Here is a 109,070-nt window from a genome sequence, read left to right on the forward strand (position 1 = left end):
CCCCAGCCCCCTCCCCCACTCGAGCGCTTCTCCCCGCCACGCCGGGCGCCAGGGGAGGGCTGCTTCGTCTTCTGCATCCGGACGGTGGGGGTGCGCGCGGTGGACTGACGGGAGGCCATGGATGTAGGCACATGTACCCCAACCATGACCGCTGTCCAGAAGCTGGCCGGATCCGCACCCGGCGTGCCCTCCGCGAGAAGGCGTGGATGAGCAAGTGGATGGAAGTCCAGGTCAGGATTGGAAAGGGATTGCGTCGGCATGGGCCATGATTCCCGAACCCAATGTCAGACATCTTGAAAATCCCGGGCGAACCGTTCAAGAAAGAGTGTCCTGCACGTCGGACAAAAGCAGAACACGACAGCGGCATGCCTGCCGCGAGGGGGATACCTTGAGATTGAATCCGGCACGGTGGGTCTTGCTCATCCTGACACTCGCGGTGAGTGCCTGTGGGAATGAACAGCCCCCCACCCACCCCACCGACACGGTGGCGTCCATCCTCCTCGGCGGCGCGTCCGCCGAGCCCTTGCGCGTGGGCGAAACCCTGCAGCTCACCGCCACGCCGAGGGATGCGGCCGGCAACACCGTGAACCGTCCGGTGAGCTGGGCCTCCAGCAACAACGAGGTCGCGGCGGTGAGCGCCCAGGGACTGGTGACGGCCGTGAAGCCCGGCGACGCGGTCATCTCCGCCACCAGCGAGCGCAGCACCGCCACGGTCGTGGTGCGCGTCGCTGAAGCGCCGACCCCTGACACCTCGGTGGCGTCCATCCTCCTCGGCGGCGCCCCCACCGAGCCCCTTCCCGCGAACGAAACCGTGCAGCTCACCGCCACGCCGAGGGATGCGGACGGGAACACCCTGAGCCGTCCGGTGCGCTGGACCTCCAGCGACAGCGAGGTCGCGGAGGTGAACGCCGAGGGCCTGGTGACGGCCGTGAAGCCGGGCGACGTGGCCATCTCCGCCTCCAGCGAGCGCAGCACCGCCAGTGTCGTGGTGCGCGTGACCGTGGCGAGGGTGGCGACCGTGACGCTCGACGGCGTCCCCACGGGCCAGGTGGCGGTGGGCACCACGGTGCAGCTCTCCGCGACGCCGAAGGACTCCCGTGGCACTCCCCTCCCCGAGCGCACCGTCACCTGGAGCTCGAGCGATACGACCCGGGCGCAGGTGAGCGCCACCGGCCTGGTGACGGCGCTGAAGGCCGGACAGGTGACCGTCACCGCGACCAGTGAGACGAAGAGCGCGTCCGCGACCCTCGAACTCTATGTCCCCGTCGCCCAGATTTCGGTCTCGCCCTCCTCCGCGGTGATCGCCATCGGCCGGGAGCTCCAGCTCCAGGCGGTCCTGAAGGACGCCCAGGGCAACGTGCTGACGGGCCGCACGGTGACGTGGGTGAGCTCCGACATGTCCCGCGCGGAGGTCCAGTCGAACGGCAAGGTCACCGGCAGGAGCGAGGGCACGGCGACCATCACCGCCACCTGCGAGGGCAAGTCCGCCACGGCCCAGCTGCGGGTGATTACGACGACGGGTTCGTGGAACCAGACCGAGGACTGGGCGACATACCAGGGAAACGCCCGGCACACCGGCGCGGTGGATGCGACACTGGATCCCGCGGTCTTCCGCGAGCTGTGGGTCCGCCAGGTGTTCACGGGCTCCGCCGCGCTGAACCCCGTCACCGAAGGCAATGGCCGGGTCTTCGTCTCCACCCAGAGCTACTTCGGCAGCCAGCAACTGACCACGCTGGATGCCCAGACGGGCGCGCCGCTGTGGACGTATGACTTTGGCGCCATCCACGGGGCCCACCCGCCCGCCTATTCCGACGGCCGGGTGTACCTCACCACCTCGGGGCACCAGGACTCGTTCCTCTACGCCTTCGACGCGGCCGACGGCAGCCTCCAGTTCAAGAGCGCGTACGGAAACCAGTGGTCGACCTATTACGCCCCCGTCGTGTCCGACGGGAGCGTGTTCATGGCCGGCGGCTACTACGACGGCATGTACAGCTTCAACGCGACCAGCGGAAAGCAGCAGTGGTTCAGCTACACCACCCAGTACAACGCGTGGACGCCCGCGGTGGCCGGAGGCCAGGTCTTCGCGTACACCGAAGCGCAGCTGCAGGTGGTGGATGCGCTCACGGGGACCGTGGCCTACAAGATTGACGACCCCGGCTTCAGCTGGGCCGGGTGGAGCATGAACATGGCCCCGGTGCTGGGTGGCGCCCAGAACGTCCTCGCCCGGCAGTACAACCGGCTGCTCTCCTTCGACCTGGAGAACCGGCGGATCGCCTGGACGCTGAAGGACTCCTTCACGGGCAACGTCACGGTCGCGGACGGCGTGCTGTATGTCTTCAACAAGGGCAAGGTGGAGGCCCGGGCGGAGTCCAACGGGGACCTGCTCTGGACCTGGACGCCCCCCACGGGCACGCCGCAGGGGACCATGGTCGTGACGGACAACATGCTCTTCGTGAGCACCGCCACGAACACGTACGCGGTGGACCTGACCACCCGGGCGCACGTCTGGACGTATCCCGCCGGCGGATACCTGGCGCTGGGCAAGGACGGCATCCTGTTCATCGCGCGGAGCAATGGGAGCCTCTCCGCCATCACGGTGAAGTAGCGACCCGCTGATCCGGGGAATGAGCGGTTGGCAGGGACGCAGAAATTGCGCGGCGCCGGGGGGCGCCGCGCAGGTCTTGCGAGGACCCAGGAGGTCACCCGAGGCAGCGTGAACGGCCGGCGGCTTGCAATGCCGCCCTGGCGTCATGACCAGCCTGGAACTCGCGAGATGGCAGTTCGGAATCACCACGGTCTACCACTTCATCTTCGTCCCGCTCACCATCGGGCTCGCCCCGCTGGTCGCGCTGCTGCAGACGCTCTGGGTGGTGACCGGCAAGCCGGGGTGGCTGCGGCTGACGCGGCTCTTCGGCAAGCTGTTCCTGATCAACTTCGCGCTCGGCGTGGTGACGGGCATCGTCCAGGAGTTCCAGTTCGGGATGAACTGGAGCGAGTACGCCCGCTTCGTGGGGGACGTGTTCGGCGCGCCGCTGGCGATGGAAGCGCTGGCGGCCTTCTTCATCGAGTCCACCTTCCTCGGCCTCTGGATCTTCGGCTGGAAGCAGCTGCCCCGCGCGCTGCACCTCGCCTCCATCTGGCTGGTGGCGTTCGCGGTGAACCTCTCCGCCTACTTCATCCTCGCGGCCAACTCCTTCATGCAGCACCCCGTCGGAGCGCGCTTCAACCCCGCCACCGGGCGCGCGGAGATGACGGACATCCTGGCGGTGTTGACCAACAACACGGTGCTCGTGGCCTTCCCCCACACGGTGACGTCCGCCTTCCTCGTCGCGGGCACCTTCGTGGCGGGTGTCTGCGGCTGGCTGATGGTGCGCTCCAGCCAGTCGGGTGAAGCGGCAACGGCCCAGGACTTCCGCGCCGGGCTGCGGCTCGGGCTCGTCACCGTCATCGTCTCCGGCATCGGCGTGGCGGTGAGCGGAGATGCCCAGGCGAAGCTGATGTTCGAACAGCAGCCCATGAAGATGGCCGCGGCCGAAGCGCTCTGTGACGGACGCGCCGGGGCGCCCTTCTCACTGCTGGCGGTGGGAGACCTGAACAACGACTGCCGGGGCGTGCGCCACCTGCTGGAGATCCCCGGCCTCACGTCCTACCTCGCGCGCTCGGACTTCCAGGCGCCGCTCGAGGGCGTCAACGACGTCCAGAAGCGCTACGAGGCGCGCTACGGGGCGGGACCGGACTACGCGCCGAACCTCGCCGTCACGTACTGGTCCTTCCGCCTGATGATCGGCCTGGGCGTGGGGAGCGCGGCGCTGGCGCTCATCGGGTTCTGGCTCACGCGGGGCGGCGTGGCGAGCAACTCGGAGCGGTTCGCCCGGCTCTGCCTCGCGGCGCTGCCCACCCCGTTCCTCGCGTGCTCCTTCGGGTGGATCTTCACCGAGATGGGACGGCAGCCCTGGCTGGTGGCGCCCAACCCCACCGGCGTGGACACGCTCCGCCTGTTGACGGCCAGCGGCGTCTCCACCGCCGTCTCACCCGCCATGGTGTGGACGACGCTGATTGGCTTCACCTGCGTCTACGGCGCGCTGGCGGCGGTCTGGTTCTACCTGATGCGGCACTTCGTCCGCGCGGGCCTGAAGCACCCGGCGACCCACGCGGCCGAGGACAGCCATCCTGAAACCGCGCCGCTGTCGTTTGGCTACTGAAGCTCCCGGCCTCCCTTCTCCTGGCATCGGTCAATCATCATGGAACTGAATACGCTCTGGTTCTGTCTCATCGCGGTCCTCTGGACGGGCTACCTGGTGCTGGAGGGCTTCGACTTCGGCGTGGGGATGTGGCTCTCCGTCCTGGGCAGGACCCCGGCGGAGCGCCGCGCGGTGCTGCGCACGATTGGCCCCGTCTGGGATGGCAATGAGGTGTGGCTGCTCACCGCCGGGGGCGCCACGTTCGCGGCCTTCCCGGAGTGGTACGCGACGCTCTTCTCCGGCTTCTACCTGCCGCTCTTCCTCATCCTCGTCGCGTTGATCGTCCGCGGCGTCGGGCTCGAGTTCCGCTCCAAGCTGGACAGCCCCACGTGGCAGCGCCGCTGGGAGCAGGCCATCCAGGTGGGCTCCTGGCTGCCCGCGCTGCTCTGGGGCGTCGCGTTCGCGAACATCGTGCGCGGGGTCCCCCTGGACGCGAACCACCAGTTCACCGGGACGTTCCTGGGCCTGCTGTCTCCCTTCGCGCTGCTCGGCGGCCTGGCCACCACGCTGCTGTTCCTCAGCCACGGCGCGGTCTTCGTCGCGCTGAAGACCCAGGGTGCGCTGCGGACGCGGGCGCTCGGCTGGGCCCGGCGGGTGGCGCTGCCCACGCTCGCGGTCAGCGGCGCGTTCGGGCTGTGGACGCAGGTGCGGTACTCCGTGGCCTGGACGTGGCCGGTGCTGGGGTTCGTGGCGCTGGCGCTGGCGGCGGCGGCGCTGAGCGTCTGGCGGGAGCGGGAGGGCTGGGCCTTCACGTTCAACTGTCTGGCCATCGCGGGCGTGGTCGTGCTGCTCTTCGGCTCGCTCTTCCCGGACGTGATGCCGGCGCTGGAACCGGCGCACTCGCTCACCGTGCACAACGCGTCGAGCACGCCCTACACGCTGCGGATCATGACGTACGTCGCCGTCGCGCTGGTGCCGTTCGTGCTGGCCTACCAGGGGTGGACCTACTGGGTGTTCCGCCAGCGCGTCACCGTCGACGACCTCACCCCGGCGCTGGGAGAGGGCTGAGCGTCCGATGAAGCCGCTCGACCCGAAGCTCCTGCGGCACGCGAGCGCGGCGCGGCGCTACGTGCTGCTCACCGCGGGCCTGGGGATCGGGATGGTCGCGCTCACGGTCCTGCAGGCGCGGGGGCTGGCGCGGCTGCTGGGACATGCCCACGACCTGGCGGGGGGCCTGGGGGGGGCCCTCGCCTGGCTGGGCGGCGTGTGGCTGCTGCGCGCGGCGCTGGCGGGGCTCCAGGAGTGGTCGGGGAAGCGGAGCGCGCACCGGGTCATCGCGCAGCTGCGGGAAGGCCTGCTCGCGCGGCTGGCGTCCAGCCCTGAGCGGGAGGGCGCTCCGGCGAGCGGCGTGGCGCAGGTGGAGCTCGCGACCCGTGGGCTGGACGCGCTGCAGCCCTATCTGGAGGGCTACGTGCCGCAGCTGCTGCTCACGGCGCTCGCGACGCCGGCCCTGCTCGTGTGCGTGTGGCGCGCGGATCCGGTCTCCGCGCTCTTGATGGCGGGCTCGCTGCCGCTCATCCCGCTCTTCATGGTCCTGGTGGGCCGCTTCACGCGCGAGGCGACGATGCGGCAGCTCGCGAGCATGCAGCAGCTGAGCGCGCGGGTGCTGGACTTCATCACGGGGCTCGCGACGCTCCGGGCGCTGGGCCGGCACGGGGGCGTCGCGGCCCAGGTCCTGCGGCTGAGCGAGGCGCACGCACGGACCACGCTCAAGGCGCTGCGGCGCGCCTTCCTCTCCAGCTTCGTGCTGGAGCTCATCACCACGCTCTCCATCGCCAGCGTGGCGGTGGGGATCGGGCTGCGGCTGCTCGACGGGGGAATGGCGCTGGAGACGGGGCTCTTCGTGCTGCTGCTCGCGCCGGAGGTCTACGCGCCGCTGCGCCAGGTGGGCGCGCTCTTCCACGCGTCCGCGGAGGGCGCCGAGGCGGCGGCGCAGGCCATCGCGCGGCTCGAAGCCCCCCAGCCCGCGCGCGGCACGCTCGCCGCGCCACCGCTCACCTCCGGGGCGCTGGAGGTGCGGGACGTCTCGGTGGCCACGCGCGACGCGGGGCGCTGCGCACCCGAGGGACTCTCTTTCGTGCTGCCGTTGGGGCAGGGACGCATCCTCGGGTTGCGTGGGGAGAGCGGCGCGGGCAAGAGCACGGCCCTGGAGGTGGTGCTCGGGCTGCTCGCGCCCACGCGCGGGGGCGTCCTCCTGCGGCCTGAAGGTGCGCCGGCGCTTGAGCTCGGGGCGCTCGACCTGACGACGTACTGGGCCCAGCTCGCGTGGCTGCCCCAGCGGCTCCATCTGGAGCCCGGCACGGTGCGCGAGAGCGTCTGCCGGGGGCGCGCCATCCCGGACTCCGCCCTGTCCGCCGCCGCGGAGGCCACTGGCTTCGATGCCGTCGTCGCGCGGCTGCCCGAAGGCTGGGACACGAAGCTGGGGCGGGACGGTCAGGGCCTCTCGCTGGGGCAGAGGCAGCGGCTCGCGCTCACCCGCGTCCTCGCGGGCGACGAGCGGCTGCTGCTGCTCGACGAGCCCACGGCGCACCTGGATGAGCGCTCCGAGCAGCGCGTCCTCGAAGCCCTGAAGCGGCGTGCCCGACGGGGAACGACCCTCCTGCTGGTCAGCCACCGCGCGCGGACGCTGGCCATCGCGGACGAAGTCCTCACGCTCCATTCGCACGCATCGCCTTTGGACACCCTCGCGGAGGCCGCATGAGCCGCCATCCCTTGCGCCAGGTGCTGGCGGGGCTGGAGCTCCGTCCACGCACGGTGGGCTTCGCGGTCGCGCTCGGGACCTTCGCGCTCCTCGCGTCGACGACCCTGGGCGCGCTGTCCGCGTGGCTGATCGCGCGCGCGGCCGAGATGCCGCCCGTGCTCGACCTCACGCTCGCCATCGTGGGCGTGCGGGCCCTGGGGCTCACCCGCGCGTGCCTCCGCTACGCCCACCGGCTCGTCGCGCACGAACTGGCCTTTCATGGCGTGGCGCGGCTGAGGGCCCGGCTGGTGGACACGCTCGCGCGAGGGCCACTCACGCGGGTCCTGGGGCTCAAGCGCGGAGCCCTCGTCGCGAGGCTCGGCGGCGACGTGGACGCGGTGGGCGACGCGGTCATCCGCGCGCTCGTGCCCATGGCCATCGCGGCCGGCGTCGGCGTCGGCGGCGTTGCCCTGCTCGCCTTCTTCCTCCCGGCCGCGGCCTGGGCCCTGGCCGTGAGCCTGGCCGTCGCGGGGGGCGTCGCGCCCTGGATGGGTGCGCGCGCGCTGGCCGTGTCGGAGAAGGCGTCGTCGGACACCCGGTCGCATCAGCAGGCCACGGCGCTGGAGCTGCTCGAAGGCGCGGCGGAGCGCAAGGTCTCGGGACAAGCGCCGGTCCTGCTGGGAGCCCTGCGCGAGGACGACCTTCATCTGGAGCGCCTCTCCGCACGGGCCGCGCGCTGGACCGCCGCCGCGACCTTCCTGATGCACGGCGCGTGGAGCGCGAGCGTGGGGGCGGCCCTCCTCCTCGGCTTCGCGGCGCTCGGGCGCGGAGCGCTCTCCCAGGTGGAGCTCTGTGTCGTCGTGCTCGTGCCGCTCGGTGCCTTCGAGGCCCTCCAGTCCATGCCCGCGGCGCTGACCCAGCTGCTGCGTTCGACCGAGGCAGCCCGGCGGCTGCTTCCCTTCCTCGAGACGCCCGAGGAGGCGACCCCGGCCGCCGCGTTGGCCTCCCCCGCGCCGGCGGCTCAACTGCGCGCGGAGGGGCTGGCGTGCGGCTGGCCGGACCGGAGCGCCGCTGTCTCGGGCATCGACCTCACCTTGCGGCGAGGGAGCTCGCTCGCCCTCACCGGGCCCAGTGGCAGCGGGAAGACGACGCTGCTGCTCAGCCTCGCGGGGCACCTGCCTCCGAAGGCGGGGATGGTGAAGCTCGGCGCGGTCTCGCTCGCGGACGTGAGCGAGCAGCGCCGGGTGGAGCTGCTGCACTACTCGGCCGAGGACGCGCACCTCTTCGACACCACCCTGCGAGAGAACCTCCGGGTCGTGCGCGCGACGCTCACCGACGACGAGGCCATCACGGCGCTGCACAAGGCCGGGCTGGGTGACTGGTACGCGCGGCAGCCGCTGGGGCTCGACACGCCGCTCGGCCGTGGAGGCGAGGCCATCTCCGGAGGCGAGCGACGGCGCGTCCTCCTCGCGCGCGCCTGGCTCTCAGAGGCGCCCTGGCTCCTGCTCGATGAGCCCACCGAGCATCTGGATGCGCGCACCGCCGCGCGCGTGATGCGAGACCTCGATGGGATGAAGGCGCACGGGCGCGGCCTGGTGGTCGTCACGCATGACGCGGACGTGGCGCGTGCGCTGGACAGCGTCCACGTCCTCGCGCATCGCGCTGGGGCCGCTCAGTAGATTGCATGGCTGAGCAGGGGCCGCCCGCGTTGGCGTGTCACAGCGCGCTGCAGGCCCAGACGCCCTGGGACGTACAGAAGCAATTGGGATTGGGGTGGCCCGGCAGACAGCAACTCCGAGACCCGCCCACGGGCGAACACGGCGTCCCCGCGAGCTTGCTGCAACGATTGTTCAGTCCACAGAAGGGCGTGGATGGGAGACAGATGTTGTAGAAGCCATCACACTGGACGGAGTCCGCCTGCACCGAGCAGGTGTTCCCCTGGCAGGACACCGTCGAGCCATCCGGACAGGTCTGTGAGCACGTGACGAGGGCGCTCGACTGCTGCTCCAGCTCCGGCTCTTCCAAAGGCTCCACTCCACCACAGGCCACCAGCACCGGGACGACAAGCACCGTCAGCACACCCAGGAAGCGCTTCATGGCGTGTCTCTCCTTGAGGGATTGAGCGGCATTGAACCACATCTCCCAACTCCAATCTTGGAATTCAGCATTTTCCTTGATTAAGGTCTGGGCCGATCTGGAGCATGAAGTGGAAAGGAGACACCGTTCACCATGATGACCGCGCATCAATTCAAGGGTCTCGCGACCTTGGGACTTCTGGTCAGCCTTTCGGCCTGCCAGGGGACGGAAGAACACGAGGTCACCCATCTCCAGGTGGTGGGCGCCGACCTGGGCCAGGTGCCCACGTTCGCGAATGGGAACTTCGGCCAGCTCCGGCTCGCCGGGAACGCGAGGACCGAGGAGGCCGAAGTCACCGCGCTGCGCCCTTCCCTCCTGGCGGCGAGCAAGGTGTTCCGCGCGGATCCCTCGGAGCTCACCTTCCAGCGGGCCGTCACGGATGGCATTGGCGACCGGCACTTCGTCTATGCGCAGCGCAAGCATGGCCGCGAGGTCCTGGGCAGCGCGCTCGTCCTCCACACGCGGAATGACACCGTCTACGCGGTTCACGGCAACGCTCGCGCGGACCTCGACGCGCCACGAGACGCGCGGCTCAGCGCCGAGGACGCCATCGCGGTGGCCCGGCAGGACTCAGCGCGGCTCGACAGGCTTGAGGTCGAGGCGCATCCGCGGCTGGCCTACTGGCCGACGGACGGAAAGCTGGACCTCGTGTACCGGGTGAATGTGACAGGCCGGAGCCAGGACGGCATGGCGGTGGATGAGGACGTCCTCATCAACGCCGTGAGCGGGTCCGTCGTGCTGCGGCTGCCGAACATCTACACGCTCAAGAACCGGGAGGTGTACGACGTCAACCACGGCGGCTCCGCGAACCTCCCCGGAACCCTCATGCGGGCGGAGGGCGGCGCGGCGGTCGCGGACCCCACGGTCAATACCAACTACGACCTGCTTGGCACGACCTACGACTGTTACAAGAGCCTCTTCAACCGCGACTCCTACGACGGCGCGGGGTCCAAGCTGGTCAGCTCGGTCCACTACGGCTACGGCTACGCCAACGCGGCGTGGATCGGCTCGAAGAACCAGATGCTGTACGGGGACGGCGACGGGGTGACGTTCGGCAACATGGTCAACGCGCTGGACGTGACGGCGCATGAGGTGACCCATGGGCTCACCCGCTCCACGTCCAACCTGTTGTACTTCGCCGAGCCCGGTGCCCTGAACGAGTCGATGTCCGACATCATGGGCAGCGTGTGCGAGTGGTACCGGAACGGCCAGGTGGTGACCGCCAACACCTGGAAGTGCGCGGAGGAGATCTACACGCCCGCCACGGCTGGGGATGCCCTCCGCTACATGAACGACCCGAAGCTGGATGGGCAGTCGTTGGACTACTTCGACCAGACCTTCAGCCCGTTCACCGACGTCCACTACAGCTCGGGCATCCCCAACCTGGCGTTCTATCTCCTGTCCCAGGGTGGCCAGCACCCGAGGGGGCGCTCCACCATCGCCGTGCGAGGCATTGGCATCGCCAAGGCGGCGCAAATCTTCCACCGGGCCAACACGGTGCTCCTGCTTGGCAAGACGATGGCCACGTTCGCGGACGCGAAGCTGGCCACGGAGCAGGCCGCCGCGCAGCTCGGGTACAGCGCGGCCGACATCGCCTCCGTGACCGCCGCCTGGCAGGCCGTGGGCGTGGGCACGAACATCCTCGTCGCCGGCCAGAGTCTCTCGCTGGGACAGTCGATGTCGTCGAACGACCGCCGGTTCTCGCTCGCCCTGCAGAGCGACGGGAACCTGGTCCTCTGGCAGGGGACGAGCGTCCTGTGGACGGCGAACACCGCGGGCCAGGGAGCGCTGTCAGCCCACATGCAGGACGACGGCAACTTCGTGCTCTACCGCACCGCCAGTCCGACGGTGGGCCAGGCCGTCTGGAACAGCATGACCTGGGGACATCCGGGCGCGTATCTCATCCTCCAGAACGACGGCAACCTCGTCCTCTACGACAAGGACGGTGTCACCCCGCTCTGGAACTCGGAGACCTGGGGGCACTGAGGCAAGGGCCCGGCGGCGCGCTCAACCCTTGCGCGCCGCCTCCCCGCGCTGACGTTCCTGACCGCCGGGACATGGTAGGCAGGGACGCAACACATGGATCGCCTCTCCCTGATCTTCTGGCTGTGGATGCTCTGCTTCGGCATCACCCTCGTCTGGACGCTGGTGCAAGTCACGGTGGGCTGGGCCGTGGGCGCACGTCCCGTCTCCGCTATCCTCGGCTACGGCCCCACCCTGGTGAAGTGCCACATCGGCGGCATTCTCTGCTCCTTCCGCCTCATCCCCGGGGGAGGTGCGGTGAGCTTCAAGGCGCTGACGGAGGGCGCCGCGTCCCGCGACTCACTGCTTCAGCTCTCAGCGCCCCGGTACGCGGCCGCAGTCCTGCTTCCCTGGGTCGTGCAGGTCACCATCGGCATGGCGTGCCTGGGCGCGTCCAAGGCCCTTCACCAGTTCGCGAGCGGCTTTGCCATGCCCTTCGAACTCTTCCTGCTTCGCGACCGCGTGGAGCACTTTCTCGCGCTCATCCAGCATGGCGAACGGGTGACGGCCTTGGGTTTGTTGAGCGTCAAGATGGCCGCGGTCAACCTCCTGCCCCTACCGTTCTTCGCAGGAGGCGCCTTGCTGTTCCTCCCCTGGCGCAAGGCCCGCCCCGACTGGGTTGAAAAGCTCGCACTCATCTCTTTCGCGGCGTTCATGTCGTGGACCCTCTACGTGAGCTACCTGGTCATCACGACGCTCTTCTGATTCATCAACATCGGGTCCAAGGGGTGGACTGCGCTAGAAGCGCGTGAAATCAATCTGCAGGACGGGGGTGTCCGCTTCGATGTCGCGCCGGAACCGCCCCCACCGGTCGAGCGTGCTCTCGTCGAGCACGGCCGGGTCGCGATACTGGTGGAACAGCGCGTAATTCATCGAGCGCTGGAGCGCGAGCAGGTCCGGCACGGCCGCGAGCCACTCGCGCTCCATCGGCCGGAGCTCCCGATACCCTTCGAGGAACGGCCCCAGGAACGCAGTGACCGCTTCCTCGCGCGCCTCTTTCGCCTCGCCTCGCGCGATGTAGAAGAGGAGGACCGCGATGTCCTTGACGAACCACGCGTACTCGCAGTTGTCGAAGTCGAACGCGGTGATCTTCCCTTCGGCGAAGCAGAAGTTGTGCATGTGGAGATCGGCGTGGATCAGCCCGTAGCTCTCCGGTGTTCGCGGGAGCTGCTTCAATCGCGCGATGATCGCCGCGGTGCGCTCGCGAACCAGCTTCTCCTCGGGAGGCGCGAACCGGTCGATGTCGACCACGTCGTACTCATGCCACTCCTGGCGCTTGAGCCTGGGGCTCGAAGGCGCGTAGGTCTGGGCGCGGTTGTGGAGCCGCGCGAACAGCCGGCCCATGTCGCGGAACAGGGGCGGCTTCCAGTAGCGCTCCTTGAGCGGTGGCGCGTCGTCGAAGACGATGCCCGGCGCGCGCTCGAACGCGGTGGCGACGAAGTAGCTGCCGGGCTCACGGTCTTCGATCCGCTCCACGAACTGCCCCGAATCGGAGAGGACCGGCGAGGCGATGGGAATGCGCGCCGCGGCCAGGTAGCGAACGAACTCGACCTCACCCAACGTGTAGTCAATCGTCCGGCGCGTACTGTGCGAGATGCGCAAGATGATGCCCTCGCCGTCGTCGTTCTCCGCCTCGTAGACGAAGTTCTCGAAGGCCGCGAGCTCGGTGAGCTGCTCGGGCGACAGGCCATACCGGCGCGCGGCCTCGTCGCGAATCGGTTCGTGGAAGCGGCGGACGAGCTCTGGATGCATTGAACCCTCTAGTCCTTCAACGTGAGGCTGCTCTCACCGTACCGCACCACGGTCGAGGCAGAGTCGCTGGTGACCGAGACGCCCAGGCCGCGCGCGAGGGTCTCCGCCAACGGGGGGCCATTGCGCGGCCGCGTGAACACCGCCAGGTCCGCGCCAGTCAAAGGGTGGTCCGGGCGCCGGAGCCGCTGGTTCAGCATCGCCTGCTCGCGCTCGACGACGCGCAGGCACCGGCGCTCGAGCGCGAACGCGGTGGCGGCGACGCCAGCGAGCTCACCGAGGATGGGCTCCGCCACGACCTTGTCTCCCGGCAGCCCATGCGCGAAGAGCTCGGCCAGCCGCCGCTGGCTCGTGGCCTGCTCGGCGGGGTCCAGCTTCGCCAGCTCGTCCAGCGAGGTGCCCTGGGGCGTGCCGGGGAACGCCTCGCCGATTCGCGCGAACAACCAGCGGCTGAGCTTGATCTCGCGCTGATATGTCTCGGCGAGGGGGAAATCGTCCCGGAGCAACGGGTAGTGCGCGACATCGATGGGCGCCTCCACGAACTCCTGCAGCGCGGTGCGCGGGAGGTGCCCGGCGAACGCCGCCCGGAGCCGTTCGTGGAGCAGCCCCTGGGTCGCGCCGAGGAAGCGGACCACCGATTCGACGCGCTGCCCGAGCAGGCCGTAATCGATCGCGGCGTCGAGCTCGCCGAGGCGCGCCGCGATGTCGGGCTGGGCCTCGATGGGGGCCGGGGCCGCGCCGGTCAACACCTGCAGATATTCGTTGATCAGCGCCGGCGGCCCGGCGCACACGCCGTGCGGACCGTGGAAGACCGCGTGACGCTCGGCATAGTCCTCGATCGTCTGCGCGGTGACGGGCTGCTCGGGGGCTTCGCGCACCAGGTCGTTGGTGACCAGGCGAACTCCGTCAATCAGCCGGAACATGGCCGCGAGCCCGTTGTCGAGCTCTCCGTTCGGCACCGGCTGGGTGCCCCGCACCATCACGTACCCGACCGACGCGAGCGTGCAGACGACCATCATGTGGAGCTCGCCCGCGGTGAGCACGCCCGGGGTCCGGGGCGGCATGCGCGCGAGGAAGGCCTTGCGGAACTGCTCGGTCAGCGAGAGCAGCTCCGGCCACTGACGCGCCATGGCCTTCATGGCGGTCACGTTCATCGGGAGCTCGCTCTGGTACCGGCTCCCCGCGTAGTGGCACTGCTTGCGCACGGTCGGGAGGTCGAGGAACAAGGTGCGCGGGGCGACGTTGTTCTCGCCCACCTGCCGGCCGTCACCGTCGAGCGCTGGATGCGCCACGCGGTAGACCGGCACGACCACCTCGAGGTTCGAGAGCTCGAATGCCCGTCCAAACGCCTGCTCGGTCAGAAAGGGGCAACGATTGTCGTGGGCGCTGAACGTGCGCGGCTCACGCCCGGCGGGCACCTCACCCAACCGCTCCGGGTAGGACACCGCGGTGCGGCCCGTGGGCGCGTCCGAGACCCGCCTCAACACCCGCTGTTCAATCAAGGCTTCGAGCAGGTCCCGGATCTTGTCCCAGGAGTGGGGCGCGCCGTCCGACCACGCCATGGCGTCGGAGGCCTGGAATTGCTCGACCTGGAGCAGCTTCTCGCCCAGGGGCGCGATGTCCGGCTCGTCGAAGATGAGCTCCACCTCGCCATAGAAGAGGTGCAGGACCTGCTGGCCATTGCCTGCGTCGAGCCGGTCGTGCGTGAGCCGCCTTCGATTGGGAATGTAGAGCATCTCATCCGCTTGCAGCTGTGCCATGGCTTCTCACTCCCGAATCAGGGTGACGTCGTGCGACCAGGTACCGCCGAGCGAGCGATAGACCTCGACGCGATGGTTGAGCAGCAGCCGTTGCGCTTGCAGACTCGCGCGCTCGAGCCCGACCAGGTTCGTCAGGGCGGTGAGCACCGTCAGATAGTCCGAGTGCCCCTGCTCGAAGAGCCGCCTCGCCTCGTCCAGGAGCTGCCGCCCGAGCTGGACCTGCGCGCGCAGGCTGCGCAGGCTCGTCGCCTCGTTCTCCTCCTGGACCACGGCATCCTGCACCCGTCCAATCGCGGTGTGCAGCGCGAGCTGGTATTGGACCTGGCGGCGCTGGAGCTGGATGGGCAGGCGCATGTACTCGGTGACCCGCCTTCCATCGAACAGGGCCCAGGTCAGGTTCACCCCGACGACGGACTCGCCCAGGACCGGCTCCTTGAGGCCGTACTTCGAAGCGCCCACGTTGCCCACCAGCTGGATGGTCGGAAGCCAGCTCGCCAGGTTCGCGTTGATGCGGTGCTCGACCTCGGCGACGCGCAGCTCCGCGAGCCGCATCTCGGGCGTGTTCGCGTTCAGGTCATCCGGCGTTCCGAGTTTCGGAGGAGGCGGGAGATCGGGAAGCTGCCGATCGAGTGGAACGACGTCGTCGGCGGGGTTGGGGACCCGGCCCAGCAGCGACTTCAGCTCCGAATTCAAGAGCGCGTTCCGGGTGGCGATCAGCGGCACCTGCGATTCGAGGTTCACCAGCAGCTGCTCCTGCTGCAGCACCACGAGCCGGGGCGTGAGGTGCTGCTCGAACCGCGCTCGAATCAGCCGGAGCAGCTCCTTGTTGTAATCGATCTGCCGCAGCGTGAGGTCCCGGAGCGCGCGGGCCTCGAGGATGTCGAACCAGAGCTGGGTGATCCGCACCGCGAGGTCCTGGACGCGGCCCTCGGTGAGCTGCCGCTGCTGCTCGGCGAAGTTCAATCCCGCGCGCCGCTGCGCCTCGAGGGCTCCAAACAGGTCGACCTGGTAGGCCACGCCGACCCCGACGGTGGCGACGCTGTACTCGGTCCGGGTTGGCGGCGCGGGCGGAACGTTGGCGACGACATGACTCAGCCCCGCCGGGTTCAGGATACCGACCTGGAGCGGGTACCACCAACCTTGCGGCACGGCGGGGTCGAGCTGGTTCTCGTAGATCAGCTCGCGCGCGTCGCGCAGGGCCAGGTTTTCGCCGAAGCACTCCTGGATGGCCGTGTCGAGCGCCGGATCGGCGAACGCCGACCACCAGACCGAGTCCTGGGTGACGGGCTCGGCGGGCTGCGCGGGCACGCCCTCGGGTGCGCTGGACGGTGTGGGCGGCTCGACGGCAATCGCGTAGCTGCTCGGCGCCAGGGGCGGCTCGACGACGACGGGACGGATCAGCTCGCAACCGGAGCAGAGTGTCGCGAGGAGGGCGAGCGAAAATCGAAGTCTCATGGGTGGCTGACGACCACGAGGGCTTTCGCGTGGTTGAGGACGCAGCGCTGCGCGACCCGCATGGTCTCCGGGTCGAGGGAGGCGAAGCTCTCGTCGAGGATGACCAGCTCGACCCCCTGCAGCAGCGTGCGCGCGATGTAGAGCCGGCTCTTCTCGCCGTGCGAGAGCTGCCAGCCGGTCTCGCCGATCATCTCCTCCAGGCCGGCGGGCATCTTGGCGACCAGTTCGTCCAGCCCAAGCTCCTTGCACAGCGCGGCGGCCTTGCTTCGCAGCTCGGGGGAGGTCGGCCACTCGCGCCCGAGCAGGAGATTGTACGCGAAGCTGCCGGACAGGACGTGGTTCTCGTGGAACTGCGGCGCGGCGGTGATGCGCTTGCGCCAGCCCGAGGAGCCGAACGTCGCGCGGTCCAGCCCGTGCAGCAGCATCACACCGCCCTGCGGCGTCCTCAGGCCCGTCACCAGCGACACCAGCGTCGACTTGCCACCGCCCGAAGGGCCCTCCAGCAGGATGCGGTCGCCCTGCGCGATCTGGAACGAGCAGTTCTCGAGCACCGGCCGGGTGCGCGCGTCGTGCCGGAAGGTCACGCCCCGCGCCTCGATGAGGGTCCCGCCAGCGGCGTCGGTGGTCTTGCCTCCCTCCATCTCGAGCGGGACCTTCGATTCGAGCTCGGGGCGGCCCACCGCGAGCAACAAGTCGCGGATCTGCTCGAACGACACCGCCGCCTGGGAGACCTGCTGGAAGTAGACGGCGACCTCGTCGAAGGCGCGCAGCGCGAGCAGGATGCCGCCCACGGACACCGCCAGCGCGCTGGGATTGGCCGTACCGCTGCTGAACGCCGGCAGCAAGGTCAGCAGGCCGAGCACCAACCAGCCGTCGCGCAGGAGCGCGGTCAGCTGCATGGTCCGGCGATCCATGACCTTCGAGATCTCGGAGTAGGAACTCAAGCGGAGGTCTTCGCCATCATGCCAGCGCTCCAGTGGAAGCTGCGCCAGCCGCGTTCGATGGCCGAGCATGCGCTCGAGCAGGTCGTGGGTGATCTCGACGCGCGCGCCCGACCACGCCCGCTGGACGCCGTAGTGGCGGCGCGCGAGGACGAACGCGACCACCACCCACAGGACGAGCACCATCGCCTGGGGCCACCCTCCCGCCCCGAGCACGAGGATGACGCCCGCCAGGACCAGGTCGACGAGCGACAACACCGCGAGCAGGGCGCCGCCGACCGCGAGCTGCTCGACGACCTCGGCCTCGGCGACGCGGCCGAAATGGCGGCCGATGCCGTCGAGCCGCACCTCGTCGGGGGTCAGCTTGAGGGTTCCCGCGAGGAGCTGCTGCTTCAGCAGCGTTCCGAGCCGGATGGAGAACACGCCCTGCCACCACACCTCGAGCATGCGCAGCGGAATCGCGCACGCGATCACTGCGATCCACCCCAGGAACCAGCCGGTCTCGAGGTGGGCCTGGAGCGCGGCGCGACCGAGCAGCCAGAACGAGCCCGCCAGCACCAGCGACAGGAGCGTATGGCTCACGAGGATGCCGGCGGCGAGCGACGGGATGTCGCCGAGCAGCGTCCGCCGGCTCGCGGTGCGCCGGGGGCGCATGATCCACCCGGTGCGCAGCTGCGCCTGGCCAAGCCGCTGCAGCAGCATCCGTGAGCGGGCGCGCTCACGCGCACGGGGCGACATCTCCACGCCGCCGAGCAGCTGGTCCACCTCGGCGACGGTGGCTTCCTGCTCTTCGCGCAGCAGCGCGAGCGCGCTCTTCGTCTGGACCGAAACCACCGTGGCGTCGCGCGCGAGCAGCCGCAGCTTCCCGCGCCGCGTCCCCAGCAGCACCAGGTAGGACGGGACGCCGTCTCGCCGGACCTGGAGGATGCAGGGCGCGGCGCGTTCGAGGACGTCGGGCAGCTCGTGGTAGAGCGGCGTGATCGGCTCGAGCTCCACGCCGAGTCGATCTCCGAGCGCGAACATCCATACCCGGCTCGGCTCGACGGCCGCCGCGGGCGGAGCGATCTCTCCCGCGGCCCTGCCATAGCCCTGCCGCTGCGCCAGCTGCTCCAGCGCGTCGGGCAGCCGCTCGACCGGCCACAACAGGTCGGAGTGCGAGCGCGTCATCCCGCCAGCTCCAGCTCGTCCGCGGCGGGCTCCGCGACCGGCGTCTCCACCGGCTTCGGCGCCGGCCGCTCCACCAGCTGGCCGTCCGAAAGCCACCAATGGCGCCAGCGCCCACCGCCCCAGAGCAGCGTGCGGTTCTCCTGGTCGGCGCGAAGGAGCACGGAGTACCGCGACTCCTTGTTCGCGAGCAGCTCCTTCGGCGGTCCGTTCTCGAGGATCCGGCCGTTCTCCACCACGAGCACGCGATCGAACCCCTGGGTGTGCTCGACGTCGTGGGTGACACAGAGGAGCGTGATGTCCGCCCAGAGCCGCCGGGACTCGGCGAGGAGCCGCGCGCGCCGGTCGCGATCGAGACCGCGGAAGGGCTCGTCGAGGATGGCCAGGCGCACGTTGGAGCGAAGCATCGCGCGCGCCAGGCGAACGCGCTGACCCTGTCCGCCCGAGACCAGCCCTCCGCCCTCGCCCAACGACGTCTGCAGCCCGTCTGGAAGCGCCTCGAGGATGTCGAGCATCTCGGCGCCCTTGAGCGCCCCCGTCAGTGACCAGCCGTGCGCGCCGTCGTTGCCATACCGGAGGTTGTCGATGAGGCTCTGGTTCCAGAGGCTGATCGCCGGATCCACCCAGGCCGTGGTGCGCCGCAGCCGCTCGACAGCGGCCTGATCGAGCACCTGCCCGTCGATCTTGATCTGGCCGCGCGCAGGCCGGAGCCAGCCGAGCAGCAGGCCGACCAGCGTCGACTTGCCTGCTCCGGAGACACCGACCACGGCCACGTGCTCGCCGGGGGCGATGTTCAAGGAGACCTTGTCGAGGATGGTGTGACCGCCGCCCTTCACGCGGACCTTCTCCATCACGATCGAAACGCCGCTCGCGGCGGCCGCAGGCGCGACAGGCTCCTGCACCGGCGCCTCGGGCCGGGCCGGCTGCTCCTTGATGTCACCGATGACGTCGAGGAGCCGGCGGACCCGGTTCATCGCATTCGGGAACGCGCGGCTCAGCACCATCAGCCGCTGGCCGAGGATGGGGAACCGCAGCGCCCAATAGACGACCAACAACACCAGCGAAGCCCGGTTGGTGCCCGCGAGGTACGAATAGACGAGCAGCATGACGAGGCCATAGCTCGCCAGCATCAGCCCGCCTTCGAAGCCGACCGACAGCGTCTGGAGCCAATAGCGCGCCTTGGTCCAGCTGACGAGCAAGGTCTCCTGCGCGCGGCGCAGCGACCGCTCGGCGCCGTGGATCCGGATCGGCGTGAGCCCGACGAGCGCGTTCAGGGTGAAGCCGCTGAGCGCGCCTGAGTGCATCTGCACGCGCAGGTCGGGCTCGAAGAGCAGCTTCTGCGCGACCAGGGGCACGAGCAGCGTGACCGCCGCGAGCGCGAGCACGATGTGCCATGCGTGCGGTGCGGCCCAGATGAGCGCGGCGGTGATGCTCGCGACCTCGAGCGACAGCACCAGGGCCTGCGCGAGCAGGGGCGGCAGCGACCGCATCGCCTGGATGTTGTGTGTGCGAGACGCCATGTCGGAGGCGAGCCGGCTCTGGAAGTAGCGGTCCTCCATCTCGGGGAGCTTCTCGAAATACGCCTTCCGCAGCCGCACCTCGAGCCGGCGGCCAATGCCGAGCAGTCCCAATGAGATGGGGATCTGGATGAGCATGAAGCAGAGCGCGACGCCCGCGAGCACGGCCATGCCCGTCGCACGCTGCGCGAACGTGCCCAGGTCGCGCCCCAGGTCGAGCACGCCACGGAGCATCAACGCCTGCAGGATCCGCCCGAAGGTGGCGAACACCAGTCCCACCGCGATCAGGCCCGGAACGACCCACGAATCCTCGCCTCGCAGGCGGAGCAGCGTTCGCGCCGGGCTCACCTGCCTGGCAACAAGCTCCGTCGCCAGGTCGCTCGCGAGCACGGCTCTCGGCGCGTCTTCGCCCGCGCCCGAAGCCTCGCGCCAACCGCGAACCCGCATCAGCACCGCGCCGGTCATCGACAGCTCGCCGTCCACCTCGGGGTTGGGGCGGACGGACCAATAGGAAGCGGGGATGGGCACTTCGCCGGACGCGTCCTTCGCCATCATGGATTGCAGCAGACCCGCCGCCGTCCGGCCTCTCCGGACGGCGCCCGCGCGGATCATCGCTTCGGACGCCCGGCACGCGGCGTCGAGCCGGGCGATGGGCAGATACCCGGGGTCCTCGAGCGCCCGGGTCACCAGCTCCCGCGCCTGCGTCGCCCCCAGGGTCAGCAGGCGGCGCTCGAACGTCGCGACCGCCTCCTCGGACCCGGCCCATTCGCGCCAGCCGTCCGCCGGAACGGACGTGGTGTGCTGGTACAGGTGGCTCAGCAGCGTCGAAATCCGGGTCCAGTGCCGGCCCGCCGCCGGGTCCATGACCTGGATGAACGGGCCCACGCGATTCCACAGCACCACGAAGTGCGGCCGTCCTCCCGCGCTGAGGGTGACGATGATGGCGGGAAGCGCCTTGGCTTCGGGGACCACCACGTGATCGAGCGGAAGCATCACCTGCTCGGAGTCGAGCCCGAGCTGGTTCGCGACTTCATCCAGGGTGACGATGGAGGTGCCATCGACGTCCGTCTGACACACCTCGCGAAGGACTCGATAGTTGAGCTCGGCGCCCATCCCCGCGAACAGGCTCTTGAGCGAAGCGGGGCCGCAGTCCGTCGCCGAGATCTGGATCACCTCGGGAATGATCGAGCGCCGGCGCCTGGGAGGAGTCATGGTCAGCGGGCCTCGGCCTCGGGCTGAAACACGGTCGTGGGCGGTTCCTCAGGCTGCGGATTCCATTCGCCGACCGCCCGCATCAGCAGCGCGACAGGCGACGCCCGCGCGACCTCGACCTCCACCACCAGGGTCATGCCGTGGCGCAGCTGGATGCGCGGATCGTCCGGTGGCGCGAACTTGAGCTCGACGCGCACCGTCCCGGGGATGGCCTCGGGCGTGGCGGTCTGGCCGGGCTCGGTCCCGACAGCCGTCACCCTGGCGGGGACCGTCCCGTAGATGGTCATCGGGTAGCCGTCGAGCTTGAGGCGCGCCGTTTGACCGGGCTGGATCAACCCGACGACCTCCTTCGGGAAACGGGCGCGCACCCGCACCTCGGCATCGCTCGCGACGATGGTGCCGACCCGCTGCCCGTCGGCGATGAACGCTCCCGAGCCGAGCTCCGCCACGTCGACCAGGTGGCCCGTGGCCGGCGCCCGGTACAGCTTCCGCTCGATCTGGTACTCGAGGCGGTCGATGGTGCCCTGGAGCTCCCGGATCCGCCCCTCGGCGCCCAGCGCCTCGCGCTCGAGCTCCAGCAGCTGCGCGGCGAGGGCTTGACGGCGCACGTCCTGCTCTCGCCGCAGTCGGGCGATCGCCAGGCCCTGCGCCGTCTGCGCGAAGCGGAGCGCGTCGACATCGGTCGTGCGCTCCAGCTTCTCCATCTCCGAGACCGCGCCCGTCGGGCTGTTGAGGGCCAGCTGCGCGCGTTCCACCGCGAGCCGGTGCCTGGGCGCGAGCTCCTGTTCCCTCCCCAGCGCCTCCTTGACCGCGACCTCGTCTACCTTTGCAGTCAAAGCCGCCTCTTGCTGCTTGTTGGTGATCTGCTGGCGGATGATGGCGAGCTCCTTCTCGGTCGCGGCGAGCGTCGCCCTGCTCCGCTCGAGTTCGAGGCGCTCGGCCCGTGCGTCGAACTCGATGAGCAGGTCGCCTTCCTTGACCTCCTGATCGAGTTTGAGCAGCGAGTGCACGACCCGGCCCGCGCTGGGCGGCTCGATGCGATGGACGGCATTGTGAGGCTCGATGCGGGCCTGTGAGCTGGCCTTGACGAGCGGGACCTGGGCGAACAGCGACCAGGCGATGAGCCCACCGGCACACACCACCATCAGAGCGACGAACACGAGGCGCGTGTCCGACTCGTAGTTCAGGGAACGAAGCGTCCGCTCGAAGGGATATGCCATGGTCCGTGAACCAAGGTCGCCTTTATGGTCGCGCCGTGTCAACACCTCGGCCCCTGCTTTGTGATTCACGCCCCTGTCTGAGTACGGCAGCTCGATGCGACGCGGGGCTCCATTCGCATCGCCGCAATGCGTTGCATTTTTATTGCTGCCCCGATTTGACATCCAGCTTCCACTACACTTACCGTTTCAATTCGAAAGGAGGCACGACATGAAGATCAAGATCCACGTTCGCGGCGGCCCGAAGGCTCGTTAGTCGTCGGGTGTTTTGATTCAAGCTGTTGAAGCTGGTCGTTCCTCGTTTCAGCTGAACAGAGGGGGGTTGATGGGATCTCCCATCAACCCCTCCTCTCATTTCTGGCACAGTGTTGCTCTTGCATCGTGCCATCCGGAGTGGGGCGTTACCGCAACCTTGCAAGTCGGGAGGGTTCACCCGCTGTATTGTTCCTGCTCCGCCGTGCCGCGCCAGCATTGATGAGTAAATTGGCCTGCTTGAAATGACTTGGCACCCTCCCCCGACCTGCTGAGTCAGCCACTCTCGGCCAGTCATCACGGTTTCAATGTTTCAATGACAGCAGCTCGCCTCCATCCAGGGGCTGCACGTCACCTTCACCGACGCCAACAAGGACGGACTCGCCGGCGCGCTGCTCGACAGCCCGGGCAGCGGACGTCATCCGCGGCGGGAAGGAGGCCTCCATGGGCGAGTTCGTCCCGAAGGCCCATGGCGAAGAGACTGCAATCTTCCGCAGCCAGGCCATCAGCCCGGTGATGCACCGCCAGTTGATGCGCGGAGACTTGCGCGGCCGAGCGCATGCGGCACTTCAGCGTGCCGACGCTGGAGCGCTGGCGCTACCGCCTCCTTGCAGGCCCACCGAGCAAGGACGCGGGCGGCGCCAAGGCGCTCGATGAGCTCGGCAAGCAGCTCGCACGCGACGTGCGGCGCGAGGACCCGAGCGCGACCGCGGAGCTGATTCTCGCGACGCTCGTGCGCCAGGACCGCGTGCGCGAGGACGCGGTGAGCGCCGCCACCGTGCGGCGGCTGCTCGACAAGCGCGGGCTGGGCTGCGTCTCGCTGCGCGGCAGGGACTGAGCGTCGACGCTGGGAGGCCGCGTACCCCGGCGCGCTGTGGCACGGCGACGGCTGCCATGGCCCGGTGCTCACCGGCGGCGCGAAGTCGACGCCACTGCGTATCCACGCGCTGCTCGACGATGGGAGCCGCTACGTCCTCCACGCCGACTGAGGGCACACAGGAGGCGGAGGAAAAAGAAAAGCCCAGCAACCCCTGAGGATTGCTGGGCTCTTGGTGGCGAGGAGTACGGGACTTGAACCCGTGGCCTCCGGCGTGACAGGCCGGCGTTCTAACCAACTGAACTAACTCCCCACAAAATCGGGGGCGCCCGTCTACCGCTGATCACGGGACAAGTACAGCAAGAAGCGCCGCGCTGCGTCTGATGCGCGGCGGGCTCCCAGGTGGAAACACCCCGGGTGACAATCAGAGCACGTCGTCCTCCACCAGCGTGGCGAAGATGCCCAGGCCCAGGAAGGCCACGCCCAGCACGATGTAGAGCACCGCCAGCACAAGCCACGGTCGTCCGCGCGACGTGCCTACTCCCCGCTGTTCCTGACGGTGGGGGCCCGCAGGGGTTCGATGAAGCCCGAGTAGGCCATCCGGTTCGGTGAGCAGCGCCCGGGGTTGCTCACCTTGTCCGGCGTGGCGTTGCCCGTCATGGCGGCGCTGACCTCCTGGGGCGCGGAGGTGGGATGGGCCTCCAGGAAGAGCGCGACGATGCCGGTGACATGCGGGGTGGCCATGGACGTGCCGCTCAGCGTCTTGGCCGCCGTGTCATCGCTGGCCCAGGCCGACAGGATGCCCTCGCCGGGCGCGAAGACGTCCACGCAGTCGCCGTGGTTGGAGAAGGACGCCCGCCGGTCCACGCTGTTGGTGGCCCCCACGGTGATGGCCTCGGCGGTGCGCGCGGGAGAGCGCTTGCACGCGTCCTGGTTCTCGTTGCCCGCCGCCAACACATACGTCACGCCCAACGCGATGGAGCGGCGCACGGCATCGTCGAGCGCCGCGTCCTCCCCGCCCCCCAGGCTCATGTTGGCCACCGCCGGGGACTGGTGGTGCTCGGCCACCCAGTCCACGCCCGCCACCACGCCCGCCGTCGTCCCCGCGCCCTCGCAGTTCAGCACGCGCACGGCATGCAGCGACGCACTCTTGGCAATGCCATACATGTTTCCGCCCACCGTGGCGGACACGTGGGTGCCATGGCCGTTGCAGTCCACGCCGTCGCGGCCGTCGCCGACGGCATCGAAGGCGATGTCCGCCCGCCCGGCGAACTCCTGGTGCGTGGGACGCAGGCCCGTGTCCAGGACATACACGTGCACGCCCCGGCCCTGCGTCTTGTACAGGTACAGCTGGTCGAGCGGCAGGTCGCGCTGGTCGACGCGGTCAATCCCCCACGTCGCGCCGGACTGGCTCTCGTCCAGCGTCACCACGCCATTCTGTTGCACGTACTCCACCTCGGGCGCGGAGGACATGGCGCGGGCCTGGTTCGCGTTCATGCGCGCGGCGAAGCCTCGCAGCGCGTGCGCGTACACGTGGAAGGCCTTGCCACCGAAGCGCCCGGTCAGGCTCCGCGCGACGGCCTCCGGCGCCAGCGCCGCGTCCCCTCCCTGCGGCTCCTTGAGCACGACGACGTACTCCCCGGGGACCGGCTTCGCGACCTTGAGGAACTTCTCGCGCATGGGCGTCTGTGCGGACGCGGTGCCACGGCAGGGGGTGTCATCTGGCGGTGGGATGGGATTGCCCGTGCTCTGGCACGCCGGCAGCAGGAACAGCACGCAGGCGGACGCGACCGTCCGCGACAGGAGCTTCAGCGACATGGGGTCCCCCGGGGGTGGCACAACCAGCTTCAGTCAGTGGAGTAACGCCTTCTGACGCAAACTGGTTGATGCCCCGCGGGGCCGCGAAACGTCCACCCCACGCCATCGCTGATGGCCTACTGGATCGTGTACCCCAGCGCCGCCAGTTGCGGCAGGGTGCCGATGTAATAGTCCCGCGATACGGCCCGCACGGAGCCCGCCGGGATGTTCGCGGAGGGCAGGGTCGTCCACGCATGGAAATTGATGTTGCCGCACGTCAGGTCGTTCGGGTTCGTGCAGTAGGTCTCCTCCTCCATGTTCAGGCTGATGTCTTCATCCACCCGGATGGCGATGCCCACGTCGACCCCAAAGATGGTCCAGACGAGCACCGCGTAGTCAACCTTTTCCATGTTGCAGTGGGAGCCCTTCTCCTGGTTGCAATCGGCTCCGAGGATGCTGAAGCGGTTCACCGGGCGGATGGGGCCGTGAATCGTGCCTTCTTTGCTCAGGTAGATGCGCAGGTCCCCCATGGCGGCCACATCCTTCTTCAGGTAGAGCGCCTGCTCCCCTCGCCACAGCGGCCATGACTGGTTCATCCGCGCCCGGAAGGAATAGGCATTATTCCAGCGCACCACCGAGCCCGCCGCCGTGTTCACGAGGGTGCCCGTGATGTTCGACTGTCCGTCATCGAAGACATACCCCGTGCCGAAGCAGGGACTGAAGGGCGTATAGGGCGTACCTGGTTCCGCATGGATGTGGTCCGCCACGAGCGGATTCCAATCCAATGCATTGATGGTACTGCCAGAGAAGGCATAGAGGTTCGTGTAACCCCACTGCCCTCCCAGGGAGTTACCTGCCGCCTGGTTGAAGACGATCTTGCCCACTCCATTGGGCCAGTCCTGGATGATGTAGCTGGTCTGCCAGCCCGCTCCCGCCGCGCTCCGGTCCTCCACCACGTTCACGTATTGGGTCGGATACTGGTTGTTGACCAGTTCCAGCTTCACGCCCACGCCGCCAATGCTATCGCTCAGGCCCACCACCGACGTGACCTGGCTGGCGATGAGGCCCACATTCACCGTCGCGGGCGGTGCCCAGGCCCAGTCAGTGGGCGGCAGACAGTTCAACTGCGTTTGCAGGGACTGGACCTCCGGCACCACGGTCTTGGGAGGTGCCTCGGAAGGCCCCGGACCACAAGCGGCGAGAGGCGATATGACTGACAGTGCGGCAAGCAGGAAGGTGCGCATCCCCGCACCCTATCCACAAACCCAATTCCTTTCCCTCTCGCGATGAGCACGCCCCTCCTCACCCTGCTGGCCCTCCTGGGCTTCGCCGCGAACTCGCTGCTGTGCCGTGCGGCCCTCTCAGGGGGGGCGGCGCGAAGCATCGACGCGGGTTCGTTCACGCTGGTGCGGCTTGCGTCCGGAGCGCTGGTACTCGCGCTGCTGCTGCGGCTCCGGCGGGGCGGCCGTGGGGCGACAGGGCATGGCAGCTGGGCCTCGGCGCTCGCGCTCTTCGTCTATGCGGCCGGCTTCAGCTTCGCGTACGTGCGCATTGGCGCGGGCGTGGGCGCCCTGCTGCTCTTCGGCTGCGTGCAGCTCACCATGCTCGCGGCGGGGCTCGCGCGCGGTGAGCGGCCGCGCGCGCTCGAGTGGGCGGGGCTCGCCGTGGCACTCGCCGGGCTCGCGGGGCTCACGCTTCCTGGAGCGAGCGCGCCGGATGCGCTCGGCGCGGGGCTCATGGCCGCCGCGGGTGTGGCGTGGGGCGTCTACAGCCTGCGGGGGCGTGGGAGCACGGACCCTCTCGCGGCGACGGCCGGCAACTTCGTGCGCAGCGTACCGCTGGCCCTGGGACTCGTGATGCTCGCATTCGCACCACACCTGTCACCGAAGGGGCTGCTCCTCGCGGTCACGTCGGGCGCGCTCGCCTCGGGCGTGGGGTACAGCCTCTGGTACGCGGCGCTGCCCCACTTGAGCAGCGCTCGTGCAGCGGTGGTGCAACTGTGCGTCCCGGTCATCGCGGCAGTGGGCGCGGTGCTGCTGCTCGGAGAGCCCCTCACGCAGCGGCTGCTCCTGGGTGGCACCGCGCTGCTCGCGGGCGTCCTGCTGAGCCTGCGCGCGAAGCAGCGGCCCATGACGGCGAAACCCTGACGGGCGCGCCATTCGAGCACCCAGGGAAGTTGAAGCCAGAGCCAACTTCTCCCCTGCCATTGAATTGGCATTCCGCCAGGGAAAGCCAGATGCAGTTCAAAACGCAAGCATCTCTTGCAGCACATGGACATCCGTCTATCTTTGCCCGCGGTCTGGGGCGGGCGCGATGCGCCCCTTCCAGCCATCACCACACAACGACAAAGGTGGACGTATGTCTCGATTTGGAATGCTTCTGGTGGGTGCCCTCGTCCTCGGTCTGACCGCGTGCGGAGGCCCCGAGCAGGCGGAGGACAGCGCCGAGCCCAAGATGGCGTCGGCGCAGCAGGAACTGACCCAGTACTGTGGTCTGAATTGCCCGAGCGGCCAGCACCCGACGACCTACCTGTGCAGCAGCTCGTGTGGCGACTTCTGCACCAACATCAACAACGCGGTCCAGTGCAACCCCAACACGGGCTCGTCCTTCACCTCGTGCGGTACGACCTGCCCGTCGCCGTACCGGGTCACCAGCACCTACGGCTCCTACCTCTGCAGCAAGACCATTCCGTACCTGAGCGGCAACAACACCGTCACCTGCAGTCTGTGACCGGCTGAAAAGCACGGTGGGCTGGCGGCTCGCGAGCGCCGCCAGCCCGTCGTCATGGCCCCCCCATCTCAATGGATGGCGGCTCGGGCTCCAGCAGGTGCGGGGGCTCCGACTGCCCTTCGTCCCGGAGCCTCAGCGCGCGGTCGATGCGCGCGGCGGCGCTGAGGAGGCCAAGGTGGCTGAAGGCCTGTGGGAAGTTTCCCAGCTGCTCGCGCGTCAGCGGGTGGATCTCCTCCGCCAGCAACCCCAGATGGTTCGACGCCTCCGCGTGCGCGACGAAGACGTCCTCGGCCTCCTGGATGCGATTGGCCAGCGCCAGCGCCTCCGCCAGCCAGAAGCCGCAGAGGATGAAGCCTCCCTCCGGCCCCCCGACGCCGTCATCCATCCGGTACCGGCGCAGGAACGGGCCCGTGCCCAGCTCCGCGCGCAGCCAGTCGAGCGTCCTCAGGATGAACGGATCCGTCCCCCGGAAGCAGCCCACGATGGGCAGCAGCAGCAGCGCTGCGTCCGGCTCGTTCCCTCCGTAGGCTCCGACGAAGTGCTTGCGCGATGGATCCACACCGTTGCGCAGGATGTCCGCCCGGATGACGTCCGCCAGGGCGGCACTGGACTGCTCCAGCGCCGTCTCCCCGAAGAGCCGTGCCAGGTGCTGCCCCCGGCGCAGGGCCAGCCACCCCATCAGCTTCGAGTGGACGTTGTGCCGCATCTCCCGGCGCGGCTCCCAGATGCCATGGTCGGGCTCGTTCCAGCGGCGGGCGGTGGCCTGGATGACCGAACGGAGCAGCCTCCAGGTGCGCAGCGGCAGCCGCCCACCGGAGCGCTCGTAGAGGTACGCCGCGTCGAGCAGCGCGCCAGCGGTGTCGAACTGGAACTGGTCCTTCGCGTCGTTCCCCAGCCGCACCGGCCGCGAGCCCTGGAAGCCAGCCAGGTGCTCCAGCTCCCGCTCCGGCGGCACGGCGGCGCCGTCCAGCGTGTACATCACCTGAAGCGGGCCACCGCGCTGCAACGTGTCGCGCACGAAGTAGAAGAACTCGCGCGACTCGTGCTGGAAGCCCAGGAGGTTGGTGGCGCGCACCGCCATCGCGGAGTCGCGGACCCAGCTGAAGCGGTAGTCCCAGTTGCGAGGCCCGCCAATCCACTCGGGGAGCGAGGTGGTGGGCGCGGCCACCATCGCGCCCGTAGGGCCGTACATCAGCAGCTTCAGCGCCAGCGCGGAGCGCAGCACGTGGTGCCGCCACGGCCCTTCGTAGTGGAGCTGTTGCGCCCACTCGCGCCAGGCCTGACGCGTATCCCGCAGGTGGTCGAAGGGCCGGTACGCGGCGAGCGGCTCCGGCCGGTCGGAGTCCCACGAGAGAATCATCCAGCGCCGCTCGCCCGGCCCCATCCGGATGCGCGTCTGGAGGCCGCTGTCTTCCCGGCAGGGATGGCCGCTCAGCGCCTCGCAGGGCCGCCACTCCGCCTCCCCGCTGAGCACGGCGACCAGCCGCTCCCCTCCCGACCCGCGAGCGACAAGGCCGTGCTCCTCCCGCTCCACCCGCGTCCGCGACGCCCCGTAACCGAAGCGCGGGTCGAAGACGATGTTCAGCTCCACCGGGCCTTCCAGGCACTCGATGCGCCGGTGCACCTCGTGGACGGTGGAGCGCGGGTCGTTGGTCCACGGCATGTAGTCGATGATGCGGATGGCCCCCTTGCGCTCGAAGCGGAACAGCGTCTCCAGGACATTGGTGTCCGGGTCGTAGCGCTGCAGGCTCTCGAAGGGCCACACGACGGGGGTGATGCCGGTGATGCCGCCCTTCTCGTCATCGAGGATGCCCGCGAAGACGCTCGGGCTGTCGAAGCGGGGGAAGCAGAGCCAGTCGATGACGCCGTCCGGCCGGACGAGCGCACAGGAGCACCCATCGCCAATCACCCCGCGTCCCGCGAGGGAGACCTCGCGGTAGGACGCCGGGTTGGTGAACCGGAAGGGGCGGGCCATCCGCCTGGCGGCGCTGTAGAGGTCCATGAGCAGGCTCCCTGCCCTCAAAGTAGCGACCCCCGCGATGGCCGCACCCGGCGGCCCACCCACGCAGGGGGCCCCCTCGCCGCCCCCTCCGTCTTCCGGGTCCGCGTGCGAATCCACGCGGCGTCAGTCGCGACGCCTGCCTGACGTCTTGAAGGCTTACACGGCGGCCGTGGCCCCTCCATGCGCTCTTCGGCTAGGGTGCCCCCCGTCCCGGGAGCCCATGAGATGTCTTTGAAAACACGTTCACTGTCTGCCTTTCTCGTTTCCTGCTGTCTGTTCATGGGCTTGGGGTGCGACTCCACTCCGGATGAGCCGGCGCCCCTGCCGGACGCTGGAACGAGCGTGGATGCGGGAAGCGATGCGGGTCCGGATGCCGGTGTGGACGACTGCACGCCCGAAGGGCCCCCGCCGCCGGGGGTTCCGGAAGGCCACACGTTCCTGTGCCCATCCTCGACGCGCGTTCAAACCGTGGCGTGGACGGATCCCCAGGTCACGCTCCGCTTCGCCTTCCCGGGCAGGGCCGGGCGGCACTACGACTTCCTCATCGAGGAGTACCGGCAGCGGATCGTCATGACGTTGAAGGACCCGTCCGGAGCCGTCCTCGAACACCGGGAAGGCGCCTTCGGCAATTCGCCGCTGACCTCGCACTGGTCGGGGTTCACCGTGGAGGGCTTCTACACGCTGGAGGTCTCGGCGGCGCCGTTCGAGCTCACCCGGGACCTGGTCTTCCGCTTCGTGGATCAAGGGCCGGACGCGCACGGTGACCTGCTCACCACGGCAGCCCCCTGGGCCCCCTCGGAGCAGCCCCTGATGGGACAGGGAGAGCACGAGGGCGAGCGCGACGTGTTCTCGTTCTCCACCGTGGCGGGCCACGTCTATTCGTTGGGCTGTGACTTCTCGCACCCGGGCTGGTGGCTGTCCTTCTTTGATCCGGTCCTGAACTACGCCGTCAGCGAGGTGAACAACACGAACGTCATGGAGCTGCAGGCCTCCACGGCCTTCAAGGCCCCGGGGGAGCGGTCCTTCGCCATGGTCCGGGCCAACAACTCACTGGTGGCCCCATCCCCTTCCGCCTACCAGTGCCGGCTGAAGGACGAAGGCGCGGAGGACCACGGTGAGCGCATGGAGACGGCGACCGCGCTCCCCGAGGGGACGGCGTCCGTCGAGGGACGGCTCGACTACCGTGGCGACTTCGACGCCTTCGCGCTGAGCGTCCAGCCCGGACACCACTACCGCGCGACCTGCGTCCCCGGCGCCACGCCGCCTGACTGCCGGGTCCTCGCGGCGCCGCCGGGCGGCGAGTTCGACGGGTTCAACGACATCGTCCTGGCCTTCAAGGCGGCAGGAACCTCCCACTACGTGGGGGTGCGGGGGGACGGGGTCCTGCGGGCGCGGTGGACGTCCGCCCCCTACACGCTCCGGTTCGAGGACCTGGGCCTGGACGACCACGGCGACACGCGGGAGACCGCGACGCCGCTGACCGGGCCGTCGCAGACCGTCACCGTGCACATCTCCGAGTTCATCGACGAGGACTACCTCTCCTTCCAGGCCGTCGCCGGGGGCCGCTATCGCCTCAGCGGCGACTGGAGGGACACGTCGACCGGGGCGCAGCTGTTCTCAACGCTCTACGATGAGCAGGGGCGCTCCATCCGGACACCGGGGCAGCACGTCGGCTCGCGCTGGGTGAAGGAGTTCACCCTGCCCACGGCGGGGACCTACTACTTCGCGATGAGCGTCTCCCTGCAGGAGAGCTTCATCGACCACACGGTCCTCTTCGAGGTCCTGGACCCCTGACATGCCCATCCCAGGAACCCCTGTCATGAACGTGAAACAGCAATGGCGGTCTGTCTTCCTCCTGTCCGCCGGGCTCGTCCTCGGTGCGGGATGTGATTCCACGCCGGAGCCTCCGCCGCTCGTGCTCGACGCCGGTGCGGACGCGGGGACGGATGCGGGCGTGGACGCCGGCCCGGACGCGGGGAGCTTCGCCTGCGCGGACGATGGGCCGGTCGGGGACGCGGGCGTTCCGGATGGCGCCACGCTGCTGACGCCCTCGGATGAAGTGCACACCCTCACCTGGCCACCCGGAGGGGGCGTGCCGCTGCACTTCGCCTTCGTCGCCCAGGGATGCCGGCACTACGACCTCACGGTGGAGCCGGGGAGCCTGGGGTACTCGGTGGTCCTGCGGGATGCGGCGGGCACGAGGCTCGACGCCGCCGACCAGTACAGCGATGACACCAGCTTTCCCCCCAGCCCGCTGCACTGGTCCGGGTTGAAGCACGGCGCCGTGCACACGTTCTATCTGCTCCCGCTCACCAGCCAGCCTCGCGTGCCGTTCCAGTTCCGCCTGGTGGACCGCGGGCCGGACGACCACGGGGACCTGTTCCTCCGGGCGACGCCCTGGACGCCGTCGGAGAAGCCCTTCACGGGCTACACCGAGCACTGGCGCGAGCGGGACCTGCTGTCGTTCGAGACCACCGTGGACCACGTCTACGCGCTCGGCTGCTCCTTCCCGGACCCGTCCTGGGAGCTGCGGATCCTCGACAGCCAGCAGAGGGCCCAGGGCCGCGCGTTTGACCCCAACGACCGGGAGACCGAAGGCGAGGCCCGCATCAAGTCCCTGGGAGGCACCTACGTTGCCTCCATCCAGGGCAACTCCTTCGATGATCCGTCCCGCCCCTACACCTGCGTGCTGAACGACCTGGGGCCGGACGACCACGGGGACACCCCGGAAGCGGCCACCCCGGTGCCGGCGGGCACCGCGTCCGTGCAGGGGAAGGTCCAAGCGCCCGGAGACCGCGACGTCTTCGCCCTGTCCGTCCAGCCCGGGCACCACTACCAGGTGTCCTTCACCCTGACGGGGCAGAGCCAGGGCTCGCTCCAGGACGCGGCGCCGGGGGGCCTGTTCGGCACCCACCCCGCCTCCGCGGGCCTCCCCACCTCGACGTCCTTCAAGGCGTCCCAGGCGACGCACTTCGTGCGGATGACGGGCGCGCCCGCGCTCAACGCGAAGTACGTGACGGGGAACTACACGCTCCAGGTGGAAGACCAGGGCCTGGACGACCACGGGGACACCCTGGACACGGCGACGGCCTTCCCGGACGGTCCCCAGACGCTGTCCTTCCGGATCGCCAACGCCATCGACCACGACGTCTACACCTTCCAGGCCATCGCCGGACGGCGCTACCAGCTCGACTGCCCCTGGAAGGTGTCGGGCGCGAAGCACCGGCCGTATGTGCGCTTCCTCGACGCGACAGGGGCTCTCCAGGCGTCCTCCCTGGAGGAGCGGGACGACGTGCGCTGGCAGGCCGTCTTCACCGCGCCCCAGAGCGCCACCTACGCGCTCGAGTTCTGGGCGGACTTCACGTCGCCAGGGACGGTGCTGGGCGACATGGCCTGTCGCTTCGAGACCCTGGCCCCCTGAGGCACACCCCGCACCGTCAGGGTGCCCGCCGCAGGGGCAGCTCCACCACGAACGTGGCACCAGCACCGAGCGCGCTCTCCACGGTGATGGTGCCACCATGGGCGCGGACCGTCTCGCGCGCGAGATAGAGCCCCAGGCCCAGCCCGCCGTAGTTGTACGCGGGCGCGGCCTGCTCGAACCGCTCGAAGATGCGCGCCTGGTCCGCGCGGTCCACCCCGGCTCCCCGGTCCTTCACCTCGAGGCGCGCGAAGTCTCCCGTCACTCGCGCACGCACCGTGATGGGGTGGCCCGCGCCGAACTTCATGGCGTTGAGGAGCAGGCTGGTGACGAGCCGCCCCAGGCGGGCGCGGTCCCATTGCCCCACCACCGCCTCCTCGAAGTCGAGCTCCACGGAACAACCCGTGGCCTTCAGCCGCTCGGCCAGGGCGTCCACCTGCTCCCGCACCAGGGTGGACAGGTCGAACGCGTCCAGCTCCAACGCCAGCGCTCCCTCCTTGAGCCGGGACACCTCGAGCATGTCGTCGGCCAGATAGGCGAGCCTGCTGACCTGACGCTCGAAGGCCCCGAGCAGGGTCACGAGCCGGCCCCCGGTGGGCGCATCCGGCGCCTGCGTGCCCGTCACCTTCCGGATCGACTGCACCTGGAGCCTCATCGCGGTGATGGGGGTCTTGAGCTCGTGGGAGGCGATCGCCAGGAAGTCGTCGCGCACGCGGACCGCCTCCTGGGCCGCCTGGTAGAGGCGGGCGTTCTCCAGGGAGATGGCGGCCTGCGCGGCCAGCACCTCCAGGGTGAGGATCCGCTCGGACGTGAACGCCCCCGGCAGCTGGTTGTTCTCCAGGTAGAGCATGCCGGCGAGGTCCGCCTTCCGGACGAGCGGAATGCACAGCACCGAGTGCACGCGCAGCGAGGCGAAGTACGGATCCGGGGAGAAGGGGCTCGGATGGGAGGCATCGTCCAGCAGGACCGGCTGCCGCATCCGCTGCACGTGCGCCAGGAGCGAGCCCGGAAGCTCGGCACCGGGCGCGACGGGCTCACCGAGGACGGCGACCTGGATGCCCGACTCCGTCAGCTGCGCCGTCACCCGCACGAAGGGATGCCCCCCTTCGAACGTCATCAGGCATCCCCGCTCCGCGCCCGCCTGCTCCAACGCGCTCCGCAAGAGCTGCTCCAGCAGCCGCGGCAGGACGATCTCCTGGGAGAGGATCTGTGACGCATGCACCATCGCGCGCGCATCCAGCTGCGCGGGCTCCGCGTACAGGTGATGCGGCAGCGCACGCGACAGACGCTCCTTCATGCGCGGGTACAGCTGCTCCAGCTGGCGCAGCTTGGCCTCGGCGCCCCACTCCCGGTACGCGCGCCAGGCCTCCTCGAGGTAGGCGTCCGCGGCGGTGCTCAGGCCTCGGGAACGGTAGAAGCGCGCGGCCAGCTCGGCCGCCAGCGCCGCGTACTGGACGAGGCCGCTCTCACGCGCGGCCCGGAGCGCCTGCTCGTAGTGCTCCTCGGCCTCCCCGGTGCGTCCGTGCCGCCGCGCCACCTCCGCCGACACCAGGGCATTGAAGGCGAGGAAGTTGGCGGGACAGAACGCCGCCAGGTTCCCGAGGAAGGCGCGATGGCCTTCGAACTCCTCGCTCCACTGCGCCTGCTCCTCCGCCGGTGCCTCCTCCCCGTGGGCCGCCAGGGTCAGGGCGACCAGGAAGACGGCATGGGCCTCACCGTACTGGCCCCGCTGGGCGACGATGAGGCCGGAGAGCTGCCGCGACTCGGCGAGCGCGGCGGCGCGGTTGCCCAGGACGAGGTGGAGTTCCAGGCGGCGGAGGCGGAACCAGAAGCTGGCGAACGGCGGCTGACGGCTCACCCGCTCCGCGAAGGCCGGCTCCTCGAGCGTCTCGTGGGGGAGCGCCGGAGGGCGGCCGCGCAGCGCCTGGGTGAGGCGCTGGACGACCTCGACACAGAGGAGCAGCGGCTCGTTCCCGATGCCGCGATTGAAGTCGGCGGCCGTCCGCGCCGCGCGGTCGACCTCCTCGAGCCGTTCGCCCGCGGCCAGCGCCAGCATGCAGCGGTGGGTGAGCCCCAGGCAGACGAAGACCACGTCTCCCGCCCGCCTCCCCGCGCGCAGGGCCCGCTCGACATAGGTGTAGAGGGAGCGCGGCGGCTCGACCCAGGAGAGGAGCGCGACGCCCACGACCAGGGACACCTTCGCCTCATCCGCGACGAAGCCGTGCCGCTCCACCAGCGCGAGCGCCACGCGGGCGATGCTGGCCGCCCTGGCGTACTGCTTGTGGGTGATGACCAGCTCGAAGCCGTAGGCGGTGAGCCCCATCGTGGAGGCGGAGGTCAGTCCATGCTGGAGCGTGAGGCTCACCATCTGGCACGCCACCAGGTGGTGCAGCCGCGGGTTGCTGAAGTAGGCCGTCGGCAGGAAGGAGGCCAGCACGCTCATGGCGGCCTCCATGTCCGGATCCCGCATGGGCGACAGGCTGAGCAGCGCCTCGATGGCGTGCTCTCCAAGGAGCTGCGCCACGGTGCGGTCCGCTTCCTCCAGTTGCTCCAGCGTGGGCTGGGGGCTCAGCGCGATGCCGTACTGACGGAGGCAGGCACTGGCGCTGTCGATGGCGGAGCCCAGGTCGCCCCGGGTGGTGTGAAGGTCGATCCGCGCCCGGTAGACGCTGGCGCGCTCGGTGGGGGTCCGCGCATGGTCCAGCAGGACGGTCAGGAGGCGCGCCGCCGTGTCCAGGTTGCCTGCGGACAGCTCGCTCTCCGCCTCTTCCTGGTGAAGGCCCTGGGCCAGCTCATGATCCACGGCCCAGGGTTCGGGAGCGAGCAGCGCCTGGCCCGCGTGGAGGTAGCGGATCGCCGCGGCATGGGCGGAGGCGGTCCTGGCCCGCCTGGCGGCGAGCAGGTTGAGCCGGGCGATCGCGATGCGCTCCTCCCGCGCGTCAATCAGCTCGATGCCCTGGTCGAGCTGGGTCACCAGGGTGAACACGCGCTCGGGAAGCAGCCGCGGTGAGGTGTGCGCGAGCAGCCGGCGGCCGATGCGCAGGTGCGTGGCGGCGCGCACGTCGGGTTCGAGGAGCGCGTAGGCGGCCTGCTGCACGCGGTCGTGCGAGAAGCGATAGGTCCCTTCGAGGTGCGGGAGCAGCAATCCCTCGCGCACCGCCACGTCCAGCGCGACGCGCAGGGCGTCCTCCTCGAAGCCACCCGCCGCGATGAGCGATGGGAGCTCGACGGTCGCGCCCAGGCAGGCCGCGAGCGTGAGCGCTTCCTGCGTGAGGGCGGGGAGGCGCCGCAGCTTGCCGAGCATCAGCTCGATGACGCCTTCGCCCAGCTCCAGCGCGCGGATGCGGTGGGCGCTCCACCGCCAGGCGCTCCGTCCCCGGTCGAAGGTGAGCAGGCTGTCGCGCTGAAGCGCGGAGAGCAGCTGGAGGGTGAAGAAGGGGTTGCCGTGGGTCTTCTCACAGACCAGCGCCGCCAGCGGAGCGAGGGGGCCTGGATCCGCGCCGAGCGTGTCGCCGATGAGCCGCGTGCAGTCCTCGCGCGACAGCGGGAGCAAGGTGAGCTCCGTCACCCGCGTCTGGCCCTTCTGGAGCGCGTCCAGGGCGAGCACCAGCGGATCGGACGGCCCCCTGTCGCGGTCGCGGGAGGCCCCGAGGATGAGGAGGGGGTGGGGAGCGGGGTGGGACGCGAGGTGCTGGAGCAGCCGCAGGCTGGCCTCGTCGGCCCACTGGAGGTCGTCGAGGAAGAGCGTCACCGGGTGCTCCTCGGTGAGCGCCTCCAAGAGCTGCCGGAACACCTGGAGGAAGCGGCTCTGGGTGTCGGCGGGAGCCAGCGGCGCGACCTCTGGCAGCCGCCCGGTCACCTGGAGCAGTTCGGGGATGAGGCCGGCGATCAGCTGCCCGCTCGCGCCGAGCGCCTCATCCAGGCGCTCCCGCCACCGGGCCTTCTGGGATGCGTCCTCCGCGGCGAGCCGCAGGAAGAGGGGCTGGAACGCGCGGACGAACGCGGCGTAGGGAGCCTCCTGCCGCTGGTCGAACTTGCCCGTCAGGAAGAGTCCGCCCTGGTCGAGGACCGTGGACCGGAGCTGGTTCACCAGGGAGGACTTGCCAACGCCCCCCTCCCCCATCACCAGGACCAGCTCCGGGAGCTTCGTGGCCACCACGCGCTCGAAGGCGGCGCGCAGCTGCTCGAGCTCGGCTTCCCGAAGCGGGAGCAACTGCGGGGTTCGCGGCTGTCCCAGCGCGTCGCTGGCGCCGAGGGCGAACGGCTCGATCCGCTGGTTCAGGGTCCACTGCTGGCGGCAGTTCAGCAGATCCACGAGCAGCCCCTGCGCTGTCGGGTAGCGGTCCTCGGGCGCCTTCGCCAGCAGGCGCATCACCAGGTCCGACACCACGGCCGGGAGGTGGGGCTGAAGCTCCACGAGCGGCCGGGGCATGCGGGCGAGGTGGCTGTGGATCCATCCGAGCGGGTCCTCGGCCTGGAAGGGCAGTTGGCCCGTGAACACCTGGTACAGGACGACGCCCGCCGAGTAGAGGTCCGTGCGTGCGTCGACGGGACGGTCCATGCGGCCTGTCTGCTCGGGCGACAGGTAGGGACCGCGCGCGGCGAGGGAGAGGTCGATCAGCTGGACGTGACCCGTCTCCGGCTCGACGACCAGGTTCTCCGGGCAGACGTCCTTGTGGATGACACCGCGGGCGTGGAGGCCGGTGAGCGCTTCTGCGATGCCGACAGCCAGGTTGAGGGCGCGGCCGAACTCCATGGGAGTTCCAAGCAGTTCGTCGAGGAACCGGCCTCCACCATCCTCGGACACCAGGGCGAAGCGATCGCCGGAGGTCTCCAGGGACAGCGTGCGCACCACGGCCGGAGAGCCGGGCTCACGCCCGAAGTCGAATGCGTGGCGGAGCTCCGCGAGCTCCCTGGGAGAGGGCTGCTGGGAGCGCAGCAGCGTGACGATCACCCGGCGGCCATCGGCGGACGTGCCCCGGTAGACGACGGCGCGCTCCCCCTGTCGCACAATTGTGTCCAGGGTGTAACCGGGCACCACGTCCATCTTCTCGTCCATCCTCACCTTCGCAGTATCGCGGTGTTGGAGGTGGGCTGCAGGGACGAATGCGGGGCACCCGCAGGTGCGCGACACTTCAGAGGAACGACGGTTGCTCAGGGTGCAGGGGGCCGGCGTCGCAGGGCCTCCGCTCAACGCAAAGCTTCACAGCGACATCACGTTTTACAGACAAAGCTTGACCATGACTTTCGTATGCGATTGCATCCACGCCTCACCATCGAAAAGGAGATTCACATGCTTCGTGGGTTCGCGATGTTCGCCTTTGTCTCCATCTTCGGAATGGGCTGTGGCGGCGCTGAAGTGATGGACGAAGCCCAGATGGGTCAGTCTTCCGCTGAGCTCATCAACAGCTGTGAGACGCTCCAGACCCGCCGCTGTACTCCGGGAGCGGAGACGGGCTGCCAGTGGGCCAATGGCACCTTTGGCGAGTGCTTCTGCCAGGAGATCCCCGCCAACAAGTGGGTCTGCCTGAGCAACTGAAGTTCCTGAGGCAGCCGCTCACTGGCGGATCAGCTCATGGGCCGGCTTCCCGTCCGGTCCAACCCCATCCAGCCGCACGAAATCGACCGAGAAGGGCCAGGACGTCTTCACGAAGACGTGCTCCAGCCGGGCGACGGTGTTGCCCACCCGGGTCCACGCCTGGACCTGGCATCTACCGTCGACCCGCGCGCTGGTGATGTCGACGGGACGCGAGGGGAAGGCCCGCAGGCTCACCCGCACCCGCCACCCCTCCTCGGTGGATTCGACCTGCTGCGAGTCCTCCAGCCCATACACGGGCTGCTCGACTCCCAGCAGGTCCTCCGTCTCCGAAGGCCCGCGCTCCAACATGAGCCAGTACACCTGCACGGGACGCGGCCCCACGGGGCGGCAGGCCTCGTCCATGCGCAGGGCATAGTGGACCTGGTTCCGGTTCTCGCTGCGGGTCAGGAAGAAGGCGGACTGCCGCGATGGCGGGGGCGCCCCGGCCGCGGAGGCCAGGGTCGCGACGGCCGTCAGCACCACGGCCGTGAAATGGCTCAGCCCGGATCCAGGAAGCATGGGGGTCCCCCTTCTCGGGATGACGAAATACCGCTGTCCCCCGGAACTGTCACCCGCACGGCACCCTTTTTTATTGGGAGCCGGCGGGTGGGCTCAGTTGCCGGCGTAGGCGGACATGTTGCTGCCCGGGTAGCCGCCGGTGCCGGACCAGGTGGCGGGCAGCGTCGTCAGGCCCGGCTGGACCTTGTAGGAGCCGGTGCCGCTGGTGTGGCGCCAGTAGATGTCGCCGGAGGGACCGAGGACGGCAATCCAATACGTCGTGCCCGACGTCACCGCCTGTGACGTGAAGGTGCAGGCGTTCCACGCGCCGGGCGTGACGGCCGTGACGGTGCAGGTGCGCAGCTGCGCGCCAGGCGTCCCGCTCCCATTCGCATACAGGCCGAGCTGGAGCGTGGTGGCCGTCGTCTGGGCGTCCACGTAGAGGCTCAGCCGCGTGACGCTGCCGCTGGCGCTCGCCACGTAGCTGAACGCCGCCGCGACGCCGGCGTTCTCGAAGTCGGCCGTCGTCAGCACGGTGCTGTTGCCCACGAGGGCGGTGGGCGCGGCGGGGGTCGTCGCGCTGGCGTTGGCCGTGTAGGCCGAGCTCCCCGCGGCGTTGGTCGCACGGACCCGGTACCAGTAGCGGGTGTTCGCGGCCCGGCCCGTGTCACTGAACGTCGTCACGTTGGCCCCCGGCGTCCCGGCCTGGGCGAAGGTGCCCGGGGCCCCGGAGACGTCCGGCGCGCGCTCCACCAGGAAGCCGCTCTCGTTGGTCGAGGCATCCGTCCACGCCAGGTTGATCTGCCCGGACGACACCGCCGTCGCCGTCAGGTCCGTGGGCGCCGCGGGCGCGGTGGTGGCGCTGTTCACGGTGATGGTGACCGTGGCGGAGTTCGTGCTGGCGGCAGGGTTGCCGTTGTCCACGGCCACGGCGCGCACCGTGTGGCTTCCCTGCGAGGGATTGGTCCAGGTGCAGCCGTAGGGGCTGGTGGTGCTGGAGCAGATGAGCGACGTGCCGTCCGCGTAGAAGTCCACCCGCGCGATGCTCCGGCCGAAGCCCGCGCTGGCGGTCGCGGCCAGCGGCACGGAGGCCGGCGCGGTGTACGCCGCATTGGCGGTGGGAGAGGTGAGGCTCACCGTGGGCGGGTTGGACAGCGTGAGGGGCACCGCCGCGGAGGTGGTGGACTGGAGCGTGTCGTCGGTGGCCTTCGCCGTCACGCTGTGCGCGCCATCCTGGAGCGAGCTGACGCCGCAGCTCACGGACGCCGAGGTGGGCGCGTTCACCGTGCAGAGCAGCGTGGTGCCGTTGTCGAAGAACTCCACCTTCGTGAGCGTGCGGCCCGGGCCCGCCGTGGCGTTGGCCTGGAGGTTCAGGTTGGCGGGCGCGGTGAAGTTGGCGTTGGCGGCCGGCTGGGTGATGGACACCGCCGGAGCGGTGGAACTGCCCGCGGACAGGCCATACATCGAAGCGCTGGACGCACCCGCGTACACCGTGGAGGTGCCGAACGTGGGGCCCGGCAGTGCGGAGAGGCCCGTCGGCGAATAGCGCATGGAGCCGGTGGGCAGGTCCATGTAACGGAACACGCCGCCCCCGTTCGCGCCCAGCAGCGCCAGCCAGTAGACGGTGCCCGACGTCAGCGTCACCTGCGGCGCGGCGGTGCAGCCGTACCACTGCCCCGTCACCAGCGGCAGCGGATCCACCACTGGGGTGGTGCAGGAGGAGAGCAGCGTGCCCGGAGCGCCCGAGGCATCACTGTAGACGCCGATGGACAGAGACGCATTGGCATTGCCCGGCGCCGCGAAGACCCTGAGCGTCCCCAGCGTCCCTGTGGCGACAGCGGTGTACTGGAAGGCGTTCACCGAGCCGCCATTGTCGAAGTCGTTCTGCGTCCCCACGGTGTCGACGCCCACGAGCCGCACGCCGGCCGCGGAGGGGCTCACCGTGAAGCTCACCGGCGCGGAGTTCGTGACGAGCGCCGGGCTGCCATTGTCCGTCGCGCGGGCGAAGACATTGGAGTACGTGCCGGCCGTCGCGTTCCACGTGCAGCCCGTGCCGGTCGTCGTGAAGCAGAGCGACGTGGTGCCCTGGAAGAACTCCACCCGCGTGAGGGTCCGCCCCGCGCCCGCGCTGGCCGAAGCGATGAGGGGCGTGCTCCCCGTGGGCAGCGTGGCGCCGGAGACGGGGCTCAGGATGCTGACCGTGGGCGGACCGGCGACCGTGATGGCCACCGACGCGGAGCCGCTTTCGCCCAGGCTGTCCACCGCATCCGCGCTCACGGTATGGCTGCCATTGCCCAGGCTGCTCGTCGCCGTGCAGGTGACAGGGCTGGAGACAGGGGCGTTCACGGTGCAGAGCACGGTCGTGCCCGCGCGGAACGTGACGCTGGCCAGCGTGCGGCCGGAGGTGGGCGTGGCCGTGGCGCCCAGGCTGAGCGTCGCGGGCGCGGTGAAGTTCTGCCCGGCCGAGGGTGCGGTGATGGCGACGGCGGGGGCGGTGGGAGGCGCCCCGGAGATGACGATGACCCCGCTGGTCGAGTGGCGGACGCGGAGCGCGTTGTTGCCGGCGTCGAAGGTCCACCCGTCCGCGGCCAGGTCCGTGCGCTGCGACAGGGCGGTGCCGCCCGCCGTCACCGCCGAGGGGACGAAGGCGAGGCGCAGCACCTCCGTCGCGCTGGCGTCGTAGGTGGTGTAGCGGACCTCGTTGCCGGGCCCGTAGGTGACGCTCTTCACGACGGAGGTGGAGCGCAGCAGGTGGTTCTGCCCGGCGGGTGCCCAGTCCGGCTGCGCGCCCATGCCGATGACGAAGTGGCGGATGAAGTCACCCCACCCGTCCGTGAACCAGACGTTGTTGGGATACGGCCCGTCGATGGTGAGCCCGCTGTTGCGCACCATGTACGTGGCCCAGTTGAACGCGCGGAAGGCCTTGTCCTTCGCCGCCGCGTCCCCGGTGAGCTCCGCGTAGCGCGCGTTCACGGCGGCATAGCGCGAGGTGTGGCTGCCCATCTTGTAGGGGAAGGCGTACTGCTCCTTGATGGGCCGCGCGCCGAACTCCAGCGTGTCTCCGAAGTTCGTCTCGATGAAGGCGATGATGTTCTGCACGTGCGCCTGCCAGTTCGGATCCAGGCCGGGGTTGTCCATCAGGAACTTGGCCGTCTCCCCGGGGACGAGCTGGTTCAGGTTGTTGGTGGCGTCCGAGCCCACGTCCTCGAAGTACTGGGTCCAGTTCTGCGTCGCGATGGGACCGCTGCCGCCCAGCAGCCACGCGAGGACGGTGGCCTGGGTGCTCTGCCATTGGGCCAGCTGCGTGCTGCTGTACCCGGGCGCGCCGTTCAGCGCACCGGCCTGTCCCAGGCGGATGAGCTCCTGGAACAGCTTGAGGGGCTCCACGACGTTGGACGCGTAGTTGTCCACGATGTTCGCGCCGGTGCGCACGGCGTTGTCGGAGGCCCGCACGCGGTACGGCCACGGCGACACGGTGGCGCTCGGGGTGCGCAGGTGGCTGGTGAGCTGGTTGGCCGCGTTGATGGCCATGTCGCGGTAGGCCGTGTTGCCATTGAACTTGAAGGCCTGGACGGCGGCCCACGCGAGCGCGCCCACCTTCTCCGGCTGGAGGTAGCCCACGCCGTCACCCACGCCCACCGAGCCGCCCGCCTGCGCGCCAGCGTACGTCAGCGTGCCGCTGGCGCCGCTCGCGTAGGGCACCTGGGACCAGTGGTCCCCCACGGCCGTCATGCCGTGCGCCAGGTGCCAGTCCAGCAATGCCAGCGCCAGGTCACGCAGGCGTGGGTCGTTCTTGTAGGGCGAGTACGCGAGGCCGGACTCGATGAGCATCGCGTTCAGGCCGGCGGGATTGTGTGGCCAGCCCACCGGCTGACCGGCGGGAGAACACCCGGGCGCCGTGCCGCTGCACAGGTACGAGTGCGCGTAGTAGGCCGGCTTGGCCACCGAAGGGTTCGTGAGGTTGGACAGGTTGGGGAGCGCGAGCAGGTAGTTCTGGTTCAGGTCCAGCACGTAGTCATACGCGGCGGAGCTGCCCGGGTTCGCGGGAGGCGCCCAGGACAGCAGCTTCCCCGTGCCATCGCACTGCGCGGCGTGCTGGTCGATGCTGCCGCCGCCGCTGCACGCGAGCGCCTGACGCACGGTGGTGGGCGCGGGCGCGTCAGTGGGCGCGGCACAGCGGGTCAGCAGGACGAGGAGCGTGAGCGCTCCGGTGAGGGAGCGGACGGTCCGCTCCGTGAGATGGGCATGCATGGGGGGTGTCCTTGGAGGGGCGCACAAACGGCGCCGGCCCTGGAGATGGCTCTCTCCACGGCCGGTGCATTATCGCCCGCACCCGGTCACCGGTTGCGTCAGGCCCGTCCTACGCGCCCAGGGTGACGAGCAGCTCGTCCAGTTGCTGGAACGTCTCGACCAGCGCCTCCGCGGCTCCGCCGGCAGCGTCGAGAGCTTCCTTCGAGGGGTAGAGCTCGCTCACGACCAGCAGCGTCTTGCCCTCTTTTTCCTCGAAGGTCACCGTGGTGACGGACGTGTTGTCGCCACCTTCCTCATTGGTCCAGACGAGGCGCGAGTGCGGTGTGACTTCTTTGTACGTACCGAAGAATGCCATCCCCTGGCCGAACACCAGACGGTACGTGCCCCCGGTACGAACATCCATCTCGCAGGAAGCCAGGGTCATTCCCATCGACTTCGGCACCCACCACTTCTTGAACAGCTCGGGCTTTGTCCACGCCTCGAACACGATGCGTGCCGGAGCATCGAAGGTTCGCGTGACGACGGTCTCACGCTCGGACTTCCGTTCCACGATCGTGCGGTTCTTCATGGGTGTGGGCTCACTCTCTTTGCTTGCGGCCATCGACCTGTTCCTTCCGTTTCAATTCCTCGACCACCTTGTCCAGCTCGTCGAAGCGGGCGTCCCAGAGCTGGCGGTACCTCTCGAGCCAGGCCATCTCGTCCTCCAGTCGGCGAGGGCCGATCTTGCAGGTCCGTACGCGCCCGACCTTCTCCGTGATCACGAGCCCGGCCCGCTCCAGGACACCGACGTGCTTCTTCATACCCGTGAGGGTCATGTTGAACTTCTCGGCGAGGTCCGTGATCGAGGCCTCCGCACGCCCGAGCTGCTCCAGAACACCGCGTCGGGTGGCGTCGGAGAGCGCGGCGAACGAAGCATCGAGGCCGGGATTCGCATACTGAACCATATGGCTCAGTGTCTAGCAGGCGGATAGCTGGCACGCAAGGGCAGTTCGAGCGCGCGCTGCCAGGACGCGGCAAGAGCCTGAGCTGGGCCTGTGGGTTGTCTTGAGCGCCTCAACACCCGCTGCCTGGGGTGGCCCTCGCGCCAGGGCTCGCCTCGCACGTGCAGTGGCCAGGCCCAGATGCTTCAGAATCGCGCACCCCGCGTGTTCCCTTCGCGGCCCGCCAACACCTTCCCCGCTCTCGCCTCCTCCTCACCTGATTGGGGAAGCAAGCTCACCGGTCTACCGTGAGGCCCGGCTCGCCTCTGCGGGGGGCTCCAGCGATAGTCTTCCATGGACGCGTTCGATGACGCGGCTCCGGATGCACACGAATTGACGGATGACGCGGGAGTGACAGGTGGGAATCCTCGGCTACCAACTGGCGATCATCGCCGTTTTGATCGGGGTTCGCCTCGTTGCACCGCAGCGCTTGCTCGGAGCTGCCCTCACATTGACGGCTCTGTCCATCGTCAACCTGTTCTGGCCGCCGCTCATTGTGCTCCAGCTGTTCACGGTCTGGGGCACTTACCGCGCTATTGCGCCGTCCGCCGCCACTCCGGAAAAGGGAAAGCCGGCCCGAGTGACCGAGCTACTCGGAAGCGTCAACTCGTTCATCGACGGGCTGAACACGGCCGTCGACGAACTAGGAGCAGACGTCGCGCTGAAGCGCGCGATACAGGAAGCAACCCTCGGGCTTCAGTCGGGGTACAATATCGAGCGCGATGGAATCCAGTCCGTCATGGAGAGTTCCAAGGAGCGCTTATTGGCGGACCGTCGGCGGCTGGCCTTAAGTGAAGCCGGGCGAGCGTCATTCGAGGCCAAGAAGGCTGAACTCACGGCAGCCATTGAGAAGGCCCTGAGCGAGTCCGGCGAGTCGGTGGGCAAGACGTATCGCTCGCCTCCCCAGATTGCCCTAACGGACCTTACGGCCCCCGTACCGCACGAGAATCCGGAGGTAGCAGCGGCCGCCCAGCGGCATCACGCGTCCCTCGTGCGTGAGTACTCCAAGTTTCTTGCTGACGTCGTAGCGCGCCTTCAAAGGGAGAAGGAGCTGCGCGCCATTTTCGAGACGGAGATGAACGCGCTGGCCCCGGCGCTCCTGTGGCGCATCGAGTGTTTCGAAGCCGGAGGCGACTGGCAGTCAGTCGCAAGCGTAGAAAGGGCTCGATCTCAGCGGCGAGTTCCCTGAGCCGAGAAGAACCGGTCGTTGAAATGTCCTTCACCGCCTCGTACAGCACCGTCCTCTCCGGCCGACTCCGCCGGTACGCCCACCCGCGCTCCTCCACCCGTTCCTGACCTGCCGCACCTTGTCAGGGCACGGCACGTCCCCGGGGCTCCCGCTTGGATTCGGGAGCCCCGAGGCATGGCAGCCTACTTGCGCAGCTTGAACAGCAGCACGTCGGAGCGCCGGGACTGTGGCGTGTACCAGGCGCCGTCCATCTCGAGCGCCTCCTTCAGGCTGCCCGCCACCACGACGCCGTCCGGGGAGGATGCGAGGTGGAACTCATACACGGACGTGAGCCCCAGCACGCGGACCCACCGGGACTCCAGCCCGGGACCGAAGGCCGCCAGCGTGGGCCGGGGCCGTTCGTCCTGCTGCCAACCGACGTCGCCCAGCCCAACGAGATTCCCCGCGCCGGACTGGGTCGTCACGATGTTCCCGGCCCCGTCCACCACCATGTCCGTGAACCCGAAGTGCGCGAACTGCCGTAGGGCCACGTCCCCACCCGCCGCGGTGAGCATGCCCACGAGCGCATCCCTTGCACCTTCGTATTCCTCCGGCTCGCGGCTGACGTACTGCTGGCCCGCGAACGACAGGTACCCGTTGAAGTTCCCGGTGAAGGCGATGCGCTGGTCGGGCAGCACGCCCACGGAGGTCACCTCGCCGTAGCGCGCGCTCATCACCCGCGCCCAGCTGAAGTCACCCCCCACGCCATACCGCGCGACGAAACCTCCGCGCTCCGCGACGGTGCCTCCACCGAAGTCGGTGTTGCTGCCCGCCTGGCCGCCCACGATGACTCCCTCGCTGGCATCCACGGCGACGCTGTTCGCACTCGTGCCCACCAGGGACGTCCCGACCAACGCGCGCGACCAGAGATGCGCTCCGTCCCACTGGAGCTTCAGCACGTAGGAGTTCGGGTACGTGTCGTCGTACGGGAACGGCTTGCCCGAATACAGCGGCCCGCTGCCGAAGTCCGTGTAGCCCCAGAACGTGCCGACGAGCACCGCGCTGCCATGCGCATCCGTGGCCAGGTCGAGCACCTCCATCGGATTGTCGTAGTAGTCCTCCGGGTCGCTCGGGTCACCGAACCAGGCCCGGAAGCCGCGCGTCCAGTCCACCGTGCCATCAGGTTTGAGCTTCATCACCACCATGCCGGAGCCCTGGGGCAGCGGCCCCTTCCCCAGGTCCGGGGCCCCGTCGTAGCTGCCGGCGACCAGCACGTTGCCCACCGTGGTCACCACCACCTTCTCCAACCGCACCCCCGCCTGCGGGAAGGAGCGCGTCCACGCGACGGCGCCATCCGCCCGGTGCAGGGTGACGGTGTGGCCCGACGGAGCCAGCGGGGTCCCCGTGCCGTAGAGCCGGGTGACGACCGCGAACCCGCCATCCGGCGCGGGCGCCACGTGACGGGGAGCCTCCGCCTGCGCGCCTCCCACCTGACGCATCCAGGCCGTGGTCCCCGACGGCTGTGTGCCCCGGTACGAGCAGAACGGGTTGCTCTCATACGTGATGACCAGCCGGGGCGCGCCGCCGATGATCTGGCGCGCTTCCGCATCCGTGGAGACGAAGCCCACGCTGTTGGTGCTGTCCGGCAGCAGCGCGAACGCGTACGTCCCGGAGGCCGTCACGGTGTTCGTCACGTCCAGCTCCACCCACGCATCCCGCGCGACGGCCCCCAGGTCCACCAGCGCTTCGCCCACGGGCGCCGGGCGGTGGTTCCAGTCCGTTGTCGCCCCGTCGAAACTCGACGCCCGGTAGAGCCGGGGCCCGTTGCCCGTGCCGTCAATGGCATACAGGCGCAGCGCCACCCGCTGGATGCGCTCCTGCCGCAGCTGGACGTCAAAGATCAGGAAGGCCTCCGCGCGGGGATCCCCGTCCACCCGCAGCGAGGCGTGATGCTGGAACTTCTGGTCCGGCGCATCCGCCGCGGCGTAGGTGTCGTGCAGCGCGCTGACGGGGACCTCGACGTACTCCGAGCGGGTCAGGCACGCGTCCGCCGGGGCTGTCTTCGCCGCGCCCGTCCAGACGAGCAGCCGGGGACGCAGCGACACATCCGCGCTCTCCCGCGAGTAGAACGTCACGCCGTCGCTGGAGGTCGGGTACAGCCCGAACGTCACGTCCCCGTTGCCACGCACCAGGTCCGTCACGTCGTAGTCCACCCAGCTCCCCGTCGCGAGCCCCTGCGCGTCCTCCACCGGGCTGCCCGTGCGGGCCGGCCGCGAGCTCCACGTGACGCTGGACTCGCTCCACGGCAGCCCCGTCAGCGCGTACACGGCCGGGCCGTCATCCGACCCCGAGCTCACGTACAGGCGCAGCACCGCGCGCTGCACGGCCTCCGTCAGCCCCTGCACCGGGAAGCGCAGGTAGGCCTCCTGCATGGGGGCGCTGTCCACCTTGAACGTCGTGGCGCTGCCCTGGGCCGTGCCCGGGCTCTCCGCGTCGGCGAATGTGTCGGCGCTCGCGGCGAAGAACATCGGCGCGCCGGAGAGCGTGAGCGGCGCGGGCGGCGGCGGCGGGTTGTCCGCCGCGGACTCCACGGTGAGGACGAGCTGCGGCTTGTACTCGAAGGACTCGCTCGACCCGAACGTGAGGCTGTCCGTGCCCTTCGCAGACAGGAGGAGGTCCACGCTGTAGTAGCGGCTGGGGATGTACAGGCCCGACACGTCGAGCTCCACCCAGGTCCCGCTCCTCACGGGCCCCTCGCTGGAGGTGAGCCAGGCGTCGCTCCAGTACGGCCGGGTGTTCCACGTCACGCTTTCGTCCCAGATGTGCACGCCCGGCGAGTCGTGCACGGCGACGCCCTGGGCCGCGTTGTTCATCGCGAACAGGCGCAGCCTCGCGGACGTCACCGTCCCGGAAACGGGGAGCTCGGCCCCGGCGAAGCGCAGGTACGTCAGCGCCTCGGGGGTTCGCGAGACCTTCAAGGTGGAGGAGGCGCCGAAGCTCGTGTTCGGGGACGCGGCCTCCACATGCGCGTCCTCCGTGGGCGTCAGGACGACCGTCCGCGTCGTGAGCGCCGCGCGCTCCGTGCTGACGGTCTCCGCCCCGGGTTCACGTGAATCTTCTTCCGCTGCCAGTGGCGCTCCGCACCCACTCAGGGTCGCGAGCGCCACACCCATTCCCCACAACATCCCTGCGACTGTCATCCGTCTCACGCTGACTCTCCCTCTGGGACCACGAGGGAAGGACATGAGCAACGGATGAGCCAGACATTGGGCCGTGGCCGCGCCTGGTGTTCCTCTGAAGGATTTCCACGCTCGCCGTCTAATTCCTATCGAGTGCGTAGCGGGGCCAGGACAGTTGCCCTGGGAACACTTCGTCGAGGGGGGACCACACAGATGTCCAAGAAACTCACCGTGGCGTTCTTGCTGCTGCTCTCCGGTTGTTCGACCACCGCGACCATCTCCCGCGTGGATGGAGGAACCTACACCGCCAAGATTGTCCGCAGCGATCAGGACTCCCTCTTCGTGAAGACGTCCTCGAATGGAAGTGAGATCGCCATTCCCAGGTCGAACGTCTCGGATATCGACCACCCTGGAAATGGCATGGCTGTGTTTGGCGCACTGCTGACTGCCTATGGCGGGCTGAACGTCGCGGCGGGCGCCAGCACGTGCGGCGAGGTCGGCGGCGCCTACTGTGTCGGCACCTTCCTCCCCGCCGCGGTGGGCCTCTCGACCCTCATCTGGGGCCTGACCACCTGGACCAACTCCACCGACGCGGCGCAGGGCGGCGCCACGGCCGCCCACACCGGTGCCGTGCCGACCCCGCCATCTGTCTCTGCGTTCGACTTCCGCGGGAGCGCGCCGGGCTCCGCCCAACGCCGCTGAGCATCCGCGCGCCGGCGAGGCACCGGGATTCTTCCACGCGGCGGAAGAGTCCCTGCCGGGCGGTGGGGATTCAGTCAGCGGACGCCGCCTCATAAATCTCTCCTCGACGCCCATACCAGGGCAGACGGCGGCACTTCGGCTCGCCGTAGCAACGAGGGGAAGATCATGAACTCCCATCAGCAGGTCGCCATCATCACGGGCGCTTCGCAGGGCATCGGGGCCGGGCTCGTCCAGGCATACCGGGGCCGCGGCTACCGCGTCGTCGCGACCTCCCGCTCCATCAAGCAGGGCAGCGATCCGGAAGTGCTCGCCGTCGCGGGCGACATCGGCGATGCCTCTACCGCCGAGCGCGTGGTCAACGAGGCCATTGCGCGCTTCGGGCGCATCGACACGCTGGTCAACAACGCCGGCATCTTCATCGCAAAGCCGTTCACGGACTACACGGCTGACGACTTCACCGCGATGCTCAAGACCAACCTCGGTGGCTTCTTCCACGTCACGCAGCGCGCCCTCGTGCAGATGGTGAAGCAGGGCTCCGGCCACATCGTCAGCATCACCACGCCCTTCGTGAACCAGGCCATCGCGGGCGTTCCGACGGGGCTCGCGAACCTCACCAAGGGCGGCATCAGCTCCGTGACCCGCGAACTCGCGGTCGAGTTCGCGGGGAGGGGTATCCGCGTCAACGCGGTCGCCCCGGGCTTCATCAAGACCCCCATCCACGCGCCGGAGTCCCACGCGTTCCTCGCCACCTTGATCCCCGCGAAGCGCATGGGCGAGGTCAGCGACGTCACGGATGCGGTGCTCTACCTCGAGGGTGCCAGCTACGCGACGGGGGAGATCCTCTACGTCGATGGCGGGCAGAACGCCGGTCGCTGAAGGGAGCCTGCCATGCCCATCGTCACCATCCAGGTTACCCGTGAGGGCTCCGGCCCCGGCCGGGACTCCGTCACTCCCGAGGAGAAGGCCCGCCTGATTGCAGGCACCAGCCAGCTCCTGCTCGACGTGCTGAACAAGCCCCTCGACTCGACCTACGTGGTCATCCAGGAGGTCGAGCTGGAGGACTGGGGCTGGGGCGGCTTGCCGGCGCTCGAGTTCCGCAAGCGGCGCGCCGCGGGCACGTCGTGAAGCCGCACGGAGACCGCCAGGGCCCCGTCAGCCCTGGAAGGCCTGGGCCTGCACGGAGAGCCTCGAGAACTCGGCGCGCAGGCGTGGCACCGCGAAGTCCATGAAGGCGCGGACCTTGGGCACCGAGATGCGCCCCTGCGGAGTGAGGAGGTGCACGGGGAGGGCTGACGGCTCGGCGTTGCGCAGGAGGACCTTCAGCGAGCCATCCTGGACGCGCTCCGCGACATGGTACGTGTAGAGCCGGGTCACGCCGTGGCCGTCCACCGCGGACGCGAGCGCGGCCCGCACGCTGTTGACCACGAGCCGCGGCTTGAAGTGCACGGAACGGGAGACGGCGCTTCCGGCGGCGGGCGGAAACACCCATGCATCGTGCCCGAAGTGCGTCGTGGTGATGATCCGGTGCCTGCCCAGGTCCGCCGGCTCGAGGAGGGGCGGATGCCCGGCGAGGTAGCGCGGCGATGCCACGACGACCCGCTTCACGTCGCCCCCGACACGGACGGCGACGAGGGAGGAGTCGGGCAGCTCGGCGACGCGCAGCGCGACATCGATGCCTTCCTCGACGAGGCTGGCGTAACGGTCGAGCAGGACGAGGTTCACCGAGACCTCGGGGTAGGCCTCCAGGTAGGCGTCGAGGATGGGCCGCAGGATCTCCTCGCCGCTGATGGGGGGTGCGCTGATCGTGAGCGTCCCCCTCGGAGCGACGCGCTCGCCCGCGGCGCTCAGCTCGGCCTCCTCCAAATCCGCCAGGATGCGGCGGCACGCGGACGCATAGCGCTCACCTGCCTCGCTGAGCTTGAGCGTGCGGGTGGTGCGGTGCAGCAGCTCGGCGCCAATGTGTTGCTCCAGCAACGCGATGGCACGGCTCACTGCGGCCGGCGAGCGCGCGAGCCGGCGGCCAGCGCCCGCCAGGCTGCCCTCGTCGAGCGCCGCGACAAACACCTTCATCGCCTCGATGCGATCCATGTCCCCTCTTCCGCGGCGCAGGGTGCCCCTCATCCGTGGGGGGCCCCCGCGGCAAGCCGGTTGACGGTGTACCGCAGGTCACCCCGGCCCCTCCGCGGGTGTGACGCGGTCATATCCGGAGACGAGCGCGGAACACAGGGGCCCGCTTCCTCCCACCGCGAGGTCTTGTCCGAGGGCGGCCACGTCCTCAGCCTCTTCCATGGAGGGCACTCAGCCCCTGGGAGACAGAGCCATGAGAACAGGACGCGGTACCCACTTCGGATTCACCCTGCTCGTCGGAATGATGCTGTTCGCCGCGGGCTGCGCCTCGACGAGCGTAGGCAAGACCTGGAAGAGCCCGGCGCTCGCCCAGCAGCCTCCTCTCAAGAAGGTCGTCGTCGTGGCGATGGTGCCGAGCGAAGCCACCCGACAGCAGCTTGAGCAGGAGCTGTCGACAAAGCTGTCGCAGGAGGGCGTCCAGGCCGTCAAGAGTTCCGACGTCCTCCCCTCGGGAGCGAAGCCCGACAAGGACACGATCCGGAACGCCATCGAGGGAAAGGGGTACGACGGCATCCTGGTGGCTCGCTTCGCGGGAGTCGATCAAGACGTCAACGCCTATCCCGGCATGTCCTACTACGGCTACTTCGGCGCCTACGGTCCAATGGACTACTCCGTGACGGAGGAGGCGAAGATGCAGGTCAGCCTCTTCGACGCCCGAGGCGAGAACGGACAGCTGCTGTGGAGCACGAACACCAAGACCTACGAGTCCTCGGACATCCAGAAGGAGGTCCCGGGTCTCGCGGATGCCATCGTCAAGAGCATGGCCAAGGACGACGTGGTTGGGAGCGCGAGCTGACGCAAGGCGGCTGGGCCCGGATGGATGACGGGCTTCATTCCCCGAGGGGCGCTCCGGCAGGTTGAATTTTCGGACCGGAGCGCAGGGACAGCTCCTAGACTGAAGCGATGTGGCGCCGGTATTCCCAGTGGCTCGATGCGGGCGAAACCGACGGAGATCCGCTCGGGGCGCCGATGCTGTGGCCCGACGGGCTTCACATCGCCGCGAACGGGCGCGGGCGCATCTTCCTCTGGAGTCTGGCGACCGGTGAGTGCACGCGGGTCCTGAAGACGGGCGCCATCTGCCGGAATGGAGAGCCCTGGTTCCGGCTGGCGGGGGAAGCCGAGCTGGGCCGCGTGCTCGAGGCGTACAAGATCCGCGGCCTGGCCGTCTGGGACTCCAAGGACTGGAGACGCGTGCAGACCTTCGAGGGCCACGCAGAGGAGGTCCAGGCCGCGGCGGTCGTCAGCGAGGACCGCGTCGTCTCCATCAGCGCCGACAGCAGCGCGCGGCTGTGGGACGCATGGACGGGCGAGAACCTGCGCACGCTGGAGACCGGACCGCTCTACGCGCTCGCGCATGCCCCCGCCCGGGGCCTCGTCGCCGTGGGCGGAAGCAACGGCGCCGTGCACCTGCTCGAAGCCCTCACGCTCAACGTCCGCGCCCTCTTCCACCTGCGCATGGCCACCGCGCGCCATGAGCCCCTCGGCGCCGGGCGAAAGGAACAGCTCGGCATCGCGCGGAACCGCCCGTCGAACACCCTCCGGGCGCTGGCCTGGCACCCCGACGGAGAGCACCTCCTCTGCGGGTCCTGGGACTTCGTGGCCCACATGCTCCACAGCAGCACCGGACGCGTCGTGCGGCAATGGCAGGGCCATGCGGACGGGGTGGACTTCGTCGCGGTGGAGCCCTCGCGCGGGCTGCTGTGCACCGGGAGTTCCGATGGCACCGTGCGCGTCTGGTCGCTCGACTCCACCGAGTGCCTCGCCGTGCACGACGTCGGCCACGCCGACCTGGGCGGCCTGCTGGTGCACGACGGGACGCTCTACGTGACGTGTCGGCGGGAGCTGTTGTCGGTGCCTCTGGGCTAGCACCGCGCGAGATGTTCAATGCCGTCCATTCGTCCAGGTCCGCAGGGGGGCATCCTCCGCGGGAGCTGCTGTCGTGGTCCGCCCTCGCATCCCCGGGAGCCTCCATGACGCAGTCCAGGACGGCCGTACTCGCGCTGCTCATCACCCTCGCGCTCGCCCCTCCAGTGGCCATGGCGGGCCAGAGCGCCTCCACCCGCTGGGCGGCGAGCCGGGGTGACTTCCTCACCTGGCAGCTCAGCGGCGTGGGCCGCGCGGCGGATGGCTCGCTCCAGCTGCTTTCCGGCCAGTCCTGGTCCGGCACCGACCCCTACGGGCCGGGTGGCTACTACGGCGGCACCTATTACAACGGCGGCTCCTTCTTCCAGGGCGAGGCCACGAGCCCCATCGTCTCCAGCGCGTTCGGCTTCCGTGAAGCCATCGCCTCATGGGAGGCCACCACGCCCACGGGCACCTGGGTGGAGACGCTCGTGCGCGTGCAGGTGGGCGGCGCCTGGACGAAGTGGTTCAGCCTGGGTGTCTGGGCTTCGGACGCGTCCACGGTGCAGCGCCACTCGGCGGACTCGCAGGCGGACACCGTGGCGAGGGTCTCCATCGACACGCTCCTCGTCACCGCGAAGAAGAGCGCCGCGACCGCGTGGCAGGTGAAGACGCGGCTGTTCAGCGCGAACGGCGTGGCCACGCCCACGCTGCACGCCAGCGCGCTCACCACCTCCACCTCGCCGGAGACGCGGCCCACCGTGCCCGCGGGCAACCCGGCCCGCTGGAACCAGGTGCTCGCGGTGCCGCGGTGCTCGCAGATGGTCTATCCGGACGGCGGCGAGGTCTGGTGCAGCCCCACGTCCACGGCGATGGTGCTCCAGTACTGGACGGCGGACACGCGGGGCTGCGAGGCGAACGTGCGCGCGGCCGTCGCGGGGGTGCATGACTGGTATTACGGCGGTCACGGCAACTGGCCCTTCAACACCGCGTACGCGGCGGGCCAGGGCTTCCAGGCGCACGTGGCGCGCTTCACGAGCTTCGCGCAGCTGGAGCCGTGGCTCTCCGCGGCAGTGCCCGTCATCCTCAGCGTCGCGTGGGGCAAGGGTGAGCTGACCGGCGCGCCCATCCCCTCCACCGCGGGCCACCTCCTCGTGCTCGCGGGCTTCGACGCGGTGGGAAACCCCGTGGTGAACGACCCGGCGGCCGCCAGTGACACCGCCGTGCGGCGCACCTACTCCCGTTCGGAATTGGAGCCGCTGTGGCTCTCGCGCTCCGGAGGCACCGCCTATCTCGTCTACCCCCGGGATTGGCCGCTGCCCGCGCTGTAGCGGCTCGTCACGCATTTGCGCTTCCTGCTCAACGGCAGGGAGCCGCGCTGGGTGCGTTGACTGGGGTACGCTGGTCATCCATGGAGAGCACATGAGCTTGCCGGACCGCCCGCCCGTCGACACCGCAGCCATCGTCGCCAGCATCAAGACCACGGCTGAAAAGACCTGGAAGGAGTCCGTGGATACGCAGCGGGGGAATCCAGCCGACGCCGGGTTCATCAGCTGGAATACCCGCCTCAGCGACCCGCTTCCCATGACGTGGCCCCTCGTGGAGCCGACGTTTGCCTTCTACGCGTACGCCCGAGGCATGAATCCCATGCGCCTGCGGGACGGGGAGTTCGTCGGCCCCACCTGGGCCCGAATCACCTGGTCGGCGAAGAGCCAGAAGCCAGAGCTCACCCGCCTGGACACCCGGCTTGCGTCTCACGGGGTCCAGGGCGTACGGCCCCTGATGAAGGAAGAGATGGAGACGCTGAAGGTGAAGCCGCTCGAAGTGCTCCTGGGTCCGCGGACGAAGGCCGCGGACCAGCAGCTCAAGGCCTATTACTGCCTCCAGCGCTCGGTCGGAAACATCCCCGCTGAAGCAGTCACCGCCCACGCCGCGTTCTTCAAGTGGCTGGACTGCAAGCCCTAGGCTTTCGCGCCGATCGCCTGCTCCACCTGTTGTCGACACGCCTCGGCCGAAGCCTCGGGTTTGTAGTCCGCCAGCGCTTCCGCCCGGGCGGGGTAGAAGCTCTGGAGGCTCGTCCACCCATGCTGCCGCCGGTCCCCTGACTCGGCTTGCAGCAGCTGGAGGATGGGCTCCTCGTACTGCGCCAGGTCCTCGCCGCGCTGTGCCAGCTCCGCCAGGAGCAGATGGGAGATGTAGTACTCCGCCTCCAGGCGCTGCTTCAGCGACGCCGGGTCCGTTCGACGCAAGTTGTTGCTCAGGATCCTCGCGACGACGAGGAACGGCAATCCGCCGACCCCGTATCCCAGCACCCATCCCACCGGCACGCCCCCGGCTGCCCCCATCCATCCCAGGAGGCCGTGCCCCACGAATGCGCCCACGGCCGCGCCCGCCAGAACCGACAGCAACCGACACAAGTCGAAGACGGTGAACACCCGCTGTCTCCTTCCCTCGAAAGCCCGTGCCGGAATGGCACACCCCCAGGCCCGCCAGGATGACAACCTGGCGGGCGGGTGGCTCGATTCAAGGGTCAGTGCCCTGCACCGGCGCAGGAGCTGTCGCCTCCTTCAGCAAGTATCCGGCCAGGGGCCGGGCGCCCCTCGAGCGTCTTCAGCGCTTCAGCCACATCGGCTCGCCGGGGCACAGCCGGCAGCGGGCCTCGCCGTTGGCACAGGAGGTCGCGCAGGACGGGAGCGCCGCTCGGGCCGAGCTTCCGGCGCGGTACAGCAGGTCCTGATACGCCATGGAACCCACGATGGGGTGCATGCTCTGGAACTGCACCACGGTGGCCCCCGAGCGCTTCAGCCGGAAGGTCGGCGTCCCCACCGCCAACGCCGTCCGGAGGGTCTGCACGCCGCCCGCCGTCTTGTCCTCGCCATAGGTCGTCGAGCCCTGCGTGATTTCCAGCCGGCCCGCGGACGTGAGGAAGCCCACCAGCTCCACGTCATTCGTCGCCGGGCACCCTGCCTTGCACACCGCGAGGTTCGCGGAGGTCTGCGTCGTGGGCACGAGGGACGAATTCTGGATGCGGTGGTTGTAATACAGCACGTCGCGCTCGATGGTCGGCCGCGTGCCTGTCTTGAACCACTGGATGTAATACGCGGTCATGTCGTACGCGGGCCACTGCTTCCCCGTCGACGGCCGGATGTTGTGGTGTTCGTGCTGGTCGTTCCAGGTGACGATCTGGACCTCGTCCATGCCATCCGCAATCACATTCTCCCAGATGGAGCGGAGCGTCAGGGAGTTGCGCGCCTCCCAGAAGGCCTTGTTCTTGGGCCGGTAGTCCTGGCTGCTCATCGGGTGGATCCACGGCTTCCCGTACCCGGCCGCCTTCGTCTTCAGGCTCCCGGAGTACCCCGCCGTCGTCACCGGGACGGCCGTCCCCCACCCCGCGTAGGCATCCCCCACGTTCTTGTACTCCTCGAAGAGCGCCGTGCTCCCCGTGCCCAGGAAGACGGGCACCAGGTACAGGCTCATGCCCAGCTCCGTGGACGCGCGCTGCTTCACGGTGGCGTAGAACGCCGCCGTCCGGCCCTGCGCGGCGGGGTTGAACAGGCCCACGACATACTTCCCGTCCGGGCGCCGCAGGAGCGCCGTGTATCCCTTCATCTGGCCCAGGATGCGAATCATCAGGTCCTGGTCCCCCGCCTGGCTCCCCGAACCCAGGATCGTCATGTCGAAGTTGGGGATGATGTCGAAGGCGCCGGCCTGCGAGGCCGCGTCGGCAATCGTCTTCGCCCGCGTCCACACCGCGCCGTTGTTCACGTCGCTGTCGGTCCACAGGTTCAGATAGAAGCCATCGATGCCAATCCTCGCCGCGAGCTCGATTTCGTCCTTCGCGTCGCGAAGCCGCCAGTCCGTCTCCGTGCGGGGCAGTCTCGGGAGCGGCCGCTCGCGCATCATGCCGCCGTAGGCCGCGTGGACTCCGCCCTCGCCGTTCACCGCGATGTAGCTGCGCTCGTAGTAGTCGTTGGACGTCGGGTTGGTGTTGTCCATTGACACCGGGTAGTAGTGCCAGTGCGCATACACCCGCTTCGCCGACGTCCGGAGCGTGGTGCGCGGCACCGCCGTGAACGCCCACTCACAGGGGCCACAGTCCGGCCCGCAGTCGACTCCCGTCTCGGTGCCGTTGCGCACCCGGTCCGAGCAGGCCGCGGCGGCCGCCACGCTCAGTGGGAAGCTGGACTGGTTGTCGCTTTCGTTGGTCTCCGCCGGCAGGCGGTTGATGTCATCCACATGCGCGAGGAGCGTGTGGGCCCCCGCCGTGGCCGGCGCGGTCCACACCTTCGTCCCCGCGGGGCCGGAGTTGGCGGTGAGCGTGACGCTGGCCCCCGGCGCGATGGAGCTCGTGTACGTGTCCGACCACGACACCTGCGTCCCGTTCACCCAGAAAGAGAGGCCGTGGACGATGCCCGCGGGCGTCGCGACGTTCCCCGCGTTCCGGATGGTCGCGCTGAAGGTGACGGCACTGCTCGGAACCACCGTCGTCGGGCTCACGCCCGTGACGACGAGGTTGTAGCCGTCCACGAGCGCGTCCTGCTGCGACTCCAGGGATTCCTGCAGCGGCTCTCCGCCACAGCCCATCCACGCGGCCAGCAGCCCCAGGGACAGGACCTTCCAGGTGCTCTTCGAGTTGTGATTCGCGGCGTGCATCCACAGGCTCCGTTCCAGCTCGCATTTTCCTGTTTCGCCATCACGAACCGGATGGCGAGACACGAGCGAGCAGGCTCCATTGTCGCGGTGGAGCTGAAACGGTTGCTTCTGGATTAACGGCTTAAGCCCGGTGCCAGAGGACGTCGCCCCCGGGGCCAGCGACGGCGTGCCCGCTACTGCCGACGGGCTCCTCCTTGCCGTCACACAGGAAGTCGATTCCCGCAGTGTCCTGCGCCGGGACCTTCGCGAGGAAGCGCTCACCGGATGCCGCGCGTCCGACGATGACGCCGAACCTCGGGCTGCCGTCGCGTTCGTACAGCACCGTGTATGTCTCGATGCGGCCGGGGCCGGTGAAGTCCTCCACGAACGGAGGGACGGGGCCTCGCGCGGCGTCTGCTTCCGCCTGATGCTCGAAGGACTGGGGCAGGGTTGCGGCGGGCGGCGGCTCACGCGTGAGCACGAGGCTGTGGTTGTACGTCGCGAAGCCACCGTTGCCGAAGAGCAGGCCGTGGCGTCCCTGCTCGCGCAGCCGCTGAACCATGCTGACCACCACGTGGCTCATGTAGTTGGCGATGGGGCCGCCGCCGAACGTGAGGCCGCCGAACACCGTCGCGGGCTTCTCCAGCGGCCAGCCCAGCACCCGGCGCGCCATCTTCGGCACACAGGGGAAGCAGCTGTAGAGCTCCACGAAGTCGAGCATGTCGACGGTCAACCCATTCAGCTCCAGCGCACGGCGCAGCGACACCGCCATGCTCGGAGAACTCGCGTAACCATCGCGTGCGAGGAAGTCCTCCGGCTCGTGCGCGGCCGCCCCCTGCCCCACGTACACGAGGCGGTCCTCCGGGATGCCCCGCGCCAGCGCATTCGCCAGGCTGGTGACCAGGAACCCGGCGCCTTGGTTCACGGCGCTGTTCGCCACCATCCGCTTGCAGTACGGAAACGCGATGGGCCGGTTGGACGGCGAGGGCGTGACAATCTCATCCACGGTCAAGGGCTCGCGGATCCACGCGCCTGGGTTGCCCGCCGCGACCTGGGAGAACCTCGACCAGATTTCGCCGCTCTCCCGCTGCGCCTCCGCCAGCGTCTGTCCATACGCGGCCCGGCCTGCGTTCTCATACAGCGGATAGACGTCCACCGGGGAGTTGAGGCCGTAGCGCTTCCGGTAGTCCGCGTGCGCCTGGACACCGATGGTGGTCGCGGCGTTGTGCGCGGAAGGCGCGTCCCCGGCCGCCAGCGCCGCACGCCGGGATGCCGTGCGCAGCGCCTCACCGCCCACGACCGCCGCGACCTCCACCGCGCCGGAGGCAACGCGGTTGGCGGCCTCGTGGAGCAGGCGCACCGGGCTGTCGCCACTCGCCTCCGCCGTCTGTTCCTGGAAGCGCGGCCGGGCCCCCAGGCGCTCCGCCAGCGCGAGCGGCAACGGCCCCAGTTGCCGGAACGAGAGCTGATCCACCACCGCCAGCGAATCCAGCCGGGCGAGCCACCCACCGCCCGCGTCCGCGTCCGCCACTCGCAGCGCGGCCTCCATCAAGCCCAGGGAGTCCAGGCCCCGCAGCGGATCCTCCGGCCGGTCGTTCACCTGCCCCACGCCCACGATGACGGGAATCCTGTTCGCGTCCTTCATGCCCCACCTGCTCCCACGGCCCGCCATCCCGGTCAACGCACGGATATCATCCGGGTATAATTGACGGCCGTTTCTATCCGGGTAATATTTCCTCCATGCCGTCACCCACCGCCACCTGGACCGCCTTCGCCGGACAGCGCCTGCTTGCCTCCGGCTCCCCCTCCGAGGTCGTCACCGCCGCCAAGGCCTCACTCGACGCGGGCGAGTCCGAATCACTGCTCCTGTTCGACGATGCCACGGGCCTGACGGTGGACTTCCACCTGCGCGGCACGCTGGAGGACGTACTCGCCCGCCTCAAGCCCGCGCCGGACCCGGCCGCCGAGTCCTCCGAGCCCCGAGGCCCCGGCCGTCCGAAGCTGGGCGTGGTGGCCCGCGAGGTGACGCTGCTGCCCCGCCACTGGGAGTGGCTGGCCGAGCAGCCCGGCGGCGCGTCCGTGGCCTTGCGCAAGCTGGTGGAAGCCGCTCGCGCGAACAGCGGCGACGCCGACCGCGTCCGCCGCGCCCAGGCCGCCGCGGACCGCTTCATGACCACGATGGCGGGCAACGTTCCAGGCTACGAGGAGGCCGCTCGCGCGCTCTACGCGGGGGACCGCGCCCGCTTCAACAAGTGGACCCGGAGCTGGCCGGACGACATCCGCGACTGCGCCCGGAGGCTCGCGGCCCCTGCCTTCTCCAAGGAGACGCCTTGAACCACCAGTGGGTGCTCAAGTCGCGTCCCCAGGACGCGGTCTCCGACGCCTGCTTCGAATGGCGCCGGACACCCATCCCCACCCCGGGTCCCGGCGAAGCGCTCGTGCGGGTCGCCTGGCTCGCCATCGAACCCACCCAGCGCACGTGGCTCAATCCCCACGCGACCTACATCCGGCCCGTCGAGCCTGGCGAGGTCATGCGTGGGGCCGGCGTCGGGCAGGTCATCGCGTCCCGCTCGGAACGGCTCGCCGTGGGCGATTGGGTGACGGGGCTGACGGGCTGGCAGGAGTACGCGCTGGCCGGTGACGCGGGCCTCTTTGGCTTCAACAAGGTGCCGGACGGCATCGACCCCCGGGCCATGCTGAACCTGTACGGCGCCAGCGGGCTGACCGCGTGGATTGGCATGACGGACATAGGCCGCGCCGCTCCAGGTGAGACGGTGCTGGTCTCCGGCGCCGCGGGCAGCGTGGGCTCCATCGCCGGACAGATTGCACGGCTGCGGGGCTGCCGTGTCATCGGCATCGCGGGCGGTGCGCACAAGGCGGACTGGGTCACCCGCGTCGCCCGCTTCGACGCCTGCATCGACTACAAGTCCGAGGACGTCCGGGCGCGGCTCCAGGCATTGGCGCCCCAGGGTGGAGGGCTTCATCTTCCTGGACCACGTCGCGCGCTTCCCAGAGGCCTTCCGCGAGCTGTCCACCTGGTCCGCCAGGGCCAAGTTCGTCCTGGCGGAGACCATCGCGGAAGGACTGGAGCAGGCGCCCTCCGCGCTGCGCGGATTGTTCGAGGGCCGCAACCTGGGCAAGCAGCTGGTCCGCGTCTGAGCATCACGCCGCTTCGGCCACATCCCCGGCGGCCGGAGCCTCCTCCTCGTCCAGCCCCTCACGGCGCCGGTCGAGCCGCGCCTGGAGGTCCTTGATGATCTGCACGCAGAGGAGCGACATGGCCGCGGCACTGACCGAGGCCAGGACTCCCGCCACCGTGCCCGCGGTGCTGTCGACCGCTGCAATCGGGCGGGATGACAGACCCGTTTCGACCCGATCCAGGACCAGCGCCAGGATGTGCGATGTCCACCACCACTGCAGGGGAAGCGACGCGACGAAGCGCATTCCCCCCAGTCGCTCCGCGATGTCCCGCATCACGCCGTACGGCTTCCACCAGCTGATGAAGGGGATCAGCCACATCCAGACCGCACCCGCAGGGCTCCTCCCAATATCCATCCCCAGGCCCTCGAGCTGACGGACCACACGGTGGACCCACATCAGGAAGCTGATCTTCTCGGCCAGCGTGACCACGAAGACCAGGAACAGGAAGCTGTTCTCGGCCACGTACTGGAGCCTCGCCTGGCCCTCGATTTCAGGGCGTACCAGGAGGCCGAAGAGCACGCCCACCAGGGACGTTCCGACCTGGGCGTATTGCAGCACCGTGGCCCGGCGCGCCCGCGCGCGCGAGTCCGGCACCTCCAGCGCGGAGAGCCGCAAGCACTCGCGGCATCGGCCTTCGCCCGCCACGCACCCTGAGCACGCGTATCTTCCACACCGCGCGCAGGTGAGCACCGCTTCCCGTTCGGGATGCTGCGGGCACACGGGCCGTGACGCGACGTCCCCCTCGACTGCATCGACCATGAGAGGAATCAGGCCCGGTCCTCAATCCTTCGTCAATCCTACATGGGCAAGGCTGGCGCCCAGCCGCCGGAGCCCTTCTGGAATGCGCGCGGCGGGAATGCCGCCATACCCCAGCACCAGCCCCGGCCGGGCGCGCGGCCCCGCGAAGTAGCGCGACAGGGTGATGAGTCCCACGCCCACAGTGCGGGCCCGCGCCACCGTCTCCCGCTCCAGCGCCAGGCCTCCCCGCCGGAACGTCGCGCACAGGTGCAGCCCCGCCACGGAGGGCACCGCCTGGAGCCAGTCGCCACAGTGGCGCGCGAGCCCTTCCGCCACGCGCTCGTGCCGCGCCTCGTACTCGCGCCGCATCTTGCGGATGTGCCGCGCCAGCAGCCCGCTGTCGATGAACCTCGCGAGCGCGGCCTGCTCCGGCACCGGGCTGTGCCAGTCCATCACGCGCCGGGCCCACCGCAGCTCCCGCTGGAGCGACGGCGGCGCGACCAGGAATCCCAACCGCAGCATGGGGACCATCACCTTCGAGAACGACCCCACGTAGAGCACCCGCCCGGAGCGGTCCATCCCATGCAACGTCTCCAGCGGCCGGCCGCCAAAGCGGAACTCGCTGTCGTAGTCGTCTTCAATCACCACCGCGTCCCGCCGCTTCGCCCACTCCAGCAGCGCCACCCTGCGCGCGGGCGACATGGGCATGCCCAGCGGAAACTGATGGGACGGCGTGACGTAGACGAGCCGCGCGGCGTCCGGCAGCGCCGCCACGTCCAGCCCTTCTGGGTCCACGGGCACGGGCACCACGCGCGCGCCCAGCGACTGGAACACCTGCCGCGCGGGCGGATAGCCCGGCTCCTCCATGGCGACGCAGTCCCCCGGCTCGATGAGCACCCGGCCCACGAGGTCCAGCGCCTGCTGCGCGCCGTTGGTGATGAGCACGTCGTCCGCCTCCGCGCGCACGCCCCGCGCGACGCCCACGTGCCGAGCCACCGCCTCCCGCAGCCCCAGGTGCCCTGCCGCGTTCACGTAGCCGCCGGACACCGTGGCGGCCCGCAGCTGACGCGCCACCAGCCGGCGCCAGGATTCAAAGGGGAAGCCCGAGACATCCGGACTGCCCACGCCAAAGTCATACGCGGCGGGAGCCAGCGGCGCGGGCAGGTCCGGCAGCGACCGCCAGAAGGCCCGCGCGCGCAGCGGCACCTGGGCCTCCCGCCCTGCCCTGCCACGCGGCCGGGACGCCTCCCCCTGGACGAAGCTCCCCGCGCGCGTGCGCCCCGCGATGAGCCCCTCCGCGGTGAGCCATTCATACGCCACGCCCACGGTGTTGCGAGCCACGTCCAGGCGCAGGGCCAGCTCGCGCGTGGGCGGCAGCCGCTCGCCATGCCGCAGGCGTCCGTCCAGGATGGCCGCGCGCAGGCCCCGGTAGATCTGCCCGGCCAGGTCGCGGCGCCCCCGGAGTTCCACATGGAAGTCCATGCCGCATCCTCCCACGGATTGGCCCAATGGAATTCGCCAATCCTGGCCCTGTCACCGGGCCAGCGGCGACGCATCCTGCCGCCATGACCCACGCCCTCTACGCCTCCCACCCCATCGACTCCGAGCGCCTGCCGTGGATCCCCATGGGCCGGCCCGGGCTCGCGTTCAAGCCGCTGCGCTTCTTCCGCGACGGCAGCGGCTGGATGTACCTCTTCCGCCTGGAGCCCGGCACCCTCATCCCCCGGCACCGCCACCTCGGCGAGTCACACGCCTTCAACCTCTCCGGCAGCCGCAAGCTGCTCGACACCGGCGAGGTGATTGGCCCGGGCACGTATGTCTATGAACCGCCCGGCAACGTCGACAGCTGGCAGGTCGTGGGCGACGAACCCCTGGTCCTGCACATCACCGTGAAGGGCGGCATCGAATACCTGGGCGAGGACGGCCAGGTGCTCCGGAGCGTGAGCCCCGCGGAGCGGCTGGAGACGTACCGCCGCTGGTGCCAGGAGCATGGCGCGGAGTTCCGCGCCACCTGCGAGTGACCCGAAGAGAGGAATTTCCACCCGCCGAGCGCGCCGGGCAGGTCCGCATCAATGGCATGCATCCCACAGAGAGCGTCGCCGACTCGGTGAGCACGCCATCAAGGTCGAAGAGGCACGCGCGTATCCCAGGAGGTACCCCCAAGCCGCTTCATCAGATGCCCGCCTCCTGCCCGTAGAACTGGGTGTCCTCGCGAAACCCGCCCTGTCCGTCGCCGAGCTGGTGATAGTCCTCTACGAGCTCGATTGAGCGCAGGTACTTGACCATCTTGAATCCAAGCTGCGTCTCGACACGCAATCGGCACGGCGCTCCGTGCGGGATCGGCAACGGCGCTCCATTCATCTCGTAGGCGAGGAGGGTCTGCGGATGACGAGCCAGCTCGAGGTCGATGGTCTCGTAGTAACCTCGACCGTCGAGTTCGTCGAAGCCGCGCAGCACGAGGTAGCGCGCGCTCGGGAGGGGCCGGCAGCGGTCGAGCATTTCGGCGACCGCGACGCCCGCCCACTCGCCGACGGCGGACCAGCCCTGAATGCAGTGGTGCTTGGTGATCTGAGTCTGTTTAGGAAGCGCGCGCAGGTCGGCCAGCGAAAGCTCGAGCGGAGCCTCGACGAGACCGCCCACCGAGAGGCGCCACTCGATGAATCCACGCTCAGCCAGGCGCTGGTACTCTGCGGAGGCCGGCGGGTAACCGTTGACCCGGAAGAACGGCGAAATGTCATCCTCGGTGTAGCGCTGGCGAGAGGTGACGTGATGGAGCAGAGCGCGGCGCATCGGCTCGATGACCCAGCCGAGCCAGCGCTGCACCGAGCGGCGGTGCTTCAAGCTGAAGAGCGTGGCCCAGACGTGCAACACCAACACGACGCCGAGGCCGGCGACGCCGATCCACACCGCAACCCGCTCGCTTGAATAGTCCCCGTGGATGATCCACGCCATGTTGCGCGGGAAATCTTCGACAGCGACGAGCAGGACATGGACGAACGTGAAGGCGACCATCGCGACCAGCGAGAGGAAATGGATGCTACGCGCGGGTTGTCGGCCGCCGAATAGCCGCACGTACCAGGGGAAGCGCGCCGCGACCGCCGGTGACATCGCCGCCCCGGTGAGCATCAATAGGGGCGCCAGCACGAACACGACGCTGGCGTAGGTCAGCTGCTGGATCGCGTTGTAGGGATGACCGGCCGGGGGCGCGTGGAAGTGCAGATAGGTCCACACGTCGCGGGCCGCCTCCGGGAAGATGCCCCACGACGTGGGCACGAGCCGTCGCCACTGGCCGGTGCCGAACAGGAGGCCGACATAAACGAGACCATTCAGGATCCAGAAGATCGCGCAGAAGAAGTGCCAGTGGCGGCCCATGCCGAGGTTGCGCCGGCCGGGCAACGCGATGAAGGACGAGAAGGCTGTTTCCTCGTCGGCGCCCGTCCACAGCCTGTCCGCCGGCATCTTCTTCCGGCTGAGCCGCAACCATTCGCTCCCGGGGTTGCAGTCATCGCGCCAGTAGAGCTTCGGATGCGCGCTCAGGATCTCCAGGCCGCTCCGCACCATGAACCCGACGAGCAGCAGATTCAGGTAGTGGCTGATGCCGATCCAATGGAGGAAGCCGAACGCTTGGGCGAACGGATTCATGAACTGCCATCCCCGCCGTCCGACGGCCGCGCGATAGCCGCGCGAAGAGAGTCCCGGTTCATACGAGCGATGACATCAATGCTGATCCGCTTGGGGCAGGCATCCTGACACTCGCCATGCCACGAGCAGTTGCCAAACGACTCCGCGTCCATCTGCTTGACCATGCCAATGGCGCGACGCTCGCGCTCGGGCTGGCCTTGAGGCAGGAGCCCCAGATGGGAAATCTTCGCTCCCGTAAACAGCGCGGCCGAGGCGTTGGGGCAGGCCGCCACACACGCCCCGCACCCGATGCAGGCCGCGGCATCCATTGCGGCCTCGATGCTCTGTTTTGGCACCCGGGTTACGTTTGCCTCTGTCGCTGCCCCGGTCGGCGCGGTGACGAAGCCGCCGGCCGCGATGATGCGATCCAGGGCGCTCCGGTCGACGACGAGGTCCTTCAGGACGGGGAATGCACGTGCACGCCAGGGCTCCAGCGTAAGCTCCATCCCATCCGTGAAGTGGCGCATGTGGAGCTGGCAGACAGCCGTGCCCGCAACGGGGCCGTGGGCGATGCCATCAATCATGAAGCCGCACGTGCCGCAGATGCCCTCCCGGCAGTCGCTCTCGAACGCGATGGGTGAGTTGCCCTCGGATGTGAGCCGCTCGTTTAGAACGTCGAGCATCTCGAGGAAGGACATCTCCGAGGTAATGCCCCGGACCTCGTAACGGGTGAACCCACCTTCCGTTTGAGGAGCCTTCTGCCGCCAGATGTGCAGGACCAGGTTCATCTGGCCACGAGCCTGGCTTCGCAGACGAGGTGGTTCCTGGTGTTCTTGAAGCCCGCCTGACCCAAGATTGGCGATAAGGCCATCGCGATGCGGTCCGCTTGTGCCGCGCCCCAAAGCCCTTCGGGATTGGTGCCCGGCCCTTCTTCAAAGCGCGAGGCGAACGAGCAAGCTCCCTTGAGGCTTCCCACCCAGCGTGCGGATGCATTGCGTAATGCCATGACGGCTCCCTTTGGCTACTTGTAGCTCCTCGTCTCGGCGGCCACCGCCTCGAACGCGAGTGGCTCTTTATGAAGTGCCGGCGGGGCCCTGTCTCCGCGGTGCGCCCAGACCGACACGTGGGCAAAATTCTCGTCGTCGCGTTTCGCTTCGCCGTCGAGCGTCTGATGCTCCTCGCGAAAGTGCGCGCCACATGATTCGCGCCGCTCAAGCGCGTCCCGGCACATGAGGTCGGCGAGCTCGTAGTAGTCCGCGAGGCGCCCTGCCCGTTCGAGGGACTGGTTCAGTTCCTCCCCGGTGTCCGGCAGCCGGAGATCCTGCCAAAAGGCGCTACGCAGCTCCGGGATCCGCTCGAGCGCACGCGTGAGCCCGCGCTCATTGCGCGCCATGCCGCAGTGTTCCCACAGAAGCGCCCCGAGCTCGCGAAAGTGGTCATCGACGGTTCGTGCTCCCCGGCAACCGAGCAGCCGTTCGAGCTTGGACTTCACTTCGCGCTCGGCGTCCCGGAACGCCGGTCCATCCACTTTGTTCGAACGGGGTCCCTGCCGCGCGAGCTCGTCACATATCGTGTTCGGCGCGATGAAGTAGCCATCGGCCAATCCCTGCATGAGAGCGCTCGCGCCCAACCGGTTCGCCCCATGGTCGGAGAAATTGGCCTCGCCAAGGACGTAGAGCCCGGGAAGGGTGCTTTGAAGGTCATAGTCCACCCAGAGGCCACCCATCGCGTAATGGACTGCCGGATAGATGCGCATGGGCACCCGGTAGGGATTCTCTCCGGTAATCTGCTCGTACATCTCGAAGAGGTTGCCGTAGCGCTCGCGGATGACGTGCTCTCCAAGCCGCCGGATGGCCTCGGAGAAGTCGAGGTAGACGCCCCTTCGACCCGGTCCGACGCCCCGGCCCTGGTCGCAGACCTCTTTCGCTGCGCGCGACGCGATGTCTCGCGGTGCGAGGTTCCCGTAGGTGGGGTAGCGACGTTCGAGGTAGTAGTCCCTGTCGTCCTCGGGGACGTCGCGCGGCGCTCTGACGTCGCCCGCCCTACCCGGCACCCATACGCGACCGTCGTTGCGGAGGGACTCGCTCATCAGGGTGAGCTTCGATTGATGCGCGCCGCTGGCCGGGATGCACGTCGGGTGGATTTGGGTGAAGCAGGGATTGGCGAACGCGGCACCGCGGCGATGAGCGCGCCAGATGGCGGTCGCGTTGGCGCCGCGCGCGTTGGTGGACAGATAGTAGATGTTGCCGTACCCCCCGGTAGCCAGGAGCACCGCGTCGCCAGCCAGCGAGCGAATCCCGCCCGTGACGAGGCTGCGCACGACGATGCCCCGCGCTCGGCCGTCCTCGACGACGACATCGAGCATCTCAGTGCGAGGGTGCATGCACACCTGCCCGGCCTGGACTTGCCGCTCCAGGGCCTGGTACGCGCCGAGCAGAAGCTGCTGGCCCGTCTGGCCGCGCGCGTAGAAGGTTCGGGAGACGAGCGCGCCGCCAAACGAGCGGGTCGCCAGAGTCCCCCCGTACTCGCGCGCGAACGGCACCCCTTGCGCGACGCACTGGTCGATGAGCTGGTTGCTGAGCTGGGCCAGCCGATAGACGTTGGCCTCGCGCGAACGGAAATCGCCCCCCTTGAGGGTGTCGTGGAAGAGGCGCCAGACGCTGTCACCGTCGTTGCGGTAGTTCTTCGCGGCGTTGATGCCGCCCTGGGCGGCGATGCTGTGCGCCCGGCGCGGCGAGTCCTGGAAGCAGAAACAGTGCACGCGGTAGCCGAGCTCGCCGAGCGTCGCCGCGGCCGCGGCGCCGGCCAGTCCCGAGCCGACCACCAGGAGGGTGTACTTCCGGCGGTTGTTAGGGCCGACGAGATGCCCTTCCCGCAGGCGCAGGTCCCATTTCTCCTCGAGTCGACCGGATGGAATCCTCGCGTCGAGCTCCATGGCTAGCGCACCACCCCGAGCAGGACCGCGATCGGAATGCTCGTGAAGCCGGCCCAGAGCAGGAGTGCAAGGACCCATGCGACGGGACGGCGCTTCGGGTGGAGTGAGGGGCGGGAGACCCCAAGGCTCCTGAGTGACGCCCATGCTCCATGCCAGACGTGCATCCCGATGAGCACCATGGCGACGAGGTAAACGATCGCCACCCAGCCGACGCGGAACCCGCCGACGACGTTGCGGTATACATCGACCTCCTCGAATGGTGCGGGCCGGATGGTCCCGGTGGTGAGATGTAAAAGATGGAAGACGACGAACGTGGCGATTCCAAGCCCACTCCATCGCATCGTCCGCGACGCGAGCGTGGCGGACTGCGGAACCAGCTGCCGATAGCGAACCGGGCGAGCCTGAAAATCACGCCACCCCAGTCGGGCGGCGGCGGCGATGTGCACACACACCGCGAAGAGGAGGACGGCTCGCGCGAGCCACAGCAATAGCGGCTCGCGGCGAAGCAGCGCGGAGTAGGCATTGAGCGCCCCCGCCCCCTGGTACACGAGCAGGTTGCCGGCCAGGTGGAAGACGAGGAAGACGACCAGGACGACGCCGGTCGCCGCCATCAGTATCTTCATCCCGACCGTCGTGCCCCAGTGCCCGCGGTGTGGTGCCGCACGGGCTGAGTCGAGCGGTGCGGCGCTCGCGTCATCGTCAGCGAGCGCGTTTTCAAGCGCGGCCATGGATGCATCCAGTCATGGAGGAGGTCATGGTCTTCGCCCTTCTGGAGGTGGGCCGCGCAGGTGCTCAGACGCTCATGTCTATGTACGGCGTCAGGCATACGGCAACGTACCGGGGATGCACCTCTCTTGCGTCCACGCGCTCCCTGCAGACATGAGACAGAGGCCCAGCCCCCAGGGCCCAGTGACAACAACCTGGCGCAGATGCCAGGTCGTTGCCGAGGATGGGGTCAAGGGTGGCTGGCGACGCCTACCTGGGGCCAGGCGATCGTCAGCAGTACGGCGCTCTCTTCAATGGCCTCGACGTCATGGGGAACCGATGAGCCGAGCGCAAACAGCCCGCCCTTGGACAACTCGAACTGCTGCCCCTCGAGCACCAGCCGGACCCGTCCCGCCAACACCTGGAGGGAGATCTGGCCCACAGTGCCGTGCTGGCCAAGGCGCGCTCCTGACTTGAACGCCATCAAGACCACGCGCAGGTCCGTGTACTTCACGAGCGTCTTGGCACTGTGGCCATTGGTCCAGAAGGGCGCGCCCTGTCGCAGTTCCTCCATCTCCCGCGCCAGGTCCAGGCCAAGCTCCGGAGCATCGAGGTGACGTGATTGACCTTCGACGTGTTGCTCGAGGGAATAACCCTCCTCAATCTTTCCCATTGAATGCTCCTTGGCCGATCATCACTCCAATTGCCTATCAGCACTGTCTCACCGGGCTCAAACGATGCTCCTCCGCTTCGTCTGAGTCTCAACCCTCAATCCCTGGCCTGAGGGTGCGCATGGAAGGCACGGGAGCAGGATGTCCTGCCTGCCTGGTCCCCAGTCACTCGTCTCGTCGACCTGGAGCAGCACTGTGTCGCCATCCGGCATTGCCGTCATCGCCAGAGACCGGCCGATGGAAGATGCACGAGCGGCAACATCGGGCGCTCCGGCGGCACAGCAGATCGCGGACCGCTGGCACCTGCTACTGAATGGGCGGCAGAGGGTGGAACGCTGGATGACACGGCGGGCGTCTACCACGTGATGATCAAGGGCTACTCGGACGACTCCGGGCTGACGCTGAAGGCGTCCTACTGAAGCCGTCCCGCGAACCTGATGTGTGAAGCAGTGCCCGGCTCCAGGGTGATTTCTTCCCCTGGGGCCGGGGTTGGGGGAACACTCCGGGCCCATGAGCGCTCGGCGGTTCGACGTGGTGGTCCTCGGCTCCGGTCCCGGCGGTGAAGGGGCCTCGATGAAGGCGGTGAAGTCCGGCCGCAAGGTGTGCACCGTGGAACAGGGTGCGCTGGTGGGCGGGGCCTGCACGCACACCGCCACCATCCCCTCCAAGGCGCTGCGCCACGCCATCCAGCGGCTCCTGGACGTGCAGCTGGACCACCCGGAGCTGCGGGCGGAGCTGGCCCGGCACACCACGTTCAAGGACATGATGCGCAAGGCGACCAACGTCGTCTCCAAGCAGGTGCAGCTGCGCACCACCTTCTACGAGCGCAACCGGGTGGAGCTGGTGGTGGGCCGCGCGAAGTTCCGGGACGCGCACACGGTGGAGGTGACGGAGCCGCGCGGCTCCGTGGAGCTGCTCACCGCGGACGCCTTCGTCGTCGCCACGGGCTCCCGGCCCTACCGGCCCGCGGGCGTGGACTTCCGCCACCCGCGCATCTTCGACTCGGACACCATCCTCAAGCTGAGCGAGTCCCCGCTGTCGATGATCATCTACGGCGCGGGCGTCATCGGCTGCGAGTACGCCTCCATGTTCCGGATGCTCGGCGTGAAGGTGGACCTGGTGAACACGCGCGACCGGCTGCTGTCCTTCCTGGACGACGAGATCTCCGACGCCCTCTCCTACCACCTGCGTGAACAGGGCGTGCTCATCCGCCACCAGGAGGAGATGGTCTCCGTGGAGCCGCACGACGACAGCGTGGTGCTGCACCTGAAGAGCGGCAAGCGGCTGAAGGCGGACGTCTTCCTCTGGGCCAACGGCCGCTCCGGCAACAGCCAGGACCTGGGGCTGGAGGCGCTGGGCATCGCGGTGGACTCACGCGGGTGCATCCAGGTGAACGACGGCTACCAGACGTCCGTGCCGCACATCTACGCGGTGGGCGACGTGGTGGGCGCCCCGTCCCTGGCGAGCGCGTCCTATGACCAGGGCCGCTTCGCCGCCACGCACATCGTGGAGGGGCGCATGGAGCACAAGCTGGTGAAGGACATCCCCACCGGCATCTACACCAGCCCCGAAATCAGCAGCCTGGGCCGCACCGAGCGCGAGCTCACCCAGGCGGGCGTCCCCTACGAAGTGGGCCACGCCTTCTTCAAGAGCCTGGCGCGCGCGCAAATCACCGGCCGCACCGTGGGCATGCTCAAGCTGCTGTTCCACCGGGAGACGCGAGAGATTCTGGGCATCCACTGCTTCGGGGACAACGCGTCGGAGATCATCCACATCGGCCAGGCCATCATGGCGCAGGACTGGCCGGGCAACGGCATCGACTACTTCATCAACACGACCTTCAACTACCCCACCATGGCGGAGGCGTACCGCGTGGCGGCGCTCAACGGCCTCAACCGGCTGTTCTGAAAACACGAAGGGCACCGCGGGCTGATTGAAGGCCCACGGTGCCCCGGGTGTGTCACGTCAGGCAGCGCTTAGTAGCGGTAGGTGTCCTGCTTGTACGGGCCGCTCTTCTGCACGCCGATGTACTGCGCCTGCTCCGGGGTGAGCTCCGTGAGCTGGGCGTTGAGCTTCTTCAGCTGGAGGCGGGCGACCTTCTCATCCAGGTGCTTGGGCAGCACGTAGACCTTGCCCACCTGGTACTTGTCGCTGTGCGAGTACAGCTCGATCTGCGCGATGGTCTGGTTCGCGAAGGAGCTGGACATCACGTAGCTGGGGTGGCCCGTGCCGCAGCCCAGGTTCACCAGGCGGCCCTTGGCCAGCAGGATGATGCGCTTGTTGTCCGGGAAGATGACGTGGTCGACCTGGGGCTTGATCTCCTCCCACTTGTACTGCTCCAGGGAGGCGACCTCGATTTCGTTGTCGAAGTGGCCGATGTTGCAGACGATGGCCTGGTCCTTCATCTTGGCCATGTGCTCATGGGTGATGACGGACTTGTTGCCCGTGGCGGTGACGAAGATGTCCGCCTTGTCCGCGGCGTAGTCCATGGTCACGACGCGGTAGCCCTCCATCGCGGCCTGGAGCGCGCAGATGGGGTCGATTTCGGTCACCCACACCTGGGCGGACAGCGCGCGCAGGGCCTGCGCGGAGCCCTTGCCCACGTCGCCGTAGCCCGCGACGACGGCGATCTTCCCGGCCACCATCACGTCCGTGGCGCGCTTGATGCCGTCCACCAGGGACTCACGGCAGCCGTAGAGGTTGTCGAACTTGCTCTTCGTCACGCTGTCGTTGACGTTGATGGCGCGGAACAGGAGCGTGCCCTTGGCGGACATCTCCTGCAGGCGGTGCACGCCCGTCGTGGTCTCTTCCGTGACGCCCAGAATCTTGGCGCTCTTGCGCGAGTACCAGGTGGCGTCCTCGGCGAGCTTGGCCTTGATGGAGGCGTACAGCTCGCGCTCCTCCTCGCTCTGGGGGTTGGCGAGGAGGGACTGGTCCTTCTCCGCGCGCTTGCCCAGGTGCATGAGCAGCGTGGCGTCACCGCCGTCGTCGAGGATCATGTTCGGACCCTCGTGGTCGCTGCCGGCGGGGCCGAACTCGAAGATGCGGTGGGTGAAGTCCCAGTACTCCTTGAGGGACTCGCCCTTGTGGGCGAACACCGGGGTGCCGGCCTCCACCAGCGCGGCGGCCGCGTGGTCCTGCGTGGAGAAGATGTTGCACGACGCCCAGCGGACCTGCGCGCCCAGCGCCTGGAGGGTCTCCACCAGCACGGCGGTCTGGATGGTCATGTGCAGCGAGCCCGTGACGCGGGCGCCCTTGAGGGGCTGCTGCTTGGCGTATTCCTCGCGGATCGCCATGAGCGCGGGCATCTCGCTCTCGGCGATGCGGATCTCCTTGCGGCCCCAGCTGGCGAGCTTGAGGTCGGCGATGGCGTAGTCCTGATTCTGCTGCTTGGTAACCGCGGTCATGGTGTGGCTCCGGATCCAGGTGGCGCGCCGTGCTGGCAAGGAAGAGGCTTTGCCGGCCCTGGAAGAAAAGGCCGCCTCACCCTCGCAAGAAACGCGTACAGGTGAGCGCCGTTGGGTCATTCGGCTTCGAGCCTGGGGCCGGGAGGGCCTCGCAACGCTCCTCGAAGTCGCGGGGGAAACTACGGGAAGGCGCCCGGAATTTCAAAGGGTGTTTGCCTCTCTGGGGTCAGGCGGAAGTCGTACCTGGAGGTGCCCTGGCGGACAGCCGGGGGAGCGGGCGAGCATCCCATCGCCGTGTCGGACATCGGTGCGGCCCTCGAGGCGAACTCATGCGATTACCCTGGCTTATCGCGTCACTGCTTTTGATGGGAGGGTGTGCGACCCCTCGCGTCGTCCATCTCGACATGGGGAACGGCAGGCAGGTGGTCCACGACTCCGTGAAGGTGGATCCGGTCCAGGTGAGCGAGGACGCGTTCAAGGCGGCCCTCACGCAGCTCCTCCTGGACATGCGCATGGATGTTGCTTTTCGTGAAGCGGACGAGGCCGACCAACGTGGGTGGGTGCGGTCCCGGGCCCTGCTGGCGTCCTCGAAGGGCCTTGCGGATCCAGGGGATGGAGGTTCGCCCGAGTCGTTGTACGCGCGCCTCTGCCCTGATGGGGACGAGTGCTTGACCCTTGCAGGCGGGACCGGGCTGCCGTTCTCGCGCAAGGACCGGACGTTGATGGCGCTGTCGTTCGCGCTGGACACGGTCTGGGGGAGCGTCGAGGCCGAGATCGGCAAGCTGCTGAACCCGGTGGCCCTCAAGGGCATGGTGACCGCGGCCGCGTTGTCCGTGCTCGTCACGATGACGCTGCCCGAGCCCGTCACGAAGGTCATCGCGGTGGCACTGACCGCGGCGCTGGTGGCCTACCTGGGGGTGGTGCCGGTCTGGGAGATGGGCCGGGGCTTCGTGCGGTTATGGGACGACGCAGGGACGGCGACGAGCGTCATCGAGTTGCAGGACATCGGGCACCGCTTCGGGAAGGTGCTCGGCACGAACGGGACGCGTGTCCTCGTGTTGCTCATCACAGCGGCCCTGGGCGGCAGGAACGCGATGGCGGCCCAGGGGCCCAGGCTCCCGGGCTTCCCCCAGGCCGCGGTTCGCGGACAAGCCGAGGCGGGATTCCAGCTCGGGACGGCACTGAATGGCGGCGTGACCTCCATCGCGCTGCCTGCCGCGGGAGTGCTGAATGTGGCCCTGGCACCGGGGGCTGCCGCGGTTCTTGCGCTGTACGGAGAGGGGCGGTTTCCCGGTGACGAGACGGGGCCTGTTCATCACATCTGCACGAACAAGAACTTCATCTCCGATGCTACTGGCGGTCCCTGGACCCCTCAGTGCGCGAAGCTATTCGAGAAGGCCGGGATGACACTCGAAGACGCTGCCAACAAGGTGAGGCTCAACGGGCACGAAGGTCCACACCCTGAGCTGTACCACCAGAAGGTCGTCCGGCGCCTTGAACGTTCGGTCGCGAACTGCCGAACGACGGAGTCATGCCGGGCCAGCTTGATGAAGGAACTGGCGAGGATAGCCAACGAGCTTCTGACGCAAGGTTCCGAGTTACGGAGTCTCATTGTGAAAGTGGAGGGTTGAGGTGGAACGTCACTTCTACTCGGTCGAGCTTGGAGGTGTGCCGAGGTGGCTCCTTGAGACTCCGACACGGGATTCCGGTGAGCCATTCGACGAGCCTTGGATGTTCGCGGATGGTCGCGTTCTTCCCGACCTGGGAGCCATCACGGCACGAATCGCGCATCCAGGCAGGCAGCGAACATTTGATTTCTCTGTGATTGAAGCAGCCCCTATCGCCAGTGAAGCCATCGCGAACGTCTTCAAGACTCTTGCACCTGGCGACGTGCAGCTCTTCCCGGTGTCTATTGAGGGGGTGCCCGAACAGCACTTCGTCGTCAATGCCACCAAGGTGATTGATTGCATCGACGAGGCACGGTGCCGGGAGGTGCATCACTATGACAAGGACGATCCGGCCCCTGGATATGAAGGGGAGTACAACTGGATCTACGGACTTCGAATCGATCCCTCCAAGACCGAAGGTGCCCGTGTCTTCCGGCTGAAGAAGTTCAAGATTGCGTTCATCGTCTCGGAGGACGTCAAGAACGCCCTCGAAGCGGTCGGAAACCTGGGGGTGTCCTTCGAGCGCGTGACAGGAGCGCACTGACCCACTCCCAATCCTGGCAGGCTTCGGGCCATGCGCTGGCATTGGCTGCTGTCCCAGGCGAAGCGGGCCAGGGAGCGCCCGGAGGCCGAGCAGCCGTGGCCCGCCGTCGCCGAGGACGCGGCCACGCGGCAGGCGCTGCGCGACACCACCGCACGGCTGCTCGCCTCCCGCTGACGGGCGGCCCTGCCCGTGGCCAGCTTCATGCCATGCAGGAGCCGTCACATCCCAGGAAGCAGGCCGTCCTTCGTGCCCCGGGCACGCCTTCCGTCCCCTGGCACGCGCTCATCCCGGAGGCCGTGCTGGAGCAGCTGTCCACCACGCCCCACGGGCTGACGGACGTGGCGGCCCGCGAGCGGCTCGGGCGATACGGCCCCAACGTGCTGGAGCGCTCGCGGCCGGACAGCGCGTGGAAGCTGCTGTGGCGGCAGATTGACAGCCCGCTCATCTGGGTCCTCATCGCCTCCGCGGCCCTGGCCATCCTGCTGGGCAAGGTGACGGACGGGCTCGTCGTGGCGGCCGTCGTGGTCCTCAACACCGCCATCGGCTTCGTGCAGGAGTACCGCGCGGGCCGGGCCATCGAGGCGCTGAACCACATGGTGCCGGAGTCAGCGCACGTGCTGCGCGACGGGCACCTGGTGGCGCGGCCCGCGGCGGAGCTCGTCCCCGGGGACGTCGTGCAGCTTGCGTCCGGCGACCGCGTGCCCGCGGACCTGCGCCTCTTGCACTCCCGCAACTTCCAGGTGGAGGAGGCCGCGCTCACCGGCGAGTCCGTGCCCGCGAGCAAGCACGTCGCGGCCGTCGCCGGGGACGCGGAGCTGGGGGACCGGGCGAGCCTCGCCTTCGGGGGCACGCTGGTGACGTCCGGCACCGCCACCGCCGTCGTCGTCGCCACCGGGAGCGCCACGGAGCTGGGCCGCATCTCGCACCTGATGGAGCAGGCCACGGACCTGAGCACGCCGCTCACGCGCGAATTGGCCCGGCTGGGCCGCGTCATCTCCGCTGGCATCGTCGTGCTGTCCGCCGTGCTCTTGGGGGTGGGGATGCTCCGGGGCTATGCCTTCAGCGACGCGGTGCTGGTGGCCATCACCCTGGCGGTGGCCGCCATCCCGGAGGGGCTGCCCGCCATCGTCACCATCGCCCTGGCCATTGGTGTGCAGCGCATGGCGTCCCGCCGCGCCGTCATCCGCAAGCTGCCCGCCGTGGAGACCCTGGGCAGCACCACCGTCATCTGCTCGGACAAGACGGGCACCCTCACCCGCAATGAGATGACCGTGCAGGCGCTGTGGACGCAGGCCGGGCACTACGCGCTCACCGGCGTGGGCCATACCCCCATGGGCGACCTGCTGCGCGGGGGCAGCCCCCTGGAGGAGACGCCCGGGGACGTGCAGGCGCTGCTCGTCGCGGGCGTGCTGTGCAACGAGGCGGACCTCCAGCCCCGGGAGGGACGCTGGGGCATGACGGGCGACCCCACGGAGGGCGCGCTGCTCTTCGCCGCGAGGAAGGCGGGCCTGGGCGTGACGGAGCTGCGCGAGCGCCACCCCCGCCTGGACGCCATCCCCTTCGAGTCCGAGCACCAGTTCATGGCCACGCTGAACGCGGGCGGCCCGGAGCAGGCCGAGCTGTTCCTCAAGGGCGCTCCGGAGGTGGTGCTGCGCCGCTGCGGGCCGGGGACGGACCGGGACGCCGTGCTGGCGGAGGTGGAGCGCATGGCGCGGCAGGGGCTGCGCGTGCTCGCCTTCGCGCGCAAGGGCATGCCCCGGGCCCAGGCCCTGCGCATGCAGGACGTGGAGGACGGCTTCACGCTGCTGGGGTTGCAGGGGATGATCGACCCGCCCCGCGAGGAGGCCGTGGCGTCCGTGCGGGCCTGCCACGCCGCGGGCATCCGCGTGAAGATGATGACCGGCGACCACCCGGGCACGGCGGAGGCCATCGGGCTCCAGCTGGGCATCCACGCGCCCGGGCATCCGGGCCTCACCGGCGCGCGCCTGTCCGCCATGAGCGACGCGGAGCTGGCCGGGGCGGTGCAGGACACGAACGTGTTCGCGCGGCTGGCGCCCGAGCACAAGCTGCGGCTGGTGCGCGCGCTCCAGACGCAGCGGCACGTGGTGGCGATGACGGGCGACGGCGTCAACGACGCGCCCGCGCTCAAGCAGGCGGACATCGGCGTGGCCATGGGCATCACCGGCACGGCCGTGTCCCGCGAGGCCGCGGACCTGGTGCTGACGGACGACAACTTCGCCACCATCGTCGCCGCCGTGGAGGAGGGCCGCCGCGTCTACGACAACCTGGTCAAGTCGCTGGCCTTCGTGCTGCCCACCAACCTGGGGCTCGCCCTCATCCTCATGCTGGGCGTGACGTTCTTCCCGCTCCAGGAAGCCGGCGGCGTGCGCGAGCCGCTCCTGGCCATGCGGCCCACGCAGCTGTTGTGGATCAACCTGGTGGCCACCGTCACCCTGGCGCTGCCCCTGGCCTTCGAGGCGAAGGAGCGCCACGTCATGCGCCGCAGGCCCCGCGCGCCGGACACGCCCGTCCTCAGCCACTTCGTGGTGATGCGCACCTGCCTGGTCGCGCTCCTGATGGCCGCGGGCGCCATTGGCCTGTTCCTCTGGGAGTTCACCCGCCAGGGCGGCGGCCATGACGCCTCCAACCCCCAGGCCCTGGCCGAGGCGCGCACCATGGCCGTCAACACCGTGGTCAGCTTTCAAATCTTCTACCTGTGGCTGTGCCGCACGCTGACCGGCTCCACGCGCGAGGTGGGCTTCACCCAGAACCCCACCGTGTTCATGGGCATCGCCGCGCTGGTGCTGCTGCAGGCCGCCTTCATGTACGTGCCCTTCCTCCAGCGCCTCTTCGGGTCCGCGCCGCTGTCCCTGGGGGACATCGCGCGCTCGGTGCTGGTGGGGGCCTGCGTGCTGCCCGTCGTGGGGCTGGAGAAGTGGCTGCGCTCGCGGCGGCGGGAGCCGGGACAGAGCGTGAGCGCCACGTGAGGGCGCCTACACGCGCGCGTCCAGTTGCTCCAGCAGGTCCACGAAGTCGGAGAGGTGGCGGGGGGCGGTGAAGCGGGTCCGCACGTGCTCGCGCGCCTGGGTCCCCAGGCGGGCCGCGAGGACGGGGTCGACCAGGAGCCTGCGCACCGCGGCGGCGAACTCGACCGGGTCCCCGGGGTGGCGCACCAGCAGGCCGTCCACCTCGTGGCGCACCTGGTCCTGGAGGCCGCCCACCGCGCTCGCCACCACGGGCCGCGCCTTCCACATGGCCTCCGTGACGGTGAGCCCGAAGCCCTCCCGCAGGCTCTTCTGCACCACCACCGCCGCGTGGCGCTGGAGCGCGTTGACGATGGCGGCGTTCTCCTCCGGATCCGCCATGGGCAGACACGCCAGGTGGACGCGCTGGCGCAGGTAGTGCGGCTGCTCGCGCCACGCGGCGATGACGGTCTCCAGCGTCGCCGCCGCCTCCGGATCATCCGCGACGGACATCACCGAGGGCCCGGCCAGGACCAGCTCCGCGCACAGGCCGGGCGACTCGAGAAGAAGCTGCGCGAAGCCCCGCAGCACGCCCACCGGGTCCTTCAAGGGGTCCCAGCGGGAGACCTGCACCACGAGGGGAGAATCAGGGGCGGGCGCGGAGCCCAGCCGCACGATGTCCGCCCCGCGCGACACCCGGGCCGGGACGCCGTCCGCCCGGGTGAAGACGGGCTCGGGCGCGTCCGGCGGCAGCTCCATCAGCCCGGTGTGGCCCAGGATGGAGCGCGTGACCTCCGGCGCCATGGGCTGGTTCTTCACCGCGAAGATGTCGATGGAGGGCGGGATGACGACGGACCGGTCCGCGAGCATGGGCGGCACGTAGGCGGCGCGGGAGAAGACGGCGAGCCGCGCGGCGGTGAGTCCCGGTTCCAGGAAGCGCCACGCCCGCGCCACCTCCTCGTCTGGCATGTCGCAGCCGACATGGCATCGCCAGACCACGCGCGCGCCCGCGGCGGCGAGCGCCGGTGCCAGCCCCGCGGTCTGCGGGTCGTGCAGCAGCACCACGTCCCCGGGCCGCACCAGGACCAGCAGTTCCTCCGCGTTGTCGCGAAGCACCTCGTCGTAGCAGGCGCGCTCGGAGGGCCCCAGGGGCGAGCCGTCCCCCTGCGAGCCATGCAGCGCGTGGTGAAGCCGCTTGGTGACGTGGAAGAAGGCGGGCGTGCCCTCGATGACCATCCAGCGCGTGTCCACGCCGGCCCCGCGCGCGTAGGCGAGCAGCCGGGGCAACAGCTCCGCCACGCCGCCGCCCCGCGCCGTGGAGTTCACGTTCCAGAAGGTGCGGCCCACCATGCGGTCCCGGGCCTGCAGCGCGCTCGCCTGGAGCGCCTCCCACTCCGCCCCCGGCAGCTCGGCGTGGAAGGGCGCCAGCGAGCTGGCCTGCACGTGGACCTCGAAGGGCTTGAGCATGGGGATTCCCTCAACCGGGAACGTCTGGGCCACCAGCCGCGCGCGCAAGGCCGTGCGTCCGGCGGGCTCCGGCTCCAGCTTGGAAGGAGCGCGAGGAGTTCAAAATCATGGACCCGTCCCCTTCCCCAGAGCCCGCCGTCCAGGCACCGCAACCGCGACCGGCGGCCGCCCCGTCCATCCTCTGGTTCGACGCCCTGTCCCGGGAGGACGTGGCCCAGGCCGGAGGCAAGGGCGCCAACCTGGGAGAGCTGACCCGCGCCGGGCTGCCCGTGCCCCCGGGCTTCGTCATCACCGCCAGCGCCTTCCTCCAGGCCATGGAGCCCGTGCGCGCCCGGCTGCGCGAGCTGTGGGAGCGCGTGGATCCGGATGACTCGCGCTCGCTCGCCGGCTCCACGGAGGCGCTGCGCGGCCTGGTGCTCCAGGCGCCGATGCCGGACGGGCTGCGCGCCTCCCTCCTCGCCGCGTACCACCAGCTGGAGGAGCGCGCCGCGGTGGCGGTGCGCTCGTCCGCCACCGCCGAGGACACCGCCACCACCTCCTTCGCGGGCATGCACGAGTCGTTCACCAACGTGGTGGGCGACGACGCGCTCGTCGACCGCGTGCGTGCGTGCTGGGCCTCGGCCTATGGCCCGCGCGTGGTGGCCTACCGCAAGGCGCAGGGGCTCACGGACGTGCCGGAGATCGCCGTGGTGGTGCAGGCCATGGTGGACTCGAACCGCTCGGGCGTCATGTTCACCGCGGACCCCACGAGCGGCGACCGCGAGCGCCTCATCATCGAGGGCGCCTTCGGCCTGGGCGAGGTCGTCGTGGGTGGACAGGTGGAGCCCGATACCTACGTCGTGGACCGCGCGGGGCCCCGCATCCTGGAGGCCCGCGTGGGCGAGAAGGCCTTCCAGTTGCTGCGCGACGGCGTGGGCCATGAGAAGCGCGAGGACCTGCCGCCGGAGCGGGCCCGCGCGCGGGTGCTCACGGACGTGGAGGTGCTGGAGCTGGCGCGGCTGGGGCTGCGCGTGGAGCGTCACTACGGCGCGCCCCAGGACATCGAATGGGCGGAAGAGGACGGCCGCTTCTACCTGGTCCAGTCGCGTCCGGTGACGACCGCCCTGGGCAAGGCCCCGGAGGACACCGCCGCGCCCACGGGCCAGACGCTCGTGAGCGGCCTGGGCGCGTCCCCCGGCGTGGCCTCCGGACGCGTGCGGGTGCTGCGCGACGCGAAGGAGGGCTCGAAGCTCGCGGCCGGTGAAATCCTCGTGGCGCCCATGACGTCTCCGGACTGGGTGCCCTCGCTGCGGCGCGCGGCGGCGGTCGTCACCGACAGCGGCGGCATGACGTGCCACGCGGCCATCGTCAGCCGCGAACTGCGCAAGCCCTGCGTGGTGGGCACGCGCAAGGCCACGAAGGTCCTGCGCGACGGAGAGGACGTCACCGTGAACGGCGCCACCGGCACCGTGCGCGAGGGCCGCGCACCGGAATCCCCGGCCGTGACGGCGGTGGAGCCCTCCCGCCAGGCGCAGGGACAGCCCCGGGAGGCCTACGGGCCGGAGCCCCTGGGCACGCGGCTCTACGTGAACCTGGCGCTGCCAGGACAGGCGCAAGAGGCGGCGGCGCTCCCGGTGGACGGCGTGGGGCTGTTGCGCGCGGAGTTCATGCTCACCGAGGCCCTGGGCGGCGTGCACCCGCGCAAGCTCATCGCCGAGGGCAGGAGCCGCGAGTTCGTCGAGCGGATGTCCGGCGCGCTGCTGTCCATCACCCGCGCCTTCCAGGGACGCCCGGTGGTGTACCGCACCACGGACTTCCGCACGAACGAGTTCCGGGGGCTGGAGGGCGGCGGCGACTTCGAGGCCACCGAGTCCAACCCGATGATTGGCTTTCGCGGCTGCTACCGCTACCTGCGCGAGCCCGAGGTGTTCCGCCTGGAGCTGGAGGTGCTGGCCCGCGTGCGCGACGAGACGCCCAACCTCCACCTGATGATTCCCTTCGTGAGGACGAAGTGGGAGCTGGAGGCGTGCCTGGAGGCCGTGGACGCAAGCCGGCTGGGGCGCCAGCGCGGGCTGGAGCGCTGGGTGATGGCGGAGGTGCCGTCCGTCGTGTACCGCATCCCGGAGTACGCGCGGCTGGGCATCACCGGCGTGTCCATCGGCTCCAATGACTTGACGCAGCTCATGCTGGGCGTGGACCGGGACTCGGAGCTGTGCGCGGAGCTCTTCGACGAGGAGGACGCGGCGGTGCTGGACGCCATCGTCCACATCATCCGCGCCAGCCGCGACGCGGGCATCACGTGCTCCCTCTGCGGCCAGGCTCCGTCCAACCGGCCGGCCTTCGCGGAGCACCTGGTCCGCGCGGGCATCACCTCCGTCTCCGTGGACCCCGGCGCCGTCGGCGCGACCCGGGCCGTCATCGCGGCGGCGGAGCGCCGGCTCCTGCTGGAGGCCGCCCTGCGCCACTAGCGCGCTCAGGCGTACGAGCCGGCCTGCGCTCCGGTGGCCTCCTCCACTGGCAGCGTGAAGGAGAACGTGCTCCCCTCGCCGGGCGTGCTCTCCACGTCCACCTTCCCGCCATGGGCCGTCACCAGCCCCTTCACGATGGCGAGCCCCAGCCCCGCGCCCTCCCGGCGCTTCGGCCCGGCCTGCCAGAAGCGCTCGAAGATGCGCGGCAGGTCCTCCGGGGGGATGCCAGGGCCCGTGTCGCTCACCTGGAAGCGGACGTGTCCCGCCTCCGGCTGGACGCACAGGGTGATGCAGCCTCCCTCGGGCGTGAACTTGGACGCGTTGCCCAGGAGGTTGGCGAGGATTTGCAGCACCCGCTCCCGGTCCGCCAGGACGCAGGGCAGGTCCTCCGGCACGCGGGCCACGAGCCGCAGCGACTTCGCCTCCGCGAGCGCGCGGTGCTGCTCCAGGGCCTCCTGGACGAGCGGCGCCACCGCCAGGGGCTCCCGCTCCACCGACAGCGCGCCCCCCTCCAGCCGGGCCACGTCCAGCAGGTCCTGGATGAGCCGGTTCGCCCGGTGCACGGACTTCTGGAGCGCGTCCAGGTGCCGCCGGTTGCCGTTGCTGGGGGGCAGGCCCTTCTCCAGCAACCCGGCGCTGAGCTGGATGACGTTGAGCGGGGCGCGCAGGTCATGGGCCACGATGCGCAGCACCTCGTCTCGCATGCGGCTGGCCTGCTCGGACCTTTCGAACAGGCGGGCGTTGTCCAGGGCGAGCGCGGCGCGGCGGCCCAGCTCCTCGGCCAGGGCCAGGTCGTGCTCCCCGTAGCGGCGCCCGGAGCCGGACGTCGCGAGGACGAGCGCGCCCAGGTTGCGCTCCCGGCTGCGCAGCGGCACGACGATGGCCGAGCGGGGCGCCAGCTGCAGCAGCAGCTCCTTCTGCCTGGCATCCACCGCGGCCGCCTCCAGCAGCTCCGGCTTCACCTCCGGCAGGAGCGCCGCCCGCCCCGTGCTCAGCACGGAGGCGGTGATGCTCTCCTGATGGAAGGGCTCCGGCCAGTACGCCGCGCCCAGCTTCCGCAGGCACCGCGCCATCCGGGGCTCCGCGGCCGCGCTCTCCACCCGCCGGATGTGTCCGTCCGAATCCAGGCTGGCCACCACGCACCAGTCCGCCAGCGTGGGCACGGCGAGCGTCGCCACCGTGGCCAGCGTCGTGCTGGACGCCAGCGACGAAGCGAGCCGCGGGCCCACGTCCGCCAGGAAGCGCGAGGCCAGCTCCAGCTCCTCGCGCTCCGTGATGTCCTGCATCTGCGAGATGAAGTGGACGGGCCGTCCCCGCGCGTCGCGCACCACCGTGCCCCAGAGGATGATGGCGATGCGCCGGCCATCCTTGCGCACGTAGTGCTTCTCCCGCTGGAACGAGTCGATTTCGCCGTTGCGCATCCGCTCCGCGTTGCGCTGGTCCACCGGCAGGTCCTCCGGCACGGTGAGGTCCTGGAACGAACGGCTGAGCAGCTCCTCGCGCGAATAGCCGACCAGGCCGCAGAGCGCCGCGTTGACGTGGAGGAAGCGGCCATCCAGGTCCACCAGGGCCATGCCGGTGGGTGCGCCCTCGAACGACGTGCGGAAGCGCTCCTCGCTCAGGCGCAGCACGTCCTCCGCCCTCCGCCGGCTCGAGTCCAGCCGGGACAGGGCGTCCGCGTTCCAGAGGGACACGCCGAGGAAGACGATGAGCGTCATCAGCACGAAGAACGCGGTGCCCGTGGCCGTTTCATAGAGCCCCAGCCGCTCCCCCATGAGCCGGACGGCCCCCGCCGCGGGCACGACGAGCAGGGCCGCAAACACCAGCCGCCGCGCCGAGTGGCCTCCCAGGTCGTCGCGTGAGAGCGCGCGCATCAGGCCCCGGTCCGGATGGACGGAGAGGATTCCCACCGACAGCAGCAGCAGGGCCAGCGACACGAAGAGCCCCAGCGGCCTGCCGGTCTCATCCAGCGCGTCCAGTGGCGTCAGCCGGAACGGGTGCTCCTGGTACACGCCCGCGATGAGGTTCCACGCCGTGAGCAGCACGGTGCACGAGGCCAACCACCGCGAGGGGTGCCACCCCCGGCGCGTGCGGACATGCAGCAGCTCGAGCGACAGCCCCGTCAGCAGCAGCCACGCCCCGCTCGCCACATCGCGATGGACCAGCCCCACGAGCCCCAGGAGGCCGGCCGCCGCCGCCAGGCCCCTTCCCACCCCGCGCCGCCATCCGGGGACCTCGGCCGCACGAAGCAGCCAGAGCCCACCGCTCGCCGCGATGAGCCCCCAGGCGTCGAAGGGTGACGGGAGGCCTCCGTCGTGCAGGGCGGGCTGGGGGAGGGACAGGGCGCGGACGCAGAGCAGCAGCGTGCCCACCCCGGCCGCGAACACGCTCGCCACGGGCACGGACCTCTGGAGCCACCGCGCGCGCGGCGGCGGACCGCCTGGACGGGCGCGCACGGGCTCCCGGGCCCAGGACAGGCGATGGACCGGAACGGGGATTCGCATGACACCCTTGGAGAGAACCTGGGGTCCGGCGCGGGGCCCGGCAATGCGTCCTGCTTGTCCGGTCCGGGGAAAAGCGCGAGCGGCCGGGGGGCGTCACGCGCGACAGGGCCGTCATGAGGCCTCCGGGGCCAGCGTGGGCTGTCCGGCTCGCCGCCGGAGCAGGCCTCCCCGCGCGCGCGGCCCCGCGACGAGCAGGAGCGCCAGCGCGGCGCCCACGGCGGCGAGCACCCGGCCCCAGTCGCGAGCCGTGGGCGGGTGCAGCCCCACGAGCGCGCCCAGCGCGGGCACCTGGATGAGCAGCACGGAGAAGCCCAGCGACAGGGCGCAGACCCACCGCGCGGTGCGGGTCCGCAGCCGGGTGAGCACCGCCGCGAAGGTGGCGCTCGCCAGCGTGAGCGTGGCCATCGCCACCGCCCGCGCGCGCTCGACGTCGGCCCCTTGCGACAGGCACCGGGTCCAGGCCCAGACGAGCCCGCACGCCAGCAGCACGCCCACCGCGGTGAGCAGGGCCCACTCCCGCCAGGAGAAGAAGCGCGCGGCGGGCCTCGCGCGCAGCGCGGTGAGCTGGCCGGGGCGCGCGGCCGACTGGAAGGCCAGCATCGCGGTGGGGTGGATGATGAGCTCCAGCCACACGATGTGGATGGGCAGGTACACGAGCGGCTGCCCCCAGAGCGGCATCAGCGCCGCCGTGCCCACCAGCGGGATGTGGATGAGCAGCAGGTAGAGGAAGCAGCGCTGCAGGTTGGAGAACAGCTGCCGGCCCTCCGCGATGGCGCGCACCAGCGTGCCGAAGTCGTCGTTGAGCAGCACGATGGAGGACGCCTCTCGCGCGCTCCGGGTGCCCCGCTCCCCCATGGCGATGCCCACGTCCGCGGCCTGGAGCGCCGGCACGTCGTTCACCCCGTCGCCGGTGGCGGCCACCACCTCGCCCTGCTTGCGCAGCGCCTTCACCAGCGCGTACTTCTGCGCGGGCAGCGCACGCGCCACCACGTCCACGGGCGGCACGCGTCCGGTGTCGGCCAGCCGCGCCTCCAGGGCCTCTCCGGTGAGCACCACCGGGTGCTCGCCCCCCAACCCCAGCCGCCGGGCCACCGCGAGCGCCGTGCGGGGGTGGTCCCCCGTCACCATCACCGCGCGCAGCCCCGCGTCGCGGCACTCCCGCACCGCCGCCTCCACGCCCGCGCGCACCGGGTCCTCGCACGCCACGAGCCCCGCGAAGCCGAAGCCCCGGTCCGGCTCTCCGCCATGCCAGTGCGCCGCGTCCAGCGTGCGGCTCGCGCACGCGATGACCTTGTGGCCCTCGCACGCGAGCGCGTCCACGCGAAGCGCCCACTCCCGCCGGGCCTCCGGCGAGAGCGCGCACAGGTCCAGCACCCGCTCGGGAGCGCCCTTCACCGCGGCGAGCAGCGTCCCGTCCTCCCGCCGCACCACGGCCGTCTCCCGCTGGCGGTCCTCGGTGAAGGGGAAGGTGGCCTCGCGGGGAGAAGCGGAGAGCGCCGGTTGCCAGGCCGCCCCCGCCTCCAGGAGCGCCACGTCCAGCGGATCCTTCCCCTCCTCCCGCGACGCCAGCACCGCGGTCTCCAGCAGCGCCCGATTCGAGGTGCCGGGTGACGGCAGCAGCCGGGCCACCCGCAGCAGCCCCTCCGTCAGCGTGCCCGTCTTGTCCGAGCACACGCAGCTCACGCGGCCGATGTTCTCGACGGAGACGGCCTGCCGCACCAGCGCCTGCCGCCGGGCTAGGCGGTACACCCCCGCGCCCAGGAAGAACGTGAGGGCCACGGGGAACTCCTCGGGCAGCGCCGCCACGCCGAGCGTCGCCGCGCTCAGGAGCGCATCCAGCCACCCGAAACCCTGGCGCAGGCGGACGAGCGCCAGCACCGCGCAGAGCGCCGTCGCCACGCCCATCAGCACCGCCACCAGCCGCGCCACCGCGTGCTGGAGCGGCGTGCGCGCCCGCGTCTCCTGCCCCGCCGAGCGGATGATGCTCCCGTACAGCGTCTCCGGGCCGGTGAAGACGACGCGCACCCAGGCCGTCCCGGTGAGCAGCCGCGTCCCGGCCAGGCCCCAGTGCACCGCGTCCACCGCGGGCTCCGCGCCCGGGGGAAGGCGCGTGAGCGGCCGCTTGCGCACGGGCAGCGACTCACCGGTGAGCGAGGACTCCTCGGCCTGCAGTCCCTGCCCCTCGATCACCAGGCCGTCCGCGGGGAACTGCTGGCCCGCCTCCACGCGCGCCAGGTCTCCGGGCACCACGTCCGCCGCGGGCACCACCGCCTCGCGGCCCTCCCGCAGCACCGTCGCGTGCGCGGCCAGGCGTCCGCGCAGGCCCTCGGTGGAGGCCTGGGTCCGGTGGTGCAGGAAGACGTCCATGCCCAGGAGCGGAGCGAGCGCCAGCAGCATCACCGCGCCATCCACGCGCTCGCCCAGGGCGAAGTAGAGGGCGCTCGTGCCCACCAGGAACCAGAGCATCGGGTCGCTCGCGGCCTCGCGCAGGCTCCGCAGCGTGGAGCGCGGAGGCCGGCCCTGCACGTCGTTGGGGCCATGGCGCGCGCGGCGCGCCAGCACCTCCTCCGTCTCCAGACCGCGCGCGGCTTCCCAGCCATGAGGCAGGCGAAGGACTGGAACCAGGACTCGCATGACGCCCCCGCGAAGAAGCTGGGGCCCCGCGGGGGCGACGGCAATGCACCGCGCACGCGAGCGGCACGGCCCTCCGGGGAAGGGCTGCCGGCCGGTGGCCTTCTGCGCGCGTCCCTCCCAGGGGCCACACATGACGGAGGTCACCGGCCAGGGGCCAGGGAGGGCACCGATGCGGATCCTCATCACCTATGGAAGCAAGCTGGGCGGGACCCGGGAGATCGCCGGGCTGATGGCCCGCGTCCTGCGGGACGAGGGCTTCGACGCGGAGGCGGCGCCCCCGGAAGCCGTCGACGACGTGCGCGTCTACGACGCCGTCATCGTCGGAGGTGGGCTCTACGCCAACCACTGGCACCACCGGGCCCGGCGCTTCGTGCACCACCACCTGCATGAGCTGCGCGGGCGGCCCGTCTGGTTCTTCTCCAGCGGACCGCTGGACGACTCGGCGTCGCAGGAGCGCATCCCGCCCACGGCGCAGGTGCGGGCCCTCATGGAGCAGGTGGGGGCCCGGGGCCACGAGACCTTCGGGGGGCGACTGGAGTCCGACGCCCGGGGCTTCATCGCCCACGCCATGGCGCGCGAGCACGCGGGGGACTGGCGGGACCCCGGGCGGATCACCCGATGGGTACGCGGCGTGGCCCTGGAGCTGCGGGAGGCCGGGCGTCCGTGGGCCGGCTCCGCGGCCCTGCACCAGGAAGCACCGCGGTGACTAGCTTGAAACCGGCGACGGCCAGGAGGGGCCATGAACATCGCGAGCACCACCCACTTCTCGGACGCCTCCCGGCGCGCGGGTGAGACGGCGGCCCTGCTCGCCCGGCGGATGGACGCCTCGCTGCTGCTGGTGCACGCGTTGCCGGGCAACGTGGTGCGCACCTTCGGCGAGCGCGCGCATGAAGCGGTGCGGAGCGCGCTCCAGGACGAGGCGCGGCGGCTGGAGGCGCTGTCCGGCGCGCGGGTCGAACCCGTCGTGCTCACCGGTGAGCCGGAGGGGGCCCTGAGCGCGCTGGTGACGGAGCGCGACCTGAAGCTGGTGGTGTCCGCCGCGCCTCGCGAGGAGACGCCCTTCCTGGGCCTGGGCGGCACGGTCGACAGGATGGCGCAGGCGCTGACGGTGCCCTTCCTGGTGGTCCGCGAGGCCTCGGCGCTGGAGGCCTGGGCGCGCGGCGAGCGTCCGCTGCGGGTGATGGTGGGCGTGGACCGCTCGCGTCCCTTCGAGGTCGCGCGGGACTGGGTGAAGGAGCTGTCGCGCTTCGGGCCGCTGGAGGTGGTGGGCGGCCGCATCTTCTGGGTCTCCGAGGAGGCGAAGCGGCTGGGGCTGGTGCACCCGCGCAGCTACAAGGACGTGTCCCTGGAGCTGCGCGAGGCGCTGGAGCGGGAGGCGGACGCGCTGCTGGAGCCGCTGCGCATTCCCGGCGTGACGGTGCGCGCGCGGCTGGAGCCGGGGCTGGGCCGCGTCGCGGACCACCTGGTGGCGCTGGCCGAGGAGGAGCACGTGGACGTGCTGGTGGTGGGCACGCACCACCGCAAGGCGCTCGCGCGGCTGTGGAGCGTGTCCCAGCACGCGCGGCGGCTGGCCTCCATGTCCGTGGTGAGCGTGCCGGTGCTCACGGCCGAGCAGGGCATGGCCACCGAGCCGCCCCGGGTGCGCGCGGTGCTGGCGACCACGGACTTCACGGAGCCGGGGGACCGCGCCGTCGCCTATGCCTTCGCGCTGACGCCGCCCGGAGGCACCGTGCACCTCTTGCACGTGGAGCCCGCGGACGCGTCCCCCGAGGCCGTCCAGGCCGCCCGCCACCAGCTGGAGCTGCGGGTGCCCGCGACGGAGCAGGAGGCGGGGCCGCACAAGGTGGAGCTGACGGTGCTCAAGGGCGATGACGTGGCGGGGGTCATCACCCAGGCCGCGGAGCGCTACTGCGTGGACCTCGTGTGCCTGGGCACGCACGGCCGCACGGGCGTGGGCCGCGCGGTGCTGGGCTCGGTGGCGCGACAGGTGATGGCCCGCAGCGACCGGCCCGCCGTGACGGTGCGCATGCCGCGCGCCTGAAGACAGACGAGGTGAGCCATGAAGGCAACGGTATTCCGGGGCACCCAGAAGCTGGGCGTGGAGGACGTGGAGCGGCCGAAGGCGGGCGCGGGCGAGGCCATTGTCCGGGTGACGCTCACCACCATCTGCGGCACCGACGTGCACATCCTGCGCGGGGAGTACCCGGTGAAGCCCGGCCTCACCGTGGGCCATGAGATGGTGGGCGTCATCGATGAGCTGGGCCCGGGGGTGACGGGCTACCAGGCGGGGCAGCGCGTGCTGGTGGGGGCGATTACCCCGTGCGGCCAGTGCCGGGGCTGTCTCTCCGGGCACGCGTCCCAGTGCGGCCACGGCGGGGGCATTGAAGCGGCGGGGGGCTGGCGGCTGGGCAACACGATGAACGGCGTGCAGGCGGAGTTCGTGCGCGTGCCCTTCGCGCAGGCGAACCTGGCGCCCATCCCGGACGAGCTGAAGGACGAACAGGTGCTGCTCCTGGCGGACATCGCGTCCACGGGCTTCAGCGGCGCGGAGTCCGGCGGCGTGAAGATAGGTGACGCGGTGGTGGTGTTCGCGCAGGGGCCCATTGGCCTGTGCGCCACCGTGGGGGCGCGGCTGATGGGCGCGTCGCTGGTGATTGGCGTGGACGGGGACGAGGCGCGTCTGTCCATGGCGAAGAAGCTGGGCGCGGACGTGGTGCTCGACTTCCGGAACCAGGACGTGGTGGCGGAGGTGAAGCGGCTCACCGGTGGCGGCGTGGACGTGGCGATTGAGGCGCTGGGCACGCAGCAGACCTTCGAAAGCGCGCTGCGCTCGCTCAACCCCGGCGGCACGCTGTCCAGCCTGGGGGTGTACTCCGGGAAGCTGCAGCTGCCCTACGACGCCTTCGCGGCGGGGCTGGGAGACCACCGCATCGTCACCACGCTCTGCCCGGGCGGCAAGGAGCGCATGCGGCGCCTGATGGAGGTGGTGCGCGCGAAGCGCGTGGACCTGACGCCGCTCTTCACGCACCGCTTCCAGCTCAAGGACATCCAGGAGGCGTACGAGCTGTTCAGCCAGCGCAAGGACGGCGTGCTCAAGGTCGCCATCCGACCTTGAGCAGGCCGGTGGTGGCTTAGCGCGGCGCGAAGGTGCCGTTGCTCACGATGCCCGAGGCGTTCCCCATGTACTGCCGGAAGAGCATCGTGTTGACCTGGTTGAAGGAGAACGGCTTCAGGAGGGGAAAGCCCTCCGCATCCACGTCCAGCATGGCCCGCGACATATCCAGGTCCCAGTTGAAGCCCCCGGACGCGGTCTGGATGTGCATCATGGACATCCAGCCAGAGCCCTGGGTGCTGCCCATCAGGGTGAAGGACAGCGGGAGTCCCCGGAACGCGGAAGCGAACTGCTGCAGGACGACCGTGGGCGCGCCACCGAACTGCACGGTGATGGGGCTGGTCTGCACCTCCACCTGCTTGGTCCAATAATCGTCCACCCGCGTGAGCGTCGCGGACTCGAAGGTGATGACGAAGGGAACCGACTTCCCGCGCAGCTCCGCGAAGTAGTCCGGGGGATCCGCGGGAAGCGGCCCATCATAGGCGTCGAACTGGATGGTTCCGGAGATCCAACCCCCAGAGTCCACGCCAATGCCCACGTTCACGGTGCCATCTCCCGGCACCTTGAACAGGAAGCGCACGGGCTGCGTTTCCCCCTCGCCCAGGGTGAACCGCATCGGGTTCGGGGACACCAGCGTGACGGGAACGGTGACGCCCGGCGCGTCCGTGCGCTCCACGTGCCAGTCACCGTTCATCTGGATGGAGTACGTCCCCGCGATGAGCGGCAGCATCACGGAATCCGTGGACGTGTCCGTGAGGGTCGCGTTCTGCGGGCCGGTGATGGCGAACGTCGCCCCCACCAGCTTGTAGCTGCGTCCCGCTGACGTCGACACCAGCGGCAGCTCCAGCAGCCCCTCACCGTCGCGCAGCACCGGCGTGGACGGTTCAGACACCCCGCCACACGCGAGCGCCAGCAACGCGAGCGCGCCCACGAACCACTTCAACCCTTGCATGGACTTCCCCCTCAGGAAGGGGCCGATGATAGGATTTTGAACAATACACGGTCAAGGCAGGCGGACCCGCACGCGCAATCACAGCCACGTCCGCACAGCGAGTCATGAAAAAGGGAAAGCGGGGGCCAGGGGCTGTCCCTGATTAGCGCAGCCAAAGAAGCATGGATGCGACGTGCAGGACGGCGAGGTCGCCGAGAACGCCCCAATCGGGCAAGTCCCGCCACTGCACCCCGGTCTTCACGCGCCACACCCCTGCGTTGATGAAGTCACGGTCTCCTCGCTTCGAGCGAAGGCCGCTCCCGGAGCCCAGCAGGGGTTCGACGCGACCCCAATCGGCATCGCTTCTCGAACACGAGAGCAGGGACAGCCCCTAAAAGAATGGAGGCGGTGGGAATCGAACCCGCACCGGGCGGTGCGAAACTCCCAGCAGGATCGCGCCCTTACCTCGCTACCGCTCGGAGCGACCCGGATTCGATATCCCGCCGCATGACCTGTTGTCCCGCCATGTTCCACCCCATGCCGCAGCTTCATGCGACATACGTGCAACATGGCGGGACTGGAGTGGAGCCTCCTTGCAGGCAGCGTGGCTAGTTCGTGCTGATCTCGTCCTGGGACGCCTGGATGCCACGGGGGCGCCGCATGCCCAGCTCGACCATCACCTCGCGGGATCGCTTCGCCATCTCGTGCAGTTCAGCCACCGCTTCCTTCCGGCCGTAGGCATCTCCCTCTCCAAGCCAGCGGCGCAGGTCCGCCGCCAGTTCCCTCGCCGTCTGGTAGCGGGCTTCCGGGCGGGGCTGGAGGAGCTTGCGCAGTGCCAGGCCCAACCCCTGCGGAAGCGACTCCGTCAACGCCTCCAGGTCCGCTTGCGAGTAGGTCGCCGCGCGCCAGATCGCGTCCTCCACGCCAACAGGGCTGCCTGCGAGCCGAGCCCGCCTGACGGCACGTCGGACCCGCACGCGCTGCCTGACCGATAGCGAGCCCTTCACCTCTTCGGTCAAGGCATCCGGGGCATCCAGGAGGTTCTTCCCCGTCGCAAGTTCAAGCAGGACATTGCCAAGCGCGAAGAGGTCCGAGCGCGCGTCCACGCGGCCCGTCAGGAGCATTTCCGGGGAGGAGTAGAACGCATCCCCCTGCGGCTGACGCACCGTGGATGAAACGCGGCCGGGCAGGTCCGAAAGGGCGAGCCCAAAGTCGGAGACCTGCACGTCGCCGTTCCAATCGACGAAGATGTGCTCAACGTCGAGCGCCCGGTGGACGATGTTGAGGGAGCGCCCCTGTTCGTCCTTCGCCTCGTGGGCATGCTCCAGGGCCTCGGCGACGCGCGCCCCGACGTGGAGGGTGAAGAAGGGAGAGACCCGGCGACCGCACTCCCCCGAGAGCGTCAACAGGGTGTTGATGCTGTGCCCCGACGGATGCTCGGTGATGACGTACCAGCACCCCTCTGCCTTGTGCAGTCCATGGACACGGAGGATGCCCGGATGGTCGAGGTACGTCGCGAGGCGCACCTGCTCTTCAAGCTTCGCCCGCGCCCGCTTGATGCGAGGCAGCTCCATCAACTTCGGAACGCCCACCGCCTTGAGCAGCACCTTGCCCCGGATGTTGCCCTCGGAGGTACGGCGCCGGGCCAGCAAGAGACTCAACCCGTGGTGGACCTCTCCCAGGTCTTCGCGGAACTCGTACTGGAAGCCGTCCCGGGTGAAGAGAATCGCCCCGCGTGGAAGCCTGAACTCACTTTCCGACATGCTCTTTTCCTCCTCTTCGCGCAGGCATCCGAAGGCCGACGCGTCGTGGACGAAGTTACCTGTGGGATGGGCCGTCGTGGAACGACCCTGGGAGGTCATGTCGAGTTTGAGGAGGCGGGGGCGAAATCAAGCACCTACCCACCACGTCGCCCCGGGCGCGCTCAGGGCCAGCGGTCCACCACTGTCCCGGAGCCTCGATTGACCGCCATCACCTTGCCGTCCTTGAACGCCACGGCAGTTCCCTCGTGCACGAAGCAAATGGGGTACTCCTCCTGCCCCGGGAGCTTCACGCGGTCGTACCGGATGACGAGTGCCGGCCCCTCCGCACGCCCCATCTTGTCGGAGAGGTAGTAGGCCTTGCCGTAGAAGCGCGTCCCACGAGGGGCGACCGCGGCCTGCCGGTCATCGTTGACGCCTTTGGGGACCACCCCCACCACCTCCGCGCCAGCGGTGAACCATACATTGTCAAAACCCGCTTGGCGTTCATCGAGTTGAAGGGAGAAGCGGTCCCCTTCCTCCCAGTGAAGTTGCTCCCGCATGGCCTCTTCCGCCCCAGCCGGGCAGGTGAAGCGCTCTGGACGGATCTGGGCACCCGGACAACCCGCCGCCAGCGCCGCGACGAGCGACAGCGAAGCGCACTCGACGGCGGCAACGGACTTCTTCGGCATTCGGGGCGCACGTCCTGGGGGCGAGGCTTCGGGTGCTGGGGTCTTCAAGGCGGATCCTTCCTTCGGGGCAGCGGCGATGGCTGGCCCCGGGACTGTCACGAACGAAGGGCCAGCAGGTGTCATAGCAGGAGGGGGTGTCTTGGTCGGTGGGGAATGGGTGGTGGCAGGAGGAGGGCGTGGGGCTGCGGCGTCGCGCGACCCGGCAGGCCCGCTGGGGGCGCTCCCTGACGAGCGCCAGAGGGCCGCAGCCATGACGAGCGCGACGATACAAACGACGCCTGCAAGCCACCTTCCCGCGCGAGGCGGTCGCTCCATCATGGCCACATGCCGCTTGAGGGATTGCGGCGCGGAGGTCGTTGCCAGTGCCGCAGGTGTTGGCACTCCGCGACGCTGTTCAGCGGGAGGATGGGCCGGCACGTCATACTCAGCGGAGCGCTCGGTACGGAGGTCCGCCAGCTCGCGGCGCAGCGCTTCGGTATCGACCGGACGCCCCTTGGGGTCTCGGGCCAGGATGGTCTCGACGAGGTCGCTCAATGCCGCTGGCACCCGCGCATTCGCCAATCGAGGGGGCGGCGGTGGGAGGGCAGGGCTGTTCAAGTCGAAGCGCGGACGAAACTCCGTCGGGCGTGGGTCTGTCAGCAGCTCATGGAGCATGACGCCGACCGCGAAGATTTCGTCGGCGACCTGGAAGGCGTAGCGGGCACGGTGCTCGTCCTTGTGCTCGCGCAGGAACTTGAACTGCTCGGGCGCGCGATAGCGGTCTGTCCCTGGAGGCAACCCCCCATCCGTCAGGCCTTCGGCGAAGGTGTAGGTAGCGCAACTGAAATCGATGATGACGGGCTCACCGTCGCTCTTGCGGACGAGCACGTTGGACAGCTTCAAGTCCCGATGCAGGATGCCCCGGCGATGCATGTATGCCAGCGCACCGGCGATCTTCTCGAAGACCCCGAGGATTTCGCGAACGGTCGGGTGCTTGCGCTCCGCCCACTCCGCGAGCGTCCAGCCGTCCACGTAGTCGAGTGCGAGGTACAGGTTCCCACTCTCCGCTAGGCCGTACCCCTGCGGCCGGACGATGTGGGGATGGTCCAGCATGAGCAGCGCCGTCAACTCCCGCAGCGTCCGGGCATGGGTCTGCTTGGGGTCGCCGCTGGACTCCCGGTGCTGGGCCACCTTGATGGCCCGGTGCCTGCCGTTCTTTTCGCCAAGGAAGACGAACGCAAAGCCTCCGTCACCGAGTGGCTTGGAAACCTGCCAACCGTCAATCAAAGTACCGGGCGGAACGTGAAGCAGCGTCGCGCTCATTGAGCATCCTCCACGGCGGGCTTCAGGAAACGCACGTCTGGAATCGTGAGCCGACGCCCCTCATCCCCACGCACCTCCAGGGTGAAGACGAGGTCTGCTTCCGTCTTGGGTACTTCCACGACCGCCAGAACGCGCCCGTCCTCCCCCGGGGGGATTGCTCCCGGCTTCTTGGCTACGAGTCGCGCCCGCAGGGGCATGCCGACTCGCCCCACGAACATCGCTTCCCGTGGTGTCCAGGCGGGGCGGTCAGTGCCGTTCGCAATCGTCACGTCCGCCAAAATCCACCCCGTGCCCCGAAAGGCTACGATTCTGTCCAAAATCAACCCCTGTACAGCATCGAGCGTGCCTTTGCGGCTGGACGCCGTGACGCCCTTCGCGTCCACGTAGCCAAGGAGCACGAAGTCTTCCGGCTTCGGCACTGGGGCTTGGGCCGTGGGCTGGCAGGCCGTATTCGGCGGCTCCGGGCGTTGCACGTCAATCAGTGCATCAACGTCGCGCGGGTCTGTCACGAGCACGAAGGCGGCCCGGGTGGGCGCTCGGCCGTCGGCGAAGAAGACCCCAATCTCCTGACGCTCGCCGTCGGTAAGGTTGGCCACGGGCTGAACGATGATCGACCGCTCGCCCGCGTCCAGGACACGGATCCGGGATTCGTCGAAGGTGACGGTCTTCCGCTGGATCGGCGCAGAGAACAGGAACACCGTCCGGGCATCCGCCGCGACATGGACGACGGGCAGCGGTTCGGCAGGCGTGCTGGCGATGGTCACGGAGCGCTTACGATCAACGCGCGCCCCCGTGGCCGGCTCAGCCCCCGCAGCAGCTCCCGAGACAAGCACGAGGGCGAGAGCCAATCTGAAAGGTTGGAGCAATGGTGCATGACCTCCCGAATGGGAAGGCTACCATCGCGGACGCCCGCGCAGTGGGGCTCTTTCATACAGGCGGAGCGGCATCCCGTGACCCGAATCGAGTCAAGGCGCTGCACGCCCGACGATCTCCGGGAAGCGCTCATAGGCCCGAAGGAGCGCGTCCAGGTGGGCGGGGTTGTCCAAGTCGAGCGGCGCGTCGGTGAGCTGCACGACCCAGCCGCCCGATGCCGTGCGCCGCGCCTGTGAAAGCAGGTCCGCGTCCCGAGCCAGGTCTGGGAATCCGATGGCCCGTGCGGCAGCGGCAGACCAGTAGTTCAGCCATCCGAGGAAGTGCGGAACCTCAGGCGTGGACCTGTCCCATGGGAGCTTGAGCGATGGCAGTCCCTGGGGCGGAACGTGCAGCGCATCGCCGGGATGGCGGAACTGTTGCGCCACGATCCCACCATAACCGCTCGGTGTTGCATGCCCCCATACGGCGCGAGCGCCCTCCGCTACACCTGCAAGCACATCGAGAGCCCCCGCGAGGCCGACTGCGTCGAGTGGCAGGTCCGCATGGATTTCAAAATGCGGCGGGCTTCCTGATGCAAGACCGTTTGGGTTTTCCTGTCCGGCCACCGTCACGAGCTGGTTGTCATCATCGTTGCAGAGGAACGGGAAACCGCCGTTTGCCATATTGGCCGCGACCCACTCGTCGCGTTGAGGCAAGGCGGCGAGGTCCCCCTTTTCCGACATCGTCCACCCCAGGCGTAAGCCGGGCTCACCTTCAGCTGCCCGAGCAGCCGCCGCGCCTGGCTCCGGCGCTGGGGCCACCGCAGCAGGCGCTCTGGGAGTCACTCTCGGCTGAGGGTCGCACCCTCTCGAGCAGCTCGCGGCAACCGGTCGCACGCTCAAGGCAGGGGTGCGCCTGCAGCGCGACGTGCTGGCCTCCTTGGGGGCCTCCTTCACCGTCCAGGGCATGTCGCAAGGCCCTCCTGGCCCACCACCTACCCCGCCCCTCGCCCGCAACAGGGCTCCCATGCCGCCGATGCTCCCACCTGCTCGCGGAGTGGGCCGCCGTCTGCGCGGAGCACGTCCTGCCCCTCTTCGAGAAGGCGTCCTCTGGGGACACGCGCCCCCCGTGACGCCATCGCCGTGGGACGGGCGTGGATAAGGGGCGGGATGGCAGCGGAAGCGGATCCCCACGGCCCTCCGTGAGCTGGTCCTTGATGATCAGCGGACGCGCAACGACATCTGCTGGGGTGTCTTCACCGGGTGACAAAGGTTCGTCGCCCCAGGGGGAGCGCGATGAGCACGAGCTTGCCCGGAGGATCTCGACTTGCAGTCCGATGGCGCCGTCCCTCGCCGAGCAGACGGCTATGGCCGGGCCAGCTCCAAAGCCTGGATGAGGTTGTAGAGATTCGAGCGGGTGAGGTCGAGTCTGCGTGCCACCTCGCTCACGTTCCAATCACTCGCATCCAGCTCACGGCGGAGCAGGTCTCGCTGGAACCGCCGCGTCTCCTCGTAGAATGACGTTCGGCTCACCTCGCGCACGCGGGGCCCATCCGCCAGGTGCCTCGGTTCGATGAAGGCGGTTCCTTCCCTGGAGGCACGGAGGAGTGCCGCCTCCAGCTCGCTTCGCAGCTGCCGCACATTGCCAGGCCAGTCCGAGGCCTCACAGAACTCGTAGAGCCCGCGCGAGGGACGAAGCTGCGGGAGAGCCCGCTTCTCCGCCAGCGCTCCCAACAGCGAGTCCACCAGGTCGCGGATGTCCTCGCGCCGCTCGGCGAGGCTCGGCAGGTGGAGGGTGAAGCCACTCAGGCGGTCGAAGAGGTCCTTCCGGAACTGCCCCTCCGCGACCAATTCCTCCAGGTTCGCATCGGTGGCGGCAATCACCCGCCTGTTCGGCTTCGCACCCCGGGGCTCAAGCAGCCGTAGCAGGATGCCCTGCGCGTAGAGGGGCACCTCGGCGATGTCGTCCAGGAACAGCGTGCCCCCTTCTGCTTCCGCCGCCTTTCCCTTCTCGTGCGCTCTGGAGAGAGGTCGGGGACTTGAGGCGAAGAGCACCTCATCGATGAACTCACCGGGGATGACGAGGAAGTCGACCTCCACGAAGGGGCCTTCCCTGCGCGCGCTGTGCTCATGGATGACCCGCGCCAGTTCCGTCTTGCCGGTGGCCAGCGGTCCCCGGATGAGCACGGTGTCGTCCCGCGCCGCGGCGAGCTCCACCTGTTCGAAGACCCGCGCGAGGGCATGGCTGTGCCCTGCGAAGGCGTCCACGCGGAGCCGCCGCCGGAACGGCAGGGTCGGGTCCTCGGTGTTCTCCGGACCTGCCAGCGTGCGTCCCCGCAAGGTCGTGTTGAGGAAGCGCGCGACGTTCTCCACGGTTTGCACGGCCTCGGGCGGGAAGGCTCCGCCAGCCGGACGGCCCTCCAGGTAGAGGGCTCCCGCCGCCCCTCCGGCCAGCGGGACGCAGAGCACCACCCACGGAACGTCCTGCGCTGCACGGATGCACTCCCTGTCACCCGGAGAGCACCCATGGAACAACGTCCACACGCGCTCGCCCGCCGAGGACTCCGGGTGCAGCTCGACGTAGGCACTCTCGGCGCCGGTTTGCGACACCAGGCCGGCGAGGACCCGTCTCCAGGGTTCGGTGGTGTCAGCGGCCTCCAGGATGGAAAGCACGTCGAGGTACAAGTCGCGCTCGCTCCCAGCTCGGTCCGTCATCCCTGGGAGTGTACCAGCAGGGCACACGCCGCCCTGTCCGCCCGCTGGGTCCTCCGGGGAGGTTGGAGATGGCCCATTCCTCAAACGCCACGGAGGAGTTGACGCAGCTTCTGGATCACGGTGTCCAGAACGTCCTCTGAGTCCACCAGGAACAGCTGCGCCTCCGCTGGATCCTCGGGCTCGAACCTGAACCTGCACCCCTCGACCGCTGGCATCCCAATCGAGTGATAGAAGCGCATCACGGATCGCACGCTTGGGGTCGTGAATACAAACAAGCGGTTGCTCTTGCAGTATTCAAAGATGTGCAAGACCAGCAGTGGGAAGGCGTCGCTGCCCCTGATTTCGGGTCGCAGGGCGGCCCGGCCTGCTTCGAACAGGTTGGGAACGTCAAGGAAGCCCAGGTCCCGCTCGGGTTGGTAGCCATGGACCTCGAAGCGACCCTGAAACCTTCCGCAGATGCGGCCTCCCCCCACCAATACGTCCTGCCTGAAGACCCCGAAGCAGGTGGCGATGTCATCCCGGTCATCCAGCAACTTGCGATCGGAGATCCGGATTCCGGAGGGATTGTCCGGGTTGAAGTTCCAGCCGGCTTCTTCGATGTAGACCTCGAAGAGCAGCCTCCGGTAGGCGTCGAGTTCTTCCGCGCGGGTCAGGGGGCGTACTTCAAAAGAGTTTGTCATCAAGGCAAGGTCCACGGCGCCGGGGCGATGCCTGTCATTACCCCGCCAGGCGATCGGCTCAAAGACAAGCGCTCCCGTGCAGACCCCGGCGCCTCCGTGGAGATTGAGGAGGCGCCACAGAGGGTATACAATCCGTCGAATCCTGCACCATCCACCCCGCCGGAGGCATCCGGGGCGGAGGCGCATGGACGAGGAAGCCGCATGCAACCCAGCGAGGCGCTCCATGAGTTCCACCAAGCTCCTGGGCAGCAAGGCGAGTGCGCTCTTGACGACGACGCTCGCCGCGCTCCTTGGCGCATGTGCCTCCTCTCCTGGCGGCGGGGAGAGAGCCCACCCATGGCAGGCCACCGGAGAGCGCGTTTGGGTCCAAACGCCGGACTGCGCCGTGCTACGGGAGAGCGACGATTGGATGAGGGCGCACCTCAAGGAGGGGGTCTTCCCGCTCGCGTCCACGGACGGCGATGGTCACGGGGTGGTGGCCGCATCAGCCGGGGCCTGTCGCAGTGTGCCCGGCCTGGGGGCTGCCTCCTTCGCCATGGCTGACGGCAACACCTGTATGCGCGGTGTGGACCGTGGCGAATGGGGAGGTGACTTCGCTGTTTTCGAGTCGGGCCGAAGAACCTTCTCTGTGGATGTGGTGAGTCCTCGTCCGCGCCGCCTGGTGCGAGCCAGCGGCCAGTTGCTCTTGCTCTCTGGCGATTTCGGCACTTGGGGGTTCAGCCGGCTGGTGCATGAGGGTCGAGGGCGCTGGCGCCTCGAACCCTTCATCGGGTTTCCGGGAGACATGTATGCGTACGGGCACGACTCGCTCGGCAGGCTGCTGCTTGCGGGAAGGGACGGTGAGTCCGATGCTCGGTGCGCTTTCGGAAGGCGCCTCTACCGGATCCAGGAGGATGGACGGATCGAAAGGCTCCGCTAAGGTTGCGGAGAATGGCTCGCCGCGAATGGCGCCACGCTTGCGTGCATTGAGCCCCTTTCATTCGTTGGTAGGACGAGCCGGAACCTCGATGCGCAAGACATGCAATCGATGCAAGATATCCAATGAGGCCACGGGCACCGAGGCGAGCTGTGATGCCCCGGTGGTGCTGGTCGCCACGCCTCCGGTGGAGAGCAGCGTGGGACCGGCCCACAGGGGCGCGAGAGCACTGAGGAAAGAGGTTGGGCCCTCCTGGATTCGACCCAGGATTCTGGACAGGCAGCAGTCTTCGGACGGACGGCTGTCGGTATCGTTGGCGGGCAAGGTGTTCTGTAAGGTGGACGGGCAGTATGGGCCGATCTCCTTCGGCGACCTGCTCACGAGTTCACCGACTCTCGGACATGCGATGAAAGCCTCCGACCCGCGTCGCGCTTTCGGTGCCATTATCGGAAAGGCGCTCCGACCGTGGAGCCAAGGAAGCGGCCTGATTCCGATCCTGGTGGCCTTGGGGTGAGGTGCCCGGTTCGTAAGGGGTTGCGGTGCCGCCGCTTCTCATGCGCGTGAGCCCTGGTTCGCGCTCGTTCCCGCGTCGAGCCTCGGAGCAGGATAGGATGACGGCGCTTCGTGCCACCCCAGGGCTCCCCTCCCCATGACCTTCGCTTCGCTCGGCCTGTCGGACGCGCTCACCCGTGCCGTGGCCGAACTCGGATATGACGAACCCACACCGGTACAGCGCGCGGCCATTCCCGTGGTGCTGCGCGGCGGCGATGTCCAGGCCTCGGCGAAGACCGGCTCGGGGAAGACCGCCGCGTTCCTGCTGCCCCTCCTGGAGGCTCTGCGGGCGCGCCCCGGCGGTTCGGTCCGGCCGGTGCGGGCCTTCATCCTGGTCCCCACACGAGAGCTCGCGGCGCAGATCGTCGAAGCCGTCCAACAGTACGGCCGGTACCTGAAGAAGCCGCTGAAGACCTGCCTCGCGGTCGGCGGCGTCTCCGCGAACCCGCAGATGCTGGCGCTCCGGGGCGGAGCGGACATCGTCGTGGCCACGCCGGGTCGCGCGCTGGACCTCGTGGAGCAGAACGCGCTCCGGCTGGGGCAGGTGGAGACGCTGGTGCTCGACGAGGCCGACCGGCTGTTCTCCCTGGGCTTCGCCGACGAGCTCAACCGCCTGCTCGCGCTCCTGCCCGCGCGCCGCCAGAACCTGCTGTTCTCCGCCACGTTCCCACCCTCCGTGCGCACGCTCGCGGAGCGGCTGTTGCAAGAGCCCACGCGCATCGACGTCGACGAGGGCGAGCTGCCCTCCGCGGACCTCATCGTCCAGCGGGCCATCAGGGTGGATGCACCCCGGCGCACGATGCTCCTGCGGCAGCTGCTGGAGACCCACGCGTGGTCCCATGTCCTGACGTTCGTCGCCAGCCGCTACGCGGCGGACCATGTCGCGCTGAAGCTCAGCCGCGCCGGCATCCCCGCGACGTCGCTGCACGGAGAGCTCAGCCAGGGGGCCCGCACACAGGCGCTCGCGGACTTCAAGGCGAAGCGCGTGCGCGTCCTCGTCGCCACCGACGTCGCCGCACGCGGCCTGGACATCGCGGGACTGCCCGCGGTCGTGAACTACGACCTGCCCCGCTCGACCGTGGACTACGTGCACCGCATTGGCCGCACGGGGCGCGCGGGCGAGCAGGGCGTGGCCATCAGCTTCGTCAGCGCGGACACCGAAGCCCACTTCCGTCTCATCGAGAAGCGGAACCACTTCGCCGTCGCGCGAGAGCAGGTGGCGGGCTTCGAACCGACGGAGACGGCCGCGCCCGCCGCACCGCCGCTGGATGTGAACGGCGGCGTGAAGGGCCGGCGCAAGAGCAAGAAGGACAAGCTGCGCGAAGCCGCCGCCGCTGGCCATCCCCCGAAGCGCAAGCCATAGGGAGCCCCCTGCCTCAAGGCGCGAGGAGCTCCGGCGCCTGAGGTCATTCGCCCAGGAACTCCTCCAGTGCCCGGGCGAGCGCCTTGGGGTCGACGGCATGCGTCTGTCCCTCCAGCGTCCGGTGACGTGCGCCGGGAATGGCCCGTGCAAGGGTCTGGATCGCCTCGCGCATCCAGCCCGGGCTCGCACCTCCCTCCATGACGAGCGTCGCCGCGCGGACGGCAGGCATCTGCTCGAGCAGCAAGGGGCCGCGGGCGGTGATGAGGAGGTCGTAGCTCAGCGTGTGAGCGAGGTGCTCGAGGCCCGCCCACATGGGCGCCTTGCGCAGCTGCGCGACGGCTGGCGCGGGCATCTGCATCACCTTCGTGAAGTACAGCTCGACGGCCTCTGAACGCCGATTCCCCGCGGCGGCCTCGTCGAGCTGCTTCGCGAGGCCTTCAAACGCCCTCGCCCGCTCCACGTCGAGGATGACGGGAGGCTCATAGACGACCAGCTTCGGGATGGAGAGTCCTCGCGCCGCGGCATCGAGGGCCAGGAGGCCACCCGAAGAGTTTCCGAACACGGCGGCGGATCCGCCTGCGGCGGTGATGAGCGCCGCGAGGTCCTCCACTTCCCTTTCGAGCGCATGAGGCGGAGTGTCCCCGCTGTCCCCGCGACCGCGCCGGTCGTAGCTGAACACGGTGAAGCGCTGGGCCAGCAGGTCCGCCAGCGGTGTTCCCGAGGCCGGCGCCGTGCGGTCGCAGAACGCTCCGCCCACCAGGATGAGCGGTGGACCGTTGCCGGTGGTCTCGAACGCAATGGACGTCCCATCGGCGGACTTGACGGTGTGGATCTTCATGGCAGCTCCTTCAGGGCGAGGCAGCAGGGTGGTAGCCGTGCGTGCGGAACGGGACGTCGAGCTCGCGACAGACCTCGGTCAGGACCTCGGGCGCGTGGTAGTAGTTGCGCAGCCGCGCGATGCGGTCGCCGTCCAGCTCCACCCGCACGACGGCATGCACTTCCTCTCCCGACCACCAGAGGAAGAGCGACTCGCCGCGGTGCGCGCGGAGCTCGCAGCGAGGCGGATCCACGAGCACGTAGCCGCCCTCGGGACAGCCGAAGAGCGTTCCCTGGAACGAGCCGTCCCTGACCGCCCGGGCCCCGTACTCGAGCTTGAAGCCTGGATACTCCAGGGTCGCCGTATCGAGCAGGAGCGCCGTGAGACGATCCAGGTCCCGCGCGTTGAAGGCGTCGCAGAAAGCGTCGAGGACGGCGGGAGCCACCGGTGCCGGCTCGGCCGGTTCCTGCGTCACCAGCTTCGCCCGCCCCCTGTGTAGGGCGGCCTTGATGGCTCCGGTCGTGGTGGAGAGCGCCTCGGCGGTCTCCTCGAGTGACATCCCGAACGCATCCTTGAGCACGACCGCGGCTCGCTCCTGCGGCGATAGCTGTGAGAGCAGCGTTCCCGCGGCCTCACGCGTCGCGCGAGGCTCGGCGCGCGTCGCCGGCTCCGGGACCTCCATGCCGTCGGGGGCCGGGACCTCTCGCGCCTGCCGCATCCGGTTGAGCCACAGGTTGCTCGCGACCCGAAAGAGCCACGCCCGCGGACTGCGCGGCGGCTCCGCCATGATGCCGAGGCTCGCGAACGCCCGGGCCATCGTCTCCTGGGCCATGTCCTCGGCATCCCAGGGGCTGCGGGTCAGCTGCCGACAGTAGCGGTAGAGGTCCGGGCGGAGTGGCTCGTAGGTATCCAGGAAACGGCGCCAGGACGCCTTGACGGCGTCGCCCAGCGGATCTTGTGACTCAGTGCTCATGTCGGGGAGACACGCGACGGGCGAAAAAGGATACGTCAGCAGGCGGAGAAAGAGGGCCCTTGCTTCCCTGGTTGCCCACTTCTCTCCCTACGTCGCACGTCAGAGGCGGTGACTGGGGTTGTCTCCATGGACGTGCGCAAGAAGCTGGAGATCCTCGCCGATGCCGCCAAGTACGACGCCTCGTGTCCGAGCAGCGGCGGCAAACGCAAGGCGGGCAAGGAAGGGCTCGGCAGCGTCGAGGGCATGGGCATCTGTCACAGCTACACGCCGGATGGCCGGTGTGTGTCATTGCTCAAGATCCTGCTCACCAACTTCTGCATTCTCCGTCACCTTCAGCTGCCCGAGCAGCCGCCGCGCCTGGCTCCGGCGCTGGGGCCACCGCGGCAGGCGCTCTGGGAGTCACTCCCGGCTGAGGGTCGCACCCTCTCGAGCAGCTCGCGGCAACCGGTCGCCCGCGCAAGGCAGGGGTGCCCCTGCAGCGAGACGTGCAGGCCTCCTTGGGGGCCTCCTTCACCGTCCAGGGCATGTCGCAAGGCCCTCCTGGCCCACCACCTACCCCGGCCCTCGCCCGCAGCAGGGCTCCCATGCCGCCCATGCTCATCGCGGGCGTCGCGTTCATTGGCGGCCGCGCCAACGGTGGCGAGGTCCACCGCCGCCTGCGTGACACGGTCAAGCGCTACGCGCTGGAGATGGAGGGTGTGAACGCCTACGCCATCACGCACTTCTCGGACTGGGACGCGCTCAGCGCGCAGATTCGAGCGGGCTTCGACTTCGGCAAGCAGCGCTGCACCGCCTACACCCGCTGGGTCGGCCGGATTGAGCTCATTCGGAGTACCCGGCGGCGTCCGGACCGGGCGCCGCCGCGGCCCCGTTGCCGTTGTGGCGCACCGGGACGGCGGTGTGCTGGATGGCCACGCGCTCCATGTTGATGAAGGTCTGGAAGGCCCACCAGCCCAGGCTGAACCACGGGGGAGGGGGCAGCTTCCCCTTCACGGCCACCTCCACCGCGCCCGCTGTCGCGAAGGTCAGCGTCGCCAGCGTGCCCAGGTCCAGGTGCCCATCGGTGGCTCGCAGCACGTCCACGTTGACGTTCTTGAAGAACAAGCTGGCTGCGCGCGCCACACCGCTCCCCTTGGTGAGGGAGCGCAGCAGCGCATCCCCATCGGGCGGCTCTTCACCGGGGCGCAGCAGCACGTCCACGCCGGTGCTCCGGCGCACCTCCTCCAACAGCCCCTCGAGGCTCAGCTGCCCTGGGTCGTGGAGGCACAGCACGCTGCCTGTGTAGGGCCGCACCTGCACCTCCTCGACCCCCTCCACCTGGAGGAGCCCGTCCGCCAGCGACGTGGCCTCTTTCGCGTCGCTTCGCAACCACGGCAGCCGCAGGCGCGTGCGCCCGGGCGAGGTGTGGACGATGTAGATGACCCGTTCCATGCGCGTTCCCTCAGGCCTGGGCCTGGGCCTCGGCCGCCGGTCGCGTTCGCTCGCGCCCCCGGGCCCGGGCCTTCGCCTCGGCCAGCAGGTCATCGAAGTCCTCCTGCTTCATGGCGACGCGCGCGATGACCATGTCGACGAAGCGGTAGGCCGCGGAGGCGACCTCCACGGCGAGCGGCCGCAGGTGCCTGCTCGCCAGCACCGTGCCCGCGCCCGCGCCATAGCCCAGCAGAAAGGAGGGAAGGTCGAACTTCATGGGGGTGTCTCCAGTGAGGAAGTCGTGCTCGTCATCCGGCGCACCCGGCGCACCGCGTGGCCACTCCATACGGGCGCCGCGCCCATCAGGCCTGGCAGGACGAAACCCAGGGCCAGCCCGCCGAACGTCAGCGGCGTGGGCGCCGGAAGTCCCAACACCCGCCGCAGCGGCGGGAAGGTGAGCGCCGCCACGTGCAGGGCCGCGGCCCCGCCGACGAAAGCGGGGAGGCGCCACTCGCCGTCCGTGGGGGCATGGCGCCGCGCCTGCGTGGGCGCGCGACACACGGCCGAATAGCCGAGCTGCACCGCGGTGAGCGTCCCGAACGCCAGCGGCGGGCCTCCCAGCGCCAGCCCCAGCCCTCCCACGCCCGCCATCAGCGCTCCGTCGCGCGCCACCCGCCGCGCCGCCCGGCGCGTGAGCAGCGGCATCCCGGGAGGCGCCGGAGGCCGGTCGAGGATGGCCGGGTCGCCGGGCTCCAGCGCCAGGGCGATTCCCGGCAGCGTGTCCGTGAGGAGGTTGATCCACAGCAACTGCAGCGGGGTGAGCGGCTCCCGCAGCCCCAGCAGTCCCGCGCCCAGCACCAGCGCCATCTCCGAGAAGTTGGTGGCGAAGAGGAAGCGCAGCGCGCGGCGCAGGTTGTCCTGCACGATGCGGCCCTCGCCCACCGCGGACATGATGCTGCGCAGGTCCTCACTGGCCATCACCACGTCGGCCACCGCGCGCGCCATGTCGCTGGAGCGCACGCCCACCGCCACGCCCACGTCCGCCGCCTGGAGCGCCGGGGCGTCGTTGATGCCGTCTCCCGCCATGGCGACGATGGCTCCCCGCGCGCGCAGGGCCTTCACCAGCTTGCTCTTGTCCTCCGGCGTCACGCGCGCCAGCACCTCGGTGCGTTCGAGCCGCTCCGCGAGCGCGTCAGCCGGCAGCTCGAGCATCTCCGCCAGCTCACGCGGGGTGAGGGTGTCCCCCTCCAGTCCCACCTGCCGGGCGATGGCCTCGGCCGTGCGGGGCTGGTCTCCTGTCAGGATGACCGTGCGGATGCCCGCGCCTCGCGCCTGGCGCACGGACTCCGCCGCGCCCTCGCGCAGCGGGTCCTTCAGCCCCACGAAGCCGATGAAGGTGTAGCCCTCCGTCGGCGCGGCGCCCTCGTCGCCGGGGAGCCGCCGCCAGGCCAGCGCCAGCACGCGCAGCCCTTCCGCCGCCAGCGCGTCGTTGCGCCGGGCCAGCCGCTCCCGCTCACGTGCGTCCAGCGGCCCCTTCGTGGTGCGTTCGCACATGCCGAGCACCTGCTCGGGGGCGCCCTTGATGAAGGCCACCACGCCATCGCCGGGCGCATGGTGCACGCTCACCACGTAGTGGATGCCTTCGGAGCGCTCGAGCAGATGGCGGCGGGGAAAGGCGCGGCGCAGCGCGGCCCCGTCCAGCCCCGCGGCGTGCGCGGCGGCCACCAGCGCCTTCTCCGTGGAGCTGCCGGACACCTCCAGCGCCTTGCCGCGGTGGTGGACGTCCACGTCGCTGTTGAGCAGCCCCAGCGCGAGCGCCAGGGTGGGCGGGTCCTCCAGCACGGCCTGGGGCCGGGTGCGCAGCGTGGACAAATCCAGGGAGCCATCCCCCAGGTCCAGCACCTCCAGCCGCATCTCGTTGCGCGTGAGGGTGCCCGTCTTGTCCGCACAGATGACGGTGACGCCTCCGAGCGCCTCGGCGGCCGACACGCGCCGCACCACCATGCCTCGTGCGTGCAGCCGCTGCATGGCGCGCACCAGCGCCGCGGTCGCCACCAGGGGCAGACCCTCGGGGAGGGCCGCCACGCCCAGGGCCACCGCGCCGCGCAGCACCTGGGGCCCGGAGCGGCCATGCGCCAGGCCCACCACGGCGGACAGCGCGGCCGCGCCCACGGAGGCCACCGCCACGTGCCGGTCCAGCTGGCCCAGCTTGCGCGTCAGCGGCGTGGTCGGCGCGGACTCCTGCGCCACCAGCTCCCGCACGCGCGCCATCTCCGTGTTGGCGCCCGTGGCCACCACCAGGGCGCGCCCATGGCCCGTGGCCACCGTGGTCCCCGCGAACAGCAGCGACGTCCGCTCCGCCAGGTGCGCCCGCGCATCCACCGGCGCGGGCTGCTTGGGCTGCGGCTCGCTCTCGCCGGTGAGGGGCGCCTCGTCCGCGGAGAGCCGGTGCGCGTCCAGCACGCGCATGTCCGCGGGCAGCACGTCGCCCGCGCGCAGCAGCACCACGTCCCCCGGCACGAGCTCCGCCACCAGCACCGTGACGAGCACGCCGCCGCGCAGCACCTGCGCCGAGCCCGCCTCCAGCTTCTGCCACGAGGCGAGCAGCTCCTGGTTGCGGCGCTCGATGCGGTAGCCGATGCCCGCGTTGAGCCCCACCACCGCGAGGATGGCGGTCGCCTCCAGCGCGTCCCCCGCCAGCGCGGAGGCCCCCGCCGAGCCCATCAGCAGCATCGTGGGAATGGTGGCCAGCTGTGAGCCCAGCATGGCCAGGCGCGAGCGCTGCGTCTCCTCCTCCACGACATTGGGGCCGAAGCGCTTGAGCCGCCGCGCCGCCTCCTCCGAGGAGAGTCCGTGCGTCGAGCCGTCCAGCCGCGCCAGCACCGCGTCCACCGTCATCGCGTGCCACGGCTCCCGCGGTCCGCGCTGTCCGCCTGGCGCCGGGCGGGCCTTGTGATGCCTGCGAGTGCGGGCGAGCGGCGCTTCGGGCTCCTCGTGCAGCCGGGCCAGCAGGGGGGCCTCCGGCGCGTAGCGCACCAGCAGGCGGCCGGTGCGGGGCTGCGCGCTCACCTCCTCGACGCCGGGCCAGGTGGCGAACGTGGCCTCCAGCCGCGTGCCGAGCGAGGTGTTCCACTGCAGGTCAGGGACCTCCAGGCGCAGCCGGCGCGCCGCGGTCGAGTGGCGCACCACCCTCGCCGAAGCGGACTGCCCATCCATGAGGAACACCACCATTCGGACTCCCCCTGACCGGGCTTCCGAGGTGGGGATGGTGGCCCGCGGGAACAAGGCGGCCCTGCGTGCCAGGGGACGCTGTCGCGGCGACACCGGCGCCCAGACCCTTCCAAGGGCCAACACCTCGCTCCGACTTCAGGGCGGGGTGGGAGGTCTCAGCGGTGGCGCGCCCACACCTCCTGCTCGCGCACCGCCTTGCGTGCGTGGGGCGCGGC

At 69.6% G+C, this 109,070-nt stretch carries 79 protein-coding genes, 1 tRNA gene, 2 pseudogenes and 1 riboswitch; of the genes and pseudogenes, 37 read left to right on the top strand and 45 right to left on the bottom strand.

Translation table 11 applies throughout. The features are described 5' to 3' along the window. The first annotated feature begins 415 nt into the window (after window positions 1-415). The 5 genes from D7X96_RS07595 (at window position 416) to cydC (ending at window position 8,600) form a co-directional block, all read left to right on the top strand. Entirely contained in the window at window positions 416-2,605 is a 2,190-nt protein-coding gene (locus D7X96_RS07595; RefSeq protein ID WP_158626561.1) for an Ig-like domain-containing protein, read from the top strand. 145 nt (window positions 2,606-2,750) lie between these two features. Continuing rightward, a complete protein-coding gene (locus D7X96_RS07600) occupies window positions 2,751-4,202 on the top strand; it encodes a cytochrome ubiquinol oxidase subunit I (protein ID WP_120550252.1) in 1,452 nt (483 codons plus the stop codon). A 39-nt stretch (window positions 4,203-4,241) separates the two neighbouring features. After that, window positions 4,242-5,249, top strand: a complete 1,008-nt coding sequence (cydB, locus tag D7X96_RS07605) for a cytochrome d ubiquinol oxidase subunit II (RefSeq protein WP_121769354.1) — start codon at window positions 4,242-4,244, stop codon at window positions 5,247-5,249. A gap of 7 nt (window positions 5,250-5,256) precedes the next feature. Then, the gene (gene cydD / locus D7X96_RS07610) at window positions 5,257-6,942 is read left to right on the top strand and encodes a thiol reductant ABC exporter subunit CydD (RefSeq protein ID WP_121769355.1); all 1,686 of its coding nucleotides are present in this window, start codon (window positions 5,257-5,259) and stop codon (window positions 6,940-6,942) included. After that, complete coding sequence (cydC, locus tag D7X96_RS07615; RefSeq protein ID WP_121769356.1) at window positions 6,939-8,600, top strand: thiol reductant ABC exporter subunit CydC; 1,662 nt, start codon at window positions 6,939-6,941, stop codon at window positions 8,598-8,600. The genes cydD and cydC overlap by 4 nt, the downstream gene beginning before the upstream one ends. 37 nt (window positions 8,601-8,637) lie before the next feature. On the opposite strand, the gene D7X96_RS07620 is transcribed toward cydC, so the two are convergent. Beyond that, window positions 8,638-9,018 (bottom strand): hypothetical protein, encoded by a 381-nt coding sequence (locus D7X96_RS07620; protein WP_120550248.1) that lies wholly within the window; start codon window positions 9,016-9,018, stop codon window positions 8,638-8,640. 132 nt (window positions 9,019-9,150) lie between these two features. On the opposite strand from D7X96_RS07620, the gene D7X96_RS07625 reads away from it, so the two are divergent. Continuing rightward, window positions 9,151-11,043 (top strand): M4 family metallopeptidase, encoded by a 1,893-nt coding sequence (locus D7X96_RS07625; protein ID WP_121769357.1) that lies wholly within the window; start codon window positions 9,151-9,153, stop codon window positions 11,041-11,043. Between the two features lie 93 nt (window positions 11,044-11,136). Further along, window positions 11,137-11,784 carry a hypothetical protein gene (locus D7X96_RS07630; protein WP_121769358.1) on the top strand — a complete coding sequence of 216 codons (648 nt, stop codon included), beginning with the start codon at window positions 11,137-11,139 and terminating at the stop codon, window positions 11,782-11,784. A gap of 33 nt (window positions 11,785-11,817) precedes the next feature. On the opposite strand, the gene D7X96_RS07635 is transcribed toward D7X96_RS07630, so the two are convergent. Genes D7X96_RS07635 through D7X96_RS07660 form a run of 6 tightly spaced genes read right to left on the bottom strand, consistent with a single transcriptional unit; the run spans window position 11,818 to window position 22,097 of the window. Beyond that, window positions 11,818-12,831, bottom strand: coding sequence for a phosphotransferase enzyme family protein (locus D7X96_RS07635; protein WP_120550245.1), 1,014 nt, complete (start codon window positions 12,829-12,831; stop codon window positions 11,818-11,820). Between the two features lie 8 nt (window positions 12,832-12,839). Next, entirely contained in the window at window positions 12,840-14,588 is a 1,749-nt protein-coding gene (locus D7X96_RS07640) for a hypothetical protein (RefSeq protein WP_121769359.1), read from the bottom strand. 6 nt (window positions 14,589-14,594) lie between these two features. After that, window positions 14,595-16,043, bottom strand: a complete 1,449-nt coding sequence (locus D7X96_RS07645) for a TolC family protein (RefSeq protein ID WP_121769360.1) — start codon at window positions 16,041-16,043, stop codon at window positions 14,595-14,597. Beyond that, window positions 16,040-18,151 (bottom strand): ATP-binding cassette domain-containing protein, encoded by a 2,112-nt coding sequence (locus tag D7X96_RS07650; protein WP_121769361.1) that lies wholly within the window; start codon window positions 18,149-18,151, stop codon window positions 16,040-16,042. The genes D7X96_RS07645 and D7X96_RS07650 overlap by 4 nt, the downstream gene beginning before the upstream one ends. Next, window positions 18,148-20,877: an ATP-binding cassette domain-containing protein gene (locus D7X96_RS07655; RefSeq protein ID WP_121769362.1), complete on the bottom strand. Its 2,730-nt coding sequence runs from the start codon at window positions 20,875-20,877 to the stop codon at window positions 18,148-18,150. The genes D7X96_RS07650 and D7X96_RS07655 overlap by 4 nt, the downstream gene beginning before the upstream one ends. A gap of 2 nt (window positions 20,878-20,879) precedes the next feature. Continuing rightward, window positions 20,880-22,097, bottom strand: coding sequence for an HlyD family secretion protein (locus D7X96_RS07660; RefSeq protein WP_121769363.1), 1,218 nt, complete (start codon window positions 22,095-22,097; stop codon window positions 20,880-20,882). An 808-nt stretch (window positions 22,098-22,905) separates the two neighbouring features. On the opposite strand from D7X96_RS07660, the gene D7X96_RS40395 reads away from it, so the two are divergent. After that, window positions 22,906-23,184, top strand: a complete 279-nt coding sequence (locus D7X96_RS40395) for a hypothetical protein (protein WP_208647281.1) — start codon at window positions 22,906-22,908, stop codon at window positions 23,182-23,184. A gap of 215 nt (window positions 23,185-23,399) precedes the next feature. Here the strand turns inward: D7X96_RS40395 and D7X96_RS07670 are convergent. The 3 genes from D7X96_RS07670 to D7X96_RS07680 form a co-directional block, all read right to left on the bottom strand. Further along, window positions 23,400-23,476, bottom strand: a tRNA-Asp gene (locus D7X96_RS07670). 224 nt (window positions 23,477-23,700) lie between these two features. Beyond that, window positions 23,701-24,981 (bottom strand): S8 family peptidase, encoded by a 1,281-nt coding sequence (locus tag D7X96_RS07675; RefSeq protein WP_120550239.1) that lies wholly within the window; start codon window positions 24,979-24,981, stop codon window positions 23,701-23,703. Between the two features lie 116 nt (window positions 24,982-25,097). Then, window positions 25,098-26,204, bottom strand: a complete 1,107-nt coding sequence (locus D7X96_RS07680) for a hypothetical protein (protein ID WP_147442836.1) — start codon at window positions 26,202-26,204, stop codon at window positions 25,098-25,100. A 42-nt stretch (window positions 26,205-26,246) separates the two neighbouring features. On the opposite strand from D7X96_RS07680, the gene D7X96_RS07685 reads away from it, so the two are divergent. Continuing rightward, complete coding sequence (locus tag D7X96_RS07685) at window positions 26,247-27,107, top strand: DMT family transporter (protein ID WP_120550237.1); 861 nt, start codon at window positions 26,247-26,249, stop codon at window positions 27,105-27,107. A gap of 235 nt (window positions 27,108-27,342) precedes the next feature. After that, entirely contained in the window at window positions 27,343-27,690 is a 348-nt protein-coding gene (locus D7X96_RS07690) for a hypothetical protein (RefSeq protein WP_121723144.1), read from the top strand. 52 nt (window positions 27,691-27,742) lie between these two features. Here the strand turns inward: D7X96_RS07690 and D7X96_RS07695 are convergent, their stop codons facing one another. Beyond that, entirely contained in the window at window positions 27,743-29,692 is a 1,950-nt protein-coding gene (locus tag D7X96_RS07695; RefSeq protein ID WP_121769364.1) for a glycoside hydrolase family 15 protein, read from the bottom strand. Between the two features lie 468 nt (window positions 29,693-30,160). On the opposite strand from D7X96_RS07695, the gene D7X96_RS07700 reads away from it, so the two are divergent. Together D7X96_RS07700 and D7X96_RS40810 are read left to right on the top strand one after the other, a co-directional pair. Then, complete coding sequence (locus D7X96_RS07700; protein ID WP_158616255.1) at window positions 30,161-31,486, top strand: PPC domain-containing protein; 1,326 nt, start codon at window positions 30,161-30,163, stop codon at window positions 31,484-31,486. A gap of 25 nt (window positions 31,487-31,511) precedes the next feature. Continuing rightward, a complete protein-coding gene (locus tag D7X96_RS40810) occupies window positions 31,512-33,113 on the top strand; it encodes a hypothetical protein (protein WP_244219488.1) in 1,602 nt (533 codons plus the stop codon). A gap of 16 nt (window positions 33,114-33,129) precedes the next feature. On the opposite strand, the gene D7X96_RS07710 is transcribed toward D7X96_RS40810, so the two are convergent. Next, the gene (locus D7X96_RS07710) at window positions 33,130-38,169 is read right to left on the bottom strand and encodes a GAF domain-containing sensor histidine kinase (protein ID WP_121769366.1); all 5,040 of its coding nucleotides are present in this window, start codon (window positions 38,167-38,169) and stop codon (window positions 33,130-33,132) included. A 234-nt stretch (window positions 38,170-38,403) separates the two neighbouring features. On the opposite strand from D7X96_RS07710, the gene D7X96_RS07715 reads away from it, so the two are divergent. After that, window positions 38,404-38,649, top strand: a complete 246-nt coding sequence (locus D7X96_RS07715) for a hypothetical protein (RefSeq protein WP_120549594.1) — start codon at window positions 38,404-38,406, stop codon at window positions 38,647-38,649. 18 nt (window positions 38,650-38,667) lie between these two features. Here D7X96_RS07715 and D7X96_RS07720 read toward each other — a convergent pair whose 3' ends face one another. The 4 genes from D7X96_RS07720 to D7X96_RS07735 form a co-directional block, all read right to left on the bottom strand. Next, window positions 38,668-39,207: a DUF4833 domain-containing protein gene (locus D7X96_RS07720; protein WP_121725375.1), complete on the bottom strand. Its 540-nt coding sequence runs from the start codon at window positions 39,205-39,207 to the stop codon at window positions 38,668-38,670. Between the two features lie 93 nt (window positions 39,208-39,300). Beyond that, window positions 39,301-43,437: an Ig-like domain-containing protein gene (locus tag D7X96_RS07725; RefSeq protein WP_121769367.1), complete on the bottom strand. Its 4,137-nt coding sequence runs from the start codon at window positions 43,435-43,437 to the stop codon at window positions 39,301-39,303. Window positions 43,438-43,546: 109 nt separating this feature from the next. Then, window positions 43,547-44,005, bottom strand: a complete 459-nt coding sequence (locus tag D7X96_RS07730; protein ID WP_121725589.1) for an SRPBCC family protein — start codon at window positions 44,003-44,005, stop codon at window positions 43,547-43,549. 10 nt (window positions 44,006-44,015) lie between these two features. Beyond that, window positions 44,016-44,381: an ArsR/SmtB family transcription factor gene (locus D7X96_RS07735; protein ID WP_120549565.1), complete on the bottom strand. Its 366-nt coding sequence runs from the start codon at window positions 44,379-44,381 to the stop codon at window positions 44,016-44,018. Window positions 44,382-44,775: 394 nt separating this feature from the next. Here D7X96_RS07735 and D7X96_RS07745 point away from each other — a divergent pair, with 394 nt between their 5' ends. Beyond that, on the top strand, window positions 44,776-45,606 hold the full coding sequence (locus D7X96_RS07745; protein ID WP_121769368.1) for a hypothetical protein: 831 nt from the start codon (window positions 44,776-44,778) through the stop codon (window positions 45,604-45,606). 182 nt (window positions 45,607-45,788) lie between these two features. On the opposite strand, the gene D7X96_RS07750 is transcribed toward D7X96_RS07745, so the two are convergent. Next, on the bottom strand, window positions 45,789-48,758 hold the full coding sequence (locus D7X96_RS07750; RefSeq protein WP_244219489.1) for a CBM96 family carbohydrate-binding protein: 2,970 nt from the start codon (window positions 48,756-48,758) through the stop codon (window positions 45,789-45,791). A 219-nt stretch (window positions 48,759-48,977) separates the two neighbouring features. On the opposite strand from D7X96_RS07750, the gene D7X96_RS07755 reads away from it, so the two are divergent. The 3 genes from D7X96_RS07755 (at window position 48,978) to D7X96_RS07765 (ending at window position 50,591) form a co-directional block, all read left to right on the top strand. After that, window positions 48,978-49,466: a YgdI/YgdR family lipoprotein gene (locus tag D7X96_RS07755; protein WP_120549568.1), complete on the top strand. Its 489-nt coding sequence runs from the start codon at window positions 48,978-48,980 to the stop codon at window positions 49,464-49,466. 165 nt (window positions 49,467-49,631) lie between these two features. After that, window positions 49,632-50,342 carry an SDR family NAD(P)-dependent oxidoreductase gene (locus D7X96_RS07760; protein ID WP_121769370.1) on the top strand — a complete coding sequence of 237 codons (711 nt, stop codon included), beginning with the start codon at window positions 49,632-49,634 and terminating at the stop codon, window positions 50,340-50,342. A 12-nt stretch (window positions 50,343-50,354) separates the two neighbouring features. Then, window positions 50,355-50,591, top strand: a complete 237-nt coding sequence (locus D7X96_RS07765) for a tautomerase family protein (protein ID WP_121769371.1) — start codon at window positions 50,355-50,357, stop codon at window positions 50,589-50,591. A 27-nt stretch (window positions 50,592-50,618) separates the two neighbouring features. Here the strand turns inward: D7X96_RS07765 and D7X96_RS07770 are convergent, their stop codons facing one another. Next, window positions 50,619-51,554 carry a LysR family transcriptional regulator gene (locus tag D7X96_RS07770; protein WP_120549571.1) on the bottom strand — a complete coding sequence of 312 codons (936 nt, stop codon included), beginning with the start codon at window positions 51,552-51,554 and terminating at the stop codon, window positions 50,619-50,621. 232 nt (window positions 51,555-51,786) lie between these two features. Here D7X96_RS07770 and D7X96_RS07775 point away from each other — a divergent pair, with 232 nt between their 5' ends. The 4 genes from D7X96_RS07775 (at window position 51,787) to D7X96_RS07790 (ending at window position 55,400) form a co-directional block, all read left to right on the top strand. Continuing rightward, complete coding sequence (locus tag D7X96_RS07775; RefSeq protein ID WP_147468257.1) at window positions 51,787-52,389, top strand: DUF4136 domain-containing protein; 603 nt, start codon at window positions 51,787-51,789, stop codon at window positions 52,387-52,389. A gap of 173 nt (window positions 52,390-52,562) precedes the next feature. Next, on the top strand, window positions 52,563-53,459 hold the full coding sequence (locus tag D7X96_RS07780; RefSeq protein WP_244219490.1) for a WD40 repeat domain-containing protein: 897 nt from the start codon (window positions 52,563-52,565) through the stop codon (window positions 53,457-53,459). A 104-nt stretch (window positions 53,460-53,563) separates the two neighbouring features. Beyond that, window positions 53,564-54,766, top strand: a complete 1,203-nt coding sequence (locus tag D7X96_RS07785; RefSeq protein ID WP_158626562.1) for a C39 family peptidase — start codon at window positions 53,564-53,566, stop codon at window positions 54,764-54,766. A gap of 91 nt (window positions 54,767-54,857) precedes the next feature. Continuing rightward, entirely contained in the window at window positions 54,858-55,400 is a 543-nt protein-coding gene (locus D7X96_RS07790) for a hypothetical protein (RefSeq protein ID WP_120549575.1), read from the top strand. On the opposite strand, the gene D7X96_RS07795 is transcribed toward D7X96_RS07790, so the two are convergent. From D7X96_RS07795 to D7X96_RS07805, 3 genes are all read right to left on the bottom strand, one after another. Beyond that, window positions 55,397-55,816 carry a hypothetical protein gene (locus D7X96_RS07795; RefSeq protein WP_147468258.1) on the bottom strand — a complete coding sequence of 140 codons (420 nt, stop codon included), beginning with the start codon at window positions 55,814-55,816 and terminating at the stop codon, window positions 55,397-55,399. The two genes, D7X96_RS07790 and D7X96_RS07795, sit on opposite strands and share 4 nt — an antisense overlap. Window positions 55,817-56,045: 229 nt before the next feature. Then, entirely contained in the window at window positions 56,046-58,088 is a 2,043-nt protein-coding gene (locus D7X96_RS07800) for an endo-1,3-alpha-glucanase family glycosylhydrolase (protein ID WP_121769375.1), read from the bottom strand. Between the two features lie 121 nt (window positions 58,089-58,209). Further along, entirely contained in the window at window positions 58,210-59,712 is a 1,503-nt protein-coding gene (locus D7X96_RS07805; RefSeq protein ID WP_121769376.1) for an acetyl-CoA acetyltransferase, read from the bottom strand. Between the two features lie 95 nt (window positions 59,713-59,807). Between D7X96_RS07805 and D7X96_RS07810 the strand changes: the two genes are divergently transcribed. The 3 genes and pseudogenes from D7X96_RS07810 (at window position 59,808) to D7X96_RS40820 (ending at window position 61,226) form a co-directional block, all read left to right on the top strand. Beyond that, on the top strand, window positions 59,808-60,401 hold the full coding sequence (locus tag D7X96_RS07810; protein WP_120549580.1) for a DUF2239 family protein: 594 nt from the start codon (window positions 59,808-59,810) through the stop codon (window positions 60,399-60,401). Between the two features lie 11 nt (window positions 60,402-60,412). Beyond that, window positions 60,413-60,658 (top strand): annotated as a pseudogene (locus D7X96_RS40815) (NADP-dependent oxidoreductase); the annotation flags it as partial. A 379-nt stretch (window positions 60,659-61,037) separates the two neighbouring features. Then, a complete protein-coding gene (locus tag D7X96_RS40820) occupies window positions 61,038-61,226 on the top strand; it encodes a hypothetical protein (protein ID WP_244219494.1) in 189 nt (62 codons plus the stop codon). 3 nt (window positions 61,227-61,229) lie between these two features. On the opposite strand, the gene D7X96_RS07820 is transcribed toward D7X96_RS40820, so the two are convergent. Continuing rightward, window positions 61,230-61,883, bottom strand: a complete 654-nt coding sequence (locus tag D7X96_RS07820) for a DUF4328 domain-containing protein (protein ID WP_158626313.1) — start codon at window positions 61,881-61,883, stop codon at window positions 61,230-61,232. A 165-nt stretch (window positions 61,884-62,048) separates the two neighbouring features. Further along, window positions 62,049-63,488 carry a MocR-like pyridoxine biosynthesis transcription factor PdxR gene (gene pdxR / locus D7X96_RS07825; RefSeq protein ID WP_121769377.1) on the bottom strand — a complete coding sequence of 480 codons (1,440 nt, stop codon included), beginning with the start codon at window positions 63,486-63,488 and terminating at the stop codon, window positions 62,049-62,051. 83 nt (window positions 63,489-63,571) lie between these two features. Between pdxR and D7X96_RS07830 the strand changes: the two genes are divergently transcribed. Then, window positions 63,572-64,027 carry a cupin domain-containing protein gene (locus D7X96_RS07830; RefSeq protein ID WP_120549583.1) on the top strand — a complete coding sequence of 152 codons (456 nt, stop codon included), beginning with the start codon at window positions 63,572-63,574 and terminating at the stop codon, window positions 64,025-64,027. Window positions 64,028-64,178: 151 nt separating this feature from the next. On the opposite strand, the gene D7X96_RS07835 is transcribed toward D7X96_RS07830, so the two are convergent. The 5 genes from D7X96_RS07835 to D7X96_RS07855 all read right to left on the bottom strand — a co-directional run bounded on the left by D7X96_RS07835 (window position 64,179) and on the right by D7X96_RS07855 (window position 69,940). Continuing rightward, window positions 64,179-65,648, bottom strand: a complete 1,470-nt coding sequence (locus D7X96_RS07835; RefSeq protein ID WP_120549584.1) for a molybdopterin-dependent oxidoreductase — start codon at window positions 65,646-65,648, stop codon at window positions 64,179-64,181. Then, complete coding sequence (locus tag D7X96_RS07840; RefSeq protein ID WP_120549585.1) at window positions 65,645-66,415, bottom strand: succinate dehydrogenase/fumarate reductase iron-sulfur subunit; 771 nt, start codon at window positions 66,413-66,415, stop codon at window positions 65,645-65,647. Before D7X96_RS07840 ends, D7X96_RS07835 begins: the two co-directional genes overlap by 4 nt. A 233-nt stretch (window positions 66,416-66,648) precedes the next feature. After that, complete coding sequence (locus D7X96_RS07845; protein ID WP_121769378.1) at window positions 66,649-68,562, bottom strand: fumarate reductase/succinate dehydrogenase flavoprotein subunit; 1,914 nt, start codon at window positions 68,560-68,562, stop codon at window positions 66,649-66,651. A 2-nt stretch (window positions 68,563-68,564) separates the two neighbouring features. Beyond that, window positions 68,565-69,290, bottom strand: coding sequence for a succinate dehydrogenase cytochrome b subunit (locus D7X96_RS07850; protein ID WP_121769379.1), 726 nt, complete (start codon window positions 69,288-69,290; stop codon window positions 68,565-68,567). Between the two features lie 227 nt (window positions 69,291-69,517). Further along, window positions 69,518-69,940 (bottom strand): cupin domain-containing protein, encoded by a 423-nt coding sequence (locus D7X96_RS07855; RefSeq protein WP_120549588.1) that lies wholly within the window; start codon window positions 69,938-69,940, stop codon window positions 69,518-69,520. A gap of 140 nt (window positions 69,941-70,080) precedes the next feature. Here D7X96_RS07855 and D7X96_RS41895 point away from each other — a divergent pair. Then, window positions 70,081-70,286, top strand: a pseudogene (locus D7X96_RS41895) (ISL3 family transposase); the annotation flags it as partial. A 162-nt stretch (window positions 70,287-70,448) separates the two neighbouring features. Beyond that, the gene (sthA, locus tag D7X96_RS07860) at window positions 70,449-71,846 is read left to right on the top strand and encodes a Si-specific NAD(P)(+) transhydrogenase (RefSeq protein ID WP_120549589.1); all 1,398 of its coding nucleotides are present in this window, start codon (window positions 70,449-70,451) and stop codon (window positions 71,844-71,846) included. 68 nt (window positions 71,847-71,914) lie between these two features. On the opposite strand, the gene ahcY is transcribed toward sthA, so the two are convergent. After that, window positions 71,915-73,345, bottom strand: a complete 1,431-nt coding sequence (gene ahcY / locus D7X96_RS07865) for an adenosylhomocysteinase (protein WP_120549590.1) — start codon at window positions 73,343-73,345, stop codon at window positions 71,915-71,917. A 96-nt stretch (window positions 73,346-73,441) separates the two neighbouring features. After that, a riboswitch (S-adenosyl-L-homocysteine riboswitch) is annotated at window positions 73,442-73,514 on the bottom strand. A 160-nt stretch (window positions 73,515-73,674) separates the two neighbouring features. Here ahcY and D7X96_RS07870 point away from each other — a divergent pair. The 4 genes from D7X96_RS07870 to D7X96_RS07885 are packed head-to-tail and all read left to right on the top strand — an operon-like array spanning window position 73,675 to window position 78,543. Next, the gene (locus D7X96_RS07870; RefSeq protein ID WP_121769380.1) at window positions 73,675-74,976 is read left to right on the top strand and encodes an AHH domain-containing protein; all 1,302 of its coding nucleotides are present in this window, start codon (window positions 73,675-73,677) and stop codon (window positions 74,974-74,976) included. A 1-nt stretch (window position 74,977) separates the two neighbouring features. Beyond that, window positions 74,978-75,556 carry an imm11 family protein gene (locus tag D7X96_RS07875; protein WP_199746861.1) on the top strand — a complete coding sequence of 193 codons (579 nt, stop codon included), beginning with the start codon at window positions 74,978-74,980 and terminating at the stop codon, window positions 75,554-75,556. A gap of 30 nt (window positions 75,557-75,586) precedes the next feature. Next, a complete protein-coding gene (locus tag D7X96_RS40825; RefSeq protein ID WP_244219491.1) occupies window positions 75,587-75,730 on the top strand; it encodes a hypothetical protein in 144 nt (47 codons plus the stop codon). A 32-nt stretch (window positions 75,731-75,762) separates the two neighbouring features. Continuing rightward, the gene (locus tag D7X96_RS07885) at window positions 75,763-78,543 is read left to right on the top strand and encodes a cation-translocating P-type ATPase (RefSeq protein ID WP_121724763.1); all 2,781 of its coding nucleotides are present in this window, start codon (window positions 75,763-75,765) and stop codon (window positions 78,541-78,543) included. 6 nt (window positions 78,544-78,549) lie between these two features. Here the strand turns inward: D7X96_RS07885 and D7X96_RS07890 are convergent, their stop codons facing one another. Further along, window positions 78,550-79,986, bottom strand: coding sequence for a glycosyltransferase (locus tag D7X96_RS07890; RefSeq protein ID WP_121769393.1), 1,437 nt, complete (start codon window positions 79,984-79,986; stop codon window positions 78,550-78,552). A 107-nt stretch (window positions 79,987-80,093) separates the two neighbouring features. On the opposite strand from D7X96_RS07890, the gene ppsA reads away from it, so the two are divergent. Then, the gene (ppsA, locus tag D7X96_RS07895) at window positions 80,094-82,433 is read left to right on the top strand and encodes a phosphoenolpyruvate synthase (RefSeq protein ID WP_120551151.1); all 2,340 of its coding nucleotides are present in this window, start codon (window positions 80,094-80,096) and stop codon (window positions 82,431-82,433) included. 5 nt (window positions 82,434-82,438) lie between these two features. Here the strand turns inward: ppsA and D7X96_RS07900 are convergent, their stop codons facing one another. Together D7X96_RS07900 and D7X96_RS07905 are read right to left on the bottom strand one after the other, a co-directional pair. Then, window positions 82,439-84,937 (bottom strand): sensor histidine kinase, encoded by a 2,499-nt coding sequence (locus tag D7X96_RS07900; protein ID WP_147468259.1) that lies wholly within the window; start codon window positions 84,935-84,937, stop codon window positions 82,439-82,441. A gap of 111 nt (window positions 84,938-85,048) precedes the next feature. Next, window positions 85,049-87,571, bottom strand: a complete 2,523-nt coding sequence (locus D7X96_RS07905; RefSeq protein WP_121769382.1) for a cation-translocating P-type ATPase — start codon at window positions 87,569-87,571, stop codon at window positions 85,049-85,051. 169 nt (window positions 87,572-87,740) lie between these two features. On the opposite strand from D7X96_RS07905, the gene D7X96_RS07910 reads away from it, so the two are divergent. The 3 genes from D7X96_RS07910 to D7X96_RS07920 are packed head-to-tail and all read left to right on the top strand — an operon-like array spanning window position 87,741 to window position 90,686. After that, window positions 87,741-88,277, top strand: a complete 537-nt coding sequence (locus D7X96_RS07910) for a flavodoxin domain-containing protein (RefSeq protein ID WP_121769383.1) — start codon at window positions 87,741-87,743, stop codon at window positions 88,275-88,277. 33 nt (window positions 88,278-88,310) lie between these two features. Further along, window positions 88,311-89,612, top strand: a complete 1,302-nt coding sequence (locus tag D7X96_RS07915) for a universal stress protein (protein WP_121769384.1) — start codon at window positions 88,311-88,313, stop codon at window positions 89,610-89,612. A gap of 18 nt (window positions 89,613-89,630) precedes the next feature. Beyond that, complete coding sequence (locus D7X96_RS07920; protein ID WP_121724779.1) at window positions 89,631-90,686, top strand: zinc-binding dehydrogenase; 1,056 nt, start codon at window positions 89,631-89,633, stop codon at window positions 90,684-90,686. Between the two features lie 16 nt (window positions 90,687-90,702). Here the strand turns inward: D7X96_RS07920 and D7X96_RS07925 are convergent, their stop codons facing one another. From D7X96_RS07925 to D7X96_RS07965, 8 genes are all read right to left on the bottom strand, one after another. Next, window positions 90,703-91,635, bottom strand: coding sequence for a hypothetical protein (locus tag D7X96_RS07925; protein ID WP_147468260.1), 933 nt, complete (start codon window positions 91,633-91,635; stop codon window positions 90,703-90,705). Between the two features lie 142 nt (window positions 91,636-91,777). Beyond that, window positions 91,778-92,002, bottom strand: a complete 225-nt coding sequence (locus tag D7X96_RS41735) for a transposase (RefSeq protein ID WP_121769386.1) — start codon at window positions 92,000-92,002, stop codon at window positions 91,778-91,780. A gap of 220 nt (window positions 92,003-92,222) precedes the next feature. After that, window positions 92,223-93,377, bottom strand: coding sequence for a serine/threonine protein kinase (locus tag D7X96_RS07935; RefSeq protein WP_121769387.1), 1,155 nt, complete (start codon window positions 93,375-93,377; stop codon window positions 92,223-92,225). Between the two features lie 161 nt (window positions 93,378-93,538). Continuing rightward, window positions 93,539-95,347 carry a serine/threonine protein kinase gene (locus D7X96_RS07940; protein ID WP_121769388.1) on the bottom strand — a complete coding sequence of 603 codons (1,809 nt, stop codon included), beginning with the start codon at window positions 95,345-95,347 and terminating at the stop codon, window positions 93,539-93,541. Continuing rightward, complete coding sequence (locus D7X96_RS07945) at window positions 95,344-96,213, bottom strand: DUF2381 family protein (protein WP_121769389.1); 870 nt, start codon at window positions 96,211-96,213, stop codon at window positions 95,344-95,346. The genes D7X96_RS07940 and D7X96_RS07945 overlap by 4 nt, the downstream gene beginning before the upstream one ends. A gap of 99 nt (window positions 96,214-96,312) precedes the next feature. Beyond that, window positions 96,313-97,044 (bottom strand): DUF5953 family protein, encoded by a 732-nt coding sequence (locus D7X96_RS07950; protein WP_370450097.1) that lies wholly within the window; start codon window positions 97,042-97,044, stop codon window positions 96,313-96,315. A 519-nt stretch (window positions 97,045-97,563) separates the two neighbouring features. Then, on the bottom strand, window positions 97,564-98,913 hold the full coding sequence (locus D7X96_RS07960) for a sigma 54-interacting transcriptional regulator (protein ID WP_121769390.1): 1,350 nt from the start codon (window positions 98,911-98,913) through the stop codon (window positions 97,564-97,566). 80 nt (window positions 98,914-98,993) lie between these two features. Continuing rightward, a complete protein-coding gene (locus D7X96_RS07965) occupies window positions 98,994-99,608 on the bottom strand; it encodes a hypothetical protein (RefSeq protein ID WP_120551142.1) in 615 nt (204 codons plus the stop codon). A 1,550-nt stretch (window positions 99,609-101,158) separates the two neighbouring features. On the opposite strand from D7X96_RS07965, the gene D7X96_RS07975 reads away from it, so the two are divergent. Further along, window positions 101,159-102,424 carry a DEAD/DEAH box helicase gene (locus D7X96_RS07975; protein WP_121722539.1) on the top strand — a complete coding sequence of 422 codons (1,266 nt, stop codon included), beginning with the start codon at window positions 101,159-101,161 and terminating at the stop codon, window positions 102,422-102,424. Window positions 102,425-102,467: 43 nt separating this feature from the next. Here the strand turns inward: D7X96_RS07975 and D7X96_RS07980 are convergent, their stop codons facing one another. Both D7X96_RS07980 and D7X96_RS07985 read right to left on the bottom strand, forming a co-directional pair. Continuing rightward, window positions 102,468-103,262 carry an alpha/beta fold hydrolase gene (locus tag D7X96_RS07980; RefSeq protein ID WP_208647282.1) on the bottom strand — a complete coding sequence of 265 codons (795 nt, stop codon included), beginning with the start codon at window positions 103,260-103,262 and terminating at the stop codon, window positions 102,468-102,470. Window positions 103,263-103,272: 10 nt separating this feature from the next. After that, the gene (locus D7X96_RS07985) at window positions 103,273-104,214 is read right to left on the bottom strand and encodes a sigma-70 family RNA polymerase sigma factor (RefSeq protein WP_120551139.1); all 942 of its coding nucleotides are present in this window, start codon (window positions 104,212-104,214) and stop codon (window positions 103,273-103,275) included. A gap of 593 nt (window positions 104,215-104,807) precedes the next feature. Between D7X96_RS07985 and D7X96_RS40830 the strand changes: the two genes are divergently transcribed. Then, a complete protein-coding gene (locus D7X96_RS40830; protein ID WP_244219493.1) occupies window positions 104,808-105,143 on the top strand; it encodes an aldehyde dehydrogenase family protein in 336 nt (111 codons plus the stop codon). On the opposite strand, the gene D7X96_RS08000 is transcribed toward D7X96_RS40830, so the two are convergent. Genes D7X96_RS08000 through D7X96_RS08010 form a run of 3 tightly spaced genes read right to left on the bottom strand, consistent with a single transcriptional unit; the run spans window position 105,037 to window position 108,855 of the window. Next, window positions 105,037-105,645 carry an HMA2 domain-containing protein gene (locus D7X96_RS08000; protein ID WP_121769391.1) on the bottom strand — a complete coding sequence of 203 codons (609 nt, stop codon included), beginning with the start codon at window positions 105,643-105,645 and terminating at the stop codon, window positions 105,037-105,039. The genes D7X96_RS40830 and D7X96_RS08000 overlap by 107 nt on opposite strands. A 10-nt stretch (window positions 105,646-105,655) precedes the next feature. Beyond that, window positions 105,656-105,901 carry a hypothetical protein gene (locus D7X96_RS08005; protein ID WP_120551137.1) on the bottom strand — a complete coding sequence of 82 codons (246 nt, stop codon included), beginning with the start codon at window positions 105,899-105,901 and terminating at the stop codon, window positions 105,656-105,658. Next, complete coding sequence (locus tag D7X96_RS08010) at window positions 105,898-108,855, bottom strand: cation-translocating P-type ATPase (RefSeq protein WP_121769392.1); 2,958 nt, start codon at window positions 108,853-108,855, stop codon at window positions 105,898-105,900. Before D7X96_RS08010 ends, D7X96_RS08005 begins: the two co-directional genes overlap by 4 nt. Window positions 108,856-109,070 lie beyond the last annotated feature (215 nt).

Origin of the sequence: Corallococcus interemptor, assembly GCF_003668875.1 — a bacterium.
Lineage (GTDB): Bacteria > Myxococcota > Myxococcia > Myxococcales > Myxococcaceae > Corallococcus > Corallococcus interemptor.

Bases quoted from the DNA above. Each gene is read 5' to 3' on its own strand.
- D7X96_RS07600 (WP_120550252.1), top strand. From the start codon at position 2,751: ATGACCAGCCTGGAACTCGCGAGATGGCAGTTCGGAATCACCACGGTC.
- cydB (WP_121769354.1), top strand. From the start codon at position 4,242: ATGGAACTGAATACGCTCTGGTTCTGTCTCATCGCGGTCCTCTGGACG.
- cydD (WP_121769355.1), top strand. From the start codon at position 5,257: ATGAAGCCGCTCGACCCGAAGCTCCTGCGGCACGCGAGCGCGGCGCGG.
- cydC (WP_121769356.1), top strand. From the start codon at position 6,939: ATGAGCCGCCATCCCTTGCGCCAGGTGCTGGCGGGGCTGGAGCTCCGT.
- D7X96_RS07620 (WP_120550248.1), bottom strand. From the start codon at position 9,018: ATGAAGCGCTTCCTGGGTGTGCTGACGGTGCTTGTCGTCCCGGTGCTG.
- D7X96_RS07625 (WP_121769357.1), top strand. From the start codon at position 9,151: ATGATGACCGCGCATCAATTCAAGGGTCTCGCGACCTTGGGACTTCTG.
- D7X96_RS07630 (WP_121769358.1), top strand. From the start codon at position 11,137: ATGGATCGCCTCTCCCTGATCTTCTGGCTGTGGATGCTCTGCTTCGGC.
- D7X96_RS07635 (WP_120550245.1), bottom strand. From the start codon at position 12,831: ATGCATCCAGAGCTCGTCCGCCGCTTCCACGAACCGATTCGCGACGAG.
- D7X96_RS07640 (WP_121769359.1), bottom strand. From the start codon at position 14,588: ATGGCACAGCTGCAAGCGGATGAGATGCTCTACATTCCCAATCGAAGG.
- D7X96_RS07645 (WP_121769360.1), bottom strand. From the start codon at position 16,043: ATGAGACTTCGATTTTCGCTCGCCCTCCTCGCGACACTCTGCTCCGGT.
- D7X96_RS07650 (WP_121769361.1), bottom strand. From the start codon at position 18,151: ATGACGCGCTCGCACTCCGACCTGTTGTGGCCGGTCGAGCGGCTGCCC.
- D7X96_RS07655 (WP_121769362.1), bottom strand. From the start codon at position 20,877: ATGACTCCTCCCAGGCGCCGGCGCTCGATCATTCCCGAGGTGATCCAG.
- D7X96_RS07660 (WP_121769363.1), bottom strand. From the start codon at position 22,097: ATGGCATATCCCTTCGAGCGGACGCTTCGTTCCCTGAACTACGAGTCG.
- D7X96_RS40395 (WP_208647281.1), top strand. From the start codon at position 22,906: ATGCGGCACTTCAGCGTGCCGACGCTGGAGCGCTGGCGCTACCGCCTC.
- D7X96_RS07675 (WP_120550239.1), bottom strand. From the start codon at position 24,981: ATGTCGCTGAAGCTCCTGTCGCGGACGGTCGCGTCCGCCTGCGTGCTG.
- D7X96_RS07680 (WP_147442836.1), bottom strand. From the start codon at position 26,204: ATGCGCACCTTCCTGCTTGCCGCACTGTCAGTCATATCGCCTCTCGCC.
- D7X96_RS07685 (WP_120550237.1), top strand. From the start codon at position 26,247: ATGAGCACGCCCCTCCTCACCCTGCTGGCCCTCCTGGGCTTCGCCGCG.
- D7X96_RS07695 (WP_121769364.1), bottom strand. From the start codon at position 29,692: ATGGACCTCTACAGCGCCGCCAGGCGGATGGCCCGCCCCTTCCGGTTC.
- D7X96_RS40810 (WP_244219488.1), top strand. From the start codon at position 31,512: ATGAACGTGAAACAGCAATGGCGGTCTGTCTTCCTCCTGTCCGCCGGG.
- D7X96_RS07710 (WP_121769366.1), bottom strand. From the start codon at position 38,169: ATGGACGAGAAGATGGACGTGGTGCCCGGTTACACCCTGGACACAATT.
- D7X96_RS07715 (WP_120549594.1), top strand. From the start codon at position 38,404: ATGCTTCGTGGGTTCGCGATGTTCGCCTTTGTCTCCATCTTCGGAATG.
- D7X96_RS07720 (WP_121725375.1), bottom strand. From the start codon at position 39,207: ATGCTTCCTGGATCCGGGCTGAGCCATTTCACGGCCGTGGTGCTGACG.
- D7X96_RS07725 (WP_121769367.1), bottom strand. From the start codon at position 43,437: ATGCATGCCCATCTCACGGAGCGGACCGTCCGCTCCCTCACCGGAGCG.
- D7X96_RS07730 (WP_121725589.1), bottom strand. From the start codon at position 44,005: ATGAAGAACCGCACGATCGTGGAACGGAAGTCCGAGCGTGAGACCGTC.
- D7X96_RS07735 (WP_120549565.1), bottom strand. From the start codon at position 44,381: ATGGTTCAGTATGCGAATCCCGGCCTCGATGCTTCGTTCGCCGCGCTC.
- D7X96_RS07750 (WP_244219489.1), bottom strand. From the start codon at position 48,758: ATGGGTGTGGCGCTCGCGACCCTGAGTGGGTGCGGAGCGCCACTGGCA.
- D7X96_RS07755 (WP_120549568.1), top strand. From the start codon at position 48,978: ATGTCCAAGAAACTCACCGTGGCGTTCTTGCTGCTGCTCTCCGGTTGT.
- D7X96_RS07760 (WP_121769370.1), top strand. From the start codon at position 49,632: ATGAACTCCCATCAGCAGGTCGCCATCATCACGGGCGCTTCGCAGGGC.
- D7X96_RS07765 (WP_121769371.1), top strand. From the start codon at position 50,355: ATGCCCATCGTCACCATCCAGGTTACCCGTGAGGGCTCCGGCCCCGGC.
- D7X96_RS07770 (WP_120549571.1), bottom strand. From the start codon at position 51,554: ATGGATCGCATCGAGGCGATGAAGGTGTTTGTCGCGGCGCTCGACGAG.
- D7X96_RS07775 (WP_147468257.1), top strand. From the start codon at position 51,787: ATGAGAACAGGACGCGGTACCCACTTCGGATTCACCCTGCTCGTCGGA.
- D7X96_RS07780 (WP_244219490.1), top strand. From the start codon at position 52,563: ATGCTGTGGCCCGACGGGCTTCACATCGCCGCGAACGGGCGCGGGCGC.
- D7X96_RS07785 (WP_158626562.1), top strand. From the start codon at position 53,564: ATGACGCAGTCCAGGACGGCCGTACTCGCGCTGCTCATCACCCTCGCG.
- D7X96_RS07790 (WP_120549575.1), top strand. From the start codon at position 54,858: ATGAGCTTGCCGGACCGCCCGCCCGTCGACACCGCAGCCATCGTCGCC.
- D7X96_RS07800 (WP_121769375.1), bottom strand. From the start codon at position 58,088: ATGCACGCCGCGAATCACAACTCGAAGAGCACCTGGAAGGTCCTGTCC.
- D7X96_RS07805 (WP_121769376.1), bottom strand. From the start codon at position 59,712: ATGAAGGACGCGAACAGGATTCCCGTCATCGTGGGCGTGGGGCAGGTG.
- D7X96_RS07810 (WP_120549580.1), top strand. From the start codon at position 59,808: ATGCCGTCACCCACCGCCACCTGGACCGCCTTCGCCGGACAGCGCCTG.
- pdxR (WP_121769377.1), bottom strand. From the start codon at position 63,488: ATGGACTTCCATGTGGAACTCCGGGGGCGCCGCGACCTGGCCGGGCAG.
- D7X96_RS07830 (WP_120549583.1), top strand. From the start codon at position 63,572: ATGACCCACGCCCTCTACGCCTCCCACCCCATCGACTCCGAGCGCCTG.
- D7X96_RS07835 (WP_120549584.1), bottom strand. From the start codon at position 65,648: ATGAATCCGTTCGCCCAAGCGTTCGGCTTCCTCCATTGGATCGGCATC.
- D7X96_RS07840 (WP_120549585.1), bottom strand. From the start codon at position 66,415: ATGAACCTGGTCCTGCACATCTGGCGGCAGAAGGCTCCTCAAACGGAA.
- D7X96_RS07845 (WP_121769378.1), bottom strand. From the start codon at position 68,562: ATGGAGCTCGACGCGAGGATTCCATCCGGTCGACTCGAGGAGAAATGG.
- D7X96_RS07850 (WP_121769379.1), bottom strand. From the start codon at position 69,290: ATGGCCGCGCTTGAAAACGCGCTCGCTGACGATGACGCGAGCGCCGCA.
- D7X96_RS07855 (WP_120549588.1), bottom strand. From the start codon at position 69,940: ATGGGAAAGATTGAGGAGGGTTATTCCCTCGAGCAACACGTCGAAGGT.
- sthA (WP_120549589.1), top strand. From the start codon at position 70,449: ATGAGCGCTCGGCGGTTCGACGTGGTGGTCCTCGGCTCCGGTCCCGGC.
- ahcY (WP_120549590.1), bottom strand. From the start codon at position 73,345: ATGACCGCGGTTACCAAGCAGCAGAATCAGGACTACGCCATCGCCGAC.
- D7X96_RS07870 (WP_121769380.1), top strand. From the start codon at position 73,675: ATGCGATTACCCTGGCTTATCGCGTCACTGCTTTTGATGGGAGGGTGT.
- D7X96_RS40825 (WP_244219491.1), top strand. From the start codon at position 75,587: ATGCGCTGGCATTGGCTGCTGTCCCAGGCGAAGCGGGCCAGGGAGCGC.
- D7X96_RS07885 (WP_121724763.1), top strand. From the start codon at position 75,763: ATGCAGGAGCCGTCACATCCCAGGAAGCAGGCCGTCCTTCGTGCCCCG.
- D7X96_RS07890 (WP_121769393.1), bottom strand. From the start codon at position 79,986: ATGCTCAAGCCCTTCGAGGTCCACGTGCAGGCCAGCTCGCTGGCGCCC.
- ppsA (WP_120551151.1), top strand. From the start codon at position 80,094: ATGGACCCGTCCCCTTCCCCAGAGCCCGCCGTCCAGGCACCGCAACCG.
- D7X96_RS07900 (WP_147468259.1), bottom strand. From the start codon at position 84,937: ATGCGAATCCCCGTTCCGGTCCATCGCCTGTCCTGGGCCCGGGAGCCC.
- D7X96_RS07905 (WP_121769382.1), bottom strand. From the start codon at position 87,571: ATGCGAGTCCTGGTTCCAGTCCTTCGCCTGCCTCATGGCTGGGAAGCC.
- D7X96_RS07910 (WP_121769383.1), top strand. From the start codon at position 87,741: ATGCGGATCCTCATCACCTATGGAAGCAAGCTGGGCGGGACCCGGGAG.
- D7X96_RS07915 (WP_121769384.1), top strand. From the start codon at position 88,311: ATGAACATCGCGAGCACCACCCACTTCTCGGACGCCTCCCGGCGCGCG.
- D7X96_RS07920 (WP_121724779.1), top strand. From the start codon at position 89,631: ATGAAGGCAACGGTATTCCGGGGCACCCAGAAGCTGGGCGTGGAGGAC.
- D7X96_RS07925 (WP_147468260.1), bottom strand. From the start codon at position 91,635: ATGCAAGGGTTGAAGTGGTTCGTGGGCGCGCTCGCGTTGCTGGCGCTC.
- D7X96_RS07935 (WP_121769387.1), bottom strand. From the start codon at position 93,377: ATGTCGGAAAGTGAGTTCAGGCTTCCACGCGGGGCGATTCTCTTCACC.
- D7X96_RS07940 (WP_121769388.1), bottom strand. From the start codon at position 95,347: ATGAGCGCGACGCTGCTTCACGTTCCGCCCGGTACTTTGATTGACGGT.
- D7X96_RS07960 (WP_121769390.1), bottom strand. From the start codon at position 98,913: ATGACGGACCGAGCTGGGAGCGAGCGCGACTTGTACCTCGACGTGCTT.
- D7X96_RS07975 (WP_121722539.1), top strand. From the start codon at position 101,159: ATGACCTTCGCTTCGCTCGGCCTGTCGGACGCGCTCACCCGTGCCGTG.
- D7X96_RS07980 (WP_208647282.1), bottom strand. From the start codon at position 103,262: ATGAAGATCCACACCGTCAAGTCCGCCGATGGGACGTCCATTGCGTTC.
- D7X96_RS07985 (WP_120551139.1), bottom strand. From the start codon at position 104,214: ATGAGCACTGAGTCACAAGATCCGCTGGGCGACGCCGTCAAGGCGTCC.
- D7X96_RS40830 (WP_244219493.1), top strand. From the start codon at position 104,808: ATGCTCATCGCGGGCGTCGCGTTCATTGGCGGCCGCGCCAACGGTGGC.
- D7X96_RS08000 (WP_121769391.1), bottom strand. From the start codon at position 105,645: ATGGAACGGGTCATCTACATCGTCCACACCTCGCCCGGGCGCACGCGC.
- D7X96_RS08005 (WP_120551137.1), bottom strand. From the start codon at position 105,901: ATGAAGTTCGACCTTCCCTCCTTTCTGCTGGGCTATGGCGCGGGCGCG.
- D7X96_RS08010 (WP_121769392.1), bottom strand. From the start codon at position 108,855: ATGGTGGTGTTCCTCATGGATGGGCAGTCCGCTTCGGCGAGGGTGGTG.